A 90,131-nucleotide genomic window follows, 5' to 3' on the forward strand; every position below is an offset into this window, starting at 1 on the left:
TCATTGATAAATCTTTTGGATTATCATCAACGAGTGCCCACACAGATTGATAGGTTTATATTGTTAAAGAGCTTTCTTCTTTTGTGAATCGCATCACTTCGGAAGAGGCGGCCATTTTAGCGAGTTAAGTTTTAGTGTCAACCACTTTTTTCAAAACTTTTTTCAGGTGACTCACCTGGCTAAATGCCTTGGCTGATGGGCTCTGGTTTCTTTCGAAGCCTTGCCGTGTCAGCGAGGTGGCATTATAGGGATCAGCGTCACGTTGGCAAGCCCTTTTTATTAAAAAATGCAAAAATAGAGCTTAAGCGATGGATTTTCATTCAACCCTTGTTTTATTCAATTTTACTCAACACATTCCAACACGATATACACAACATTATCCACAAAATCGCATTTTTAATAGCATTGACATTCTATTTCCTTCACTCATCACAGACCGAAGAATAGACTAATTGCTATTACCTGACGTTTTACACTCAAAAAAAAAAACCGATACTGAAGCAATATCGGTTTTTTAGCTAAAATGAAGACAAGCTAATTATTCTCGTCTTTTACTATTAACTATAGATTACGCTTTAAAAGCTTTAAATGCGTTAATAAGACCATTGGTCGAACTGTCGTGTGAACTGATCTCAGAACCGTCAGCTAGCTCAGGTAGGATTTGGTTTGCCAGTTGTTTACCTAGCTCCACCCCCCACTGGTCAAAGCTGAAGATGTTCCAGATAACGCCTTGAACGAAGATTTTGTGCTCGTACATGGCGATCAGGTTACCCAGTGTGCGAGGGGTGATTTGCTTAACCAAGATAGAATTGGTTGGACGGTTGCCTTCAAATACCTTGAATGGGGCGATCGCCGCCACTTCTTCTGCATTTTTACCGGCTTTAACCAATTCCGCTTTGACGGTTTCTTCATTTTTACCAAATGCCAACGCTTCTGTTTGTGCAAAGAAGTTTGACATCAGTTTCTGATGGTGGTCACCTGCTGGGTTGTGGCTCACAGCCGGTGCAATGAAGTCACAAGGGATTAACTTGGTGCCTTGGTGGATCAGTTGGTAGAACGCGTGCTGACCGTTAGTACCTGGCTCACCCCAGATAATTGGACCAGTTTGGTAAGTCACTGGGTTACCATTGCGGTCAACGTATTTGCCGTTCGACTCCATGTTACCTTGCTGGAAGTACGCCGCAAAGCGGTGCATGTACTGGTCGTAAGGTAGAATAGCTTCTGACTCAGCGCCATGGAAGTTGTTGTACCAAATACCAATCAGGGCAAGAATAACAGGAATGTTGCTTTCTAACTCTGTAGAGACGAAATGGTTGTCCATCTCGTGAGCACCGTCTAGAAGTTCAATGAAGTTGTCGTAACCGACAGCAAGTGCAATTGAAAGCCCGATGGCTGACCATAGAGAGTAACGACCACCAACCCAGTCCCAGAACTCAAACATGTTATCTGTGTCGATACCGAACTCAGATACCGCTGGAGCATTAGTAGAAAGTGCCGCAAAGTGCTTAGCAACGTGTGCTTGATCGCCAGCCGTAGCTAGGAACCAATCACGCGCAGTGTGAGCGTTTGTCATGGTTTCTTGAGTCGTGAACGTCTTAGACGCGATCAAGAAGAGTGTTGTCTCAGGATCGACTTTCTTCAGTGTTTCAACGATGTGAGTACCATCAACGTTAGAAACAAAGTGTAAGTTTAGGTGGTTTTTGTATGGTGCAAGCGCTTCCGTCACCATGTAAGGGCCTAGGTCTGAACCGCCAATGCCGATGTTGACGATATCTGTGATCGCTTTACCTGTATAACCTTTCCATTCACCGCCAATAACGCGGTCAGTGAACGATTTCATTTTCTTAAGTACTGCGTTTACCGCTGGCATCACGTCTTCACCATCAACCAGGACTGCCTGGTTTGAGCGATTACGTAGCGCCGTATGGAGCACCGCGCGGCCTTCCGTTTGGTTGATCGCTTCACCACTAAACATTGCTTTAATAGCAGCACTTAGTTCCGTTTCTTTCGCTAGTGCGAATAGGTGTTTTAACGTTTCTTCGTTGATCAGGTTCTTTGAGTAATCGACAAGAATATCACTGCCAAAACGTGCTGAGAACTTATCAAAACGCGCTGCGTCTTGAGCGAAAAGATCTTTCAGATCCATATCTTGTGCAGATTCAAAATGCGCTGTCAGCGCGTTCCAAGCTTGTGTTTGCGTTGGATTAATAGTTTTCAACATGGTATTTATCCCGATGTTACAGTAGGTTCCATTCCATACAGTCTAGCGAAAACTGGTGGAATCCCCGATTTAGCAAAAAATAATTGTGATTGTCGACTGCACTCTCGCGCAAGACAACCATAAATCTGTAATTTTTTTTCAGAGTGCAATTATGACGCACTCGCGCTGCGCGCTCTTTGAGTTAAGTCACGTAAACCGTTTCTGTTTTGAGCAAGCCACTTAGCGTGATGGCTCACTATAGTGTGTTGTCTCTCTCATACGCTGCAACCAAAGATAGCGTTGAATTATCCATTTGCCAAATAGATTATAAGGAATGGGATATGTGGTATCAGAAGTGTTTAACCCTACCCGCCCGAAAGCGTGGCTTTCATCTGATCACTGATGAAATTGAACAACAATTACCAGAATTATCAAAATTATCCGTTGGTTTGTTACATCTTTTTATCCAACATACCTCAGCCAGTTTGACCATCAATGAGAACGCAGACCCCACCGTTCGACATGATATGGAGCAACACTTTAATCGCTTTGTTCCTGAAAGGGCCCCTTACTATCAGCATGATTATGAAGGCGATGATGATATGCCTGCCCACATAAAAGCCTCGACATTAGGATGCCATCTCACTATTCCAATCTCTCAGGGGCGTTTAGCGTTAGGCACTTGGCAAGGGATCTACTTAGGCGAACATCGAGATCATGGTGGACAACGTCGTATAATGGCCACGCTCTATGGGGAATAAAAAACAAGCCGAGCAAATAGCTCGGCTTGAGTGATGATAAGATGTGGCAAACGTTAAAACGGCTGGTTGACCATGACACGAAAAAGGCTCTCTTCACTTCCCCATGCCATTTCGGCTCGCACCACAATGCCTTCCACTTGAAAACGCACGGCACCACCTGCGCTCCACTGCATATCGCTGTGCAGTTCAGAGAAACTGCTTTCGTCGCTCACTCGTCCCATATCGACAAAAGCGACCCATTGCCACCAAGGGATATCGTAGATATTCAGCACTGGAATATCATCCAAAGGTTGCCATTTGGGTAAAACACGGTACTCAGCGCTGTAGTTGATGGCCGATTTGCCATGAAAACGCCCAGAGGAAAAACTTCTCAATCGGTATAAACCACCTAGACTTACCTGATCAAACTCTGGCGGTCTTTGACATGTTTGAGCATTACAATTATTCCAAGTAGGCGTATCGGCAATATAGAAGTTAAACGCAAACACTTGTTGGTCGAGAAGATCATCGACACCACCGAGATTCCAAAAGCCACTACTGGAATACTCATATTTCAACCAATCGTTATCATTACCCCAGTTTTCATCTGCGTAGGTGATATCCAGTCGAGTGCGAAAACCTTGAGTCGGGTTGCGAACATCATTTCGGTTATCCCAATCCAACTTCAAACTGAGCCCGGTAGAATCGCTATCTTGGCCAGCAATAGCATTAATTTCTCGAGAGGTATGAAACGGCTGAAACTCAATGGTGGTGATACCGCTGCGATCTGGCGAGAAGCCTTTAATTTGCCGAGTGGGTTCTAATGCCGCGCGCGCTCCGCGAAACGCCGCATGCCCCCAAGGCACAATATAACGGAAGGAGAAACGCGTGATCGATTCTTTACCTGTCGCTATCGTTCGATCGGCCGCTGTTGAATCATTACTAGCGTTGGCACCAAGGTAATAGTCGTAATCAACAAACTTCCCTTGATAGCTTTCCGCACCGAGCAACCAGAAATCACCCACTTGGTAATTTGATGCAGCAAGATAAGTGACATAGCTTCCTTTGTCAGAGTAAAGCGCGGTACCCAATACCGAAGCATTAGCTTGCCCTACATGCAGTGCGAGTCCAGCGACACCCAGAGTATTACCCATGCTATCGCTGACAAAATAGTAAGGAACCACGGCCGTTTCTGGAGACCAACTTGGCCAACCATCAGCCCAAGTTGGCAGAGCGCACAAGCCAGTTGCCGCAACCACCAAGCGAAAAACAGGTTTTGATTTCATTATTGATTTATTCGCTATAAGACATTTCAACGCGTGAAGTAAGTTTAGTCACTAACTCATAAGCGATGGTGCCGATATGCTGCGCCACCTCTTCCGCTGGTAAATCTGCGCCCCAAAGAATCGCCTCATCACCGACACGATCGGTTGCATCGGGGCCGAGATCCACCGTAAGCATATCCATAGAGACTCGCCCGGCAATCGGCACCTTACGGCCATTGACCAACACGGGAGTTCCGTTGGGTGCCGTTCGTGGGTAGCCATCACCATAACCAATAGCAATTACCCCTACTTTGGTATCGCGTTCGCTGATCCAGGTTGCGCCATATCCCACTGACTCGCCCGCTTTGACATCTCGAACCGCAATTAAATGAGACTTTAAGGTCATCACTGGTTTGTAGCCTAGCTCGGAGGCGGTCTTGTCACCAAATGGAGAAACACCATACATAATGATGCCCGGGCGCACCCACTCCAATTGACTTTCTTGCCAAGCCAATAATCCTGCAGAAGCTGCAAGCGAGCGCTCACCTTTGCAACCTCGAGTTAGCGACAAAAACAGCTCGATTTGTTTCGGCGTCATCTCGTTGTTCATCTCGTCAGCACAACCAAAGTGGCTCATATAGCGTAAAGGTTTGGCCACATTCGGGCACTGATGCAAACGCTCAACAAATGCTTGGTATTGCTCTGGTCGCACTCCAAGGCGATGCATGCCACTATCGATCTTGAGCCACACCATCACTGGAGTTTCAAGCTCTGCCTCTTCCAAAGCACACAACTGCTCTTCGCAGTGCACCACCGTTTGAATGTTGTTGGTCACCAAGACAGGCAAATCACCCGAAGAGTAAAATCCTTCTAAAAGCAAGATGGGTTTAACAACACCACACGCTCGCAGTTGTAGCGCTTCTTCAATTCGCGCAACCCCAAAGGCATCAGCACCAACCGCATGCTTAGCTACGTGACGCAAACCATGACCATAGCCATTTGCCTTAACCACCGCCATCAACTTACTGTGCGGGGCTTGCTGTTTGATCAACTGCAAATTGTGTTGCAAAGCCGCAAGGTCAATACAAGCCGTGGCGGCTTTCATGTAATTCATCGTGTTACTCATCATCAAACGCCGGGCCTGCATAATTGTCAAAGCGAGACCACTGTCCTTGGAATGTCAGGCGCACCGAACCGATAGGACCGTTACGCTGCTTACCAATAATGATCTCCGCCGTACCTTTCAGCGCGCTGTCAGGGTTATATACTTCGTCTCGATAGATGAACATGATTAAGTCGGCGTCCTGCTCGATAGAGCCAGATTCACGCAGATCCGAGTTCACTGGACGTTTGTCTGCCCGTTGCTCTAGCGAGCGGTTCAACTGCGACAGGGCCACCACGGGTACATTCAGCTCTTTCGCCAATGCTTTCAGTGAGCGAGAAATCTCCGCAATTTCCAAAGTACGGTTATCAGAGAGAGCTGGCACGCGCATCAATTGAAGGTAGTCGACCATGATCATCGATAAACCACCATGCTCACGCGCCACACGACGCGCGCGTGAACGCACTTCCGTTGGCGTTAGACCAGAGCTGTCATCGATGTACATGTTCTTCTTCTCCATCAAAATACCCATGGTCGAAGAAATACGCGCCCAATCCTCATCGTCCAGCTGACCGGTACGAATCTTGGTCTGATCAACACGAGACAAAGAGGCCAGCATACGCATCATGATTTGTTCCGCGGGCATCTCCAGTGAGAAAATGAGCACAGGCTTGTCTTGATCCATCGCCGCGTTTTCACACAAGTTCATTGCAAAGGTGGTTTTACCCATCGATGGACGTGCGGCGACAATGATAAGGTCAGATCCTTGCAAACCTGCGGTTTTCTTATTCAGATCCGTAAAGCCAGTATCCACCCCGGTGACACCATCTTGTGGGCTCTTGTACAGTAGCTCGATACGTTCTAAGGTTTTCTCTAGAATGGAATCGACATTTTGTGGGCCTTCATTTTCGCTGGTGCGTTCTTCCGCGATGGCGAACACTTTACTCTCAGCGAGATCGAGCAGATCTTCCGAACTGCGCCCTTGAGGATCATAGCCCGCATCCGCAATTTCATTGGCAACGCTGATCAGATTACGTACTAAAGCTCGCTCCGCAACGATATCAGCATAAGCATTAATGTTGGCAGCACTTGGCGTGTTTTTCGCCAAATCGGCAAGGTACGCAAAACCACCGACATCTTCCAACTGCTCACGGCGCTCTAAATGTTCGGACAGGGTAATCAGATCGAGCGGCTTGTTCTCTTCCAAAATGCTTTTAATGGCATCGAAAATCAAACGGTGGGGACGACTATAAAAATCCTTGTTGACCACACGCTCAGCAACCGTATCCCAACGTTCATTATCCAATAACAAACCACCAAGCACCGATTGCTCAGCTTCTAAGGAATGAGGAGGAACTTTTATTGCATCTACTTGGCTATCCGGAATTTTGCGTTTTCGATTATCCGCCATGACTACACTCTGTAACTTATGTTTAGCGTCATTATACTCAAAATGGTTTAAGATGTGCGCCTCCGCATGCAGAGTTTGTTGTCCATCTGACAAGTTTTAACTTTAGGCTGACGCACCTATTCTCGTATGTTCGTACTATCCTGAGCCATAAGCTCACATTATAAGAGGTGTTCGTGTCCAATCGCTGGTTTCTGTCGTTAGGTTTATACGCCGTTAGCCTAACTGCTTATGCTGAAGATAATTTGGATAAGGACATCGCCCTTCCCTCTCCGTGGAAAAGTGAAGTGGAGTTTGGCTATCAAGCTCACTCAGGCAACTCGGATTCTAAAGCGCTCAACGCACGCCTCAGTGGGGAATACACGGAAGGTCGCCACCGTTCAAATGGAGAGTGGAAATTCTACAATTTATACAAAGATGGCGAAGAAGATAAGCGCACGTCAACTTACAGCCTGCAATCTGACTACAAGTTATCCCCTAAAACCTACCTTTACGGCAGCTTTAAAGGCATTGATTCACGCTACAGTGCGTACTTCAAAGACTACACAATTTCAGCGGGTTTGGGTTATCAGTTTGCCAGCACGGACACCTTTGTGTTTGAGTTCGAATTCGGTCCTGGCTTTCGTTATCAAGAGCCCAATCTGGATGAAATTGATGACGATGACATTATTTTCCCTGAAATCGTCGAAGAAGGGATTTTCCGTGGCAATTTAAAAACCAGTTGGCAAGCGTTAGAGAATCTGCGTCTCTCGGCCGATATTACGGTCGTCAGTGGTCACAGCAATACGCGAACCGACAGTGATTTAAGTTTGACCAATAACATTACCGAAGACATTGCCCTTAAGATTGCCCACTCTCGCCAGTACCACGACCGAGTGCCCGATGGTCTAAGCAAAGCTGACAGCGTGTTCTCTGTCAATCTGCTGTTTGCTTTCTAATCTCAATCCTCTGATACGATAAACTCGAGCAATAAAAAAAGCACCTCAGAGAGGTGCTTTAAAATTTCGTCTTGAAACTGAAAATTACTCAGCAACAACTTGTAGTTTAGCGGTCGCGAAAACTTCAGAGTGAAGTTGAACGCTGATCTCGAACTCACCAGTTGTACGTAGAGCACCTTCAGGAAGGCGAACTTCGCTCTTAGCAACTTCAACGCCAGCTGCAGTGATTGCATCAGCGATGTCACGAGTACCGATAGAACCGAACAGTTTACCTTCGTCACCAGCTTTAGAAGAGATAACAACTGCTTCTAGAGCATTTACTTTCTCAGCGCGAGCTTGTGCAGAAGCTAGTTGCTCAGCAACTTTTGCTTCAAGTTCAGCACGACGAGCTTCGAACATCTCAACGTTGCCTTTAGTAGCCATAACTGCTTTACCCTGAGGGATAAGGAAGTTACGAGCGTAACCAGACTTAACGTTTACTGTGTCGCCAAGGCTACCTAGGTTACCGATTTTATCAAGTAGAATAACTTGCATTGTTTAATCCTCTTTCTTAATAAACGGTACCGATTACTGATGCTTGTCAGTGTACGGTAGTAGAGCTAGGTAACGAGAACGCTTGATCGCGCGAGCTAGTTGACGCTGATACTTAGCGCTAGTACCAGTGATACGGCTAGGTACGATTTTACCAGCTTCAGTGATGTAGTTTTTAAGAGTTGCTACGTCTTTGTAATCAATCTCTTGTACGCCTTCTGCAGTGAAACGGCAGAATTTACGACGACGGAAGAAACGAGCCATGGGCTATCTCCTGATCTTAAATATGAATTATGTCATCGGCATGTAACACCAATTTACCTACGCCATTTCGGCCGGTCTGATAAGCAACAAAGCCACTTACCTTAATGTTACTGCCCAAAACTATTTGTTGAGTTATCTCTTGTGACCCTTTACCGCTGACAACCACTGGCATTCGACAGAAAACTTGTCTTGGTAAATCCGCCTCAACCACTACCGAGCGATGCTCGAGCCAAAATCGACAATGTGAGATTCCAGCAGGGCTTTGGCTTCGAATCGGATCTTTCACGACGGTGCCGCTCAGCTCCATTCGATTGGTCATAAAATCAATTACTCAGCAGCGAATTCTTTCGCTTCAGCTTCACGACGAGGAGCGCGTTCTTCTTTCTGCTTAAGCATGATTGAAGGCTCAGTGATAGCTGCTTTAGTACGCATGATCATGTTGCGTAGAACTGCATCGTTGTAACGGAAAGCAGTTTCTAGCTCATCGATTACAGCTTGGTCCGCTTCAACGTTCATTAGAACGTAGTGAGCTTTGTGAAGCTTGTTGATTGGGTAAGCCAGTTGACGACGACCCCAGTCTTCTAGACGGTGGATTTTACCGCCAGCTTCAGTGATAGAACCTGTGTAACGCTCGATCATGCCAGCAACTTGCTCGCTTTGATCAGGGTGCACCATGAATACGATTTCGTAATGACGCATTGTTTGCTCCTTACGGATTATTAGCTTCCACATTTGGCTCAGTCATCCAGAGGAAGCAAGGAACTAAGGGTTATTGACCGAGTTTAAGGACGGCAAATAGTACAGAAAGGGCTCAGTTTAAGCAAGGAGTATTTTTAAACAACCGAGAGCGAGGAAGATAGGGAACTAGGAACTAGGAACTAGGGAGCTAGAAAACTAGAAAACTAGAAAACTAGAAAACTAGAAAACTACTCATCTAGCAACCTCGCTTCTGGAATTTACGCTTTAGCCAACTCTGCACGCATTTCGTCAATCACGGCTTTATAATCTGGTTGGCCAAAAATGGCTGAACCTGCAACAAACATATCCGCACCCGCTTCGGCGATTTCACGAATGTTATCCACTTTCACACCACCATCGATCTCCAAGCGGATATCGCGCCCAGTCGCATCAATCATCTTACGTACTGCACGCAGCTTATCCAAAGTGTGAGGAATGAATGACTGCCCACCAAAGCCTGGGTTCACCGACATTAATAAAATGAGATCCACTTTATCCATGATGAATTCTAGGTGCGCCAACGGCGTCGCAGGGTTAAGTACAACACCCGCTTTACAGCCGTGCTCTTTGATCAATTGCAAGGTTCGATCGACATGCTCAGACGCTTCGATATGGAAGGTGATCATCGACGCACCCGCTTTGGCAAAATCGGGAATGATGCGATCGACCGGTTTGACCATCAAATGCACATCAATCGGCGCGGTAATGCCATAATCACGTAGCGCTTTACACACTGGCGCGCCGAAAGTGAGGTTCGGAACATAGTGGTTATCCATCACATCGAAATGGACAACATCCGCCCCAGCTGCCAAGACTTTTTCAACATCTTCACCTAGACGAGCAAAATCTGCAGACAAAATGGATGGAGCAATAAGAAAATCTTTCATACCTGACCTCAGTAATCACGAGCAAAACAGCAAACCAATGTGCGCGCAATTTTACCGAAGCCAGTGTGGAGATCCACCATTTCGGTGAAATAGTGTGAATGTGAAGAATGAATCGCTGAGGTTAACTGATGTCAGGCTTATGGAAAAGCGCCATCAGTTCATCTACTTTGTTGCGCCCGCCACCATTGCGGCTGATAGTGCGTTTTACCTTAACGACATTCAGCTCTGCACCATGATACAAACGGCGTGTCAGTTTGGTGTCGTGGTTTGAAATAAGTACTGGGATGCCTCTTTCGCTCGCGGTTTTTTCCGCAATATCCGCTAAGGCAGCTTGATCATCCAATGTGAAGCCATTACCTGCGTATGACGTAAAATTGGCTGTATTTGAAAGTGGCGCATACGGTGGATCGCAATACACCACACACCCTTTGCGTGCACGACGAAATGTCTCTTGATAACCTTCACATACAAACGTCGCTTTCTGCGCTTTCTCCGCAAAAAACTCTAATTCCGCTTCAGGGAAATACGGTTTTTTATACGAACCAAAAGGCACATTGAAGCCGCCTTTTTTGTTGTAACGACATAGGCCATTGAAACCAAAACGGTTCATGTAGAGAAACGCTAATGAGCGAAACATCACGTCATCGGTTTTGTTGAACTCACTACGGATGCTCAAGTAGGCGTCTTTACGATTGTTCTCTTGCGTAAACCAGCGCTTTGCTTCACTGATGTAGAGCTCAGGTTGCTCTTTGAGCAAATTGTATAAGTTGATCAAGTCTGGGTTGATATCGGCCAACAAATATTGCTCATAGTCCGTGTTCAAGAACACAGAACCCGCACCGACAAAAGGTTCTACGAGTTTACGAGCTGGCGGTAAGTGCTTTTGGATATCCTCCACAAGGCCATATTTTCCGCCTGCCCATTTTAGAAAGGCTCGCTGCTTCTTCATCAAATGCTCTTTACTGCTCTAACTATCAACCCAATTCAAGGGTGCGGAATGTAACATATTTTCCAACGAAACTCAGGTTTATTTCACTCGGTCTATCTCTCGGTGTACCTGACTAAGCGATTTTGCCCAAGGCCCCAGCGACTGTAAAGATTTAGGCAATCCTGATACAGCGTCTCTTGCCATTTGAATGGTTGGATAATCTTGATAGGTAATGATGTACCATTCCGTTTCATTACGCAGCGTTGGGTAAATTCGTACTTGATTTTGTAATTGGTGCTTATCTAAGAATACCTGGACGTCTTGCATTGAGGTCATCGCAGCTAACTGTAGAGTGTAGCCTCGTGGTGAAAGTGCTTTGAGTTCTTCTCGAGCAAAAGAAAAACTCACCACCGCAGGTACCAACGCATTGTTTTCCTCCAAAAGTGGTTCTGAAGCAACAACAGGAGTTGTGGTGGTATTTTCGGCCACCAGCGCATCAATATTGTCGGTATTCACCTGCTTTGGTTTGTCAGCCAACAACGCGTCTACCACATCCGACTCGATCGTCACACGCTGTTGATGATGATCACTAATGCCCACACTGGCTGTTTGCTCTGTCACTGCTGGCGGTAAGGCATTGGTGTCATCTTGCGCATCTTGTAGCAACTGCTCTGCATTTTGCTGACGTTGTTGCTCTGCTTGATCAACGACGGATTTCGTTGACAGCTCAGGCTCGGTCGCAAGTTCAAGCGTCGGAATGGCAGTTTGTTCAAGCGTTCGAGACATTTCTGCCGCCTTATCGTCTGCGGATGGCTGACTGAACATCCACCAATATCCTGCCGCAGCCAACAGCAGTAGCAACAAAATTGTTAAAACAATATTGACTGGGGAAGCCACAATCGAGCGGATAATTATCCTTTTTTCCACCTTAAGATCTCCTAATGCCATGATTGCCCCCGGTACAGGGGCAACTTTCTTAAATGCCGAGCGCACTTTCTTTTCATTGGCTTCGTCTACATAGCGCACCACCATGCTTTCAAAGAATCGCATTGCCTCAGTCTCGCTGAGTCGGTCAATATCAAGATCAACGGGCTTATGTTCTTGACCGTATCCAAGGCGAGTCAAGAGCGACTCTAACGAGTCAGATTCACTAAACAATAAAACGTTGACTGTCCATTGAGGATTAGTTTGTGCTTCTAGCACCCATACCCATAATTCTGATACTAGGTTTTCACTCAAAAGCTGCGCATCATCAATGACGATGGCAAAGTCACATACTTGATTCGAAAAAAGGTGTTCCGCACTTTCTATGAGGGCATCATTGGGATTAAAAAGGGGCTCGTTCACCAACTGACTTAAGATTAGAGTTCTGTGTTGGCTATCATCTTGGCTCGGATGGCAAAGCACCAAACACTGATTTTTCTCCTGCGCATATTGCTCTAAATAGCGCTGAGCCAACCAAGATTTACCAAAGCCCTTTGCACCGTTAATAGTGATAAGGTTGGAACCAAAGTTAGTTAATAACTCAAGTCGTTCTAATAGCTCGGTTTGAGAATCCAGTTCAAGGATATTAGGCAAGGCAAGACTCATCAGCGATTCCTTGTGAAAATAGCTCCAAATGGAGCTATTTTAAGGCTTAATTAATTGATTGTGCGACAATCTTCAATGGCTTGACGGATGACTTCTTGGGAAACGTCTGCCACAACTTCTGCAGTGCCAATACTGCTTGGTAACACCAATCTCAGTTTTCCTGATAGCACTTTCTTATCGCGCATCATATGAGTCATGAAATCGTCAAACGTCATACTTTCTGGTGTATGTACTGGCAGCTTCGCTCTGCTAAGTATAGAAAAAATCTTATCAAATTGCTGCTGATCGATCATACCTTGCAGTTGCGCGGTGCGTGCCGCCATAACCGTACCCGCTGCAACGGCTTCACCATGTAACCAATTGCCGTAGCCAAGCTCAGCTTCAATCGCGTGTCCAAAGGTATGGCCCAAGTTTAATAAAGCGCGAATGCCTGACTCTTTTTCATCTTGAGCCACAACTTCGGCTTTAATTTCACAACAGCGCGCAATGGCGTAAGTTAATGCTTGTTCATCTAATGAATACAGCGCATCAAGATGCTCATCGAGCCAAGTGAAAAACTCAGCGTCATAAATGATGCCGTATTTAATCACTTCAGCAATACCTGCAGCAAACTCTCGTTCAGGAAGAGTTTTCAAACAGTTGGTATCAATAATCACCGATTTAGGCTGATAGAATGCACCAATCATGTTTTTGCCTAGTGGATGGTTAACCGCCGTTTTACCACCAACAGAAGAGTCCACTTGGGATAATAGTGTGGTTGGAATTTGAATAAAATCCACACCACGTTGATAACAAGCCGCAGAGAAACCAACTAAATCACCAATTACACCACCACCTAATGCGATAACAACGACATCACGGGCAAAGCTTCCCTCAAGAAGAAAGCTCATCACTTGGTTGAAGGTTTCTAAACTCTTATATCGCTCACCATCAGGTAGTTCAAGCAACGAGGCTTTACAACCTAAAGATTGCAATAAAGAAAGAATTTTATCCGCATAGAGAGGGGCTACCGTGACATTGGTAATCACGACCACTTTCTGCCCTGCGGGGAGAAAAGAGAGGTGCGCCGAATCTTCAAACAATCCGGCGCCTATTGTGATTGGGTAGCTGCGCTCCGCTAATTCGACCGTAATCCGTTCCATGGTTGCACTCCACAAAAAAAGAAAAACTAAAAACTAGTTTTCTTCTAGCATTTTTACGATCTGATTGGCTACCACTTTTGCACTTTGATCATCTGTGCGTACGGTGTAATCCGCAATTTCTTCATATAGCGGATTACGCTCACCCGCAAGCGACTCTAGTACTTCACGTGGTTTATCCGTCTGTAACAAAGGACGTTTTTTGTCGCGATTCGTACGCGCGAGCTGTTTTTCAATGGTCGTTTCTAGGTATACCACAATCCCACGCGCAGAAAGACGGTTGCGGTTTTCGCGGCTTTTCACCGAGCCACCACCCGTAGCCAAGACGATACCTTGCTCTAAGGTTAAATCATTGATAACCGCTTCTTCACGTTTACGGAAACCTTCTTCACCTTCAACATCAAATACCCAAGAAATATCCGCACCAGTGCGCTCTTCAATAACAGTATCAGAATCCAAAAACTCCATGTGGAGTTGTTGAGCTAGGTATCGACCAATTGTACTTTTGCCAGCGCCCATTGGGCCAACAAGGAAAATATTACGTTTCTCAGCCATGTTTAGCAGTAACTTACAACGTTAATTCAATGACATCGCCACAAGAATAGTCGGAAATAACTCCGTTCAAATATGCGCTTGTGGCACCAATTCCTCACAGATACTCGTGATAAGACCCGAAATTATCAAGGTATGGTGCCGCTAATGCAACTTTATTTTTTATCTAATTGCTCAGTCACTCGAGATGTGGGAAAAAGCACGCTACTGCAAAATCACTTTAGGCGTAACAAAAATCAGTAATTCTCGTTTGCCAATGTTTTCGTAACTACGGCGGAACAACGCCCCTAACAATGGTAAATCACCCAGCAACGGCACTTTATCCGTGGTATTGGTAATACTGTGTTGGAAGATACCGCCTAACACTACCGTTTCACCATTATTTACTAACACTTGCGTACCAATACGCTGCGTGTCAATCGCGACCGCTTCTCCTGTACCTGTTTTAACAATTTCACCGGGTCTATCTTGTGTAACACTTAAATCCAACACCAGGCGATTATCTGGAGTGATTTGTGGCGTCACTTTCAAACTTAACACCGCTTTTTTGAATGATACTGTGGTCGCTCCGCTCGAAGAAGATTCAAGATAAGGAATTTCAGTACCCTGTTCTATGTATGCTGGTTTCTTGTTGGTCGTAATCAAACGAGGACTCGAAATAATCTCTGCTTTTGATTCACGTTGTAGCGCGGACAGCTCCAAATCCAACAAAAGATCTGAACCGAGTTTAGCCACTTGAAACGCAATGCTGGATGCATTCGCAGAGGTTGCCGCCAAGTTGACATTAAGGAAGTCATCAATACTGCTAGAACCACCTTCACCGTCCTTGCTTGAACTGCCACTGCCACTACCTGCCGTATACAAGCCAATGGTTGCTAGATTGTTTTCAATCGAGCCACCCACAGTGTTACTGCCATTGATGGAGGTAAATCCCCAACGGACACCAAGTTCATCAAGGTTGCCCTCATTCACCGTCACTATTCGTGCTTCAATCTGAACCTGCTTGACCGGAATATCCAATGAATTAATGATCTCGCGAATCACTTCAATATTTTCCGGTAACTCACGTAACAAAAGAGAGTTAGTACGCTCATCAATCGCTACACTACCACGCTCTGATAGCATGCTAACGGAGTCTGTCCCGGTAATCATTTCTGCAATGTCAGAGGCTTTAGCAAAGTTAACCTTAATGATCTCAGATTTAAGAGTGCCCAGTTCTTCAGCCAGCCTCTCCTTTTCAAGCTGCTGTTTTTCTCTTAGGTCTAGCTCATCTTTCGGTGCAACCAACACCACATTCCCTTCGACCCGTTTGTCTAAACCTTTTACTTGGAGAATGATGTCCAGAACTTGTTGCCACGGCACACCATCCAATCTTAACGTAACATTGCCCTTGACAGAATCCGACACAACGAGGTTAAACCCGTTATAGTCAGCAATCAGCTGCAGCACGTTTCGTACTGGAATGTCTTGAAAATTGATGGATATCAGTTTCCCCTCTTTCTCCAATACACTCTTTTCTTGCGCTTCTGTCGATGACTCAACACGAGAAATCGTCACTTCAAGGTAACGTCCTGAAAGACGATAATCATGACGAAATTCGCCGTTAACATTAGCCACTAGGCGTGTCTTTGATACTTCTCTGAAGACTTCAATGCTCTCAACCACGGTCGAAAAATCTTTCACGTCTAAAAGATAAAGCTGTTCGTCTTTCACGGAAGTATTGATCAGTTCGATGCTTAACCCTTCTTTGACAGGTTTCAAATCTACTACCGCAGCAGGTGTTGCTAACTCTACAATGATCATTGCGTCTTTAGCCGCATTAGTTCTGAAATCAATACTTTTAAGCGCGTTCTCTGCATCAGATTGTGCGTTTGCAACAGTAGAAAAAATGCAAACAGACAACAGGCAGACGATTTGGGAAAGGATTCCCGCAAACAATTGGATTTTGTTTTTCATCTTCAACTCACAAATCACTTAAATTTCTTGCCTATCTCAATGCCAGTCTGACTTTACGTTGTTGCCAACAACCTAATCCATCAGGAAGGGTTTCATTGATCAATATGTAAGACGGTGTAACCAACGTCACTTTGCCATTGTTTTGGCCAATAAATTGTCCTGGGTGAACTTTCTCAACCTTGCCTTGTGGTGTCTGTATCAGACCAGCAATCGTATCACCACTTCCCATTACCCCTTTTAAGCGCAACTGACTAAGCGGATAACGTTCCAGTTTGCCATTTTTTGCTCTCGCTATTGGCTGCCAACAATCTTTTTTGACCACAGGCTGAGAGGCAATAACCGCCTCTTTAGGTAACTCGAAAGGACGCCGATTGTCCTTCACTAGATATTCGAGGGGGATATACTCTCGCTCAGGCTGCAACTTGGCCATTTCTTGGCGTGCCTCCAGCTCAACTTGACGAACAAACCCTTCTATTGACTCGGTGTTCGCTCGACACCCGGCTAGCACCAGTAGCGTCAGGATAAGTGGTAAACTATTTTTCATCGTCACCACCCACTGACTTAAACTGATAGGTATTTGCCCTGACTCGAAAATGAAGCGTGCTACTTTCCATACTGACACGATGCCAAGTCACATCGGTAAAACTAATAATGCGAGGCAATCGAGCAATCGACTCAGAAAATGAGCCAATATCGTGATAATCCCCCGTCAACTCAATGTTCAATGGCAATTGATAGAGGAAATCTTTGTTGAGCTTTTCTCCCCAATCAATACGAGTAAATGTGAGCTTATTCTGCAGCCCCAGCTCATTAACAGATGCCAACATAGTGGCTAGCTCTTTTTGAACTGGCAGCTGTTGCAATAAGTACTCATATCGCTGTGTCAGTTCATCCAACTGCGATTGCAACTGAGGTAACGCCGCCACTTTGGTCGCTTTGATTCTGGCGGTCACTTTGAGTGTGTGCTCCTTCTCAATTAAACTCTGCAGCGTTTCCGTTTCAGGTTTGAGGTAAAACCAATAACCAAAACCTTGGATAACTAGAATCAGCAAAGTGACGACTATCAATTGCGGCCATATTGGCCAATCCATGATTTCATCCATGTCCAAATCTTGCCAACTAGCCATGAGATTTCTCCCTCTGCGCTTCTTCAGAGATGTGCTCATTAAAAACAAATGAAACCGTGAAGGTTTGAAAACTCTTTCCAAAACGTTCTTTGTCATGAACGATCGAGTGCATTTCGACATCTTTTAAAAATGGTGAGCGTTCAAGATTGTCCAGCATCGTTGCCAAACGCGCGGTACTATCACTGATTCCGGCGATTTCTACCTCGTTGGCGTTCATTTTGATTTTGTCGACATAAACGCCATCTGGAATCACTTCGGTCATCAAGCTCATAAATATGGTGGTTTTGTTACGTTCAGCTTGAAGCGATTCAACCACTTTGAGCCGAGCAAGAATCTGACTATGTTCTTCCTTAGCAATGTTCATAGATTGAATGCGCTTATCCAGCTGGGCAATATAATGATTGAGATAATCGAGCCGCTCTTGCTGCAAACGTTGTTGGTATGAAAAGTACTGCCCAAAGCCCCACTGGAAGCCAACCGCAATCAACGTACCCAATACGAGTAACCCCACAAAACGACGTTTATGCTCCTCGCGTTTTTGCTCACGCCATGGCAGGAGATTGATCTTATGCTGCATCATTGCCCTCCAACCATTGAATGCCGCTCACCGCCAAACCGGCCGCCACGGAAAAATGATGCCAATCCACAACCCGTCGCTTGCTCTTTGCGGTTTTTTGCTCGAATAGCCCTAACGGATTAAGCACTTCGCAATCCAAACTCAGCTTTCGCTGCAATGTTTCACTGAGTAAAGGCGTCACTGCGCCCTCTCCACAAAGCCAGATACCATTCACTTTGCTCTGCGTTTCCATCGATTGAAACAATTGCAATTGCCGGCGCACTCGCTCTGTCAGCTCTTTATTAAAGATGTCGGTTTTTTCATGAGCATCAGGAGCAGTCAGATCACCTCCAATTGAAGCATTAAGATGTGAAACTCCATATGCAAACTCCTTGACCAAAGGCAGCTCATTACGTCTCGTAATCACTAACGACGTCGTTTCATATCCGACATCGAGAAGGCAATAATTGGCTTTATCTGGATGCTGCTGCGCTGCCAAGGTTAAGACATGGCATAAGCTGTGAGCATGCACATCCACCAAGACAGGCTTCAATCCAACTTCTTGGGTGACGCGCATACGACTTTCCACCACTTCTTTTTTGGTTGCGTATACTTGATAACTAGAGTGGTTCTTTACGCTCTCATCCACCAACTTGACGTAGTCGATAAAAAGCTCATCAACAGGAAAAGGAGATTGATGTGCAAAAGCTTGGATAATAGCAAACTCGCGCTCGCGACCATCAAGTTCAGAGTCGATTGAAAGTATCTTGCTGATCACCGCACTATCTGGCACAGCGAGAGAAACTTGATAACGAAAGAGAGGCAGTTCTTTCTTTAGTTCTTTCAAGCTATTGACAATTTCTTGATGATTCAAAGTGTGATTATCTGAGAAAATGCCCTCATTAATGATTATTTCTTTATAACCCAATAGAGCGTAGCGTTCTCCATAAGGTTTCAGAATGACAGCCTTGAGGCTACGATGACCAATATCAATTCCGGTAACGAACGGCTTACCCATCTCAAAATAGCTCCCATTTTCTTTAGCTCAAAGGTTGTTATTAACCGTTAAATAAGAGTTAATAGCAGCGAGCTAACTTTTTAGCCTAGAGTACAAGGGTTTGCCGTCATACAGCCTCAACTAAACAGGGATTCTCCGGTGAAGTTCATAAAGCGATTACTTATATTTGCATTAGTTTGCATAATTCTTGGAGTCACAACAATTTTTGGCTTTTATCAATACGTAAAGCCAGACCTACCCGATGTCGCGACACTTAAAGATGTCGAACTGCAAACGCCGATGCAGGTGTTTAGCCAAGATGGGAAATTAATTGCGCAATTTGGTGAGAAGCGTCGTATTCCAGTCACCTACGATCAAATTCCTCAATCGTTGATCCACGCGCTGATCGCGACAGAAGACAGTCGCTTCTATGACCATTACGGGATTGACCCAATCGGCATTACCCGAGCGGCGTTAGTTGTCGCAATGTCAGGCTCTGCCAAACAAGGGGCAAGCACCATCACTCAGCAGCTAGCACGTAATTTCTTCCTCTCGAACGAGAAGAAATTGATGCGTAAAGTGAAAGAGATTTTTATTGCGATTCACATCGAACAGCTCTTATCAAAAGAAGAGATTTTGGAGCTGTACGTTAACAAGATTTTCCTTGGTTATCGCTCTTATGGCTTTGGCGCGGCGGCTCGTGTTTATTTTGGCAAAGATTTGCAAGATCTCTCCTTAAGCGAGATTGCAACTTTGGCGGGAATGCCAAAAGCACCATCAACGCTCAATCCGATCTACTCTCTAGAACGTGCGACCAATCGTCGCAATGTCGTTCTAATGCGTATGTTGGATGAAAAATACATTACCCAAGAAGAGTATGATGCCGCACGTGCGGAAACTCTGATCTCTCAGTTCCATGGCGCAGAGATCGAAGTCAGCGCACCGTATGTTGCTGAACTTGCTCGAGCTTGGATGGTACAGGAGTACGGTGAAGAGAAAGCGTATACTTCTGGTATGAATGTCTATATGACCATCGACTCCAAGCTCCAAGCCGCAGCCAACAAAGCAGCGATTGACAACTTGTTGGCCTATGATGAACGCCATGGGTACCGTGGCGCAGAAAGTGTACTTTGGAAAGCAGGCGAGTCCGCTTGGGATGAAACTAAGATGGACGAGCATCTAAGCAACCAACCGGCTTACGGCGATTTGCTACCAGCCATTGTGACCAAGGTTGAAGGCAAAAACGCAACCCTTTGGGTTAAACGTGAACAAAGCCAAACCATCGCTTGGTCAGGTATGAATTGGGCACGTAAATTCATTACTGATGAACGCCAAGGCAGCGCCCCAACTTCAGCCAAAGAAATCCTTGCTGAAGGTGAGCAAGTTTGGGTGCGCAAAATGATGACGCAAGATGAAAAGGGTGATCAGCATGAAAGCTGGCAACTAAGCCAAGTGCCAAATGCAAACACGGCTTTTATCGCCATGAATCCTGATAATGGTGCGGTACTTTCTCTCGTTGGTGGTTTCAACTTTGTCCATAACAAGTTCAACCGCGCCACCATGTCCGTTCGTCAAGTGGGTTCGAGTATCAAACCCTTTATTTACTCAGCTGCGGTCGATAAAGGCATGACTCTGGCCACGTTGATCAACGACGCACCAATCAACAAGTGGGATGAAAGCCAAGGTACGGCATGGCGTCCTAAGAACTCGCCTCCGACTTATATTGGTCCAACCCGTTTACGTATCGGCCTAGCGACGTCGAAAAACGTCATGGCGGTTCGTACTCTACGTGAAGTAGGGCTGGACGAAACGCGTGAATACCTCACTCGCTTTGGTTTTGAGCTCGACCAACTGCCACGTTCAGAAACGATTGCACTTGGTGCTGGTAGTTTAACACCGATGAAAATGGCACAGGGATTCTCGGTTTTTGCCAATGGGGGCTACTATGTAGAGCCTTATTACATCAGCCATATTGAAGATCCTTATGGCAATGTCGTGTTTGAGTCGCAGCCACAAACCATCTGTCAGCAAGATTGCCCAGTGGCCACAGAAGCCGTTGTAGAGAATGAGAATGGTGAAAGCACCGAGATTACTCAGCCATTTGCCAAGCAAGTGATCAGCGAACAGAACGCCTTTATCATGCGCGAAATGATGTACAGCAATATCTGGGGTGGTGGTAACTGGCGTGAAGGCACGGGTTGGAATGGTACCGGCTGGCGCGCACAAACCTTGGGGCGACGCGATATCGGCGGTAAAACCGGCACAACCAACGATTCCAAAGATGCTTGGTATAACGGTTATGGTCCGGGTGTGGTAGCGATTTCGTGGGTGGGCTTTGATGATCATAGCCGTACACTCGGTAAAACCACCACTAACGCCAACTTAGATAGCCAACAAACCTCTGGGGCCGAATCGGGAGCAAAAACCGCATTGCCAGCGTGGATCGATTTTATGAAGTTGGCTCTCGACGGAGTTCCAGAGCACGAGAAAGTACTCCCGGCCAACATTGTTCGTGTCCGTATTGACCGAGAAACAGGATTACTCACCAACAAAACAGACGAAAGCTCTCTGTTTGAGTATTTCATTCGTGGTACAGAGCCGACCGAGTATGTTTCGAGCGTCGAGGAAGAAAGCATCTATTCTTCTTCAAGTGATGAAGAAGCATTGTTCTAAGTTAGCCAGTCAAAAACAAAAAAGGTTGCCATTTGGCAACCTTTTTATTTATTGGCGCAGCAGACAAACATTACTGCTCTGAACCACTCACGAGCAGTTCTTTGATGGTTGCTGCCAACTGCTCAAAACGCGCACGCAGTGGAGAGCCAGGGCGATAAACCACCACGATCGTCCGAGAAGGCACCGGATTGACCGCTTTTATATAACTCACGCCATCTTTTTGCTTCTCTTTTGGTACCGAGAGCTCTGGCAGCAAGGTGATCCCAGCCCCCGCAGCGACCATATTGCGCAACGTTTCCAAGCTGGTCGCTTTAAAGCGTTCATCATCACGAGCACCTGCCGCGAAACAAAATCCTAACGCCTGATCGCGAAGGCAATGACCATCCCCAAGCGCTAATACGGTTTTTCCATTGAGCTCTAACATATCCAGCTGTTCGAGCGCAGCCCATTCATGATGGCATGGCACCGCAACACTTAATGGTTCGTTATACACTTCAATTTCTTTAAATGGTTCAGTCTCTGCTACCGATGCCAGTACTAAGCAATCGAGTTTGCCATCTTCGAGCTGTCGCACTAACTGTTGTGTTTGTGCTTCGTGCAAAAACAGCTCCAGTTCAGGGAAACGCTCTTTGAGTTGAGGTACAATTTTTGGCAATAAATAAGGCCCCAGCGTTGGAATAAAGCCAATATGCATCGGCCCTGTCATCGCCCCACTTTGACCACTTGCCATCTCTTTAAAGGTTTTGACCTCTTTGAGAATATTTTTTGCCTGCTCAACGAGTTGCAAACCAGCATCGGTAAAAAGCACTCGACGACTGCTACGCTCAAGCAGCGTTGTCCCTATCTCTTCTTCCAGTTTACGAATTTGTCCGCTTAGTGTTGGTTGACTCACGAAACAAGCTTCAGCTGCTTTTCTGAAATGTTTATGCTCTGCCAAAGCCACTAGGTATTCGAAATCGCGAATGTTCATACCCACCTCAATAGAATATAGCTATCAAAAACATAACATCAGATTCTAATAACTATCAAAATTTTTCGTCGTGTTTAATGATGAGATGTTTCATCTTCATCCCATTCTCGACGCCAGAACAAAGGAAATTTGCCGCAAGCAAATAACGACCGCCTCACAGCGGTTTTTATTTCATATTGTACTTAAGTTTCCGTACGTTACTTTTATACTATACCCAATAGGCGGCAGGTTTTGTCATGAAACTTTACTCAATTTATCCATGGAATTGACCACATGTCATGTAACGATTGCTCTCAACACTGGTTTTGGAAAAAGATGGGGCGATGCCAGCGCTGCCTCGATCAATTGACCGTGTTGTCCGTTGTATGCTGGATCATTTGGTGGTTCGCATTCAGAGACAACCCGACCGCAATCGAATCAATTGCTCTGATCGTGGCCGGATTTGCTTTTAACCTTTTGCTCTTTTTGCATTTATGGATGAAGTACGTGATTTTGCCTTGGCAGGCTCGCAAGCTCAGTGAAAAACCGCATGATAAGCAGAAATAAAAAAACCCCGCAACCAATCTCGGTGTCGGGGTCTTCCTAGATATTTCTAAGAAAAAGCAGTGGTAACTTTATAGACTGCACTGCTTTCTGATAGTTCCCATAAAATACGATCTTTTTTGATCTTTTTTTTCGCCCGAACTAAATTTTCAATGAAATCAAACGCTATGCAACTTTAACCTGAGAAATAATCTGCTCACTTAGATTGAATTCGAGCGCGACTTCGTCACACGCGTGCTGTCTTGGGCATTTGTCGCAATCTTTCAAGACTTTCTCAGGAAGCAGCGACTTCGAGGTTTGCACGAAGTTCTGTTTCAGGAAGAACTCGGGGGCACGAGTCAGCACAAACAGCTTTTTGATGGCCATGTCTTTGGCTTTATCAATCAGATACTGAACCACTGCCGTTCCTTGACCTTGTCTCTGCCAGCCCGCTTCGATGCCTAAAGAGCGGATCTCTGCCAAACCAGAATCGTAGATGTAAAGGGATGCACACCCGGTCACCAAGCCTTGATGTTCCGACACCGCAAACAAACCGATATCGCGAATAATCTCACTGCGTGTACGCGGTAAATTTTCCCCTAGGTTTGCCCAGTAAGCCACCATGCTCTCTAAGGTTTCAATATCGGTGATGCGAGCAGGGCGAACCTTAACTAACGTCGTATCGCGTGCAGCAAGGCGCTTGTCCGCTTGTTCAACCGCATACGCCACTTGCTTTGGTGATACCCCACCTAACGCACTGCGCTTTTCAAGACACGACTCTATGGTCAGAATTTGGTAAACATCGGCTTCAATCACGGGAGAGAAAGATTGCAATTGCTCAAGCGATAGCTCTTCAAGTGCACAGCCTTGTGCAATGGCCCCGACCACAGCAACACCGACAATATGGTGTGCTTCGCGGAATGGGATCCCTTTGGCCACCAAGTAATCGGCCAGTTCAGTCGAGTTAGCGTAACCTTGTTTCGCCGCTTCAAGCGTGCGCTCTCCATTGACTTTAATCCCATCAAAACAAAGCGCTGCCATCTCCATGCAATCGTTCCAAGTATCGAGAGCATCGAACAGCCCTTCTTTATCTTCTTGCATGTCTTTGTTGTACGCCAGCGGTAAGGCTTTTACCGTCATCATCATGCCCGCAAGAGAGCCATACACGCGGCCCGTTTTGCCACGGATCAGTTCTAGCGCATCTGGGTTTTTCTTTTGTGGCATCAAGGACGATCCTGAGGTCACCGTATCGGCTAACTCAATAAAGCCCGACTCACCAGAGTTGTAGAAAATCATGTCTTCCGCAAGACGAGATAAATGCAACATCGAGATCGAAGCAACTGACATCAACTCCATTACATGATCGCGATCAGAGACCGAATCCAGTGAGTTGCGTGTCGCACGACGGAAGCCCAAATCCTGTGCCAGTTGCTCACGATCAATCGGATACGCTGTGCCCGCTAACGCTCCTGAACCTAACGGGCAGGTGTCAAGACGAGTCAGTGCATCGCTCAATCTCGAATAGTCACGCTCAAACATTTCCACATAGGCCAAGCACCAATGTGCAAACGTCACAGGTTGAGCACGTTGTAAATGGGTATAGCCCGGCAGGACCGTGGCTTGGTGCTGTTTTGCCACATTCACCATTTGCGTCTGCAATTTATCCAATCCCAACAGCAACTGATGCCCTTGCTGGCGACACCATAATTTCAGGTCAGTGGCGACTTGGTCGTTGCGCGAGCGACCAGTATGAAGCTTTTTACCCAGGTCGCTCACTTTACCAATCAGTTGCTGTTCAACCCACGAATGAATATCTTCCGCATCGGAATGAAGAATTTGATGAGGATCTTCCATCACCTCAAGTTTCAATTCGTTCAGCGCAAACTCCAGTTTTTGCTGCTCTTCTTTGCTCAGCACATTGACTGACAGCAACGCCTTAGACCAAGCAATAGAGCCAACAATGTCTTGCTCGGCCAGTCGGTAATCAAAGCGAAGCGAATCGTTAAAATCTTTGAACCTGGTATCTGCCGCTTGGGTAAATCTTCCGCCCCATAATGCCATTGCGTCTCTCCTGATGACTATTGCTAACCGGTGTAAGTGTGTTGCTCGATCCCTTACCCATTCATGGTAAGGAATGCAGGTATTGTTATGTGCCCACGTTACGACAAACTCGCCAAAAAATAAAGTATAAATTCATTATTTTTACATATTTATTCATGAATAATTTTAAAACCTCCCATACAAAAAGGCTCAGCAGATGCCTGCTGAGCCTTTCTTGTATTCAACAATAACCGCGCTGGTTATTTCTGGCTATTGAGTGCGCGAATGCGGCTAGAAAGTGAGTAAAGGCGAATAAAGCCGCCTGCGTGGCTTTGATCGTACACTTCATCTTCACCAAAGGTTGCAAACGCTTCGGAATACAAGCTGTTTTCAGAACGTTTCTGCGTCACTGTTGCCATACCTTTATACAGCTTCACCACGACTTCACCATTGACATCCTGTGCCAACTCATCTGCCGCAGCCATGATCGATTTACGCAGTGGTGTGAACCAGCGACCATCATAGACAAGGTGAGACGCTTTTAAACCCAGTTCTTCACGGAACTCAAAAGAGGTTTTGTCCAGCACCAACTGCTCAACCGCACGCAGCGCTTCCATCATAATGGTGCCCCCTGGGGTTTCATAACAACCACGAGACTTCATGCCAACTAGACGGTTTTCTACAATGTCGATACGACCAACACCGTGTTTCGCCCCTTTTTCGTTCAAGTAAACCAGCGCGTTGTACGGCGTCATTTGCTCACCATCCACCGCCACAACTTCACCTTTTTCAACTTGCAGGGTAACGTATTCTGCTTCATTCGGCGCTTGCTCTGGATCGACGGTCCATACCCAGCAATCTTCATTCGGTGCATTCCAGGTACTTTCTAGTACGCCACCCTCAGTAGAGATATGCCACGCATTCGCGTCACGAGAATAGATTTTGGTCAACGACGCAGCACAAGGAATGTTGCGCTCAGCCAAGTAGTCTAAACACTGCTCACGACTCACAAGATCCCATTCACGCCAAGGCGCAATCACTTTCAGATCAGGGGCCAATGCGGCGAAGGCACCTTCAAAACGCACTTGGTCATTCCCTTTACCAGTACAGCCGTGACACAGTGCATCAGCCCCCACTTTACGGGCAATTTCAACTTGTGCTTTGGCAATCACCGGACGCGCCATAGACGTCCCCAAGAGGTATTTGCCTTCGTAGTAAGCGCCCGTTTTCAGTGTTGGGTAGATGTAGTCAGCGACCAACTCTTCTTTCAGATCGACGACATAACATTCTGAAGCGCCAGAGGCGATCGCTTTCTCTTCAATACCGACAAGCTCTTCCTCGCCTTGACCCACATCAGCAACAAAGGCCACCACTTCACAATCGTAGTTCTCTTTTAACCAAGGAATGATCACTGACGTATCCAAACCGCCTGAATAAGCGACAACCACTTTATTGACATTTAATTTGCTCATTTCCATTCTCCATTTGTCTGGCCTGCACTCGGCGGTCAGTGCCATACGACTTCTTAATCTTGTTGAGTTATACCCTTCCTACTTGAAGCTGCAGCGGTGTTGGCTGCATTCGTTCACCCCAATCACATAGCGTATCTATGCTCATGGGGATTCACTCATTTGCCGCCTACCTACAGCTTCAAGTTGTTTGGGTATAGCTGTTTCATTCAAATAGTTATGCAGGTAAGAACTGGGTCCCGATACTTTCTCCGGCAAACAGTTTTTCCAGATTTTCTGGATAGCGCCAGGTTGCGACTTCAATCGCTCGCCCTAAATCGTTTGCGGCTTCTAAGGCAGCTTGGACTTTTACAATCATGCCATCGGTAATCACCTTACCGGCAATCAAGGCATCGGCTTCTTGTTGGTTTAAGCTCTTAATTAAGTGCCCTTTGCCATCAAGCACACCACTCACATCAGACAGAAGGACCAGTTGCGCATCTAATGCCCCAGCCACTGCAACAGCAGCTTGATCAGCGTTGACGTTCATGAGCTGCCCCTGCGCTGTTAAACCAATTGAGCTGATGATCGGTAAGGCACCTGCGTTCAAAATCGTTTGCAACAGGCTTGAATCCCCAGGCGTCGCTTTGCCTACCGCTCCGAGCTCTGGATCCAACTCTTCAACCTGACATAAGCCACCGTCGGCAAGGCTTAATCCAATGGCATTCAGACCATCCGCCATCGCTTGTCCTTGCAGCAATTTGTTCGCTGTCCCTGCGAGCGCGCCTGCAATCAGCGGAATTTGATCGTAAGGTGTTACACGTAAACCGTTTTTCTTCACTGTCGGAAGTTGTAACTTTTCCATCAGCTCATCCACTAGGTAACCGCCACCGTGCACAATCACAATTTGTCGCTGCTCTTTTTGTTGATAGCTGGCAATGGCTCCAAATAGTTGGCTCAAGGTTTGGCTGCACGATAGCGCCGCACCACCTAGTTTGATTACAAGAGGATTTAAGCTTGGTTGTGTCATCTTCTTTTCCTTACCCAAAGCGTTACAGCAAGGCTGTTAGTGGTGAAAAACCGTAGTGAATATTTAGGCATTGCATCGCTTGGCTCGATGCCCCTTTTAATAGGTTATCGATGGCCGAAATCACGATGATGTGTTGACCTTGAACCTTCCAGCCAAGATCGCAGAATGGGGTAAATTCGACATCCTGAATGCGTGGAATAACATCCCCTTTAAGGCGCACTGCAGGTTTTCTGTCATAGGCTTGCGCAAAAGCTTGCGCGACTTGTTCTTTCGTCACACCATCCTGCAACTTCATGGTGATCGTCGCCAAAATGCCACGTTTGAAGTTGCCAAGGTGAGGCGTGAAGATCACATCACAGCCAAGGTGGTGAACGATTTCCGGTTGGTGTCTGTGATTAAAAATGCCATAAGGCTGTAAGCTGACTTCGCAAAAGCTATTGGTCATCGATGCTTTACGACCTGCACCAGAGACACCACTGGTGGCGTTAATTACCGGCCATTGATTGGTATCCACTAACTGAGAGACCAGCAACGGTTTAATTGCCAATTGTGCCGCAGTGGTGTAACACCCAGCAACCGCCACCAATTGGCTGGCTTTAATGGCTTCTTCATTCCACTCAGCCAAACCATATGCTGCTTTGTCCAACCACTCACTGTGCTGGTGCGCAAAGCCGTAAAACTGAGTATAGAAATCATCCCCTTTCACACGGAATGCACCAGAGAGATCAAACACCTGACAACCTTGCTCTAAAAATAGCGGAGCAAGGTCATGGCTGACTTCATGTGCCGTCGCCAAAAAGATCACATCAGAGTCTTGGGCTACCCCGAGCGGATCCGTTAGCGGCAACACGGGCATTTCAATCACACCCGCGAGTTTGCCATGCAGTTGAGAAATACACTTGCCCGCATCACTGCTATTGGCGGATACATACAAACCTGCTAGCGTGAGCTCTGGGTGTTTCTCTACCATCAGTGCCAATTCAGCGCCTGTGTAACCGCTGGCACCTATGATTGTGGTTTTTAACATCTCAGTACATCCGTAAACTTAAGAAAGCGTAAAAGTGACTATTCATATTTAAAAATTGCTTTATATTGATTTTTTATTCAATAAATATGAGTTAATATGTGTTTTACCTTTTTGTTACCCAACTGTCAACAGGGGAAGTGAATAATCTATGCAATTACCGAGTTTTCTTGATGTTTACCGTGGCTTAATTTCCACCTCATCCATCAGCTCTAGCGACCCAAGTTGGGATCAAGGCAACCAGGCGGTGATCGAAAAGCTCTCCGACTGGTTTGCCGCGTTAGGCTTTGATGTGGACGTCACCGAAGTCGAACCGGGTAAATACAATTTATTGGCACAGAAAGGTCAGGGAGAGGGCGGCCTATTGTTGGCTGGACACAGTGATACGGTGCCTTTTGATCAAGGCCGTTGGAGCTTTGACCCTCACCAACTCACCGAGAAAGACAACAAGTTCTATGGTTTAGGCACCGCCGATATGAAAGGCTTCTTTGCTTTTATTTATGAAGCCGCCAAACGCATGGATTGGAAAGGACAAAATAAACCCCTTTATGTGCTGGCGACGTGTGATGAAGAGACCACCATGCTCGGTGCGCGCCACTTTAGTGCGCATACCCCCTTTAAACCTGACTACTGCATCATTGGTGAGCCAACGAGTTTAGTGCCCGTTCGTGGGCACAAAGGCCATGTCGCTAATGTCGTGCGAGTCACAGGGAAATCGGGCCACTCCTCTGATCCATCATTAGGGGTCAATGCCATCGAGATCATGCATGAAGTCCTGTTCGCGCTGATGCAACTGCGTGATACGTTAATCAAACAGTATCATAACCCTGGGTTTGCGATCCCTTCTCCAACACTGAATCTTGGCCATATTCATGGGGGCGATAGTGCCAACCGCATCTGCGGTTGCTGTGAATTGCATTATGACGTAAGACCGCTGCCTGGCATTAGTCTCGACGGTTTGGATAATCTGCTGCGTGGGGCACTCAAAGAGGTGCAAGCAAAATGGCCGGGACGGATTGAGATCGTGCCGCTGCACGAGCCAATCCCTGGTTACGAGTGCCAACATGATCATCCATTTATTCATAGCATAGAAGATCTCTGTGGTACACCATCACAAACCGTGAACTACTGTACCGAAGCGCCATTTTTGCAGCAGCTCTGCCCCACACTGGTGCTGGGCCCAGGCTCTATCGACCAAGCTCACCAACCCGATGAGTTCTTGGCGTTTGACTTTATCGACCCGACGATTGACGTGCTCAGTAAAGCAATGCGCAAATACTGTTTTTAGTTGCATATCGGCAGAGTTGCCTTGCGCCACTCTGCCTTATAAATTGTAATAAATTTTCAATATCGTTTATTTACAAAGCAATACTTTGCTTTAAGTCAGAACAGCGAGCGAATATTTGCAAACTTAGTCTGCTTTATTTGACTAAATATATTAAATTTCGCTAGATTGGTGGCTTAACAAGGAACAATGGATGTAATTTTTTTACGAGGCAGGATGACAATGAACGAGAAATACGCCGCGCTCAAGAGTAATGTCAGCATGTTGGGGCACTTATTGGGTAACACCATTCAAGAAGCCCATGGCGACGAAATCTTAGAGAAGGTGGAGACCATTCGTAAGCTCTCCAAATCTGCCCGCGCAGGCAATCAGGCTGATCGTAACAACCTGATTGAAGAAATCAAAAGCCTGCCAGATGAGCAGCTCACCCCGGTGGCTCGCGCTTTTAACCAATTTCTGAATTTGACCAACATTGCCGAGCAATACCACACCATCTCTCGCCATTGCGATGCACACGTGTGTGAGCCGGATGCGATCAATACGCTGTTTGCTAAGCTTGGTCAAAACGGCATCAATAAACTCGATACCGCCCAAGCGATTCGTGAATTGAACATTGAACTGGTGCTGACTGCGCACCCGACGGAAATCACGCGCCGCACCATGATCAATAAACTGGTCAAAATCAACGAATGCCTGTCTAAGTTAGAGCTGAGCGATCTTTCTTACAAAGAGCGCCACAAGACAGAAAAACGCCTCGAGCAACTTATCGCACAAAGCTGGCACTCCGACGTGATTCGCAAACAGCGCCCAACACCACTCGATGAAGCGAAGTGGGGGTTTGCCGTAGTGGAAAATTCACTCTGGGAAGCAGTGCCAGATTTTCTACGCGAGCTTGATGAAAAGCTCAAAGACTATCTAGACCAAGGCTTGCCAATCGATGCTCGCCCTGTTCACTTCTCATCTTGGATGGGCGGTGACCGAGATGGCAACCCATTTGTGACCCATACTGTGACACGTGAAGTGTTACTCCTCTCGCGCTGGAAAGCGGCGGATCTTTACCTCAAAGACATCAATGAGTTGATCAGCGAGCTGTCAATGACCAAGTGCAACGACACCGTTCGTCAATTGGCAGGGGAAGATGAACACGAGCCTTACCGCGCCATCTTGAAACAACTGCGCACGCTGCTGAGTGATACCAAAGAGATCCTGGATGCGAAAATTAACGGCCAGAAGCTGGCGGTAAAAGCGCCACTGCAAAGCGTTGAGCAACTTTGGGATCCTCTTTTTGCCTGTTACCAGTCACTACGTGAATGTGGCATGAGCATGATCGCAGAAGGCTCACTGCTCGATACACTGCGTCGCGTCAAAGCGTTTGGTGTACATCTGGTTCGCCTAGACATTCGCCAAGAAAGCACCCGTCATGCTGATGTCCTTTCAGAGCTGACACGTTACTTAGGCATTGGTGATTACAATCACTGGAGTGAACAAGACAAAATCGCTTTCTTGACCAATGAACTGTCATCGAAGCGCCCTCTACTACCACGTGATTGGCAACCTTCAGAGCCAGTCAAAGAAGTGCTCGATACGTGCAAAATCATTGCCGCGCAATCTCGTGAAGCATTTGGTGCTTACGTCATCTCGATGGCCAAAACAGCCTCTGATGTACTCGCGGTGCATCTACTGCTGCAAGAATCAGGCTGCCCTTATCGCATGGACGTTTGCCCGCTGTTTGAAACGCTCGACGATCTAAACAACGCCGAAGCGGTGATCAAACAATTGATGAGCATTGACCTCTATCGTGGCTTTATTCAAAACCATCAAATGGTGATGATCGGTTATTCCGACTCAGCAAAAGACGCCGGCGTAATGGCGGCAGGCTGGGCTCAATACCATGCGATGGAAGCCTTAGTGAACGTCGCTGAACAAGAAGGCATTGAGCTGACCTTATTCCATGGCCGTGGCGGTACCATTGGTCGTGGCGGTGCTCCGGCACATGCAGCACTGCTGTCTCAACCACCAAAGAGCTTGAAAGGCGGCCTACGCGTAACCGAACAGGGTGAGATGATTCGCTTCAAACTCGGTTTGCCTGATGTGGCTGTTAACAGCTTCAACATGTACGCCAGTGCGATCCTTGAAGCCAACTTGCTGCCACCACCAGAGCCAAAACAAGAGTGGCGTGATCTGATGGAAGTGCTGTCGCAAGTAAGCTGTGAAGCCTACCGAAGTGTGGTTCGTGGTGAGCCAGACTTTGTCCCTTACTTCCGCCAAGCAACACCTGAGCTGGAGTTGGGTAAACTGCCACTAGGCTCTCGCCCTGCCAAGCGCAACCCAAATGGTGGCGTGGAAAGCCTACGTGCAATTCCTTGGATTTTCTCTTGGAGCCAAAACCGCTTACTATTGCCTGCGTGGTTAGGTGCTGGTGAAGCGATTCAGTACTCGATTGACAAAGGCCATCAAGCACTTTTAGAAGAAATGTGCCGTGAATGGCCATTTTTCTCCACGCGTTTGGGCATGCTTGAGATGGTGTACCTCAAGTGTAACAGTGAGATTTCTCGTTACTATGATGAACGTCTCGCTGACAAATCGCTGCTACCTCTTGGTGATCGCTTACGTGATCAGCTACAAAGCGACATCAAAGCCGTGCTTAACGTCGAAAACAACGAGAACTTGATGCAAAGCGATCCTTGGGGTCAAGAGTCCATTCGACTACGTAATATCTACATCGAACCGTTGAATATGCTTCAAGCAGAACTGCTTTACCGCACTCGTCAAGCAGGCGTGGTATCGGAAGCGCTTGAAGAGGCGTTGATGGTGACCATCGCGGGTATCGCCGCAGGTATGCGTAACACAGGTTAAGTTCATTGAGACGTAAAAGAGCTGGCGACTTACGCCAGCTCTTTTTGTTTCGGAACCCATCCAATACCACTCTCATTCTTCAATGGCCTCATGACATTTTTCCTCTTGCAACTGACATTCTCTCCCCACTTCTCTCAATAAGCGGAAAGCATCATCAGGCGTTTCAAGAACTCATTTCAGCCACGATCATCCTTGCTGGCATTTTATAAAAATTACTCATTCTGTGCTCTAGATCACCATCACCATGTAAGCGCAACAACAAAAAACTAGAATATTAAGCTAGATTAAAAACGAAATGACGCACATTTAAAGCGTGTTATTCTAACAAAATTCACTATTGAGCATTTTGTTAGTTTTTTGGGTAATATTGTCCTGCTATTCCACTTTATGCTTATTATTTAGATATACTACTCATCCGCTGCGGATCACACATCAAATATTATTTCTGCAGCCTGATGGAATCGCTCCATCCACCCTAGGTGATAAACGGCTTTAAAGGTGACAGGACCAACATTGTTGGTGCTGACTGCACATAAACAAATTGCATCAACAAGAATGTAAACGCCGTGCAGGCAGCTTGTTCATAAGTTTATTGACCATTTGGATTGAAGACATGTCATTACCACACGTAATTCTAACCGTTTTAAGCACTCGTGATGCGACCGGTTACGATATCACTAAAGAATTCTCCGCTTCTATCGGCTACTTTTGGAAAGCAAGTCACCAACAGGTGTACCGTGAGCTGAATAAAATGGCAGAGAAAGAGCTGGTAACTTGTGTATTGGAACCGCAAGAAGGCAAGCCGGATCGCAAAGTTTATTCAATTACCGACGCTGGACGCTCAGCATTAGGTGAGTGGTTTGATCAACCGACAGCCCACCCAACTGTACGCGACGAGTTTTCAGCAAAACTGATGGCTTGCTCAGTACAACCCTCTGCACCTTACCGCGCTCAGCTTGCTGAGTTAGTAGAAGAGTCCCGCAAGCTTGTCTCACACTACAAAGAAATTGAAGCCGCTTACTACGCGACACCATCGACATTGGATAAACAAGGCCGCCTAGAGCGCCTCACCTTGCGCCGTAATTTGATGATGCGTGAAGCTTGGGTACGCTGGGCAGAAGAAGTGCTGGCTGAGCTTAATCTTATTGATTAATCAAACCCACTCATTTTAGTCGTAGTAACACCTAATGAAAAATCCGAGCAACCTCAATGTGCTCGGATTTTTTTGTTCTGAGAACGGATTCTTCCACTTGTTCCAAACAGCTAGCAAAAATGGCTTTCTCGTCTTCAAAGATCGATAAGATCCTCTGACTGAGCCATCACTATTTAAAACCTTTTTCTCTTTTAATCAGATCATAGGCACTCTGAATTTCTTGTGATTTTTCTTTTGCAACATTCATCATTTCTGGCGGTAGGCCTTTGGCCATCAGTTTGTCTGGGTGATGCTCGTTCATTAACTTACGATAAGCTCGCTTGACCTCTTTGCCATCGGCATTGGCGTCAATACCCAAGATCTTATAGGCATCCGCGAGACGGTCAGTTTGCGACGCTTGCTGCCAATCTCCGTGAGAGGAAGAGTGATTAGACTGCTGCTGGTGCCCACCAAACCCACCTTGACGCTGGAAACGAAAGGCCGCTTCTTGCATCTGCAAACGACGCTCGAGCTGTTCAGACGAAAATCCTAGATCTCGCGCAATTTTGTGTAAAACATTACGCTCACTCGGGTGTACATCACCATCAGCAAAAGCCGCAGAGATCTGCAGTTCTAAAAAAAACTGCAATAAATCAAAACGGCCACTAGTGGCGATTTTTACCCTTTCAAGCACTTGTTCTAACGGAAAATCTCGCTCTTTTCCTGCACGAAATGCCTCTTGTGCAGCCCTGCGCTGCTCACCGTGTAAACTCATTCGATCCATCATCGCACTGGCGAGTTGGATCTCCTCTTTAGTGACCTGGCCTTTGGCTTTTGCCACATGCCCCATCACCGCAAACGCGGACTTAAAAAATTCTTCCTGTCGCTGCGTTTGGCTTGGTCCTTGGCCAAAACCTGCGGTTTTAAAGCCCGCTTGACTCAATCGCCTCGCTTTATCAAACTGGTGTCCAAGAAATAAACCGAACAGCGCACCAAACACCCCGCCGAACAAAAAACCAAAAAAGACACCAAGAATTTTGCCAAAAATCTGCATTTGTGAGTTCTCAATCTATGAATTTTTCCCGTCAGTGACGGTCATATAGTGCTGGAAGCACGGATTTCCTTTATGATAAGGCAATCATTTTTTCACCACGACCACCATAGTGCCAAAGCACAGCAGTGACATAGGGTAGTTCCTTTAATGCAACATTTCTCTCGGACATTTTTAGCGGCTTCCATAGCGACCGCCCTGTTTGCCTCCAACGCTCAAGCTGAAGCGACACAAAACAACAGTGCGCAAAAAATGCCCACCACCGATCAATGTTTGGTCCAATCGGAAGAAAATGATGCAAATGCTGAAATCGTAATTCAAGCGGACAATTTACAAGCCATCAATGGAGATAAAGCCGTCTATTCCGGTGATGTTGAAGTCATCCAAGGTAATAAAAAAATTACTGCACAGTCGGTTACCCTACACCAACAAGATAATATTGTCGTGGCAGAAGGCAATGTCACCTTCAATGATGGCGAAGTCAAAGCGAGTTCTAGCAAGATCACGAACAACATGACCGACGAGACTTTTGCGCTTGAAAACACTGAGTACCAATTTATTTGCCAGCAAGGCCGCGGTCAAGCCGCTTATATTGCAAAAACCGGTCAAGCGGTATACGAATTAGAAGATGGCTCCATTACCTCCTGTCCAGCCGATGACAATTCGTGGCGATTGGTCGCCTCGAAAATTGAAGTAGACCAAGATGAAGAGACCGCCACTTTCTATCATCCAAGATTTGAGGTCTTGGATGTACCCGTTTTTTACGCTCCCTATTTAACCCTACCCATTGGGAACACACGCAAAACAGGTTTTCTTTTCCCTTCGGTATCGTATGGTTCAAGCGATGGCCTAGAGATTGAGGTTCCTTTTTATTGGAACATCGCCCCAAACTACGATTTAACGCTGACTACGCTCTATATGCAGCAGCGTGGCGTGAAGCAAGATGCTGATTTTCGTTATCTCACCGATGGTTGGGGAGCCGGCGAGCTTAAAGGGGAGTACTTGCCCGGCGACGATAAATATCAAGAGCAAAACCGCTGGGGTTATCAATACAAACATGACGGCATCATCAATAAACAGTGGTTAGTCTCACTTGATTACTCGCAAGTGAGTGATATCGACTACTTCCGTGATTTGAGTTCGGATCTTGGTAACCGCGAAGATGGACAACTTTTGCAACAAGGAAAGGTAGCCTACCGTTCTGAGCATTGGGATATGTCGTTGCAAGTACGTGACTTCCAAGTTTTATTGCCAGACAACAATCAACCTTATCGTTTGCTGCCACAGATGAAGTTCAACTACTACACTCCTCTGTTTGGCAACTACTTAAACTTTGATTTGAAAAGCGAGCTCACAGAGTTCAATACCAAAGACAAATCCAAACCAAACGCATTGCGTGCCCACGTAGAGCCAAGTCTTATCGTGCCCCTTTCGACCAGTTGGGCAACGTGGACCACTGAAGCTCGTCTGCTGGCGACTTACTACGAGCAAGATTTGGAACAATTAACCGATGCCGATTTAAAAGCGACACTTGACGAAAAGATTACACGTGTGCTTCCAGAATATCGTTCCCATGCTCGTCTCTACCTAGAGCGAGAAGCTCAGTTATTTGAGGGCTATACGCAAAGCCTAGAGCCACAACTTCAATACCTCTACATTCCAGAAGAGCAGCAAGATACTATCTATAACTACGATACCACGCTGCTGCAAACGGATTACTATGGACTCTTCCGTAGCCGAAAATACAGTGGTATCGATAAAATTGCTTCGGCGAATCAACTGAGCTACGGGGCAAGCACTCGTTTCTTTGACGATGAACATAAAGAGCGCTTGAACATCTCTTTTGGTCAGATCTATTACATCGACAAGAAGACCAAGCTAACAGGAAACAAAGAAGAAACCTCAAATTATTCATCATGGGCCGTCGAAACCGATTTCAACTATGATGACTACCTGTTTTACCATGGTGGCATCCAGTACGATATCGACTTGAATCAAATGCAGTTGGCCAACAGCACCTTGGAATACCAGTTTGCCGATGGTTTTATTCAAGGTAGCTATCGCTACGTCACTAAAGACTATATTGAAGACACCATCAGTTTTGAAGAGCTCGACAAAGTGACTCGTAAGGGCATTTCTCAAGCAGGCATTGTCGGTGCGTACAATATTAACCGTCATTGGTCCGCTAGCGGTCAGTACTACTACGATTTGACCGAAGAAATCGATTTGGAATGGATGGCGAGTTTGCGTTACCAATCAGATTGTTGGTATATCGGTTTTACCTACACCAATCAGTTAGTGAAATGGCGTAATGATGTTATAGGTGGGGATAATAATGAAGCCGTTTACGATACCAACATCAGTGTTAACTTCGGCATTCAAGGTTTTGCAACGAAAAACAAAGCCGATACCGCCGCTAAAGAGCTAGATAGCTCAGATAACGCGATCACTTATGGTCGCCCATTCTATCTGAATAATTAGTGCTTTTTGATCTCATATCAAAAAAACAAAACAATGGTTTACATGGATTACAAAATGAACGTTTGGAAAACCCTTTTACTTGGCATGTTTGTCACAAGCAGTGCCATTTCCGCGCCTGTTGAGCTCGATAAAGTCGCTGTGATTGTGAACGATGGCGTTATCCTACAAAGTGACATCAACACCGCCACCAAAACCTTGCGCGCAAATGCGAAAAAAAGCAGCCAAGCTCTGCCCGACGCTGAAGTGCTGCACGAACAAATCGTCGACAAATTGATCCTAGATACACTGCAAACACAAGAAGCCGATCGTATCGGCGTACGAATTGATGACACTCGCCTCAATCAAGCGATTGAAGAGATTGCACGCAACAACAAGCAATCCATAGAAGAACTGTCTGCTTCAATCGTAAGTGAAGGTGTTAGCTACGCTGAATTTCGCGAGCAGATCCGTAAAGAAATGGCAGCATCCGAAGCACGCAATGCGTTAGTTCGTCGTCGAATTAACATTCTTCCAGCAGAAGTCGATAATCTGGCTGAGCTACTTGCAAAAGAAACCAATGCCAGCGTTGAGTACCGCATTGGCCACATCCAGCTGCGATTTACTGAAGGCCAAGATAAGTCAGCACTGGAAGCACAAGCAAAAGAACTGGTCGATAAACTGAATAGTGGCGCGGATTTCAGCACCATGGCATACACTTATTCCAAAGGACCTAAAGCACTGCAAGGTGGTGATTGGGGTTGGATGCGTAAAGAAGAGATGCCAACCATTTTTGCCGATCAAATTAAAATGCAGAACAAAGGCAGCATCATTGGCCCATTCCGCAGTGGTGTCGGCTTTCACATTCTCAAAATCGAAGACGTGAAAGGCTTAGAGACGGTCGCTGTCACAGAAGTGAATGCACGACATATTCTGTTAAAACCAACGGTCATTTTGAGCGATGAAGGTGCTCAGCGCGAACTGAATGAGTTTATCCGTCGAATTCGCGCAGGCGAAGCAACCTTTGGTGAATTGGCGCAGCAATACAGCCAAGACCCTGGCTCAGCAGCGCAAGACGGTGAGTTGGGCTATCAAACTCCTGATTTGTATGTGCCGGAGTTTAAACATCAAGTTGAAACCTTGGCCGTTGGCACTATTAGCGAGCCCTTTAAGACCGTGCATGGCTGGCATATTGTTGAAGTGCTTGACCGCCGTGAAGTCGACCGCACCGACTCTGCGATGAAAAATAAGGCCTATCGCATCCTCTTTAATCGTAAATTCAACGAGGAAGTCGGCGCTTGGATGCAAGAGCTTCGAGCAGGTGCGTTTGTCGAAATCATCAACGAGGAAGAAAACGATGATTAAACGCTTAGTGGTGACAGCTGGAGAACCCGCTGGCATTGGTCCCGATCTTGTTCTCGCTTTATCAAAAGAGCATTGGCCACACCAGTTAGTGGTGTGTGCAGATAAAAACATGCTCACCCAACGTGCAGAGCAATTGGGGATTAACGTTACCCTGCTTGATTATGATGCTTCAGCTGCCCCCTCCCCCCAACAAGCGGGGACATTAGTGGTCGAGCATATCGATATGCCGAGTACTTGTGTGGCAGGGCAGCTCAATGAAGAGAATGGTCATTATGTATTAAAAACGCTGGAAAGAGCCGCTTTAGGCTGTATGAAAAGCGAATTTGATGCTATTGTCACCGGCCCTGTTCACAAGGGGGTGATTAACCGAGCTGGGGTTGCTTTTAGCGGCCATACCGAGTTTTTTGCCGAGCTATCAAACACGCCTCTTGTGGTTATGATGTTAGCCACCGAAGGCTTAAGAGTGGCACTTGTCACGACACATATTCCATTGGCGTATGTGTCGAAAGCGGTCACTGCAGAGCGATTGCAGAAGATCATCGATATTTTGCATCGCGACTTAGTAGAAAAATTCGCCATTGCCGAGCCTAAGATTTACGTGTGTGGATTAAACCCGCACGCAGGAGAGGACGGATGCTTAGGTCGTGAAGAGATTGAAACCATCACGCCGACGCTGGAAAAAATTCGTCAAGAAAAAGGAATCCATCTGCTAGGCCCATTGCCAGCAGACACCATTTTCAATGAAAAATATTTAAACGATGCCGATGCTGTTCTAGGAATGTATCACGACCAAGTCTTGCCTGTGTTGAAATACAAGGGATTTGGTCAGTCGGTCAACATTACTCTTGGTCTACCCTTTATAAGAACATCGGTAGATCACGGAACTGCACTCGATTTAGCCGGGACTGGCCAAGCGGATACAGGGAGCTTCCGAACAGCACTTCAGCATGCGATAGAACTGGTAGAGAAAAAACAATGAGAAATGATGTCCATATGGGGCACAAAGCGCGTAAACGCTTTGGTCAGAACTTCCTTAACGATCCGTACATTATTGATGGCATCGTATCGGCCATTAACCCAAGACCGGGACAAAACCTGGTTGAAATCGGTCCTGGTTTAGGCGCGATTACCGAACCAGTTGGCCGCGAAGTGGACAAATTCACCGTTATCGAACTTGACCGAGATTTGGCGGAGCGCCTTCGTACTCATCCAGAATTGGCAGACAAACTGACGATTCATGAAGGGGATGCGATGCGTTTTGATTTCACTCAATTAGTGAAACCAAACAATAAGTTACGTATTTTTGGTAACCTGCCTTACAACATTTCAACACCGCTGATGTTCCACCTATTTGAATTTCATAAAGACATTCAAGACATGCACTTTATGTTGCAAAAAGAAGTGGTGAATCGCCTTGCTGCAGGTCCGGGTAGCAAAGCCTATGGTCGTCTCACAGTGATGGCACAATACTACTGTAAAGTGGTACCCGTGTTGGAAGTACCACCAACCGCTTTTGTACCACCACCGAAAGTCGACTCAGCGGTGGTTCGCCTCGTTCCTTACGAGACCTTACCTCACCCAGCAAATAACCTGCAATGGCTAGAACGCGTCTGCCGCGAAGGCTTTAACCAACGCCGCAAAACCGTGCGTAACTGTTATAAGTCACTGATGAGTGAGCAAGTTCTTGATGAACTCGGGGTAAACCCTGGCATGCGTCCAGAGAATCTGACGCTGCAGCAATTTGTGGCGATGGCAAACTGGCTGGATGCTAACCATAAATAAATCTATCGGTATGAGAGTGAGCATAGACTCACTCTCTGCTTTTCCAAACACGGAGTCAGCATGGACGTATCTCAACCCCGTATTCAAATTCAAGTTCACACCAAATACGTCGAAGAACAATCCAATCCTGAACTTGCTCGCTATATCTTCGCTTACATCATTACCATTAAAAACCACAGTTCTGAGAGCGTACAACTGCTTAGTCGACGCTGGTTGATCACCGATGCCAATGGCAAACAGATCTCTGTCGAAGGCGATGGCGTCGTCGGCCAACAACCGTTTATCGATGCTGGTGATGAGTACACTTACAGCAGCGGCACCGCATTAGACACCCCAGTTGGTGTCATGCAAGGTCAATACATCATGCACGATGCTCAAAGCAAAGAATTTGTCGTCGAAATTGAACCTTTCCGCCTCGCGGTTCCCAACATTCTTAACTGATTTGAGGCAATAATTTGGCAAACTATATTGTTGGAGACATCCAAGGCTGTTTTGATGAATTGATGCTGCTATTAGCGCAGTGCCAGTTTGATAAAAACCAGGATACACTCTGGGTCGCTGGTGATTTGGTCGCGCGCGGACCAAAATCATTAGAAACACTGAGATTTATCAAATCACTCGGCGACAGTGCCAAAGTGGTTTTGGGTAACCACGATCTCCATCTCATTGCCGTATCTCTGGGGATTCGCAATAACAAAGCCAAAGACAAAACAGCGCCAATTTTTGCAAGTGAAGATGGTAATGAACTCCTCCACTGGCTGCGCCAGCAACCGCTTCTTGCAGAACATCCCGAATTTGTAGTTTGCCACGCAGGCATCTCGCCTCAATGGGATCTTACGACAGCACGTTTGTGTGCCGAGGAAGTAGAAAGCCTGCTGCGCAGCGAAAATTACCGCTGGCTGATTGAGAATATGTACTGCAACCAACCCGATCTCTGGCAGGACAATCTCTCCGGCTTGGATCGCTACCGTTACATCATCAATGCCTTTACACGCATGCGCTTTTGCTTCACCGATGGGCGTTTGGATATGGATTGCAAACTGCCACCATCAGAAGTAAAAGAAAGCGAACTGATGCCTTGGTTTAAATTGCCACAGCGTAGAGCACTTGATAAACCCGTTTTATTTGGTCATTGGGCGGCTTTAGAAGGTTATATTAGCGAAGAAGTGATTGGATTGGATACAGGCTGCGTTTGGGACGGCAGCCTGACTCTGATCCGCTGGGAAGACAAACAAGTATTTAGTCAGAAGGCACTAGCAAACTAGCAAACTAGCAAACTAGCAAACTAGCAATTCTCTCTTTCTAAAATAACAAAATCCATCGCGTAGCGATTTTTCTCATCAGAAGAATAATGTTCGCGATGGCTCTCGTACCATTGCTCCCCCCAATCAGGAAACTGAGTATCACCATCAATCGTGGCATCGATAAACGTCAGATAGAGTTTGTCAGCTTTTGGTAAACACTCAGCGTAAATTGAACCGCCACCGATGATCATCACTTCATCCACATCCCCCGCTAACGCTAAGGCATGCGCAATCGAGCTGGCCATGGTGACCCCCTCAATAACCAAGCTTTCATCACGACTAATCACAATATTCAATCGCCCTGGCAACGGACGTCCGATCGAAGCATACGTTTTACGCCCCATCACGACCGGTTTCCCCATCGTGCAGCGTTTGAACCAAGCAAAATCTGCGGGAAGATGCCAAGGCATCTGGTTATCTTTACCAATGATTCTTTGCTTTGCCATAGCGGCAATCATACTGATGATCATCTCTCTTCCTTACACTATTGGTCTGCGGCGGTAGAATAACAGTCCGGGGACGGCAAGGCCAACCGCCAGTCCCGCAATGATGAACATCGCTTTTAAAAAGTTTTCCATACAAACCGCCACCAACTCTGGGGTATAGCCAAGATGATTGATCTCCACCATTGCGATCATGGCTTTAAAAGTGAATACGCCGGGAACCATTGGAATCAATGCCGCGACAGTAAACACCTTCGGGTGCGCTAACAAACGCCGTGACCAGTACACACCAATCATCCCGACTAAGGTAGCCGCAAAAAACGTCGCCCATTCAATCGGAATGCCAAATTTCATCATCAAATATCGACTGCCATGACCAATAGCACCGCCGAGCGCACAATAAATTAACGCTCTCGGTGGCACATTGAACACCAATGCAAACCCAACCGCAGGAATCGCGGCAAAAAACATATCGTTGAGTAAACCGACTAGCAATTCCATTAGCTCGACCATCCCCAAATACCCGTTACACTCATCGCCGCGACAATCCCTAAGCTGGTCGCCAACGTCAGTAAACTCGCCATAACGAAGCGAGCAATCCCCATATTGATATGGCCTTTCAGCATATCTGCAACCGAGTTAATCAATGGGAAACCAGGAACCAGCATTAGCACAGAAGACGCCATCACCACCGTCGGCAAGTTGCCAATTTCAAGAATGACCGCTTGTGCAGAGATAAGGGTGGTCACGAACGCTGTTGCAGCAAAGTTCAAAAGTGGGTTGAAATGACGATGTCCGATTTCTTGACGAACGATCATGCCGCAGCCAGAGGCAATGAAAGTCATCGCAAATACAGCCCAATCTCCTCCAGCAAGACGAGCGAACGAAGCACACGACAATCCAATCATGAACACCACCAACCAGCGATTGTAACGTTCAGGACTGATGGCATTGAGTTTTTTTTGCGCCATACTGGCATCTAAAATGCCTTTTTCCATCATGATGCAAATACGCTGGATTTCAGTGACCGCTTTCATGTTGATTCCGCGATCAACACAACTGCGAGTCGTCGTGATGCAATGACCATTCATCACCGTTGTCACCACTAAAGCATTAGCAGACAAAGCCACTTCGACTTCGCTAACGCCACAAGCAACGCCGATTCGACGCATGATATCCCCAACCAAAGTACTTTCAGCTCCATGGGCTAGCAACATCTGCCCAGCTTGAGCAACCAATCGAGAAATCGATCGTTGTTTTGATGCCATAACGACGTCCTAATTCCTTTTACTGTAAAAAGAGGCATACCCACCTCCTGAAAACTGAATATTCTGCCCGAAAAGAAATCGTTGAAACATGATTTAGATGCAAAAAAGCCGCAATTCACATTGCGGCTCTTAATATGCGTCAGGCGATTATTCACGAACATAGATGACGTGACCATCATCTTCTTCGTCGTCCCAATCATCCCAGTCGTCGTCATCGTCTTCAGTAATCACTTCACCCTGATTTGCATCTGGATGGTAATCCCACATGAAGTTCACTTTCTCAGCTTCCGACATTTCTTGTTCTTCACGTGGCAATTGCTCCATGAAGTCAGCTAACTTATAACAAAGATCTTTCGTACCTTGACGATTCACCGCTGAGATCTTGAAGTATTGCTCTTCCCAACCCAACGCATCGATCACTTCTTGAATGATCTCATCCGCTTGCTCTTCGCTCACGAGATCGACTTTGTTAAAGACTAACCAACGAGGTTTGTTGGCCAATTTTTCACTGTACTGTTCAAGCTCATCGATGATCGTCAGCGCATTTTGCACTGGATCCGATTGATCAATTGGGTAGATGTCGATCATGTGCAACAGTACACGACAACGCTCTAGGTGTTTAAGGAAACGAATTCCCAAACCTGCACCATCAGCCGCACCTTCAATCAACCCTGGAATATCAGCAACCACAAAGCTTTTCTCAGGAACAACACTCACGACACCTAGACTTGGGATCAAGGTAGTAAATGGATAATCCGCGACTTTCGGTTTCGCCGCCGACACAGCACGAATAAAGGTCGATTTGCCTGCGTTTGGCAAACCAAGCATACCTACATCCGCAAGTAGCAGAAGCTCTAAGCGAAGTTCACGAATTTCCCCTTTCGTGCCCATCGTCTTTTGACGAGGAGCGCGGTTAACCGAGGATTTAAAACGCGTGTTACCGAGGCCATGCCAACCACCTTTGGCCACCATGACTTTTTTACCATGTTCAGCAACTTCAGCAACGATCTCATTAGTATGAATATCCACTGCTCGTGTACCAACAGGCACGCGTAACGTAATATCCTTACCGCGCTTACCAGTACAGTTGCCACCGCTACCATTTTGGCCACGCTCCGCTTCATAGAAGCGCTGAAAACGGTAGTCAATCAGCGTATTTAAGTTTTCATCGGCTTGGATGTAGACATCACCACCGTCACCGCCGTCGCCACCATCTGGGCCACCTTTGGTGACGAATTTTTCACGCCAGAAACTTACAACACCGTTTCCGCCGTCGCCAGCTTGAACCTTAATTACCGCTTCATCAACGAATTTCATTTCTTACTCCGGCTATTTCGCCCGTAAATCAATATCACTACATTTTAGCAGATGACAGATCGAAGACACCAAGAGATGGTGTTTTGAATATGTCGACTGCAATAAAAAACCCCACCATTACGGCAGGGTTTTTCGATTCTGCTAGAAACCTAAATTACTCAGCGTCGATGCTTACGAATTTACGGTTTTTAGGACCTTTCACTTCGAACTTAACTTTACCGTCAGTTAGAGCGAATAGAGTGTGGTCTTTACCTAGGCCAACGTTGTTACCAGCGTGGAACTTAGTGCCGCGCTGACGAACAATGATGTTACCTGCTAGAACAGATTCACCACCGAAACGTTTAACACCCAGACGTTTACTTTCTGAGTCACGGCCGTTACGAGTAGAACCACCAGCTTTTTTGTGTGCCATTGTTAAACTCTCCTATTAGATTACGCGTTAATACCAGTGATCTTCACTTCCGTGAACCACTGACGGTGACCTTGTTGCTTACGAGAGTGCTTACGACGACGGAACTTAACGATTTTAATTTTATCGCCACGACCGTGCTGTACAACTTCAGCAACTACTTTACCGCCCTCTACTAGAGGAGCACCAACTTTGATGTCTTCACCGTTAGCAACAAGTAGAACTTTATCAAATTCAACAGTTGCACCAGTTTCAACGTCTAATTTCTCTAAACGAAGAGTTTGACCTTCGCTTACACGGTGTTGTTTACCACCAGATTGGAAAACAGCGTACATATTTTACTCCGCTCTTTCCGCACAGCCTATGCTACATTTTGTGCGATAAGGGTGTGCGCTAAACTAATCATCAATAGGGCGCAGATTCTACAGAAAGGATCTTCCCATGACAAGCCATATTTTGAAAAAATTGGCGAAAAGCTAATCGCCAAATAAAAGTGGGGCAATCATGCCCTTTAGTAATGTATTAATCAATGTTTTTTAGTGTATTATTCGACAATTATACAAATCGATTAAGCCTTGCAGGGTCTAACTTCAGCCGGATATACGATGGATTTTAAAACTATCCAAGCGCTTACTGCCGATGACATGGCAAAAGTGAACGAAACAATTCAAGCCCAACTCAATTCTGATGTCTCTTTAATCAATCAACTTGGTTTTTATATCATCAGTGGTGGCGGTAAACGTATTCGCCCTCTCCTTGCCGTCATTTCGGCAAAAGCACTAGGCTATCAGGGCAATGCGCACACCACAGCGGCAGCATTTATTGAGTTTATCCATACTGCGACGCTGTTGCACGACGATGTCGTGGATGAATCAGACATGCGTCGAGGCAAAGCTACCGCCAATGCCGCATTCGGCAATGCTGCTAGTGTTTTGGTTGGGGATTTCATCTACACCCGCTCTTTTCAGATGATGACTGAACTAGGATCAATGAAGATCCTGAAGCTCATGAGCGATGCGGTAAACGTGATTGCAGAAGGTGAAGTCATGCAATTGATGAACTGCAATGATCCTGATACCACCGAAGAAAGCTACATGCAGGTGATCTATTCTAAAACCGCACGCCTGTTTGAAGCCGCAACACAAATTGGGGCTATTCTTAATGATGCTCCAGCGGAAGTCGAAACCGCACTGCAAAATTATGGCAAGTATCTCGGTACCGCGTTTCAGTTGATCGATGATGTCATGGATTACACATCAGATGGCAAAGAGATGGGTAAAAACGTTGGGGATGACCTCGCAGAAGGCAAGCCCACACTGCCTTTATTACATGCCATGCGTCATACCAGTGCAGACAACGCTCAAATGATTCGCGAAGCGATCGAAAACGCCAACGGAATGGAGCGTTTAAACGACATTCTGGCGGTGATGCAGCAAGCCGGCTCATTGACCTACACTGAAGAAAAAGCGATGGAAGAAGCCGATAAAGCCATTGCAGAATTGAAGGTATTGCCTGAGTCCGAGTACAAGCAAGCGTTAATTACACTTGCACACATGGCGGTAAAACGCAGCAAATAGTCAACGAGAAGAAAGGGAGCAATGGCTCCCTTTCGTTTTTGTTAAGTAAAATGCTATCAACCACAAACAAAAAGCCGATCCAACGATCGGCTTTGTTTTTCTAACCACTCACATTCGCTGGCTTACTTTACGAAGTCCACACCAATTTGAATGTCACCGTTAAGCGTTTCTAGCATGCCATCGAGAGCCGCTTTTTCGAAATCACTTAACTCGCCGTAAGGTAGAACTTCTTCAACACCATCTTTGCCAAGTTTCACTGGCTGTGCAAAGAAACTAGCGTGTTCGCCATTACCTTCAACGTACGCGTATTCAATCACTTCTTCACCCTGAAGCGCTTTCACGAGCGCAAGACCGAAACGACAAGCGGCTTGGCCCATAGAGAGTGTTGCGCTTCCGCCACCTGCTTTCGCCTCAACCACTTCAGTACCTGCGTTTTGAATACGTTTTGTCAACGCTGCAATTTCTTCATCTGTGAACGTCACGCCTTCGACTTGAGAAAGAAGAGGCAGAATGGTCACACCAGAGTGGCCGCCAATCACAGGAACGCGAACTTCGCCAGGATCTTGATCTTTCAACTCTGCAACGAAGGTTTCTGCACGGATAACGTCGAGAGTCGTGATACCAAACAGTTTACGCTTGTCGTAAACACCCGCTTTTTTCAGTACTTCAGCCGCAATTGGCACTGTGGTATTCACTGGGTTAGTGATGATACCAACACAAGCGTTCGGACATACAACCGCAATTTTTTCCGCTAACGCTTTGACGATACCAGCATTTACGTTGAATAGATCTGCACGATCCATTCCTGGTTTACGAGCAACACCAGCTGAGATAAGTACCACATCTGCACCCTCTAGTGCCGGCGTTGGATCTTCACCAGCATAACCTTTGATCGAAACAGGTGTTGGGATGTGACTAAGGTCAGCAGCAACACCAGGAGTGACCGGTGCAATATCATATAGGGCTAAATCAGAACCCGCTGGCAGGCGGTTTTTCAGTAAAAGAGCTAGGGCTTGACCGATGCCACCCGCGGCACCAATTACAGCTACTTTCATTGTAGTTCTCCTTGAGAGCGATCTCTTATAAACGTTTTTAGTAGGGTATTTTGTAAACAGCTGTACAGAAAGCTATAGCAATTACAACTTGATTACAATCAATTAACGCGCGCTTTGCGACCTTGCGCAACTCGATCTTCACGTGCCACATTATTTGGCGCTATTATCCACATAAAATGCAGGTATGACAAAGAGTTAAGCTTGAAGAAATTAAACAACATTTTTACCTCTGTTGCCGTATTTACTCGGCTAATAGGACGCTAACCTGTTTAAAATTTACAGTGATATAACTAACAGAATGCAATCAGCCTTTGGCACTAAGTGAATACCTATGCGAAAATATGCAAAACCATAGAATAATTGGAAATTGAACTTCATGCGTCCATCTGAAAAACAAGATAATCTCGTTCGCGCTTTCAAAGCTTTATTGAAAGAAGATCGCTTTGGGTCTCAAGGTGAAATAGTCGAAGCTCTGAAATTAGAAGGCTTTGATAACATCAACCAATCTAAAGTTTCACGCATGCTCACTAAGTTTGGGGCGGTGCGCACGCGTAATGCAAAAATGGAAATGGTTTACTGTCTTCCAACCGAGCTCGGTGTACCGACTGTTAGCAGCTCGCTACGTGAACTCGTGCTTGACGTCGACCATAACCAAGCATTGGTCGTCATTCATACGGGACCAGGGGCAGCCCAACTGATTGCCCGTATGCTAGATTCCCTCGGTAAGTCAGAAGGTATCTTAGGTGTCGTCGCTGGAGATGACACCATTTTCATTACCCCAACCCTTAACATCACAACAGAGCAGCTGTTTAAGTCGGTTTGTGAGCTCTTCGAGTACGCAGGCTAAAGTGCGACTTGCGATGCGCTCCGCTGTAAACTAAAGGAGCGCATTCTTTAACAAATGGTTTAAATTTGCACCTAAATCAACAATATCACTCATAACGCCTCATTACCTCTAAAAGCATTATTGTCATTTTAAGTCATTGTTCTATTTAATCACCAACTCAAAAATATCCAACAAACGTCTCTTTTCTTAGATTTTTTCGCTATAAGATTTAACAATTGTATAATTATCTGCCAATTATTTGTTATTATTCTGCCACTTTCTCAAACGATAGAAATGAGAAAGGTGCCGTTTCCAAAAGGAAACCCCTGAAGATAGCAGGCTATGCTTCTGGGTTAATAATGGATAAAGGAAGGAACATTCATGGCATTTAAGACACTAATTAAAGTGGGTTCAATTGCTGCCGCTGTGATCGGCGCAGGTGCAGTTCACGCTCAAGATTTTATTACGATTGGTACAGGTTCTGTAACGGGTGTTTACTACCCAACCGGGGGCGCCATCTGTAAACTGATCAACAAAGATCGTAAAGATCACAATATTCGCTGTTCTGTTGAGTCCACTGGTGGTTCGATCTACAACGTAAACACTATTCGCTCTGGTGAGTTAGACTTCGGTATCGTGCAATCTGACTGGCAATATCATGGCTACAAAGGCACCAGCAAATTTGAAGAGCAAGGCCCATATCCTAAACTAAGAGCGATGTTCTCACTGCATACCGAACCATTCAACATCATCGCTCGCTCAGACGCTGGCATCGATAAGCTAGAAGATCTGAAAGGCAAACGAGTGAATATTGGTAATCCAGGTTCTGGTGACCATGCAACAATGAGCGTTGTAATGGATGCTATGGGCTGGACTAGCGACAGCTTTAAGTTAGCGTCAGAGCTAAAAGGTTCTGAGCGTTCTCAAGCACTTTGTGACAACAAGATTGATGCCTTCATCTACATGGTTGGTCACCCGAATGGTTCTATTAAAGAAGCCACCACCTCTTGTGATGCGAAGTTGGTTTCAGCAACAGGTCCTCAAATCGATAAGATCGTTGCAGATAACCCATACTACGCCTATAGCACAGTCCCTGCGGATATGTACCGCGGCACGGACAAAGACGTGAAAAGCTTCGGTGTAGCAGCGACATTGGTAACGACCTCTGACGTTTCTGATGAGGTTGCCTATAATGTGGCGAAAGCGGTATTTGAAAACTTCGATACCTTTAAACGTCTACACCCTGCATTTGCCAATCTTAAGAAAGAAGACATGGTGAGTGCGGGTCTCTCTATTCCTCTACACCCTGGTGCAGTGAAATACTACAAAGAAGTGGGCTTGATTAAGTAATCATCCACTGACACAGACAGGAGGCTCGCGCTTCCTGTCTGCTATTCAATTCTGCTCCCGACTTCAACATTTCTGTTGTCTGGCATGCCATTGTTTGCAACTCTTATTACCAGACAGCGTTACGGAAAGCGCACTCTTGTCTTACACAAGGGCGCATCACATAAATTAGACCATCAATAACAAGGAAACGTACATGACGACGAATACCACTCCGTCACAAGATGTGCAAGAAATGGTGGCTCAAGCCGATACTGGCGCACGTAACCCAGCGGGGTTACAGGGACAAATTCTTTGGTTTGTTCCTCTTTGCTGGTCATTGTTTCAACTGTGGTACGCTTCACCGCTACCTTTTATTTTTGATTTTGCTGTTCTGAATGACACGCAAGCACGAGCCGTACATTTAACCTTTGCTGTCTTTCTTGCCTTCACCGCCTATCCTGCGTTGAAGAACTCACCTCGAGACTATATCCCTGCCCTTGATTGGATATTGGCCTTACTCGGCAGTTTCTCGGCTTCCTACATCTACATTTTCTATACCGAGCTTGCTGGCCGTTCAGGGGCTCCAACTACGGTGGATGTAGTAGTAGCCGTCACTGGTATGGTGTTGTTGCTTGAAGCCACTCGCCGAGCATTGGGGCCCCCTCTAATGCTCGTTGCCGCACTGTTTCTGCTATATACCTTTGCTGGTCCCTACATGCCTGATGTCATTGCTCATAAAGGAGCAAGTATTAACAAGGCGATGTCACATTTATGGTTGACCACTGAAGGGGTGTTTGGCGTTGCTCTTGGGGTGTCCACCTCATTCGTTTTCCTGTTTGTACTCTTTGGCGCCATGCTTGAGCGAGCAGGCGCGGGAGCGTATTTCATTAAAGTGGCCTTCTCATTGCTTGGCCATATGCGTGGTGGTCCAGCAAAAGCGGCCGTCGTGGCCTCCGGTTTATCAGGGCTTGTTTCTGGTTCTTCCATCGCCAACGTGGTCACCACAGGTACCTTCACGATCCCCTTAATGAAACGAGTTGGATTCCCAGGAACAAAGGCTGGGGCCGTCGAGGTTGCTGCATCGACCAATGGACAATTAACACCGCCGATCATGGGAGCCGCCGCCTTTTTGATGGTGGAATATGTCGGTATTTCTTACGTTGAAGTCATTAAAGCGGCCATTCTTCCGGCCTTAATTTCTTATATTGCGCTGATTTATATTGTTCACTTAGAAGCCTGCAAAGCGGGTATGACAGGCTTACCTCGCCGTCATACCCCTACCGTAGTACAGAGCTTGCTCTCCTTTACAGGCACCATTTTAGGTCTCTGCGTGGTTAGTGCCGTGGTCTATTACGGTATTGGTTGGACGAAAGATGTGTTTGGCGATGCCGCAACGCCATTGGTCAGCCTTGCTTTGCTTGCTGCTTATGTCGGTTTAGTGAAAATCTCCGCGAACCACGCCAAAGATGGCGGGATGGAAATCGATGCAGAGCTCACTGAAGTACCCGATCCAGGGCCAACCATTAAGTCCGGGCTCCACTATCTATTACCGATCGTCGTGCTTGTTTGGTGTTTGACCGTAGAGCGCTTTTCTCCTGGTCTTTCGGCTTTTTGGGCGACGGTGTTTATGATCTTTATTCTTCTCACTCAACGTCCTTTGATGGCGTTGATGAACAAGAGTGACGACATTGCGCAGCAAACCAAGGCTGGTTGGACAGATCTGTTAGAGAGCTTAGTATCGGGCGCTCGTAATATGATTGGCATCGGTGTAGCAACTGCCGCAGCTGGTACCGTTGTTGGCGTAGTGACACTAACAGGCATTGGCTTGGTCATGACCGATTTTGTTGAGTTCATTTCCGGCGGTAGCGTGATCATGATGCTGATCTTCACCGCAGTGATCAGCTTAATCCTCGGTATGGGGCTCCCTACCACCGCGAACTACATTGTGGTATCGACTTTGATGGCACCAGTGATCGTCACGCTAGGCGCTCAGCACGGCTTGATCATCCCACTCATCGCTGTCCACCTGTTTGTGTTCTATTTTGGTATTTTGGCTGATGATACCCCTCCGGTTGGTTTAGCCGCATTTGCCGCTGCCGCGATTGCGAAATCCGACCCGATCCGTACCGGTATCCAAGGGTTTGCTTACGACATTCGTACCGCTATCTTGCCATTCATGTTTGTTTTCAATACTCAGCTGCTATTGATGGGCATTGATACGTGGTGGCATCTCGCACTAACGATCTTCTCTTCCATTATTGCGATGTTAATCTTCTCTGCTGCCACTCAAGGATGGTGGTTGACGAAAAACAAATGGTGGGAAACCTTACTACTGCTAGTGCTGACATTTTCGTTCTTCCGCCCTGGATTCTGGTGGGACATGATTTACCCCGCGAAAGTTCTTTCACCAGGTATTGAGATAGAGCAAATCACAGAGAGACTAGATGTAGGACAATCACTGGAACTTCGTGTAGCGGGAACCAACCTTGAAGGTGATTTCACTGAAAAGACGGTTCGTTTACCGTTTGATGATAATGCAAAAACCGCTCTTGAACGCATTCAGTCCATGGGACTTTCTCTTGTAGAAGACCACGGCAAAATGCGGGTCGACATGGTTGAGTTTGATAGCCCGGCAGAAGCATCCGGTATCGATTTTGATTGGGAAATCAAATGGGTAGTGGAAGAAGCTGAGCGACCAATGAAAGAGTGGGTGTTTTTACCTTGCTTGCTGATCCTCATTCTGATGGCAGCGAATCAAAAACGCCGGATTCGGTCTCAACTCATTCAAGCGTAAAGGTTCCATAGCCCTGTGAAAACGGGGCTATATTTATCTCAAATTCGTATGCTGAAATAACAACAATAGAGATCCTACCATGTACAAACAGATTCTTGTTCCTGTTGATCTAAACGATAAAGGTTTTTCAGATAGGGCCGTTGAGCTGGCGGTTTGGCATGCGCGCCAAGCCAATGCACAATTGCATTTGCTCAATGTCCTTCCTGGAATTCACATGTCAATGGTCGCCAGCTATTTCCCTAAAGATGCGGCACAGAAAATGAAGCAAGATGTTGTTCAGCAGCTGAAAGCCTTTGCTGACCAACATATTGCCGATGAAATTGTGTATAAGGTCCATGTGGCGGAAGGCAAACCTTATGCGACTATCTTAGAGTACGCAGAAAAACTCGGTGCTGACTTGATCATCATGCCTAGCCACAAGCGATCTAAGATCGATAAAGTCGTCCTTGGTTCCGTCGCCAGTAAGGTGGTTGAAAACTCTCGAATCAACGTTTTGGTGGTCAAACCACAGGCGTAACGACGGATACCTTCCATACGATTTGGTGCTGCGTTCGATCAAAAAGGGATGTCACGTGACATCCCTTGTTAATCTTATGTTTTGCTCTTGAATATTTATTGCTGATTACGCAGCTTCACTTCTTCATCCAAGCTTTCTAATTTCACTTTCATCTTTTCACGACAGATTTCTGCAAGCTCGCGGATATGCTCTTTGCCGTAACCTTCAGTGCTAATGGGATCCAGCATTTCAACAATAACGTGTCCATTATTCCAGCGATTCAGCTTAAGCTTATCCGTTGAACTACAAACGATCGGGATGATTGGTACACCGGCACCAATCGCCGCATGAAAAGCGCCCGTTTTGAAAGGCATCAAGCCACGACCACGTGAACGTGTACCTTCTGGAAACATCCATACCGAGACGTCACTTGCCTTCATACTCGATACTACTTGATCAATAGTGCCTTTCGCTTTTGCTTTGTTGGCACGATCAATCAAGATGTTTCCGGTCAACCAATACAATTGACCAAACAAAGGCAACCACGCCAGGCTCTTTTTGCCCACAGTCACAACTTTGGGTGTTACGGCCGCAGAAACGGTAAAGAGGTCCCAGTTATTTTGGTGGTTGGCAATATAAATGTGCTGGCCACGCTGGTAGGCATCTTCTGGTAGACGCAGCTCCAACTTAACTCCGAACACGCGAGACATTTTGCCAAACAGACGACCAAAGGTGAAAACATGCTTCGGATTACGAGGGCTAAGCAAGCAGTAACCACAGCCAAAAACGAACATTACAACAGCAAACAACGCTGTCGCTAATAAACGCACTAGAGCAATCATTTATAACTCCGGTATTCATTCAGATAAGCCTCGCACTTCAAGGTTCTGAGAACCTACACGCAACGTCTCTGAGTAAAACAACTTCTAAAACATAAAAAAGCCGAAACCAGTGTTTCGGCTATTGGGTTATTACGCAGTTTAGTTCGACTGGCGAAAACGCTCAATCTTTGCACCTAGTGCATTAAGCTTATTCTCGATTTTGTCGTAACCACGATCAATATGATAAATACGATCAACGATGGTTTCACCTTTTGCGATGCAGCCTGCAATCACAAGACTTGCCGAAGCGCGTAGATCCGTTGCCATTACCTGAGCAGCACTCAAGCGTTCAACATCACCACAAATAACCGTATTACCTTCAATTTCAGCTTTTGCACCCATGCGTTTTAGCTCAGGAACATGCATGAAACGGTTTTCGAAGATCGTTTCTGTAATCACACCACCGCCTTTGGCGATCATGTTAAGCAAAGTAAATTGTGCTTGCATATCGGTCGGGAAACCCGGATGAGGCGCTGTTCGGATATTGACCGCTTTCAACGTCCTTCCTGTCATATCGACAGAGATCCAATCTTCACCGGTTTCAACCAGCGCACCCGCTTCTTCAAGCTTCGCCAAGACCGCTTCAAGCAGATGCGCCTGGGTGTTGCGACAAACCACTTTACCGCCAGAAACCGCAGCCGCGACTAAGAAAGTGCCCGTTTCAATGCGATCTGCCACGACTGTGTGCTTACCACCACCTAAGCGTTCTACACCTTCAATAGTAATGGTATCAGTACCTGCACCACTGATTTTGGCCCCGAGCGTATTGAGGAACTTTGCCGTATCAACAATTTCTGGCTCACGCGCGGCATTATCCAGTACGGTTTTACCCTCTGCTAAGGTTGCTGCACACATAATTGTGATGGTGGCACCCACGCTCACTTTATCCATCACGATGTGCGCGCCTTTGAGACGACCTTCAACCTGTGCTTTTACATAACCATCTTCTAAGGTAATGGTCGCGCCAAGCTGCTCTAGACCCGTAATGTGTAAGTCCACAGGACGAGCACCAATCGCACAACCGCCCGGCAAAGAAACCTGGCCTTGACCGAAGCGAGCAACAAGTGGCCCCAAAGCCCAGATCGATGCGCGCATGGTTTTCACTAAGTCGTAAGGTGCACAGTATTCGTTGATCGAACTAGGATCCACATGCACAGAGCCGTTACGCTCTACTCTGGCACCAAGGCGCTTGAGAAGCTCCATGGTGGTATCAATATCGCGAAGATGTGGCACGTTTGCCACTTCAACTGGCTCTTCAGCCAAAATAGACGCAAATAAAATCGGCAGTGCAGCGTTTTTTGCACCTGAAATGGTCACCTCACCGACTAATGGCTGAGTTGACCCAATTACACGGAACTTTTCCATTATAAAACCTTAAAGAGACATCAGTTTCTTGTCACGTGCCCATTCAGTAGGCGTGTATGCTTTGATCGACAAGGCATGAATATCATTGCGTTGGATATAGTCCATGAGTGGTTTGTAGATCAGCTGTTGCTTCTTAACGCGGCTCATTCCTTCGAAACAAGCATCAACAGCGACCACTTCATAGTGGCTACCTTCACCTTTTACATGCAACTCTTCAAGGTTGAGTGCTTCTTCTAGTAACTGTTGTACTTTTGCGCTATCCACAATTTACCCCTGATAACTTTGAATATGTTTGGCAACCACGGCTTCGACGTTGCTTAACTGAAACAGTGTGCGTAGTTGCGCTGGCACAAAACTCAGCATTATATGACAGTTTTGTTTTTTTGCATGCTCTAATAAGTGAATTAGCATCACCATTCCGGCAGAATCCACTCTCTGAACTGACTTTAAAGAGAGCTCAACCACACCGCCATGCGCTTTCCAGCTCTGTGCAAAGCGCCACAAACTCGGCACTTGCTCTCTGTCCAAATTGCCGCTCAAACAGATCGTTTCTTCTGTTGATTGTTGCCATTGCGGGTGTGACATCAGTTTTTCGCCTCAAAGCGGATTGGCTGTTTGGCTAACGCTTCGAGTTCTTTGGCAACAGCCAAAATGCCCTCTTGACGAATTTTGCCATTCCACTCTGATTGCTTACTGGAAAGCAAACTGATGCCTTCTGCAGCCATATCAAACGCCAACCAATCGCCGTTGTTTTCTTTCCGCAGTTTAAACTCCAATTTGATATTCGGTCTTGGCGCATCAATGATATCGACCTTAACGCTGCTAATACGTTGATCTTCACTTATTGGCTGCTCTGGTGAAAACACCACCTGCTGATCAGTGTATTGCGTCAACACTTGAGCGTAAGAGGAAATCAAATAGGCGCGAAAGGCGGTAATAAACTCATTCACATCTTCACGTTTGGCACCTTTTAAATTGGTGCCCAACAGTTTCAACGCCGCATACTTCTCATTGACATAGGGCATCAACTCTTCTTCAACCACCACTTTGAGATAGTTGGGATCTTGCTGAATTTTCGGTTGTTCAGCCTTCAAACGTGCAAATGCCTGCTCAGAGACCAACTTCATCATTTGATAAGGTTCAGTTTTATCCACCACCCCACCAGCAAAAACATTCAACGAGAAGAGCAATGCCGTCGTGGCTAAAAATAGTCGTTTCAACATTCGTTTATTCCTTTTTCGCCTCGTCCTTATTTCCTACGCTGTATAGAACTTGACCAATTAAATCCTCAAGCACCAGCGCAGATTTGGTATCTTCAATAAAGTCGCCATCTTTGAGCATCTGTTCATCATCAAACACAAATCCAGGCACGAGACCGATATATTGTTCGCCAATCAAACCAGAGGTTAAAATCTGCACACTTGACGTTTCGGGAAACTGGTTGTACACACTGCTGATCGACAGAGAAACCACTGGAACAAGTGTTTCTGGGTTTAGAGCAATCTTCGAAACACGCCCGATGACCACGCCACCGACTTTAACTGGAGAACGAACCTTTAAACTGCCAATATTGTCAAACTGTGCTTTCAGGGTATAAGTATCGCCTGAGCCCAAACCTTTTACGTCAGCAACTTGAAAAATCATCACAAGAATTGCGCAAATTCCCGCCAATACAAAGCTGCCAACCCATAATTCTGTTTTACGTGTTTGTTGCATGTTAATTCCCAAACATCAACGCAGTCAGGACAAAATCCAATCCAAGCACTGCTAAAGAAGAGTGAACCACCGTACGAGTCGTCGCACGGCTGATGCCTTCCGACGTCGGAACAGCATCGTAACCATTAAAAAGGGCAATCCACGTGACGGTAACGGCGAACACCACACACTTAATCATGCTATTGCCAATATCTTGTCCCAGTTCAACAGATGCTTGCATCGCTGACCAAAAACTGCCGTGGTCGATGCCTTTCCAATCCACACCCACCAACTGCCCGCCCCAGATGCCAACCGCCATGAAAATCATCGCAAGTAAAGGCATTGAAATAATCCCCGCCCACAGCCGAGGGGCGATGATGCGTTTCAGCGGATCTACCGCCATCATTTCCATGCTCGATAATTGTTCGGTGGCTTTCATGAGACCGATTTCGGCAGTTAAAGCAGAGCCTGCCCGTCCCGCAAATAAGAGCGCCGTCACCACAGGCCCTAACTCTCGCAAAAGCGACAACGCGACCATTTGCCCTAAACTGCCTTCCGCACCATAGTCAACCAAAATGACGTAGCCCTGTAAGCTCAACACCATGCCAATAAAGAGACCGGATACAACGATGATAGCCAAAGACTGAACACCCACGTTGTAAATCTGCTTGATCAAGAGTGGCAAGGTTTTACGTGGTTGAGGTTTTCCTGCTAACGCCCCCGCCAGCATAAGACTTGCCTTACCAAAAGATTGGCACAAGCTCAGAAAGCGACGCCCGAGTGCAGAAATCAATTCAATTGGATTAGGCATCGTTGAATAAATCCTTTTCGATTGGTTGGGCAGGGAAACGAAATGGCACTGGACCATCCGCTTCACCCAATAAAAATTGCTGCACACGAGGGTCCGAATTGTTCCGCAACTCTTCAGGGCTACCTTTGGCAATAACTTTGCCGTCTGCCAATAGATAGACCCAATCTGCAATGCTCATCACTTCCGGTACATCATGCGACACCACCACCGCAGTGACGCCCAATGCGCTATTAAGACTACGAATCAGTTCAACCAACACGCCCATAGTGATGGGATCTTGGCCAACAAAGGGTTCATCAAACATGATCAACTCAGGATCAAGTGCAATCGCTCGCGCCAACGCAGCTCGTCGCGCCATGCCTCCAGAGAGCTCGCTTGGCATTAATTCTGCCGCACCTCGAAGACCAACAGCTTCAAGCTTAAGCAATACGAGTGTACGAATTAAGGATTCCGTGAGTTGAGTGTGTTCTCGCAACGGGAAGGCGACATTTTCAAATACGTTGAGATCGGTAAAAAGCGCACCAGATTGAAACAACATGCTCATTTTTTTTCTCGCCTGATAGAGCTTTGAACGAGAAAGATTAGGAATGTTATCACCGTCAAACCAGATGTCTCCACTTTCCGGCAATATCTGCCCACCGATCAAACGTAACAACGTTGTTTTGCCAATACCTGATGGCCCCATGATGGCGGTGACTTTGCCTTTAGGTATGCGCAAATCAATGTTGTCGAATATCTTGCGTTGACCACGGGAAAACGTCAGTCCGTTGATCGTTACTAAATCGTTGTGTGACATACTCTCTCTTTATATATCCACTTCATCACGTGATCATTATTACGTTATGTGTGCAATTAAGAACCACTTAGTCGGTCATGATAAGCAGAAAAACTCAGAATTAAAAGCAGTGTTCGATTAATTACGACAGACGCAAACTCTTTGCTCAAGTATCACTGCCCTTAATGATACAACGCCAAATAGTCAAACGAGTCGTTATCTTGGATATTCAACTTTGCGACTGTGGCGAATGCATTTTGTCCGTCGTTGGTCTTCCATTTTCCTCGTCAAGAGGTCAAAATTAGCGGTTATTCCTTCAACTTATCACAACATTCTGGAACTCATCATGCTCGAAGCCGTAGCGCTGCTTATCGTAGGTCTTGTTTTATTGGTCTGGAGTGCGGACAAACTGGTGTTTGGTTCTGCCGCTCTCGCTCGAAATATCGGTATATCGCCGCTCATCATCGGTATGACTATCCTTGCTATGGGCTCATCAGCACCCGAAATGATGGTTTCAGCCACCGCAGCTTTAGACGGAAAAACCGATACTGCAGTTGGTAACGTGCTCGGGTCTAACATAGCCAACATTGCATTAATTCTAGGCATAACCGCATTAATTCGCCCACTTTCGATTCATTCTGTGGTTGTTCGTCGTGAACTTCCTCTGATGATTGCCGTTACCCTCTTGGCTGGACTGCTCCTGTGGAACAATCATTTAGGCTTCTATGAAGGCGTACTACTGTTTGTTTTATTCACCATATTTTTGCTCGCCATGCTACAAATCAGTCGACGTGAACAGAAGGCGGGAGATGCCTTTATTGAAGAACAGGAATCTGAAATACCAGAAGGGGTCAGTAATTCCAAAGCAGGAATGTGGATTGTGATTGGCTTAATCCTGCTGCCATTGGCTGCGGATATGCTGGTCGACAACGCTGTCGTCATCGCCAAGTTCTTTGGCATGAGCGATTTGGTGATTGGTTTAACCATCATTGCCGTCGGAACAAGTCTTCCAGAACTCGCCGCATCACTAGCAGGCGCGCTCAAAGGCGAAGATGACATGGCAGTAGGCAACATCATTGGCTCTAACGTGTTTAATATCCTAGCGGTGATGGGAATTCCTGGCATTCTCAATCCCTCCTTTATTAGTGAATACGCGATGGGACGTGATTTTTGGGTCATGTTGGCCATATCACTGCTACTCGTTGCCATGGCGCTAGGTAAATCTCGCAGAATTAGCCGAGCGGAAGGTGGTATTCTACTTACCTGTTTCATTGGCTATCAGACCTATCTGTTAATGCATATGGCAGCTTAACCTGCCTCGCTAGGAGTAAACATGACCTTATCCTTTGACTATCGTGCCGTCGCCAATCAAGTGTTAGCAACGGAAATTCGTGGTCTTGAACAACTCTCTCAATACTTTGATGAGCAGTTCGAGCAAGCGTGCGAATTAATCCTAAATAACGCCGGAAAAGTGGTTGTTATGGGGATGGGGAAATCTGGCCATATCGGGAAAAAGATCGCTGCTTCGTTAGCTAGCACCGGCACTTCCTCGTTCTTTGTTCATCCAGGTGAAGCCTCTCATGGAGACTTGGGGATGATTGAACGTGGTGACATTGTTCTAGCCATCTCCAACTCTGGCGAATCTTCAGAAATTCTCGCGCTGTTTCCGGTTCTAAAACGCTTAAACATTCGCATCATTAGTATGACCGGAAAGCCGACATCAACCATGGCCAGTTTGGCGGATTACCATCTGCAAATCACGGTGCCTGAAGAAGCTTGCCCTCTAGGCTTAGCACCAACCACTAGTACAACCGCCACGTTAGTGATGGGCGACGCCATCGCAGTTGCACTACTGCAAGCACGCGGTTTCACCGCCGAAGACTTTGCTTTGTCTCATCCTGGTGGTGCGTTAGGCAGAAAGCTGTTGTTAAAGCTGGCTGATATCATGCACACTGGAGAGCAACTGCCGAGAGTCGCTCCTGATGCGCTTGTACGAGATGCCCTACTAGAGATTTCACAAAAAGGTCTTGGTATGACAGCTATTGTAGATCAAGACAATCTGTTGCTCGGCATTTTTACTGACGGAGACTTACGCCGTATCTTAGATAAGCGTGTAGATATTCACACAGCCAAAATCGGTGATGTCATGACCAGACATCCCACTGTTGCCAATCCAACTATGCTGGCCGTAGAAGGGTTAAACCTAATGCAACAGAAGAAAATTAACGGCCTAATGTTGTGCCAGGATGGTAAACTTGTCGGTGCGCTGAATATGCACGATTTACTTAAAGCTGGAGTCATGTAATGACACAACAGGTTGAAACCTTATATGGTCCTGTAAAAAAAGAAGTTTTTGACATTGCTCGCCAGATCAAACTACTGATCTGTGATGTTGATGGCGTATTTTCCGATGGTCTCATCTACATGGGGAATCAAGGCGAGGAACTAAAAACCTTCCACACCCGCGACGGTTATGGCGTCAAAACCCTAATGAATGCAGGCATTGAGATTGCGATCATTACCGGTCGTCAGTCGAAAATTGTTGAAAATCGCATGAGAGCACTCGGAATCTCACTGATTTATCAAGGGCAAGATGACAAAGTCCGAGCCTATCAAGATATTTGTGACAAATTATCCATCCTTCCCGAACAAACTGGGTATATTGGAGATGATTTAATCGACTGGCCAGTCATGGAAAAAGTCGCACTGCAAGTGTGTGTCGCCGATGGTCACCCGCTCTTGGCACAACGCGCCAACTATGTAACAAAAATTCAAGGTGGCCGCGGTGCGGTACGCGAAGTCTGCGATCTTATTTTGCAAGCTCGCGGAGAATTAGATACTCACAAAGGTTTGAGTATATGAGTATGTCTCGGCTGATTTATTTACTGCTGTTTTTTGTGATCAGTTGGTCTAGTTACTATTTGTATGGTCAACGTGAACGCCAGTCGGTACAGGTAGCACCGAACCTAGAACTGCCCATGTTCAGTGGTGAATCGCTTAATAATATCAGCTATAACTCTGATGGCGTGCGAAGTCATCAGATCTCGTCGTCGCACTTGGATCACTATGCCAAAAGTGGCGATACCATTTTTGAAAATCCGAGTTTAGTGATCTATCGCGATGGTGACACCATTGAATGGAAAGTAACCGCGCGACGCGCCGTCTTGGACGAAAACAAAATCTTAACGCTGTCTGATCATGTTCAGATGCAGAATTTACTACCGGGCGCCAGTTTCGAATTACTGTCGACGGATCAGCTCGAAATAGATTTGTCCAACCGCGATTTTCATGCTGACCAGCAGGTTTTGTTGATTGGTCCACAATTTGAAACCACCGGAGAAGCGATGAAGGGCAACCTGAAAACCAACACAGCGACTCTGTATAATCATGTACAAGGTAGATATGAAACCCTTACACCTTAGTCTTTTTGCTCTTATGCTGGCGACAAGCAACGTTTACGCGTTGAAATCGGACACCCAGCAACCTGTTTATATTGATTCCGATTCACAGCAATTAGATATGCGTAGTAATCAAGTCATCTTTGATGGTGACGTCTCGCTAAAACAGGGCAGTATCAATATCAATGCCGATAGAATCGTCGTTACACGCGATGCGCAAAGCAACACCATCAAGAAAATTGAAGCCTTCGGTCAACCCGCCACGTTTTCTCAACTGATGGATGATGGTAGAACCTTGAGTGGCAGCGCGAAGCAGCTCGATTACAGCATCGCAACCGATGAACTGACGATGAAAGGCCAAGCGGAGCTGGCACAAGACAACAACGTCATCAAAGGCTCGTCGATTGTCTACCAAATTGCTTTACAAAAACTGATGGCCGATAGCTCTAAGAATGAGCGTGTCACCACCGTTTTACAGCCAAGTCAGGTGAATAACTAATGGCGGTATTGAGCGCAAAACACTTAGCGAAAAGCTATAAAAAACGCAAAGTTGTTACAGATGTAAGCTTACAGGTCGAGTCGGGCCAAATTGTGGGATTACTGGGCCCCAACGGTGCAGGCAAAACCACCTCGTTTTACATGATTGTTGGGCTGGTGCCTCGCGATGAAGGCTCAATAATGATCGATGACCGTGACATCAGTATTCTTCCGATGCATAGTCGCTCTAAGTTGGGCATTGGCTATTTGCCGCAAGAAGCGTCGATTTTCCGCAAGCTCTCCGTTGAAGACAACATCATGGCTGTCCTACAAACTCGCAATGAGCTCACACGCGAAGAACGTCAGGACAAACTGGAAGACTTATTAGAAGAGTTCCACATTCAGCACATTCGTCACAGCGCGGGCATGGCATTATCCGGTGGTGAACGACGCCGAGTGGAAATTGCCCGAGCGTTAGCGGCCAACCCACAGTTCATTCTATTGGATGAACCTTTTGCCGGTGTTGACCCCATTTCGGTCATTGATATCAAAAAAATTATCGAACATCTGCGCGATCGAGGCTTAGGTGTCCTCATTACCGACCACAACGTACGTGAAACCTTAGACGTCTGTGAAAAAGCCTACATCGTCAGCCAAGGTCGTTTGATTGCGGAAGGAACACCTGAACAAGTTCTCAACAATGAACAGGTAAAACAAGTTTATCTCGGTGAACAATTCCGACTATGATTAAATGAAGAACAACAGAACCAATTCGAAGAATAAAAGGTAAGTACTACTGAATGAAACCTTCATTACAACTCAAGCTAGGTCAACAGTTAGCCATGACGCCTCAGCTCCAGCAAGCCATTCGTTTGCTGCAGCTGTCAACGCTGGATCTACAACAAGAGATTCAGGAAGCGCTCGAATCCAATCCGTTACTCGAGGTTGAAGAACACCAAGACGAAGCGCAACTCAATGGCGAAGACAAAGCAATCAATGAAGGTACTGATGCGGACGATTTTTCTGTTGAAGCCGACATCCCAGATAGCTCTGATGTGATTGAAAAATCCGAGATCAGTAACGAACTGGAAATTGACACCACGTGGGATGATGTTTACAGCGCTAACTCTGGTAATACAGGTATTGCCCTCGACGATGACATGCCTGTCTATCAAGGCGAAACCACTGAAACATTGCATGACTACTTGCAATGGCAACTCGACCTAACACCATTCACTGACACAGACCGCACCATCGCTGTCGCCATCATCGACGCTATTGATGACACGGGTTACCTCACGATTACACCTGAAGACATTCTTGAGAGCCTCAATAGTGCCGACATTGAACTGGATGAAGTTGAAGCGGTTCGCAAACGCATTCAACAATTTGATCCGCTCGGCGTTGCGTCGCAAAACCTCCAAGAATGCTTGTTGCTACAGCTGGCAACCTTCCCTGGCGATACGCCGTGGTTGACGGAAGCTAAGCTGGTACTTTCTGACCACATTGATGCGTTGGGTAATCGAGACTACAAATTAATCGTCAAAGAAGCCAAGCTAAAGGAAGAAGAGCTGCGAGAAGCGCTCAAACTGATCCAACAATTGGATCCAAGACCGGGAAGCAAGATTAACGCGATTGAGCCTGAGTATGTCATTCCTGATGTTTCCGTGTTTAAAGAACATGGCAAATGGACCGTTGCCATAAACCCCGACAGCATTCCCAAATTAAAAGTTAATCAACAGTATGCACAACTTGGCAAAGGCAGCAGTGCCGACAGTCAATACATTCGCAGCAACCTACAAGAAGCAAAGTGGTTAATTAAAAGCCTAGAGAGTCGAAACGAGACGCTGCTCAAAGTTGCGCGTTGTATAGTTGAACATCAACATGATTTCTTCGAGTATGGTGAAGAAGCAATGAAACCAATGGTGCTAAATGATGTGGCGATCGCCGTTGAGATGCATGAATCGACCATATCACGTGTGACCACCCAGAAGTTTATGCACACACCAAGAGGCATATTTGAATTGAAATATTTCTTCTCTAGTCATGTCAGCACAGACACAGGAGGAGAATGTTCATCGACAGCAATTCGCGCTCTCATTAAAAAGTTAGTCACCGCGGAGAATACCGCCAAGCCTTTGAGTGACAGCAAAATTGCTACCTTACTGGCAGACCAAGGGATTCAGGTCGCAAGGCGCACTATCGCTAAGTACCGAGAGTCCTTAGGCATTGCCCCGTCAAGTCAGCGAAAACGCCTACTTTAGGCCTCAACTGAAAAGGAAAGTCTATGCAAATCAATATTCAAGGCCACCATGTTGATCTTACCGATTCAATGCAGGACTATGTTCACACCAAGTTTGATAAACTTGAACGATTTTTTGATCACATCAATAGCATACAAGTTGTACTTAAAGTTGAAAAAATCCGCCAGATCGCGGAAGCTACGCTCCATGTCAACCAAGGGGAAATCCACGCTTCCTCTGACGACGAAAACATGTACGCCGCCATCGATTCGCTGGTGGATAAACTGGTTCGCCAGTTAAACAAACACAAAGAAAAATTACACAGTCATTAACCATGCAACTGAGCACTATACTTTCACTGGACTGCACCAAAAGTGCAGTCCAGTGTTCTAGCAAAAAACGCGCACTAGAAATCATTAGTAACCTTGTCGCTGAACAAACCGGCCTTGATTCGACCGAACTTTTTGAAGGCATGCTGAGCCGTGAAAAAATGGGTAGTACAGGCATCGGCAATGGTATTGCGATACCTCATGCTAGAATGAATTCTGCAGACAAAGCCATCGCGGTCTTAATTCAATGTGAAGAGCCGATCGATTTTGATTCGATTGATAACCGCCCTGTCGATATTATGTTTGCCCTATTGGTTCCAGAAGAACAATGTAAAGAGCATCTCAAAACGCTTTCCTCTATGGCACAGCGTTTGAGCGACAAACAAGTTCTGAGATCACTACGCTCTGCGCAAAGTGATCAAGAACTTTACGACATCATGACCAAAGAGTAACGGAGCCGCACATCATGCGTCTTATTGTGGTGAGTGGGCACTCTGGTGCCGGAAAAAGCGTTGCTCTAAGAGTCCTCGAAGACATGGGGTACTACTGTGTCGACAACCTTCCTGTGAACTTACTGGAGTCTTTTGTTCAGTCAGTGACCGGCAGTAAGCAGAATGTTGCGGTGAGCATTGACGTACGCAATATTCCCAAGAAGTTAAAAGATCTCACCTCCACATTACATAAACTCAAATCGAGCATTGATTTAACCATTCTTTTTTTAGATGCGGATAAAGCAACGCTATTAAAACGCTACAGCGAAACACGCCGCATCCATCCGCTTTCGTTAGGTGAAGAGTGTCATACTCTCGATCAGGCCATTGATTTAGAGAAAAAAATGCTCAAACCCCTGAAAGACATTGCCGACTTAACGCTCAACAGTAGCAATCAATCGTTACATGAACTCAGCGAAAATGTACGCTATCGTGTAGAAGGGAAAGAACGCAATAAGTTGATCATGGTGTTTGAATCGTTCGGCTTTAAATATGGTTTACCCACCGATGCCGACTACGTTTTCGACGTCCGTTTTCTGCCCAATCCACATTGGGATCCGTCCCTTAGACCGATGACGGGTCTCGACACCCCGGTAAAAATCTTCCTGGAACAACATGACGAAGTGCTTGAGCTGAAAAGACAGATTCAAGCCTTTATCGAGCATTGGTTGCCAATGCTCGAAAAAAACAATCGTAGCTATCTTACCGTCGCCATTGGTTGCACCGGTGGTAAACACCGTTCAGTGTATCTCACTCAGCAGATTGGCGAATATTTTAGCGCACTCGGCCACACGGTGAAGATTCGACACACCTCTTTTGAAAAACACAGTAAGGATTAGCCGTGGAAATCAGTCGCAAGGTATTAATACAGAATCGTTTAGGGCTACACGCTCGTGCCGCGGTGAAACTGGTCGAACTGGCACAAAGCTTTGCAGCGGAAGTGACTATCGACAACGAAGAAGGCGTCACAGCAGCAGCAGACAGTGTGATGGGGCTATTGATGCTTGAATCCGCACAGGGCCAATATGTGACCATTCATGCCAATGGCGAGCAAGCCAATCAAGCACTCGATGCCATTTGTCATCTTATCGAAGATAAGTTTGAAGAAGGCGAGTAACCCTACTTTACTCTTTCTTCTTCGTATTGGTTCGTCTATTGCTACTCTTTTCATAGCTGCGAAAAATGCGACTCTCCTGCCTATCAATTCGCAGAATATGGACTGAGAATTGTTGAGCAAACTCGGTTCTCCGGGTTACTTGTGTTTCGAATTAAGTTATTATTCAACACATTGTAAATATCTAGGAATCAGGAGGTCATCATGGCAGAGCAAATTGAATTCGACCAAGCTCACCAAGCCCTCCAGGAAGTCTCCGAAGCGCTCGAAAATGGTCGCTTTGTGCACGTCCGTCGCCAACTTCAGGACATGGAACCTGAAGATATTGCCCACCTACTGGAAGCCTCTCCTCGTAAAAGCCGTGAAGTGTTATGGCAACTCACCGATCCAGAAGACTACGGTGAAATCCTTGACGAGCTGAGTGAAGACGTCAAAGACAGTCTTGTCTCTAAAATGGCCCCAGAAGATCTTGCCGAAGCAACCGAAGGCATGGACACCGATGACGTTGCTTACGTTCTACGTAGCCTGCCAGATAACGTTTCTCGCGAAGTATTGGCGCAAATGGATGCGGCGGATCGTCTGCGTGTGGAAACCGCGCTCTCCTACTCTGAGGACACGGCCGGTGGCTTGATGAACACCGACGTGATCACTATTCGTGGTGATGTTGATGTCGATGTGGTTCTGCGTTACTTGCGCATGAAAGGTGAGCTGCCGGAAAACACCGATGCACTTTATGTGATTGATGAAGAGAGCCGTTTGATTGGTGAGCTGCCTATCTCTATCCTCATCACCACCCAGCCAGACGTCAAAGTCAGCGAAGTGATGGAAGACGTGGATGACGCGATTGCGGTCACCACCAGTGACTCAGATGTGGCTAGTCTGTTTGAACGTCGAAACTGGATCTCCGCACCGGTCATTGATGAAAACCAGCATCTGGTTGGCCGTATCACCATCGATGATGTCGTCGACGTTATTCGTGAAGATGCCGAACACTCAATGATGAGTATGGCGGGTTTGAACGATGACGAAGACACCTTTGCTCCCGTGGTTAAATCGGCGCGTAAACGCAGTATTTGGCTAGGGGCGAATGTGCTCGCTGCCTTAGCGGCCGCATCGGTTTCCAACATGTTTGAAGCGACCCTTGATCAGATGGCAGCAATTGCCGTTTTGATGACCATAGTGCCTTCCATGGGGGGCGTAGCAGGCAACCAAACGGTCGCGTTGGTGATCCGTGGTTTGGCACTGGGCCATATCGGTGATGCCAACAAACGCGAGCTGTTGATGAAAGAAGCGGCGATCGGTTTTCTCAATGGCGTGTTATGGGCGTTGATCATCGGTGGTATCGTGGTAGCTTGGAAAGGTAACTGGCTACTCGGCGGCATCATTTCCGCCGCGATGATGACCAACTTAATTATTGCGGGCATTGCCGGGGTAACCATCCCTATCCTGCTCAAGAAGATGAATATTGACCCAGCATTGGCGGGCGGTATGGCACTGACCACCGTCACCGATGTGATTGGCTTATCTGTCTTCTTAGGCCTCGCGACTATTTTGATTTAACGACATCCCCCCTTAAAAAGAAAAGGTTGCTCAGTGAGCAACCTTTTTTACGCTTATCAAACAGAATGTGCGAGAAACACTTATTCGCCTGCGATCTTCATCGATTCAAGCAAAATAGAACCGGTTTGAATTTGCGAACGCGTTTCTACATCGCTACCGACCGCAACAATTTTCTGGAACATCTCTTTCAAGTTCCCCGCAACCGTAATTTCAGAAACAGGGAACTGCAGTTCACCGTTTTCCACCCAGAAACCTGCTGCGCCACGCGAGTAATCACCAGTCACTACGTTGACCCCTTGTCCCATCACTTCAGTGACCAGTAGACCAGTCCCCAGCTCTTTGAGCATCTGTTGGAAGTCTTGTCCTGTCGATTGCACAAACCAGTTGTGGATACCACCTGCATGCCCCGTTGGCGCCATATTCATTTTACGCGCAGCGTAACTGGTGAGCAGATAAGTGGCGAGCACACCATCGGTGATGATTTCGCGATCTTGCGTGTAAACCCCTTCGCTGTCGAATGGGCTCGATGCCAAACCACGCAGAATATGCGGACGCTCAGAGATATTGAACCACTCTGGCAGCACTTGCTTGCCCAAATGATCAAGTAAGAAAGACGATTTGCGATACAAGTTACCGCCACTGATCGCCATCACTAAATGACCGATAAGCCCGGTTGCCACATCCGCGGCAAACATCACCGGGTATTTGCCTGTTTTTAGCTTGCGTGCATCTAAACGTTCTATGGTTTTTTGTGCCGCTTCGCGACCCACTTGCTCCGGTGTCCACATGTCATCGCGATGACGAGCGACGGTATAGCTGTAGTCACGCTCCATTTCGCCATTTTTACCTTCACCAATCACACAACAACTGATGCTGTGGCGACTCGAGGCATAACTTGCCAGTAAGCCGTGGCTGTTGCCGTAGACGCGAACGCCGTAATGGCTGTCGTAACTCGCACCATCACTCTGCTTGATTTTGTCGCTATAGTTGAGTGCGTGTTCTTCTGCTGCGATGGCAACTTTGGCAGCGTAATCTGGATCTGGCGTGTCAGGATGGAACAAGTCCAAATCAGGGATGTTCTTCACCATCAGTTCTGCTGGTGCAGGCCCAGCACAAGGATCTTCCGATGTGTACTGCGCAATATCCAAGGCCGCCAAGACGGTCTGTTCAATCGCTTTTTCACTGAGATCTGAGGTTGATGCGCTGCCTTTACGCTGACCACGATAAACCGTAATGCCTAAAGCGCCATCACTGTTAAACTCGACGTTTTCTACTTCACACATGCGAGTCGAAACACTTAAGCCCGTGGTTTTGTTGATCGCAACTTCAGCACCATCGCTATGTTGCGCTGCCAGCGCGAGCGCTTTGGCAACCGCGGCTTCGAGCTCAACTCTTTGCTGAGCAACTTGCTGTTTTACATCCATATCTCAATCATCTTTGATTTGTAATGGCATAAGAATAACAAGAATTTCGCTTTCTCCCCACGATTCTTGTTAAAATAGGGCTAATCTTATTTTGAGAAAGTGATATAGGCAGAAAAGATGGCCCGTAAAAACCAAAAAGCGCCATGGGAACCGGAAGAAGAGTTCATCTTAGTTAGTAAGTCTGAGATGAAGCGTGATATGGACGCGCTACAGAAGTTGGGTGAAGAGTTAGTGGAACTCAAACCTTCGGTGCTGGCTAAGTTCCCAATCAGCGAAGAGTTACTTGATGCAATCAAAGATGCGCAGCGTTTTAAAAACGAAGCACGTCGTCGCCAGTTGCAATACATTGGTAAAGTGATGCGCCAAGAAGATCCAGAACCAATTCAAGCGGCGCTGGACAAAATCCGTAACAAGCACTCACAAAGCACCGCCGTGCTGCATAAGTTAGAAACGCTGCGTGAGCGTATTGTTGAACAAGGTGACAGTGCAATTGATGATGTGGTTGCCCTTTACCCTAAAGCAGATCGCCAGCGTTTGCGCCAGTTAGCTCGTATGGCGACAAAAGAGAGACAGGCGAACAAACCACCAAAGTCGTATCGTGAAATCTTTCAAATCTTAAAAGAGCTTAATGATGATGCGGTGTCAGACTCGATCGAAAACGAGTTAAAACCGTAACAGCGACGCTGTTGAGGATATGAAAAAAGGTTGGCGCACTGCCAACCTTTTTTATCTCCGCACCACATGCCGCCTTTTATCTATCATACTGCGGCTTGGAAAAACTCTACCAACTCTGGGTGGCTGTGCTTTTCATTGAGGCTCGCAATGGGTCCATGCGCGGCAATGGTGCCCTTGTCTATGTAGGCAAAGTGGCTAGCAATGGCACGTGCATCACTTAAATGATGTGTCACCATCAAGACCGTAATGGCGCGCTCTTGCGCCAGCAGTTTGACGAGCGAGAGCATTTCTTCACGCAAGACTGGATCAAGTGCGGAAAACGGCTCATCCAGTAACCAAATTGGGTTGGGCTGGACAAAACAACGTGCAAGGGCCACTCGCTGTCGCTGACCACCAGAGAGCTGTTCAGGCAGCCGATCTAAATAGGCTTCAATGCCAACCTGCTTTGCCGCTTGCTCCACTTGCTTTTGTTGCTGCGACGTCAGTTTCAAACCGGGATGCAATCCCAACGCAATGTTGTCGCGCACCGTGAGATGAGCAAACAAATTGTGTTCTTGAAACAACATCGAGAAAGGACGCTGCGCAGGAGAAAGCGTATTGAGCAAGCGCCCATCCAATGCCATTTGGCCCGACTGAGGCGCAATGAACCCCGCCAGCAGTGCCAGCAAGGTTGACTTTCCGGCCCCACTTGGCCCCATCAACGCCACAATACTGCCTGCTTCTACCTCTAAATCAAAAGCAAACAGATCTTGATGATAGTAATAATGCACCTGTTGCAGCGTTAGCATGGCGCCTTCTCCTGATGTTGATTCGATTTGGTGCTGAGTAAGGACTCACTCAGGGCAAAACAGCCGACACTCAGCAGCAATAACGTGAGTGACACCACCGCTGCCGCCTCCATTTGATAACTGCCGAGTAACTGGTACAGATAGAGCGGTAGGGTACGAAAATCTTGGCTACCAAATAAGGCAATTGCGCTCAAATCACCTATGGAAAACATAAAACAGAGCGCAAACGCATTGGCGAAAGGTTTACGCAGTGCGCGCCACTCAACGATTTTAAAACGATTCCACCCGCTTAAGCCCAGTGTGGCAGCCAAGTATTGGTACTGCTGCTCGCAATGCAACATCGGCTGAGCGAGCGTTTTAATGGCGTACGGTAATGCCATCAAACTGTTGACGATGATGACGATCAACAGCGCCAAACTGAACACATCTGCAAAACTGCGCAGCAATAAAAACAGCCCCGTACTCACCACCAAACCTGGCGTCACTAAGATGATGGTGCCCACCATCTCAATGCCGTCTGCGGGGTATCGTAGACCACGCAACCGCCATGCACGACTGGTGAGCAAAATAGCAATCGCCGCGCCCACGGCTAACGTGGCGGCGCCAAACGCCACACGTAACGAGGCCCCCAGAGCGGACCAAAATCGACCATCACTGATCACGTCGGGGAGCTTGCTGTTTATCCCGCTGGCCACCACAAACAGTAGCGGCGGAACCACCAGCAGTGTCGCCAGTGCTATCCACGCATAATCCCACATCAAATGACGCTTAGAAGCTGGGGTTAATTGAACGAAACGGGTGTGGCTACCAACCGAGACAGGCAGCGGTTTAGTCAATCGCTGCAACGCCAACACCAGCAAGCTACACAATAGCATTTGCCAGATCGCCAGTAGCGCTCCAGCTTGTAAGTCAAAATCAAATTTTATCGCTTGGTAGATAGCCAGTTCGATGGTGGTCGATTTTGGGCCGCCACCGAGGGCCATGACCGTGGCAAAGCTGGTGAAGCAAAGCATGAACACTAAGCCACACACATGTGGCAGTTGCTGGCGCAATCGCGGCCATTCGACCCAACGAAACTTCTGCCAGCTGTTCATACCAAGATGAGCCGCCAATTTGTGCTGCTCTGCCGGAATCGACTCTAAGGTTTGCAGCAGCAATCGCGCTGCATACGGCAAATTGAAAAACACGTGCGCGAGCAAAATGCCGCTCAATCCGTAGATCGAAAAGGGCAATTTGGCGTCAAAGCTCGCCAATACACTCGCCAACCAACCACTGTTCCCATAAATGGCCAACAAGCCAAACACGCCTACCAATACTGGCAGCACTAAAGTTGACGCAAACAATTTGAGCAATAGCGAGCGGCCAACAAAATGTCGCCGAGACAAGGCGTGTGCGACAGGAAGCGCCAAACCGACACTCAGCAGCATCGACAGCGTCGCTTGAAGAAAACTAAATTGCGTAACATGGCGGTAATAAGGATCTTGCCATACCGCCGTGAGATCCAGCGTCGGCGTCGCCAACAAGAGCACCGAGAGAGCAGAAACAACAAAGGTCGCGATGATCATCGCGACCCCAATGCCCAATTTAGGAACCGAATTCAATGCGACGCCTTAAAACGTCAACGCGCTTTGCCATTCGCGAATCCAAGCTTTACGCTGCTTCGCCACCTCTTCCGCAGTGAAACTCAATGCTTTCTCAGGCACCGTCAAACTGCTATAACCTTCAGGCAAAACAACATTCGTTACCGGATACATCCAGTTGCCCGTAGGCATCGCACCTTGGAACTCATCGCTCAAAATGAAACTCATAAACTGATCAGCCAGCGCTGAGTTCTGGCTACTTTTCACTTTTGCGGCGACTTCCACTTGCATGTAGTGCCCTTCACTAAAACCCGCCGCGGCATATTGCGCATCATTTTCGGCAATCAGGTGGTACGCAGGTGAGGTGGTGTAAGAGAGCACCATGTCCGATTCGCCTTTGAGGAACATCGAATACGCTTCCGACCAACCTTTCGTGACCGTCACGGTTTTCTTCGCCAGTTGCTGCCATGCGCCCGTCACGTCATCGCCATACACCGACTTCATCCACAGCATCAAACCTTGACCGGGCGTTGAAGTGCGAGGGTCTTGGTAGATGACTTTCAGATCGTCGCGTGATTCCACCAGCTCTTTTAAGCTTTTGGGTGGATTCGTCAGTTTGCCTTTGTTGTAAACAAACGCAAAGTAACCGTAGTCATAAGGAATAAACGTGTCGTCAGCCCAACCATTTGGCAATGACAGCGCTTGGGTGTTCACTTGATGTGGCGCCAGCAAACCTGTGGTTTTGGCTTCTGCCATCAAATTGTTATCCAAACCTAAAACAATATCCGCTTTGGTATTGCTGCCTTCTAAACGTAAGCGGTTGAGAATTGACACCCCATCGTCCAGCGCGACAAAATTCACATCGCAGCCGCACTGAGCTTCAAATGCTTTTTCGACTGTCGGGCCGGGGCCCCAATCGGAGGCAAAAGAATCGTAGGTGTAAATGGTTAAGGTTTTGTCCGCCGCAAGTGCAGAAGAAGAGATGCCCATCATTGACGTGATTGACGCTAGGGCTATCAGGTTTAGAGTGTGTTTCACTGCTCGCTCTCCATTTGGCATGAGTTGAGCGGCACAGGCTTGAGGTAGGTGTTAATCGTCCTTGCTAATTAATCCCGACTCAATTCCTACGCCAGCATTATCTGGTTCAGGTTTACGGGTCCTAGGCACTGGCCTAATCTCAGCCTCTGTGATGCACACAGATAAGCTCCCCGATGAGTGGTTCGGATTGTAATCGGAATGACCTCTCTTGGCTATACAGAGTCACCGTCATTACGATGATCGTATCCCCAACGCGGCACCAAAACCTGTTCAATGCCGAGATGATCTAAGATACGCGCGACCATAAAATCAATCAGATCGTCTATCGACTGCGGTTGATGATAGAAACCGGGCGCGGCGGGCATGATGGTGACACCGAGCTGCGAAAGCTTGTGCATGTTTTCAAGATGCAAGGTCGAAAAGGGCGTTTCACGCACCACCAAAATCAATTGGCCACGCTCTTTCATTACCACATCCGCAGCACGCTCAATTAAATTGTCCGACATACCATGAGCAATCGCCGCCACACTCCCTGCCGAGCAAGGGCAAACCACCATCTGCTTAGGGGCGGCCGAGCCAGAAGCCACTGGCGAGAACCAATCGTCTTTACCACACACCACCAGCTTGTCGGCATCACAAGCCAAATGGGCCACCAGCGCTTGCTGCGCTGCGTCAGGATTGGCTGGCAGTTTGAGACCATGCTCGGTTGCCAATACCACTCTTGCCGCAGAAGAGATCAGCAGGTAGACACGGTAATCTGCCGCCAGTAGTTGCTGTAATAAACGTAGCCCATAAGGCGCGCCAGAAGCGCCCGTAAAGGCTAACGTGATCGATTTTTCTTGGTTTCTCATGCTCATCTAATGTATGTATTTTCTAGCGCGTTGAATTCTCTAAAGCGGTCAGTAATTTGCCGTGAATGCCTTCAAAACCGCCATTGCTCATGACCAAAATTTGCGTTCCCGCCTCGGCGCGCTGCGCAATGTTCGCCACAAATTGGTCAATGTTATCACTGGTGAATGCCGGTTGCTGACATTGCGCCGCAACGTCCTGCACCGACCAAGCAATTGACTCTGGCTGGTAAAGGAACACTTCATCCGCCTGCTTGAGTGAAGCTGCCAAAGTCTCTTTGTGCACGCCACGTTTCATGGTGGCTGAGCGTGGCTCCAGTACCGCGATGATTTTCTTATCACCCACCTTATTACGTAAACCTGCGAGAGTCAGTTCAATCGCGGTTGGATGATGGGCAAAATCGTCATACACCGCCACGCCATTGATTTCCCCTTTCAGCTCTAGGCGACGCTTGGTATTAATAAAGCGCCCTAGTGCCTCACAAGCCAGATCTGGCGTCACACCCACATGACGCGCCGCTGCAATCGCCATCAACGCATTATCGACATTATGATCGCCGACTAGGTCCCATTGCACCGTGCCTACTTGCTCACCCTGCAGCCACACTTCAAAGTGTGAACCATCTTTGCTGAGTTTGACCGCTTGCCACTCGCCGTCCTGACCAGAAAACTCCTGGTCACTCCAGCAGCCTCGTGACAACACATCCGCTAATGCGACGTCTTGCTTGGGCGCCAAAATACGGCCATTACCAGGAACAGTACGCACTAAGTGGTGGAATTGTCGCTTGATCGCTTCAAGATCATCAAAGATGTCCGCATGATCAAACTCTAGGTTATTCATGATCAAGGTGCGAGGATGGTAATGCACAAACTTAGATCGCTTGTCGAAAAAAGCACTGTCATATTCGTCGGCTTCGACCACAAAAAACATGCTTTCGCCTAAACGCGCGGAGACACCGAAGTTACCGAGCACGCCACCAACAAGAAATCCCGGCTGGTAACCACAATCTTCCAAAATCCACGCCAGCATGCTCGAGGTAGTGGTTTTGCCATGTGTGCCCGATACCGCCAATACCCAGCGGTCATGCAACAAAAACTCCTGCAGCCACTGCGGCCCAGAGGTATAACGCAGGTTGTGATTCAACACATATTCCACACATGGGTTGCCTCGGCTCATGGCATTACCAATCACCACAAGATCTGGCGCAGGATTGAGTTGCGAAGGGTCAAAGCCTTCAATAATTTCAATACCTTGAGATTCAAGCAAGGTGCTCATCGGTGGGTAAACGTTCGCGTCAGAACCGGTCACTTTGTGGCCTAACTGTCGAGCCAAAATTGCCGCGCCACCCATAAAAGTGCCGCAAATTCCCAAGATATGAATATGCATCAATTGAGTCCTGCCATCTGAATAATTTCTACCGTCTCATTATCATGATAACCATAAGAAAAGCGAGCGGCTTTGTTTGGCTTCTGCCACAACTCGCCCAGTTTTCACGCTTTTCTGACCATTATTTACACGTATTAGCGCTTAGGTTTATCGAACCCAAGGATGTAATCAACCCGTTGCACTCGACAAACAAATTGAGATCTGCGTCGGTTACTTCATTACCATTAATAAGATCTAAACCTTACACTTACTTCGAGCGCAAACGATAACCTTCGTCACATCCATCAAGAGATGCCGCTCAAATTCCCCCAACATTATTCAGCGAAGTTTAAGGAAATAACATGTCTGGAATGCGCACCCTTGGCGAGTTCATTGTTGAGAAACAAGCGGACTTCCCCCACGCTAGCGGTGATCTCTCTTCCCTTTTGTCGTCGATTCGCTTGGCGGCCAAAATCGTTAACCGTGAAATCAACAAAGCTGGCTTAGTTGATATTACTGGTGCTGCGGGAGCAGAGAATATACAAGGTGAAGTCCAACAAAAGTTGGATGTCTACGCCAATGAGAAGTTTAAATCGGCACTCGAAGCACGCGACCAAGTGTGTGGCGTAGCGAGTGAAGAAGAAGATGAAGCGGTCGCTTTTAACAAAGAACTAAACAAAAACGCCAAATACGTGGTGTTGATGGACCCTCTTGATGGGTCATCGAACATCGACGTTAACGTTTCTGTCGGCACCATTTTCTCTATCTACCGTCGAGTTTCTCCTATTGGCACCCCTCCTACTCAAGAAGACTTCTTGCAACCAGGACACAAACAAGTCGCTGCGGGTTACATCATTTACGGCTCTTCCACCATGTTGGTGTACACCACGGGCAATGGCGTGAATGGTTTCACCTACGATCCATCACTCGGCACCTTCTGTCTGTCGCACGAAAACATGATGATCCCGAAAGATGGCAAGATCTACTCGATTAACGAAGGCAACTACATTCGCTTCCCTATGGGCGTGAAGAAATACATTAAGTATTGTCAGGAAAATGTGCCAGAAGATGGCCGTCCTTACACCTCACGCTACATTGGTTCTTTAGTCGCTGATTTCCATCGCAATCTACTCAAAGGCGGTATCTATCTTTACCCAAGCACACAAAGCCACCCTCAGGGTAAGCTGCGTTTGCTGTATGAATGCAACCCGATGGCCTTTTTGATTGAACAAGCAGGCGGGTTGGCCTCAGATGGCATAAAACGTATCCTCGATATCAAACCAACGGAATTACATCAACGCGTGCCTTTCTTCGTCGGCTCCACCAATATGGTGAAAAAAGTTGAAGAGTTTTTAGAAATTCACCGTGACGAAGCCTAAAGAATGAGACAAAGCGCCTGCAACAGCAGGCGCTTTTTGTTAGCCACTTTGGAAAGCCCAACGCACTCGGTTTACAGCTCTGCCTGTTTGCGGCTAAATTATCACCGTTCAGCCCAAAAACTAAAGAAAAGGAAATCACTCATGAGTTTAAATAACGTCCCGGCGGGCAAATCACTGCCTGATGATCTGTATGTGGTTATTGAGATCCCAGCCAACGCAGATCCGATCAAATACGAAGTGGACAAAGAGTCTGGCGCGGTGTTCGTTGATCGCTTTATGTCAGCGCCGATGTTCTACCCATGCAACTATGGCTACGTTAACCATACCCTTTCGCTGGATGGCGACCCAGTCGATGTGTTGGTCCCAACACCTTACCCATTGATGCCAGGTTCGGTTATCCGTTGTCGCCCGGTGGGCGTGCTTAAAATGACGGATGAATCCGGTGAAGATGCCAAAGTCGTCGCGGTACCTCACTCAAAACTGTCCAAAGAGTATGATCACATCCAAGATGTCAACGATCTTCCTGAATTGTTGAAAGCGCAGATCACCCACTTCTTTGAGCGCTACAAAGAGCTTGAATCGGGTAAGTGGGTCAAAGTGGATGGCTGGGAAGACGTGGAAGCAGCGCGTAAAGAGATCTTAGATTCTTACCAACGTGCACAGAACAAATAATCCTTGCCCATTGAAAGACAAAAGAGCTGTGTGAACACAGCTCTTTTTGATCATCACCGCTTTTTTGTTCTTACAAACCCCCAGCCGTCGACATTTGACCAGAGACGTAGTCTTGCTTGAAGAAAGGGTCAACATCATCACAAATGCCGTAGTAAGGCTTACCAATCACTCCCAACAAATACGCATTCTGTTGGCAGTACTGCTGTTTACCTTCTTGATAGCCCATTTGATATGACGTCAGCAAAGAAGTGGAAAGCTCACGTGGTTGTGCCAACTTGAGTAAACGAGCCTCACTCAAAGCTAACTTACCATCCAACGCAGTTTCTTCGCCAAAGCGGTGCCAATCTGATACTTGCTCCGACTGAGGTAATGGGGTTTGAACGCAGCCAACCAGCAAAATAAGAATTGCGGTCGAAAATATTGCTTTCATGATCTGTCTCCTTATTGGGATATTTCCCTCGTAGGCCGTCGCTTCATCGACCAAGACAACACAAGCCTATTTCAGTATACGCCTCAAAAGACCAAGTCGGTCAACTTCAATAGCTCAAACACACACGGATAGAGATCACGCACCATGATTAGCGATGCCATTCGGCAGAAGGTATGGTTCTATTACTACTTGAGGAAGTTGCATTCTAAGCACTAGAAAACCAAAGAAAAAATGCCAGTCAGAAAGTCTGACTGGCATCGATATCGCTTTCAACGTTTAGTCGTCTAGCGCTGCTGAGTTACTGCGCACTCAAGCTATTGCTTAGCTTTCACCACTCAATTACTTTTCAGCACCTTTTGCGTTATTCATGTATTGGAAGAACTCACTCTTAGGATCCAGTACCAGAATATCGCTCTTAGATCCAAATGACTTCTCATAGGCTTTTAGAGAGCGCATAAAACTAAAGAATTCAGGATCTTTGTTGTAAGAGTCCGAGTAGATCTTCGCTGCTTTTGCATCTGCTTCACCGCGTGTTACACGCGCTGTTTTGTCTGCTTCAGCCAGAATCGTCGCCACTTCTAACTCCGCTTGTGCACGGATAACTTCCGCTTTCTCACGGCCTTGAGAACGGTGCTTACGCGCCACTGACTCACGCTCTGCGCGCATACGACGGTAGATAGACTCACTGATTTCATCCGGAAGATTGATTTTCTTCATACGGAAGTCCACCACGCGAACACCCAAGTCTTTCATGGCACTTTCACGCGTATCCTTCAATACATTCGACATGATCAGGTCACGTTCACCATCGATCTCCAGAGCTTGGCGAGCCGCTTCAGTACTCACTTCTGCGCTGGTCACGCTTTCTGGCAACACATCACCGTTACGTGGACCAGAAACAATCTGTTTGATCTCACGAGCACCGATTTCTGCACGCAAAACGTCGGTCACTTTACGCTCAAGTAACGCTTCAGCGGTTAGCGTGTTACCACCCCCCGTTGCTAGATAGTAACGACCGAAATCCTCAATACGCCATTTCACATACGAATCGATGATGACGTCTTTTTTCTCTGACGTCACGAAACGGTCTGAACGTCCGTCCATTGTCTGAATACGTGCATCTAACGTTCTCACGCGATCAAACAACGGCATTTTGAAATGCAAACCCGGTTCGTAAACTCGGGTAACGTCATTGGTATCTTTGAGTACTCGACCAAAACGCACCACAATACCACGTTCACCTTCTGGGATGACAAACAGCGACATCAGTAGTGCTGCCAGTACAAGAACCAGTACAGGGATCATTAACTTACGCATTCTTAGTATCTCCCTTGACGTGAACCTGTTGAACGAGACTGCGAGTTTTGAGCATCATCACTTGTTGACTCTGATTCCAATTGGATCTGATCGTAAGTTGAAGAAGATTTCGCTTTACGCTTGGTATCGGTTTGAGTACCTTGCCCCGCCAACTTATCAATCGGCAAATACAAAAGGTTGCCACTTGATTCTGAGTCGATCAGTACCTTAGAAGTACTTGAATACACCTCTTCCATCGTATCTAGGTAGAGACGATCACGAGTAACTTTCGGCGCAGCTTGGTATTCAGGCAGCAATTTTTCAAACTGAGCCACTTGACCCAACGCTTCGTTGATAGTGCGTTCGCTGTAACCTTGAGCTTCTTTCTTCAGACGCTCAGCACGACCCGTTGCTTTTGGCAGAATTTCGTTTTTGTACGCTTCCGCTTCACGAATAAAACGCTCTTCATCCTCGCGCGCTGCAATCGCATCATCAAACGCATCTTTTACTTGCTCAGGCGGACGAGCCGACTGGAAGTTCACATCCACAATCACTAAGCCCATGTCATAGCTGTCAATGATTTGATTTAGCGTTTGTTGTGTACTTTGACGAATCTGCTGACGACCACTGGTCAAAATACTGTCCATCAGTGAATCACCGATCACGGCACGCAGTGCCGAGTCTGTCGCTTGACGCAAGCTGTCATCCGCGTTAGTCACTCGGAACAGATATTTGTAAGGATCCGCAACACGGTACTGAACATCCATCGATACCGTCACAACGTTCTCATCTTTGGTCAACATCGTACCTGATGAACGTAATGAGCGAATCGCTTGAACGTTAACGGGTGTAACTTCATCGATAAAGCGTGGACGCCAGTTCAAACCTGGATCCACGATGCGGTCATACTTACCTAAGCGTAACACCACACCACGCTCTGCTTCACCAATGGTGTAGAAGCCAGCGAAAACCCAGACAAGTACTGCAATAACGGCAATGACACCAAAGCCAATTGCACCGCCACCACCAATTGAAGGCCCACGCCCTCCCTTGTTGCCAAACTTACCACCCAGCTTTTGACTCAGTTTATTAAACACTTCATCCAAATCCGGCGGCCCTTGGTCTCGTCCTCCCGGACGCTGACCACCACGATTATTATTACCCCAAGGGTCATTATCGCGGCCATTGTTGCCGTTGTTATTTCCAGGCTCATTCCACGCCATTAGAAAGCTCCATCATTTGATATGACGTTATACTGTAGCAGTCCTTTAAGTGACGATAAAGTCACGCAAAACTGCCCCTTCTCTTTTTTCAAGTCTAGACCAATCTACTTGTTGCATTCGAATATCGATCAACAAGTTACCATCCAGATCATACTCTTCTTGTTGAATACACTTCATTTGGAAGAATGTACTACGAAACCGACCTTGATGCTGTGGCGGGATTCGCAACTGACACTCAACCATAGCGGACGCGAGGCGCTCCGTCAGTGCTTCAAACAGAAGATCAATGCCTTGACCATCCATCGCAGAAAGCCAAACCACGCGAGGAATCCCCTCATCGTCGCGCTCAATACGTGGACGTTGGTCTTCCATATTGTCGATCTTGTTCATTACCACGAGTGTAGGAATCTCGTGAGCATCGATTTCTTCTAGAACTACGTGAACAGCTTGAATATTCTCACGAAAACGCTCATCACTGGCATCAACAACATGTAACAAAATGTCAGCTTCTTGCGTTTCTTGCAAGGTTGCTTTGAAGGCAGCCACCAAATCGTGAGGTAGGTGGCGGATAAACCCTACAGTATCTGCAAGAATTGCAGGGCCAACATCCGCTAACTCGATCTTACGTAATGTCGGGTCAAGTGTGGCAAATAACTGATCCGCAGCGTAAACCCCGGCTTCGGTAATGCGGTTGAACAATGTCGATTTTCCCGCGTTGGTATAACCAACCAAAGAGATCGTCGGGATTTCTGCACGATTTCGGGCACGACGCCCCTGTTCACGCTGCTTCGCAACTTTCTCTAAACGACGCAAAATCGCCTTAATGCGTTCACGCAGTAAGCGGCGGTCCGTTTCAAGCTGAGTTTCCCCAGGTCCACGCAAACCGATACCACCTTTTTGCCTTTCAAGGTGCGTCCAACCACGAATCAAACGAGTGGAAATATGTCGAAGCTGAGCTAACTCCACTTGAAGTTTACCTTCATGAGTTCGAGCTCGTTGGGCGAAAATATCCAGAATCAGACCGGTACGGTCGATGACTCGACACTGACACAATCTTTCGAGGTTGCGCTCTTGGGCAGGAGAGAGGGCGTGATTGAATATCACAATTTCAGCCCCAGTGATTTGCACAGCTTGTGCAATTTCCTGAGCCTTTCCCTCTCCGACGTAGTATTTGGCGTGTGGTGCCTGACGACTTGCAGTGATAACTTGTAATGTTTCTACCCCCGAGGATGAAACCAACAATTCACATTCTGCAAGGTCTTCCCACTCGCCTTTTTGCGTGAAGTTGACATGAACAAGTACGGCTCGCTCACCGGATTCATAACGGTCAAACAAGCAATCAACTCCTTAAAGTGTTTAAATGATCGATAACGAAATTAATCTTCTGATTTGTCGTTTGGACGATCTGAACCACGCTCACCACTGTGATGACTCACTGGACGAGCAGGAACCACAGTTGAAATAGCGTGCTTATAAACCATTTGGTTTACTGTATTCTTCAGCAGGATCACAAATTGATCGAACGATTCGATCTGACCTTGCAGCTTGATACCGTTTACTAGGTAAATCGATACCGGGATACGCTCACGACGGAGTGCATTTAGAAATGGGTCTTGTAGAGATTGCCCCTTAGCCATTTTATTTTCCTTATTTAATTTGTAGTTGTAATTATTTAGCTAGTGGTGCACTGCAAAAGAAAATGCCTTTGCATCTGAGCTAAACGAACAAAAAACACTCTTAGTTACTAGCAGCTTAAACGGTAAGTTACCAGTACTGATCCTTCGTAGAGTGTATTCACGCAAAAACGATCACATTATACACAGCTATCTCTATCAGATGCTATGGCTTCTGAAAGAGTTTCTAGTGACTGTTCAATGTTTTCGCTATCCAACCAAGTTAAATTATCCCAGCTGCGCAACCAGGTAATTTGTCGCTTGGCCAATTGACGGGTCGCACAAACGCCACGATAAATCGCTTCGTCTAAAGTGCAATTTCCATCTAAATAGTCCCACATCTGTCGATAGCCTACACACCGAATGGAAGGGAGATCCGGATGAAGATCCTTGCGTGTATACAAGGTTTTCATTTCGTCTTCAAAACCTGCTTCCATCATTTTATCGAAACGCAGTTCAATACGACGATGGAGCTCTGCCCTTTCCTTGGGAGCTATTGCGAACTGCTTGACACGAAACGGTAAACTTTCCCCTTTCGTTTCCGTCAGCTCAGTAAGAGTTTTACCTGAAATCCGATAAACTTCCAATGCACGCGACAATCTTTGCGGATCATTCGGGTGTATTCTCGCTGCCGATACAGGATCAATCTCTTGAAGCTCATCGTGCAATACTGACCAACCTTTCGTCAATGCTTCTTGTTCAATTTGCTGACGGATTTCAGCATTTGCAGCAGGAAGTGGTGACAGACCTTCGAGTAACGCCTTGAAATACAGCATAGTTCCACCAACAAGCAGCGGAATTTTGCCTTGTGCAACGATCTCGTTCATTGCTGCGAGAGCATCACGACGAAAATCAGCCGCAGAATAGGCTTCGGTCGGATCTAAAATATCGATCAAACGATGCGGTGCCAGTTGTTGCTCGCGTTCATCAGGTTTGGCAGTGCCAATATCCATGCCCTTGTAAATTAGAGCAGAGTCGACACTGATAAGTTCAACTGGATATCGTTGACGCAATCGGATTGCTAATTCCGTTTTTCCCGATGCTGTCGGCCCCATTAAAAACAGAGCTAAAGGTAATTGTTCAGTCATGGTGTCATGTCAGTTGTGCAATCGTTGCCGAGAAATCGACACTCGTGACCAGTTGAGCATCCTGTAGCGGGAGCTTCTCTTGCCAGAGTTGTTCGAGTTCCGAAATAATTTGTATCGCCTCAGAAAGTGTATAGTGGCTTTTCACTTTTGCCACACGCAACGCCAACCACTGCGCCATCGCCGTGTCATTTTGTGCCAGCTCTTTCTTCTGGGCTTGCGAAGCGGCGTAAGATAACAGATCTGGAATAAGAAGTTGTAAATTTTGTTGTCTTAATGGCGCAGGCACCCCCATCACCATCAGGGCTTTCTCATTACGCATTTTGAAGAGGATCCCCATCCGAGCAAAACGATCTTGATGCTCTTGCGCGGCATGAACCAACCCTTTTTCCAGTTTTAGCGAAAGCGGCACCAACAAAGGCTGAGACTTCAATGCCGCTTTATCACCATTCAGTTGCCCAAGGATTCGATAGAACTCTGCACGAGCAAGAGAAATCAGTTGGCAACCCGCCTTCGTTGTCGTCAAAAGATAACGTTGCGCCACCACAGATACCGCCTTCCCTAACTCTTGGACAGGAGAGGCGATGGAGGGCGACGGATCACATTCCACATTCTGGGACGGAAAATCCGGGGTATGAAGTAACTCCGCATACGCTTTGACTTGCTGTTTGCTGGGTGCTGGCTCGCCATAGCGTTCACTCTGATTTGAAGATGATGTATGACGCGCAGGGGATCGTGACTCCATCCAAACATGGCGCTCATTGTGTGGCGCAGGTGAAACTTCACAGCCTTGTTCACTGGAGAGCGAGCTTTCCAAAGGTGCCCGTTGCTGCAACTGTTGCTCTTGTCCTGCTTTTCGTGGATAGGCTGGCGCTTTTTCAATGGCGTGATAAACCGCTTGTGGAACCTCATTACTTTCGGCAGGAAAGCTGCCTTGTGGAGCAACTTCTGGCTCGGCTTGATAATGAAAAGCTGACTCATTGATTTGCGGTTGCTCGATACTGTCACTTTGCGCCAACGCACTTGCAAGCGCTTGATAAATAAAATCATGCACCAAGCGGGCTTGATGGAAGCGCACTTCATGTTTGGCCGGATGAACGTTGACGTCAACTTGATGTGGGTCCAACTCAATGAATAAAACATAAGCGGCAAATTGCTCAGGCTTTAAGCTCGTCTCATAGCTTTGGCGAATGGCATGATTGATGAGCTTGTCGCGCATCATCCGGCCATTAACATAACAATATTGCAGATCACTTTGCTGGCGAGCCCCTTCTGGTGTGGTGATCCAACCGTGAAGTTTGAGGCCTTGATGTTCTAGCTCTATTTTCAGCATGCAACGTACAAACGCTTGACCACAAACGGTGGCTAAGCGTTTTTCTGCCTGAAGATCATTGTGTGCAGCACGGTATTGTCGGATCACTTTGCCGTTGTGGCGTAAGGTTATCGACACATCAAAGCGGCTGAGTGCAATCCGTTTTAGCAGCTCATCAATATGGGCAAATTCGGTTTTCTCAGTACGAAGAAATTTGCGTCTGGCAGGGGTGTTAAAAAACAGATCGACCACTTCAACGGTGGTACCAATTGGGTGAGCGCTAGGCTGCAGTTTCACCTGCATATCTCGCCCTTCCGCATAAGCACTCCACGCTTGTTCTTGCGTTGCAGGGCGAGAGGTGAGGGTTAATCGCGATACTGAACTGATACTGGCTAACGCTTCACCACGAAAACCAAGACTCATAATCGCTTCCAGATCGTCCAAGGTGTGGATTTTTGAGGTCGCGTGTCGGCTTAGTGCAAGGCCAAGCTCATCTTTCACAATGCCAGAACCGTTGTCACGGATACGAATCAGCTTTGCGCCGCCTTTCTCGATATCGATGTCAATCTTAGTCGCCCCTGAATCGAGGCTGTTTTCCACTAGTTCTTTGACCACAGAAGCGGGGCGTTCAACCACTTCACCAGCCGCTATCTGGTTGGCCAAACGTGCTGGTAATATCCGGATCGTCATCTCTTTGCCTACTTATTTGGAATAATCAGCACTTGGCCAATGGCAAGCTCATCTGAACGCAAGTTGTTGGCTTGGCGAATGCTCGACACACTAACATCGTACTTCGCAGCGATTTTGCTAAGAAACTCACCACGAGCAACCGTATGTCTTCGGATCGGTTGATCCTTCAAGTTCACCGTAATCTTTAGCGTCTGCCCCACCCAAAGTGTATCGGTTTTGAGCTTGTTCTCTTTGCGAATATCTGCCACTGATACCTTATATCGATCCGCAATCATGCCCAAAAACTCCCCTCTATCCACTTTATGGGTGATGGTCTTTGTTTCCACAGTATTCGGTTGAGCGGCGATCACTTTAGAACTTGGCACCCCACGCTGAATTTTTAGGTTTTGACCAATCGATAAGCTTGATGACTTAAGCTGATTGTCTTGCATGATCGCTTGCGTTGAAGTGCCGTAACGTTGGGCAATCACACTCAATGACTCACCTTGTTTCACCGTGTGAACGATAGGTTTGGCGCTGGAAGCAAACACCGTACCTTCAGGTGGGTTATCTTTCAGATACTTGAGCACCGCTTTAGCGATCGCTTTGGCCAATTTGTCTTGGTGTGCTCGCTGAAACAACAACTTTTCCTCAGTCGGGTTTGAGATGAACCCCGTTTCGACCAAAACTGAAGGAATCTGCGGTGAACGCAACACAGCAAGGCTGGTATTAATTGGTTGGCTGTTATGCAACTCGGCAACTTTCCCCATTTCCGACAAAATTTCGGTCGCGAGTTTGTAACCCTCTTTCTGAGAATGGCTAAATTGCAGATCGAGCAATGTCTGGTTGACATTCTTATCGTTAATATTGCTGAAAGCCGCTCCGGAACCGCCTAATATTTCGGACTGTTTCTCATGGTTCTCTACCCATCGGGCAATTTCCGTATTGGCTCGACGGGTGTTCAACACGAACACTGAGCCACCGCGCGGTTGCGGAGAAGTAAAGGCGTCGGCATGCACAGAAATCAGCAAATGTGCGTCATTTTCACGCGCAATCGCCACACGACGGTTCAGATTAACAAAATAATCACCAGAACGTGTCAGTTTGGTTTTGATACCAGGGACCGCGTTGAGCTCTGCAGCAATTTTGTGTGAAATACTCAACGTAGCGTTCTTTTCATAACGACGCGTTGGACCTATTGAACCGGGGTCTTCACCACCATGCCCTGGGTCAATCACAATAAGAATTTCCTCCGCATGCTGGACTGACTGAATCTCTTTGCTCACAGCTTGCGGTTTTGAGCTAGGTGTGGCGGATGTAGCACTACGAGCGTTATGTGGTAAGTCGATCACTAGGCGATGTCCGTAATCGCCTCCGGGGGTTGGAGCCAGTTTAAAAAGCTCCGCTGATGTACTTTTCTTAAGTTCAAACACCAAGCGATAAGTGCCAGACTCTGGTGGCGAACTTTGACGGATGCGAGACAGCACTGGGCTATCACTAACAGCAATCGGCAATTTAGTTTTGAGTGATGTGCTTTTCAGATCCACCACTAAACGATCGGGTTTGGTCAATGAAAAATAGCTGAAGTTTGCTTCATCCGCTAAATCCACCACCACTCGAGTTTCATCCGGTGCAGGCCATACCCTCACGCCTTGTAAAACATTGGCCCATACAAGAGAAGGAATCAGAATATAGAGTGCAGACAGCCAGACTGCTGCATTTCGAATGCGCTTTAAACTCAACATAACTCCAATTTACTGAGCAGTTTCAGGCCGTAATCATTGTTTGCTTTTACTTGTGCGATACGCTGTTCGCCGTGGTAACGAATATCAATATCAAGATCCGGCTTGGGAAGAAGGCCTTCACCCTTTTCAGGCCACTCCACCAAACAGATCGCATCGTGAGTAAAATAGTCGCGAATGCCCATGAACTCGAGTTCCTCGGGATCGGCTAATCGATAAAGATCAAAGTGGTATACTTGCCAATCAGCCAACTGATAAGGCTCTACCAAAGTGTAAGTAGGGCTTTTTACATTACCTGCATGACCAAGCGCTCTCACAAAACCACGACTAAAGGTGGTTTTTCCAGCACCAAGATCACCATGTAAGTAAATCGTGGTTTGTTGGGAGCAAAGATGGGCAAGTTGTGTTCCAAGCAGAACGGTAGCCTGCTCATCTTTCAGTTCGAACTGTTTTACGTTCATGATCATGTATCTCTGAATGTCGAAGTTGACTATATAAAAATCAAAAGAACACGAATAGTAAACCGTGTCCATTTTGAGAGACAAGCACCCAAATGTCATTTCAACGAAAAATCGCTCTAGATCGAGGGTTAGAGTAGAACCTTAAGCTAAGATCCAGTAAGATCCGCGTCCGTTTTTTAACAGACAGTCATCATGGATTACCATCAGCTCGCACAACAAATCAAATTATGGGGCAAAGAACTCGGCTTCCAAAAAGTCGGGATCTGCGATATTGATTTGAGTGAGCATGAAGCCCAATTACAAAAATGGCTCGATTCTGGTTACCACGGCACCATGGATTGGATGGCGAGACACGGTATGATGCGCGCTCGCCCTGCAGAATTACTACCCGGTACCATACGTGTCATCAGCGTTCGTATGGATTACCTGCCTCCTCAGGCTCAATTTGCTTCGAATTTATCTGACCCTACACAAGCTTATATCAGCCGCTATGCCTTGGGGCGCGATTACCACAAACTGGTTCGCAAACAACTTAGTGCACTAGCAAAAAAGATTGAAAACGAAGTGGGTCAATTTGGCTATCGACCTTTCGTTGACTCCGCCCCCATTTTAGAAAGACCACTCGCGCAAAAAGCCGGATTAGGCTGGACAGGGAAGCACTCATTAATCCTCGATAAAGAAGCCGGCTCTTGGTTTTTTCTGGGAGAGTTACTTATCGATCTTCCACTTCCAATCGACCAGCCTAGTGAAGATCACTGTGGCAAATGCCAAGCATGCATTACCTCCTGCCCAACTCAAGCGATTGTTGAGAACCAAGTGGTCGATGCGCGTCGCTGCATCTCCTATCTCACCATCGAGCACTCAGGCGTGATCGCACCGGAATTTCGTAAAGCCATCGGAAACCGGATCTATGGCTGCGATGATTGCCAACTCGTTTGTCCGTGGAATCGCTATGCCGAACTCACCACTGAAGGCGATTTTCATCGACGAGAAGCGCTCACTAATGCCGATTTGGTCGAACTTTTTTCATGGGACGAGGGGACTTTTCTAAAAAACATGGAAGGTTCAGCAATTCGCCGAATTGGACATATCCAGTGGTTAAGAAACATTGCTATTGCGATGGGCAATGCACCGCTGTCACCCAGTATTATTGACGCACTACAGCAACGCAAAGGGCTAAGCGCACTTCTCGATGAACATATTGAATGGGCCCTGCAAGAGCAACTGACTCAACGCAGTGAGTTTCAGTTCGATATGAAAAAGCAAAGACTAATACGTATTGTCGATAAAGGACTTCCAAGAGATGCAAGATAGTGGCGACACATTTTTACGCAGTAATATTTGATTTCCATCTCAAATTTTACAATGTGGAAAAAATTGACAGAGCCTCTCAGAAAGTGGCACTAAAAAAAAGTTAAACACATATCCAATCAATGACTAGGATCAATAAAGTCAAGCTTAGTGATCAAAAAACAACACCACAGAATAAAAAAAAATACGACATTACCATTCAAAAACAACAACTTACCAATCAACATCAAGAGTGCACGATCACTGTAATCTTAAATGATCCTCTATTGTCAAGAAGAAAGTGTTCATTAGATATTGTTATCAACCAAGTTATCCACATCTAACTTTCTGTGGATAAGTCTGTTAATGAACAACGTAAAGAGGCTACCTGCCTGCACTTAGCAGAGATAGTGATAATTGAGCTAGAAAGGAAACGACAAAAACATCCGAATATCTATATCGGATATAAGTTTCATTTTAGGGATTCATGCTTCGCAGCATTATTGAAAGAGCAGTACAGAAGGTGATGATCACCGCCTCATTGCATGACGGGATAGCATCTTTCGCACAAAACAAGGAATTGTCATCGTCCGAAAATTGGTTGCGGGGGCCGGATTTGAACCGACGACCTTCGGGTTATGAGCCCGACGAGCTACCAAGCTGCTCCACC

89 protein-coding genes and 1 riboswitch are annotated in these 90,131 nt (G+C 46.7%); of the genes, 35 read left to right on the forward strand and 54 right to left on the reverse strand.

The window, feature by feature from the left end:
• Positions 1-568: 568 nt before the first annotated feature.
• Complete coding sequence (gene pgi, locus LZU85_RS17415; RefSeq protein WP_237287950.1) at positions 569-2,221, reverse strand: glucose-6-phosphate isomerase; 1,653 nt, start codon at positions 2,219-2,221, stop codon at positions 569-571.
• A 320-nt stretch (positions 2,222-2,541) separates the two neighbouring features.
• Here pgi and LZU85_RS17420 point away from each other — a divergent pair, with 320 nt between their 5' ends.
• Positions 2,542-2,961 carry a secondary thiamine-phosphate synthase enzyme YjbQ gene (locus LZU85_RS17420; RefSeq protein ID WP_038964147.1) on the forward strand — a complete coding sequence of 140 codons (420 nt, stop codon included), beginning with the start codon at positions 2,542-2,544 and terminating at the stop codon, positions 2,959-2,961.
• Positions 2,962-3,014: 53 nt separating this feature from the next.
• Here the strand turns inward: LZU85_RS17420 and LZU85_RS17425 are convergent, their stop codons facing one another.
• Genes LZU85_RS17425 through LZU85_RS17435 form a run of 3 tightly spaced genes read right to left on the reverse strand, consistent with a single transcriptional unit; the run spans position 3,015 to position 6,718 of the window.
• On the reverse strand, positions 3,015-4,226 hold the full coding sequence (locus LZU85_RS17425) for a BamA/TamA family outer membrane protein (RefSeq protein WP_237287951.1): 1,212 nt from the start codon (positions 4,224-4,226) through the stop codon (positions 3,015-3,017).
• Between the two features lie 7 nt (positions 4,227-4,233).
• Positions 4,234-5,352: an alanine racemase gene (alr, locus tag LZU85_RS17430; protein WP_237288009.1), complete on the reverse strand. Its 1,119-nt coding sequence runs from the start codon at positions 5,350-5,352 to the stop codon at positions 4,234-4,236.
• Positions 5,324-6,718, reverse strand: coding sequence for a replicative DNA helicase (locus LZU85_RS17435; RefSeq protein ID WP_237287952.1), 1,395 nt, complete (start codon positions 6,716-6,718; stop codon positions 5,324-5,326). Before LZU85_RS17435 ends, alr begins: the two co-directional genes overlap by 29 nt.
• Before the next feature lie 173 nt (positions 6,719-6,891).
• Between LZU85_RS17435 and LZU85_RS17440 the strand changes: the two genes are divergently transcribed.
• Complete coding sequence (locus LZU85_RS17440; RefSeq protein ID WP_414731140.1) at positions 6,892-7,653, forward strand: DUF481 domain-containing protein; 762 nt, start codon at positions 6,892-6,894, stop codon at positions 7,651-7,653.
• An 84-nt stretch (positions 7,654-7,737) separates the two neighbouring features.
• Here the strand turns inward: LZU85_RS17440 and rplI are convergent, their stop codons facing one another.
• The 14 genes from rplI to pilM all read right to left on the reverse strand — a co-directional run bounded on the left by rplI (position 7,738) and on the right by pilM (position 18,939).
• Positions 7,738-8,187: a 50S ribosomal protein L9 gene (gene rplI / locus LZU85_RS17445; RefSeq protein WP_017419665.1), complete on the reverse strand. Its 450-nt coding sequence runs from the start codon at positions 8,185-8,187 to the stop codon at positions 7,738-7,740.
• Between the two features lie 33 nt (positions 8,188-8,220).
• Entirely contained in the window at positions 8,221-8,448 is a 228-nt protein-coding gene (rpsR, locus tag LZU85_RS17450) for a 30S ribosomal protein S18 (RefSeq protein ID WP_000090472.1), read from the reverse strand.
• Positions 8,449-8,464: 16 nt separating this feature from the next.
• Positions 8,465-8,767 (reverse strand): primosomal replication protein N, encoded by a 303-nt coding sequence (priB, locus tag LZU85_RS17455; protein ID WP_080609339.1) that lies wholly within the window; start codon positions 8,765-8,767, stop codon positions 8,465-8,467.
• 8 nt (positions 8,768-8,775) lie between these two features.
• Positions 8,776-9,147 carry a 30S ribosomal protein S6 gene (gene rpsF / locus LZU85_RS17460; RefSeq protein WP_011079362.1) on the reverse strand — a complete coding sequence of 124 codons (372 nt, stop codon included), beginning with the start codon at positions 9,145-9,147 and terminating at the stop codon, positions 8,776-8,778.
• A gap of 257 nt (positions 9,148-9,404) precedes the next feature.
• Positions 9,405-10,073: a ribulose-phosphate 3-epimerase gene (gene rpe / locus LZU85_RS17465; RefSeq protein ID WP_011079361.1), complete on the reverse strand. Its 669-nt coding sequence runs from the start codon at positions 10,071-10,073 to the stop codon at positions 9,405-9,407.
• Between the two features lie 121 nt (positions 10,074-10,194).
• Positions 10,195-11,022, reverse strand: coding sequence for a Dam family site-specific DNA-(adenine-N6)-methyltransferase (locus tag LZU85_RS17470; RefSeq protein WP_176297615.1), 828 nt, complete (start codon positions 11,020-11,022; stop codon positions 10,195-10,197).
• A 78-nt stretch (positions 11,023-11,100) separates the two neighbouring features.
• A complete protein-coding gene (locus LZU85_RS17475; RefSeq protein WP_237287958.1) occupies positions 11,101-12,591 on the reverse strand; it encodes an AAA family ATPase in 1,491 nt (496 codons plus the stop codon).
• 50 nt (positions 12,592-12,641) lie between these two features.
• The gene (aroB, locus tag LZU85_RS17480) at positions 12,642-13,733 is read right to left on the reverse strand and encodes a 3-dehydroquinate synthase (RefSeq protein WP_176297613.1); all 1,092 of its coding nucleotides are present in this window, start codon (positions 13,731-13,733) and stop codon (positions 12,642-12,644) included.
• Positions 13,734-13,766: 33 nt separating this feature from the next.
• Entirely contained in the window at positions 13,767-14,285 is a 519-nt protein-coding gene (aroK, locus tag LZU85_RS17485) for a shikimate kinase AroK (protein ID WP_176297612.1), read from the reverse strand.
• Positions 14,286-14,486: 201 nt separating this feature from the next.
• Complete coding sequence (locus LZU85_RS17490) at positions 14,487-16,256, reverse strand: type IV pilus secretin PilQ (protein WP_176297611.1); 1,770 nt, start codon at positions 16,254-16,256, stop codon at positions 14,487-14,489.
• A 13-nt stretch (positions 16,257-16,269) separates the two neighbouring features.
• Entirely contained in the window at positions 16,270-16,782 is a 513-nt protein-coding gene (locus tag LZU85_RS17495; protein WP_176297610.1) for a pilus assembly protein PilP, read from the reverse strand.
• On the reverse strand, positions 16,772-17,365 hold the full coding sequence (locus tag LZU85_RS17500) for a type IV pilus inner membrane component PilO (RefSeq protein WP_176297609.1): 594 nt from the start codon (positions 17,363-17,365) through the stop codon (positions 16,772-16,774). The genes LZU85_RS17495 and LZU85_RS17500 overlap by 11 nt, the downstream gene beginning before the upstream one ends.
• Positions 17,358-17,942: a PilN domain-containing protein gene (locus tag LZU85_RS17505; protein WP_176297608.1), complete on the reverse strand. Its 585-nt coding sequence runs from the start codon at positions 17,940-17,942 to the stop codon at positions 17,358-17,360. Before LZU85_RS17505 ends, LZU85_RS17500 begins: the two co-directional genes overlap by 8 nt.
• Entirely contained in the window at positions 17,932-18,939 is a 1,008-nt protein-coding gene (gene pilM / locus LZU85_RS17510) for a type IV pilus assembly protein PilM (protein ID WP_176297607.1), read from the reverse strand. The genes LZU85_RS17505 and pilM overlap by 11 nt, the downstream gene beginning before the upstream one ends.
• A 138-nt stretch (positions 18,940-19,077) precedes the next feature.
• Between pilM and LZU85_RS17515 the strand changes: the two genes are divergently transcribed.
• Positions 19,078-21,591, forward strand: a complete 2,514-nt coding sequence (locus LZU85_RS17515; RefSeq protein ID WP_237287960.1) for a PBP1A family penicillin-binding protein — start codon at positions 19,078-19,080, stop codon at positions 21,589-21,591.
• A 70-nt stretch (positions 21,592-21,661) separates the two neighbouring features.
• Here LZU85_RS17515 and oxyR read toward each other — a convergent pair whose 3' ends face one another.
• The gene (oxyR, locus tag LZU85_RS17520; protein ID WP_237287962.1) at positions 21,662-22,561 is read right to left on the reverse strand and encodes a DNA-binding transcriptional regulator OxyR; all 900 of its coding nucleotides are present in this window, start codon (positions 22,559-22,561) and stop codon (positions 21,662-21,664) included.
• A gap of 273 nt (positions 22,562-22,834) precedes the next feature.
• On the opposite strand from oxyR, the gene LZU85_RS17525 reads away from it, so the two are divergent.
• Positions 22,835-23,107, forward strand: a complete 273-nt coding sequence (locus LZU85_RS17525; protein ID WP_237287963.1) for a DUF3624 domain-containing protein — start codon at positions 22,835-22,837, stop codon at positions 23,105-23,107.
• Positions 23,108-23,269: 162 nt separating this feature from the next.
• On the opposite strand, the gene argH is transcribed toward LZU85_RS17525, so the two are convergent.
• The 4 genes from argH to argC all read right to left on the reverse strand — a co-directional run bounded on the left by argH (position 23,270) and on the right by argC (position 28,628).
• Positions 23,270-25,144: an argininosuccinate lyase gene (argH, locus tag LZU85_RS17530; RefSeq protein ID WP_237287965.1), complete on the reverse strand. Its 1,875-nt coding sequence runs from the start codon at positions 25,142-25,144 to the stop codon at positions 23,270-23,272.
• Between the two features lie 239 nt (positions 25,145-25,383).
• On the reverse strand, positions 25,384-26,595 hold the full coding sequence (locus LZU85_RS17535; RefSeq protein ID WP_080538777.1) for an argininosuccinate synthase: 1,212 nt from the start codon (positions 26,593-26,595) through the stop codon (positions 25,384-25,386).
• Between the two features lie 214 nt (positions 26,596-26,809).
• On the reverse strand, positions 26,810-27,601 hold the full coding sequence (gene argB, locus LZU85_RS17540) for an acetylglutamate kinase (protein ID WP_011079346.1): 792 nt from the start codon (positions 27,599-27,601) through the stop codon (positions 26,810-26,812).
• A 22-nt stretch (positions 27,602-27,623) separates the two neighbouring features.
• Positions 27,624-28,628 carry an N-acetyl-gamma-glutamyl-phosphate reductase gene (gene argC, locus LZU85_RS17545; protein WP_237287967.1) on the reverse strand — a complete coding sequence of 335 codons (1,005 nt, stop codon included), beginning with the start codon at positions 28,626-28,628 and terminating at the stop codon, positions 27,624-27,626.
• A gap of 148 nt (positions 28,629-28,776) precedes the next feature.
• On the opposite strand from argC, the gene argE reads away from it, so the two are divergent.
• The 3 genes from argE to LZU85_RS17560 all read left to right on the forward strand — a co-directional run bounded on the left by argE (position 28,777) and on the right by LZU85_RS17560 (position 33,919).
• Positions 28,777-29,913 carry an acetylornithine deacetylase gene (argE, locus tag LZU85_RS17550; RefSeq protein ID WP_237287968.1) on the forward strand — a complete coding sequence of 379 codons (1,137 nt, stop codon included), beginning with the start codon at positions 28,777-28,779 and terminating at the stop codon, positions 29,911-29,913.
• 219 nt (positions 29,914-30,132) lie between these two features.
• Entirely contained in the window at positions 30,133-32,766 is a 2,634-nt protein-coding gene (ppc, locus tag LZU85_RS17555) for a phosphoenolpyruvate carboxylase (protein WP_118894059.1), read from the forward strand.
• 613 nt (positions 32,767-33,379) lie between these two features.
• Entirely contained in the window at positions 33,380-33,919 is a 540-nt protein-coding gene (locus LZU85_RS17560; RefSeq protein ID WP_237287969.1) for a PadR family transcriptional regulator, read from the forward strand.
• Between the two features lie 169 nt (positions 33,920-34,088).
• Here LZU85_RS17560 and djlA read toward each other — a convergent pair whose 3' ends face one another.
• Positions 34,089-34,952 (reverse strand): co-chaperone DjlA, encoded by an 864-nt coding sequence (gene djlA / locus LZU85_RS17565; RefSeq protein ID WP_237287970.1) that lies wholly within the window; start codon positions 34,950-34,952, stop codon positions 34,089-34,091.
• Positions 34,953-35,099: 147 nt separating this feature from the next.
• On the opposite strand from djlA, the gene lptD reads away from it, so the two are divergent.
• The 6 genes from lptD to apaH are packed head-to-tail and all read left to right on the forward strand — an operon-like array spanning position 35,100 to position 41,818.
• Positions 35,100-37,430 carry an LPS assembly protein LptD gene (gene lptD, locus LZU85_RS17570; RefSeq protein ID WP_237287971.1) on the forward strand — a complete coding sequence of 777 codons (2,331 nt, stop codon included), beginning with the start codon at positions 35,100-35,102 and terminating at the stop codon, positions 37,428-37,430.
• A gap of 54 nt (positions 37,431-37,484) precedes the next feature.
• The gene (surA, locus tag LZU85_RS17575) at positions 37,485-38,771 is read left to right on the forward strand and encodes a peptidylprolyl isomerase SurA (protein ID WP_237287972.1); all 1,287 of its coding nucleotides are present in this window, start codon (positions 37,485-37,487) and stop codon (positions 38,769-38,771) included.
• Positions 38,764-39,750: a 4-hydroxythreonine-4-phosphate dehydrogenase PdxA gene (gene pdxA, locus LZU85_RS17580; protein ID WP_237287973.1), complete on the forward strand. Its 987-nt coding sequence runs from the start codon at positions 38,764-38,766 to the stop codon at positions 39,748-39,750. The genes surA and pdxA overlap by 8 nt, the downstream gene beginning before the upstream one ends.
• On the forward strand, positions 39,747-40,553 hold the full coding sequence (gene rsmA / locus LZU85_RS17585; protein ID WP_237287974.1) for a 16S rRNA (adenine(1518)-N(6)/adenine(1519)-N(6))-dimethyltransferase RsmA: 807 nt from the start codon (positions 39,747-39,749) through the stop codon (positions 40,551-40,553). Before pdxA ends, rsmA begins: the two co-directional genes overlap by 4 nt.
• 60 nt (positions 40,554-40,613) lie before the next feature.
• The gene (gene apaG, locus LZU85_RS17590) at positions 40,614-40,994 is read left to right on the forward strand and encodes a Co2+/Mg2+ efflux protein ApaG (RefSeq protein ID WP_176297596.1); all 381 of its coding nucleotides are present in this window, start codon (positions 40,614-40,616) and stop codon (positions 40,992-40,994) included.
• Between the two features lie 14 nt (positions 40,995-41,008).
• The gene (apaH, locus tag LZU85_RS17595; protein ID WP_237287975.1) at positions 41,009-41,818 is read left to right on the forward strand and encodes a bis(5'-nucleosyl)-tetraphosphatase (symmetrical) ApaH; all 810 of its coding nucleotides are present in this window, start codon (positions 41,009-41,011) and stop codon (positions 41,816-41,818) included.
• 20 nt (positions 41,819-41,838) lie between these two features.
• On the opposite strand, the gene folA is transcribed toward apaH, so the two are convergent.
• From folA to rplU, 6 genes are all read right to left on the reverse strand, one after another.
• The gene (gene folA, locus LZU85_RS17600) at positions 41,839-42,327 is read right to left on the reverse strand and encodes a type 3 dihydrofolate reductase (protein ID WP_237287976.1); all 489 of its coding nucleotides are present in this window, start codon (positions 42,325-42,327) and stop codon (positions 41,839-41,841) included.
• A gap of 9 nt (positions 42,328-42,336) precedes the next feature.
• Positions 42,337-42,813: a threonine/serine exporter family protein gene (locus LZU85_RS17605; RefSeq protein WP_011149394.1), complete on the reverse strand. Its 477-nt coding sequence runs from the start codon at positions 42,811-42,813 to the stop codon at positions 42,337-42,339.
• On the reverse strand, positions 42,801-43,568 hold the full coding sequence (locus LZU85_RS17610; protein WP_237287977.1) for a threonine/serine exporter family protein: 768 nt from the start codon (positions 43,566-43,568) through the stop codon (positions 42,801-42,803). Before LZU85_RS17610 ends, LZU85_RS17605 begins: the two co-directional genes overlap by 13 nt.
• A gap of 147 nt (positions 43,569-43,715) precedes the next feature.
• A complete protein-coding gene (cgtA, locus tag LZU85_RS17615; protein ID WP_176297592.1) occupies positions 43,716-44,885 on the reverse strand; it encodes an Obg family GTPase CgtA in 1,170 nt (389 codons plus the stop codon).
• A gap of 154 nt (positions 44,886-45,039) precedes the next feature.
• The gene (gene rpmA / locus LZU85_RS17620; RefSeq protein WP_176297591.1) at positions 45,040-45,297 is read right to left on the reverse strand and encodes a 50S ribosomal protein L27; all 258 of its coding nucleotides are present in this window, start codon (positions 45,295-45,297) and stop codon (positions 45,040-45,042) included.
• Between the two features lie 20 nt (positions 45,298-45,317).
• Complete coding sequence (gene rplU, locus LZU85_RS17625; protein WP_128811754.1) at positions 45,318-45,629, reverse strand: 50S ribosomal protein L21; 312 nt, start codon at positions 45,627-45,629, stop codon at positions 45,318-45,320.
• Positions 45,630-45,899: 270 nt separating this feature from the next.
• Here rplU and ispB point away from each other — a divergent pair, with 270 nt between their 5' ends.
• A complete protein-coding gene (ispB, locus tag LZU85_RS17630; protein ID WP_176297590.1) occupies positions 45,900-46,871 on the forward strand; it encodes an octaprenyl diphosphate synthase in 972 nt (323 codons plus the stop codon).
• A 122-nt stretch (positions 46,872-46,993) separates the two neighbouring features.
• Here ispB and mdh read toward each other — a convergent pair whose 3' ends face one another.
• Positions 46,994-47,926: a malate dehydrogenase gene (gene mdh / locus LZU85_RS17635; protein WP_237287983.1), complete on the reverse strand. Its 933-nt coding sequence runs from the start codon at positions 47,924-47,926 to the stop codon at positions 46,994-46,996.
• Between the two features lie 376 nt (positions 47,927-48,302).
• Between mdh and argR the strand changes: the two genes are divergently transcribed.
• From argR to LZU85_RS17655, 4 genes are all read left to right on the forward strand, one after another.
• The gene (argR, locus tag LZU85_RS17640; RefSeq protein ID WP_176297588.1) at positions 48,303-48,773 is read left to right on the forward strand and encodes a transcriptional regulator ArgR; all 471 of its coding nucleotides are present in this window, start codon (positions 48,303-48,305) and stop codon (positions 48,771-48,773) included.
• A 360-nt stretch (positions 48,774-49,133) separates the two neighbouring features.
• The gene (locus LZU85_RS17645) at positions 49,134-50,102 is read left to right on the forward strand and encodes a TAXI family TRAP transporter solute-binding subunit (protein WP_176297587.1); all 969 of its coding nucleotides are present in this window, start codon (positions 49,134-49,136) and stop codon (positions 50,100-50,102) included.
• Positions 50,103-50,295: 193 nt separating this feature from the next.
• Entirely contained in the window at positions 50,296-52,875 is a 2,580-nt protein-coding gene (locus LZU85_RS17650) for a TRAP transporter permease (RefSeq protein ID WP_237287984.1), read from the forward strand.
• 79 nt (positions 52,876-52,954) lie between these two features.
• Positions 52,955-53,392: a universal stress protein gene (locus LZU85_RS17655; RefSeq protein ID WP_176297585.1), complete on the forward strand. Its 438-nt coding sequence runs from the start codon at positions 52,955-52,957 to the stop codon at positions 53,390-53,392.
• A gap of 95 nt (positions 53,393-53,487) precedes the next feature.
• On the opposite strand, the gene LZU85_RS17660 is transcribed toward LZU85_RS17655, so the two are convergent.
• From LZU85_RS17660 to mlaF, 8 genes are all read right to left on the reverse strand, one after another.
• Positions 53,488-54,213 (reverse strand): 1-acylglycerol-3-phosphate O-acyltransferase, encoded by a 726-nt coding sequence (locus LZU85_RS17660; RefSeq protein ID WP_237287985.1) that lies wholly within the window; start codon positions 54,211-54,213, stop codon positions 53,488-53,490.
• A gap of 138 nt (positions 54,214-54,351) precedes the next feature.
• Positions 54,352-55,617, reverse strand: coding sequence for a UDP-N-acetylglucosamine 1-carboxyvinyltransferase (gene murA / locus LZU85_RS17665; RefSeq protein WP_176297583.1), 1,266 nt, complete (start codon positions 55,615-55,617; stop codon positions 54,352-54,354).
• 9 nt (positions 55,618-55,626) lie between these two features.
• Complete coding sequence (gene ibaG, locus LZU85_RS17670; RefSeq protein ID WP_176297582.1) at positions 55,627-55,881, reverse strand: BolA family iron metabolism protein IbaG; 255 nt, start codon at positions 55,879-55,881, stop codon at positions 55,627-55,629.
• Between the two features lie 3 nt (positions 55,882-55,884).
• Positions 55,885-56,202, reverse strand: a complete 318-nt coding sequence (locus LZU85_RS17675; RefSeq protein WP_176297581.1) for an STAS domain-containing protein — start codon at positions 56,200-56,202, stop codon at positions 55,885-55,887.
• Positions 56,202-56,840 (reverse strand): MlaC/ttg2D family ABC transporter substrate-binding protein, encoded by a 639-nt coding sequence (locus LZU85_RS17680; RefSeq protein ID WP_237287986.1) that lies wholly within the window; start codon positions 56,838-56,840, stop codon positions 56,202-56,204. Before LZU85_RS17680 ends, LZU85_RS17675 begins: the two co-directional genes overlap by 1 nt.
• Before the next feature lie 4 nt (positions 56,841-56,844).
• Complete coding sequence (mlaD, locus tag LZU85_RS17685; RefSeq protein WP_176297579.1) at positions 56,845-57,333, reverse strand: outer membrane lipid asymmetry maintenance protein MlaD; 489 nt, start codon at positions 57,331-57,333, stop codon at positions 56,845-56,847.
• A gap of 1 nt (position 57,334) precedes the next feature.
• Positions 57,335-58,123, reverse strand: coding sequence for a lipid asymmetry maintenance ABC transporter permease subunit MlaE (gene mlaE / locus LZU85_RS17690; RefSeq protein ID WP_176297578.1), 789 nt, complete (start codon positions 58,121-58,123; stop codon positions 57,335-57,337).
• Complete coding sequence (mlaF, locus tag LZU85_RS17695; RefSeq protein ID WP_237287987.1) at positions 58,116-58,919, reverse strand: phospholipid ABC transporter ATP-binding protein MlaF; 804 nt, start codon at positions 58,917-58,919, stop codon at positions 58,116-58,118. The genes mlaE and mlaF overlap by 8 nt, the downstream gene beginning before the upstream one ends.
• Positions 58,920-59,244: 325 nt before the next feature.
• Here mlaF and LZU85_RS17700 point away from each other — a divergent pair, with 325 nt between their 5' ends.
• The 12 genes from LZU85_RS17700 (at position 59,245) to mgtE (ending at position 68,510) form a co-directional block, all read left to right on the forward strand.
• Entirely contained in the window at positions 59,245-60,210 is a 966-nt protein-coding gene (locus LZU85_RS17700) for a calcium/sodium antiporter (protein WP_237287988.1), read from the forward strand.
• A gap of 21 nt (positions 60,211-60,231) precedes the next feature.
• Positions 60,232-61,203, forward strand: a complete 972-nt coding sequence (locus LZU85_RS17705) for a KpsF/GutQ family sugar-phosphate isomerase (RefSeq protein WP_237287989.1) — start codon at positions 60,232-60,234, stop codon at positions 61,201-61,203.
• On the forward strand, positions 61,203-61,760 hold the full coding sequence (gene kdsC / locus LZU85_RS17710; protein WP_237287990.1) for a 3-deoxy-manno-octulosonate-8-phosphatase KdsC: 558 nt from the start codon (positions 61,203-61,205) through the stop codon (positions 61,758-61,760). Before LZU85_RS17705 ends, kdsC begins: the two co-directional genes overlap by 1 nt.
• Positions 61,757-62,320, forward strand: coding sequence for an LPS export ABC transporter periplasmic protein LptC (gene lptC, locus LZU85_RS17715; RefSeq protein ID WP_237287992.1), 564 nt, complete (start codon positions 61,757-61,759; stop codon positions 62,318-62,320). The genes kdsC and lptC overlap by 4 nt, the downstream gene beginning before the upstream one ends.
• Positions 62,301-62,795: a lipopolysaccharide transport periplasmic protein LptA gene (gene lptA, locus LZU85_RS17720; protein ID WP_237287994.1), complete on the forward strand. Its 495-nt coding sequence runs from the start codon at positions 62,301-62,303 to the stop codon at positions 62,793-62,795. Before lptC ends, lptA begins: the two co-directional genes overlap by 20 nt.
• Entirely contained in the window at positions 62,795-63,520 is a 726-nt protein-coding gene (gene lptB / locus LZU85_RS17725; RefSeq protein ID WP_039468192.1) for an LPS export ABC transporter ATP-binding protein, read from the forward strand. The genes lptA and lptB overlap by 1 nt, the downstream gene beginning before the upstream one ends.
• Before the next feature lie 53 nt (positions 63,521-63,573).
• Positions 63,574-65,037 carry an RNA polymerase factor sigma-54 gene (locus LZU85_RS17730; protein ID WP_237287996.1) on the forward strand — a complete coding sequence of 488 codons (1,464 nt, stop codon included), beginning with the start codon at positions 63,574-63,576 and terminating at the stop codon, positions 65,035-65,037.
• Between the two features lie 23 nt (positions 65,038-65,060).
• Positions 65,061-65,348: a ribosome hibernation promoting factor gene (gene hpf / locus LZU85_RS17735; protein WP_176297576.1), complete on the forward strand. Its 288-nt coding sequence runs from the start codon at positions 65,061-65,063 to the stop codon at positions 65,346-65,348.
• Positions 65,349-65,350: 2 nt separating this feature from the next.
• Positions 65,351-65,797 (forward strand): PTS IIA-like nitrogen regulatory protein PtsN, encoded by a 447-nt coding sequence (gene ptsN / locus LZU85_RS17740; RefSeq protein ID WP_176297575.1) that lies wholly within the window; start codon positions 65,351-65,353, stop codon positions 65,795-65,797.
• 14 nt (positions 65,798-65,811) lie between these two features.
• Positions 65,812-66,675, forward strand: coding sequence for an RNase adapter RapZ (gene rapZ, locus LZU85_RS17745; RefSeq protein WP_176297574.1), 864 nt, complete (start codon positions 65,812-65,814; stop codon positions 66,673-66,675).
• A gap of 2 nt (positions 66,676-66,677) precedes the next feature.
• On the forward strand, positions 66,678-66,953 hold the full coding sequence (locus LZU85_RS17750; protein WP_176297573.1) for an HPr family phosphocarrier protein: 276 nt from the start codon (positions 66,678-66,680) through the stop codon (positions 66,951-66,953).
• Positions 66,954-67,154: 201 nt separating this feature from the next.
• Positions 67,155-68,510, forward strand: coding sequence for a magnesium transporter (gene mgtE / locus LZU85_RS17755; RefSeq protein WP_176297572.1), 1,356 nt, complete (start codon positions 67,155-67,157; stop codon positions 68,508-68,510).
• A gap of 80 nt (positions 68,511-68,590) precedes the next feature.
• Here the strand turns inward: mgtE and pmbA are convergent, their stop codons facing one another.
• A complete protein-coding gene (pmbA, locus tag LZU85_RS17760) occupies positions 68,591-69,934 on the reverse strand; it encodes a metalloprotease PmbA (RefSeq protein WP_176297571.1) in 1,344 nt (447 codons plus the stop codon).
• A gap of 117 nt (positions 69,935-70,051) precedes the next feature.
• Between pmbA and yjgA the strand changes: the two genes are divergently transcribed.
• Complete coding sequence (yjgA, locus tag LZU85_RS17765; RefSeq protein ID WP_176297570.1) at positions 70,052-70,609, forward strand: ribosome biogenesis factor YjgA; 558 nt, start codon at positions 70,052-70,054, stop codon at positions 70,607-70,609.
• An 83-nt stretch (positions 70,610-70,692) separates the two neighbouring features.
• On the opposite strand, the gene thiQ is transcribed toward yjgA, so the two are convergent.
• The 5 genes from thiQ to mpl form a co-directional block, all read right to left on the reverse strand.
• Entirely contained in the window at positions 70,693-71,397 is a 705-nt protein-coding gene (gene thiQ / locus LZU85_RS17770) for a thiamine ABC transporter ATP-binding protein (RefSeq protein WP_176297569.1), read from the reverse strand.
• Positions 71,391-72,998, reverse strand: coding sequence for a thiamine/thiamine pyrophosphate ABC transporter permease ThiP (gene thiP, locus LZU85_RS17775; protein ID WP_237287997.1), 1,608 nt, complete (start codon positions 72,996-72,998; stop codon positions 71,391-71,393). Before thiP ends, thiQ begins: the two co-directional genes overlap by 7 nt.
• Before the next feature lie 9 nt (positions 72,999-73,007).
• Entirely contained in the window at positions 73,008-74,015 is a 1,008-nt protein-coding gene (thiB, locus tag LZU85_RS17780) for a thiamine ABC transporter substrate binding subunit (protein WP_237287999.1), read from the reverse strand.
• Positions 74,016-74,081: 66 nt separating this feature from the next.
• A riboswitch (TPP riboswitch) is annotated at positions 74,082-74,198 on the reverse strand.
• A 29-nt stretch (positions 74,199-74,227) separates the two neighbouring features.
• Positions 74,228-74,872, reverse strand: coding sequence for a flavin prenyltransferase UbiX (locus LZU85_RS17785; RefSeq protein ID WP_373368131.1), 645 nt, complete (start codon positions 74,870-74,872; stop codon positions 74,228-74,230).
• Between the two features lie 16 nt (positions 74,873-74,888).
• Positions 74,889-76,250: a UDP-N-acetylmuramate:L-alanyl-gamma-D-glutamyl-meso-diaminopimelate ligase gene (mpl, locus tag LZU85_RS17790; protein WP_237288001.1), complete on the reverse strand. Its 1,362-nt coding sequence runs from the start codon at positions 76,248-76,250 to the stop codon at positions 74,889-74,891.
• Between the two features lie 341 nt (positions 76,251-76,591).
• Between mpl and fbp the strand changes: the two genes are divergently transcribed.
• Both fbp and ppa read left to right on the forward strand, forming a co-directional pair.
• Positions 76,592-77,608 (forward strand): class 1 fructose-bisphosphatase, encoded by a 1,017-nt coding sequence (gene fbp, locus LZU85_RS17795; RefSeq protein ID WP_176297565.1) that lies wholly within the window; start codon positions 76,592-76,594, stop codon positions 77,606-77,608.
• A 141-nt stretch (positions 77,609-77,749) separates the two neighbouring features.
• Positions 77,750-78,280 carry an inorganic diphosphatase gene (gene ppa, locus LZU85_RS17800; protein ID WP_011078784.1) on the forward strand — a complete coding sequence of 177 codons (531 nt, stop codon included), beginning with the start codon at positions 77,750-77,752 and terminating at the stop codon, positions 78,278-78,280.
• Between the two features lie 70 nt (positions 78,281-78,350).
• On the opposite strand, the gene LZU85_RS17805 is transcribed toward ppa, so the two are convergent.
• From LZU85_RS17805 to tsaE, 9 genes are all read right to left on the reverse strand, one after another.
• Entirely contained in the window at positions 78,351-78,710 is a 360-nt protein-coding gene (locus LZU85_RS17805; protein ID WP_176297564.1) for a DUF2799 domain-containing protein, read from the reverse strand.
• Positions 78,711-79,049: 339 nt separating this feature from the next.
• On the reverse strand, positions 79,050-80,027 hold the full coding sequence (gene hflC / locus LZU85_RS17810) for a protease modulator HflC (protein ID WP_176297563.1): 978 nt from the start codon (positions 80,025-80,027) through the stop codon (positions 79,050-79,052).
• Between the two features lie 2 nt (positions 80,028-80,029).
• Positions 80,030-81,229 carry an FtsH protease activity modulator HflK gene (gene hflK, locus LZU85_RS17815; RefSeq protein ID WP_176297562.1) on the reverse strand — a complete coding sequence of 400 codons (1,200 nt, stop codon included), beginning with the start codon at positions 81,227-81,229 and terminating at the stop codon, positions 80,030-80,032.
• A 45-nt stretch (positions 81,230-81,274) separates the two neighbouring features.
• A complete protein-coding gene (gene hflX / locus LZU85_RS17820; protein ID WP_237288002.1) occupies positions 81,275-82,564 on the reverse strand; it encodes a ribosome rescue GTPase HflX in 1,290 nt (429 codons plus the stop codon).
• 41 nt (positions 82,565-82,605) lie between these two features.
• A complete protein-coding gene (gene hfq / locus LZU85_RS17825) occupies positions 82,606-82,866 on the reverse strand; it encodes an RNA chaperone Hfq (RefSeq protein ID WP_176297560.1) in 261 nt (86 codons plus the stop codon).
• Positions 82,867-83,042: 176 nt separating this feature from the next.
• Complete coding sequence (miaA, locus tag LZU85_RS17830) at positions 83,043-83,990, reverse strand: tRNA (adenosine(37)-N6)-dimethylallyltransferase MiaA (RefSeq protein ID WP_237288004.1); 948 nt, start codon at positions 83,988-83,990, stop codon at positions 83,043-83,045.
• Between the two features lie 4 nt (positions 83,991-83,994).
• Positions 83,995-85,989, reverse strand: coding sequence for a DNA mismatch repair endonuclease MutL (gene mutL, locus LZU85_RS17835; RefSeq protein WP_237288005.1), 1,995 nt, complete (start codon positions 85,987-85,989; stop codon positions 83,995-83,997).
• Positions 85,990-85,997: 8 nt separating this feature from the next.
• Complete coding sequence (locus tag LZU85_RS17840; RefSeq protein ID WP_176297557.1) at positions 85,998-87,713, reverse strand: N-acetylmuramoyl-L-alanine amidase; 1,716 nt, start codon at positions 87,711-87,713, stop codon at positions 85,998-86,000.
• Complete coding sequence (gene tsaE / locus LZU85_RS17845) at positions 87,707-88,171, reverse strand: tRNA (adenosine(37)-N6)-threonylcarbamoyltransferase complex ATPase subunit type 1 TsaE (RefSeq protein WP_176297556.1); 465 nt, start codon at positions 88,169-88,171, stop codon at positions 87,707-87,709. The genes LZU85_RS17840 and tsaE overlap by 7 nt, the downstream gene beginning before the upstream one ends.
• A gap of 192 nt (positions 88,172-88,363) precedes the next feature.
• On the opposite strand from tsaE, the gene queG reads away from it, so the two are divergent.
• Positions 88,364-89,485, forward strand: a complete 1,122-nt coding sequence (gene queG, locus LZU85_RS17850) for a tRNA epoxyqueuosine(34) reductase QueG (protein WP_176297555.1) — start codon at positions 88,364-88,366, stop codon at positions 89,483-89,485.
• A 463-nt stretch (positions 89,486-89,948) separates the two neighbouring features.
• A partial coding sequence (locus LZU85_RS17855) for a hypothetical protein (protein WP_237288007.1) occupies positions 89,949-90,131 on the forward strand: 183 nt, incomplete at its 3' end.

Source organism: Vibrio floridensis (assembly GCF_021852965.1).
In the GTDB taxonomy this organism is placed as follows: Bacteria; Pseudomonadota; Gammaproteobacteria; order Enterobacterales; family Vibrionaceae; genus Vibrio; species Vibrio floridensis.

Coding starts and splice junctions, on each gene's coding strand:
- pgi (WP_237287950.1), bottom strand. CDS start 2,221: ATGTTGAAAACTATTAATCCAACGCAAACACAAGCTTGGAACGCGCTG.
- LZU85_RS17420 (WP_038964147.1), top strand. CDS start 2,542: ATGTGGTATCAGAAGTGTTTAACCCTACCCGCCCGAAAGCGTGGCTTT.
- LZU85_RS17425 (WP_237287951.1), bottom strand. CDS start 4,226: ATGAAATCAAAACCTGTTTTTCGCTTGGTGGTTGCGGCAACTGGCTTG.
- alr (WP_237288009.1), bottom strand. CDS start 5,352: ATGCAGGCCCGGCGTTTGATGATGAGTAACACGATGAATTACATGAAA.
- LZU85_RS17435 (WP_237287952.1), bottom strand. CDS start 6,718: ATGGCGGATAATCGAAAACGCAAAATTCCGGATAGCCAAGTAGATGCA.
- rplI (WP_017419665.1), bottom strand. CDS start 8,187: ATGCAAGTTATTCTACTTGATAAAATCGGTAACCTAGGTAGCCTTGGC.
- rpsR (WP_000090472.1), bottom strand. CDS start 8,448: ATGGCTCGTTTCTTCCGTCGTCGTAAATTCTGCCGTTTCACTGCAGAA.
- priB (WP_080609339.1), bottom strand. CDS start 8,767: ATGACCAATCGAATGGAGCTGAGCGGCACCGTCGTGAAAGATCCGATT.
- rpsF (WP_011079362.1), bottom strand. CDS start 9,147: ATGCGTCATTACGAAATCGTATTCATGGTGCACCCTGATCAAAGCGAG.
- rpe (WP_011079361.1), bottom strand. CDS start 10,073: ATGAAAGATTTTCTTATTGCTCCATCCATTTTGTCTGCAGATTTTGCT.
- LZU85_RS17470 (WP_176297615.1), bottom strand. CDS start 11,022: ATGAAGAAGCAGCGAGCCTTTCTAAAATGGGCAGGCGGAAAATATGGC.
- LZU85_RS17475 (WP_237287958.1), bottom strand. CDS start 12,591: ATGAGTCTTGCCTTGCCTAATATCCTTGAACTGGATTCTCAAACCGAG.
- aroB (WP_176297613.1), bottom strand. CDS start 13,733: ATGGAACGGATTACGGTCGAATTAGCGGAGCGCAGCTACCCAATCACA.
- aroK (WP_176297612.1), bottom strand. CDS start 14,285: ATGGCTGAGAAACGTAATATTTTCCTTGTTGGCCCAATGGGCGCTGGC.
- LZU85_RS17495 (WP_176297610.1), bottom strand. CDS start 16,782: ATGAAAAATAGTTTACCACTTATCCTGACGCTACTGGTGCTAGCCGGG.
- LZU85_RS17500 (WP_176297609.1), bottom strand. CDS start 17,365: ATGGCTAGTTGGCAAGATTTGGACATGGATGAAATCATGGATTGGCCA.
- LZU85_RS17505 (WP_176297608.1), bottom strand. CDS start 17,942: ATGCAGCATAAGATCAATCTCCTGCCATGGCGTGAGCAAAAACGCGAG.
- pilM (WP_176297607.1), bottom strand. CDS start 18,939: ATGGGTAAGCCGTTCGTTACCGGAATTGATATTGGTCATCGTAGCCTC.
- oxyR (WP_237287962.1), bottom strand. CDS start 22,561: ATGAACATTCGCGATTTCGAATACCTAGTGGCTTTGGCAGAGCATAAA.
- LZU85_RS17525 (WP_237287963.1), top strand. CDS start 22,835: ATGTCATGTAACGATTGCTCTCAACACTGGTTTTGGAAAAAGATGGGG.
- argH (WP_237287965.1), bottom strand. CDS start 25,144: ATGGCATTATGGGGCGGAAGATTTACCCAAGCGGCAGATACCAGGTTC.
- LZU85_RS17535 (WP_080538777.1), bottom strand. CDS start 26,595: ATGAGCAAATTAAATGTCAATAAAGTGGTTGTCGCTTATTCAGGCGGT.
- argB (WP_011079346.1), bottom strand. CDS start 27,601: ATGACACAACCAAGCTTAAATCCTCTTGTAATCAAACTAGGTGGTGCG.
- argC (WP_237287967.1), bottom strand. CDS start 28,628: ATGTTAAAAACCACAATCATAGGTGCCAGCGGTTACACAGGCGCTGAA.
- argE (WP_237287968.1), top strand. CDS start 28,777: ATGCAATTACCGAGTTTTCTTGATGTTTACCGTGGCTTAATTTCCACC.
- ppc (WP_118894059.1), top strand. CDS start 30,133: ATGAACGAGAAATACGCCGCGCTCAAGAGTAATGTCAGCATGTTGGGG.
- LZU85_RS17560 (WP_237287969.1), top strand. CDS start 33,380: ATGTCATTACCACACGTAATTCTAACCGTTTTAAGCACTCGTGATGCG.
- djlA (WP_237287970.1), bottom strand. CDS start 34,952: ATGCAGATTTTTGGCAAAATTCTTGGTGTCTTTTTTGGTTTTTTGTTC.
- lptD (WP_237287971.1), top strand. CDS start 35,100: ATGCAACATTTCTCTCGGACATTTTTAGCGGCTTCCATAGCGACCGCC.
- surA (WP_237287972.1), top strand. CDS start 37,485: ATGAACGTTTGGAAAACCCTTTTACTTGGCATGTTTGTCACAAGCAGT.
- pdxA (WP_237287973.1), top strand. CDS start 38,764: ATGATTAAACGCTTAGTGGTGACAGCTGGAGAACCCGCTGGCATTGGT.
- rsmA (WP_237287974.1), top strand. CDS start 39,747: ATGAGAAATGATGTCCATATGGGGCACAAAGCGCGTAAACGCTTTGGT.
- apaG (WP_176297596.1), top strand. CDS start 40,614: ATGGACGTATCTCAACCCCGTATTCAAATTCAAGTTCACACCAAATAC.
- folA (WP_237287976.1), bottom strand. CDS start 42,327: ATGATCATCAGTATGATTGCCGCTATGGCAAAGCAAAGAATCATTGGT.
- LZU85_RS17605 (WP_011149394.1), bottom strand. CDS start 42,813: ATGGTCGAGCTAATGGAATTGCTAGTCGGTTTACTCAACGATATGTTT.
- LZU85_RS17610 (WP_237287977.1), bottom strand. CDS start 43,568: ATGGCATCAAAACAACGATCGATTTCTCGATTGGTTGCTCAAGCTGGG.
- cgtA (WP_176297592.1), bottom strand. CDS start 44,885: ATGAAATTCGTTGATGAAGCGGTAATTAAGGTTCAAGCTGGCGACGGC.
- rpmA (WP_176297591.1), bottom strand. CDS start 45,297: ATGGCACACAAAAAAGCTGGTGGTTCTACTCGTAACGGCCGTGACTCA.
- rplU (WP_128811754.1), bottom strand. CDS start 45,629: ATGTACGCTGTTTTCCAATCTGGTGGTAAACAACACCGTGTAAGCGAA.
- ispB (WP_176297590.1), top strand. CDS start 45,900: ATGGATTTTAAAACTATCCAAGCGCTTACTGCCGATGACATGGCAAAA.
- mdh (WP_237287983.1), bottom strand. CDS start 47,926: ATGAAAGTAGCTGTAATTGGTGCCGCGGGTGGCATCGGTCAAGCCCTA.
- argR (WP_176297588.1), top strand. CDS start 48,303: ATGCGTCCATCTGAAAAACAAGATAATCTCGTTCGCGCTTTCAAAGCT.
- LZU85_RS17645 (WP_176297587.1), top strand. CDS start 49,134: ATGGCATTTAAGACACTAATTAAAGTGGGTTCAATTGCTGCCGCTGTG.
- LZU85_RS17650 (WP_237287984.1), top strand. CDS start 50,296: ATGACGACGAATACCACTCCGTCACAAGATGTGCAAGAAATGGTGGCT.
- LZU85_RS17655 (WP_176297585.1), top strand. CDS start 52,955: ATGTACAAACAGATTCTTGTTCCTGTTGATCTAAACGATAAAGGTTTT.
- LZU85_RS17660 (WP_237287985.1), bottom strand. CDS start 54,213: ATGATTGCTCTAGTGCGTTTATTAGCGACAGCGTTGTTTGCTGTTGTA.
- murA (WP_176297583.1), bottom strand. CDS start 55,617: ATGGAAAAGTTCCGTGTAATTGGGTCAACTCAGCCATTAGTCGGTGAG.
- LZU85_RS17675 (WP_176297581.1), bottom strand. CDS start 56,202: ATGTCACACCCGCAATGGCAACAATCAACAGAAGAAACGATCTGTTTG.
- LZU85_RS17680 (WP_237287986.1), bottom strand. CDS start 56,840: ATGTTGAAACGACTATTTTTAGCCACGACGGCATTGCTCTTCTCGTTG.
- mlaD (WP_176297579.1), bottom strand. CDS start 57,333: ATGCAACAAACACGTAAAACAGAATTATGGGTTGGCAGCTTTGTATTG.
- mlaE (WP_176297578.1), bottom strand. CDS start 58,123: ATGCCTAATCCAATTGAATTGATTTCTGCACTCGGGCGTCGCTTTCTG.
- mlaF (WP_237287987.1), bottom strand. CDS start 58,919: ATGTCACACAACGATTTAGTAACGATCAACGGACTGACGTTTTCCCGT.
- LZU85_RS17700 (WP_237287988.1), top strand. CDS start 59,245: ATGCTCGAAGCCGTAGCGCTGCTTATCGTAGGTCTTGTTTTATTGGTC.
- LZU85_RS17705 (WP_237287989.1), top strand. CDS start 60,232: ATGACCTTATCCTTTGACTATCGTGCCGTCGCCAATCAAGTGTTAGCA.
- kdsC (WP_237287990.1), top strand. CDS start 61,203: ATGACACAACAGGTTGAAACCTTATATGGTCCTGTAAAAAAAGAAGTT.
- lptC (WP_237287992.1), top strand. CDS start 61,757: ATGAGTATGTCTCGGCTGATTTATTTACTGCTGTTTTTTGTGATCAGT.
- lptA (WP_237287994.1), top strand. CDS start 62,301: ATGAAACCCTTACACCTTAGTCTTTTTGCTCTTATGCTGGCGACAAGC.
- lptB (WP_039468192.1), top strand. CDS start 62,795: ATGGCGGTATTGAGCGCAAAACACTTAGCGAAAAGCTATAAAAAACGC.
- LZU85_RS17730 (WP_237287996.1), top strand. CDS start 63,574: ATGAAACCTTCATTACAACTCAAGCTAGGTCAACAGTTAGCCATGACG.
- hpf (WP_176297576.1), top strand. CDS start 65,061: ATGCAAATCAATATTCAAGGCCACCATGTTGATCTTACCGATTCAATG.
- ptsN (WP_176297575.1), top strand. CDS start 65,351: ATGCAACTGAGCACTATACTTTCACTGGACTGCACCAAAAGTGCAGTC.
- rapZ (WP_176297574.1), top strand. CDS start 65,812: ATGCGTCTTATTGTGGTGAGTGGGCACTCTGGTGCCGGAAAAAGCGTT.
- mgtE (WP_176297572.1), top strand. CDS start 67,155: ATGGCAGAGCAAATTGAATTCGACCAAGCTCACCAAGCCCTCCAGGAA.
- pmbA (WP_176297571.1), bottom strand. CDS start 69,934: ATGGATGTAAAACAGCAAGTTGCTCAGCAAAGAGTTGAGCTCGAAGCC.
- yjgA (WP_176297570.1), top strand. CDS start 70,052: ATGGCCCGTAAAAACCAAAAAGCGCCATGGGAACCGGAAGAAGAGTTC.
- thiQ (WP_176297569.1), bottom strand. CDS start 71,397: ATGCTAACGCTGCAACAGGTGCATTATTACTATCATCAAGATCTGTTT.
- LZU85_RS17785 (WP_373368131.1), bottom strand. CDS start 74,872: ATGAGCATGAGAAACCAAGAAAAATCGATCACGTTAGCCTTTACGGGC.
- mpl (WP_237288001.1), bottom strand. CDS start 76,250: ATGCATATTCATATCTTGGGAATTTGCGGCACTTTTATGGGTGGCGCG.
- fbp (WP_176297565.1), top strand. CDS start 76,592: ATGTCTGGAATGCGCACCCTTGGCGAGTTCATTGTTGAGAAACAAGCG.
- ppa (WP_011078784.1), top strand. CDS start 77,750: ATGAGTTTAAATAACGTCCCGGCGGGCAAATCACTGCCTGATGATCTG.
- LZU85_RS17805 (WP_176297564.1), bottom strand. CDS start 78,710: ATGAAAGCAATATTTTCGACCGCAATTCTTATTTTGCTGGTTGGCTGC.
- hflC (WP_176297563.1), bottom strand. CDS start 80,027: ATGCGTAAGTTAATGATCCCTGTACTGGTTCTTGTACTGGCAGCACTA.
- hflK (WP_176297562.1), bottom strand. CDS start 81,229: ATGGCGTGGAATGAGCCTGGAAATAACAACGGCAACAATGGCCGCGAT.
- hfq (WP_176297560.1), bottom strand. CDS start 82,866: ATGGCTAAGGGGCAATCTCTACAAGACCCATTTCTAAATGCACTCCGT.
- miaA (WP_237288004.1), bottom strand. CDS start 83,990: ATGACTGAACAATTACCTTTAGCTCTGTTTTTAATGGGGCCGACAGCA.
- mutL (WP_237288005.1), bottom strand. CDS start 85,989: ATGACGATCCGGATATTACCAGCACGTTTGGCCAACCAGATAGCGGCT.
- LZU85_RS17840 (WP_176297557.1), bottom strand. CDS start 87,713: ATGTTGAGTTTAAAGCGCATTCGAAATGCAGCAGTCTGGCTGTCTGCA.
- tsaE (WP_176297556.1), bottom strand. CDS start 88,171: ATGAACGTAAAACAGTTCGAACTGAAAGATGAGCAGGCTACCGTTCTG.
- queG (WP_176297555.1), top strand. CDS start 88,364: ATGGATTACCATCAGCTCGCACAACAAATCAAATTATGGGGCAAAGAA.